Below are 115343 nucleotides of genomic sequence, written 5' to 3'. Positions count from 1 at the left end.
TCAGCAGCAGCCAGCTCGCGCCGCACAGCGCGACCGAGAACAGCCCTTCGATCAGGAACATCCATTGCCAGCCTTCGAGGCCGAAACCGCGGATCGACAGCAGCGCGCCGGTGACGGGCCCGGACAGCACCGACGCGAACGCGGAACCGCCGAGGAAGATCGCCATCGCCTTGCCGCGCTCCTGCGGCGGCAGCCATTGCGACAGGTACAGCACGACGCCGGGGAAGAAGCCGGCCTCGGCCGCGCCGAGCAGGAAGCGCAGCGCGTAGAACGACGTGTCGTTCCATACGAACGACATCGCGGCCGCGACGATGCCCCACGTCGCCATGATCCGGGCCAGCCAGATGCGCGCGCCGTAGCGCTGCATCAGCAGGTTCGACGGCACCTCGAACAGCGCGTAGCCGACGAAGAACAGCCCGGCGCCGAGGCCGTATGCGGCCGCGCCGATGCCGATCGACGCCTCGAGGTGGCGATCGACGAAGCCGACGTTTACGCGGTCGATGTAGTTCGCGATGAACATGATCAGCACGAGCGGCAGCACGTGCCACTTCACTTTCGAGACGGCGGACGCGAGCGGGTCGCGTCCGGGCAGGGCGGGCGAGGGCGGGTTCAAATGTGTCTCCGGTGGGGCGGCGGCGGACGGGGCGGTGGCCCGCGTCGATATCCGGGTGACGGTCCGTGTAGTATGTCGTCGTATAACATGGTACGCCTGAGCGCCGACGAAGACGTCACGGGTTTACCCGAAAATTTCCCGGGTATTGGGTAATTTCATGAGCCCTGTCGGTTATCTAATCATGTCTGATGACGTATGACATGAAATGGCAGCGCGCCGACCATAGTCCGGGAGTGGGCCATGCTCGGCGTGGCACTCGCGGTCGACGCTGCACATTCGTGGACGGTGCGTTTCCGGTGCCGGTGGAGAAACCCGACCTCGACGGCGCTTATGCAGGAAATCGTGCCGCACATGCAACGGCAACTGCGCGGCGCGATCGTGACGATCGACATGCAACGGGCCCGCAAGCCGTTTGACGGGGAGCGCGGCTACGCTGTATCGAAGGAGCGCTCGCGGTTGCGGCAAAATACCGGGCGCGCGAACTCGGCGCTCACGCCGCTCGCGCGAACGGCGGCGATTTCATGGCTCGACGATGGAGCAACGGATCATGCGGGACTATCAGCACGCGCGGCACGTCTTCGCGTTCAACGGCGACGCGGACGGCCTGTGCGCGCTTCAGCAACTGCGGCTCGCCGAACGCGTGCGCGGCACGCTCGTCACCGGCGTGAAGCGCGACGTCAGGCTGCTCGAGCGGATCGACGCACGGTCGGGCGACATCGTCACCGCGCTCGATGTGTCGCACGACCAGAACCGCGACGCGTGCGTGCGGCTGCTGCGCGACGGCGCGACAGTTCGTTACTTCGACCATCACTTCGCGGGCGATCTGCCCGACCATCCGCGTTTCGACGCGCATATCGACACGGCGGCCGACGTCTGCACGAGCGCGATCGTGAACCGCTATCTCGGCGGCCGGTACGTGCGCTGGGCGATCGTCGCGGCCTATGGCGACGAACTGCCGGCGCTCGGAGACGCACTGGCACGCGAGCATGCGATCGACGAAGCCGAGCGTAGCGTACTCGCCGAACTCGGGCGCTATCTGAACTACAACGCGTACGGCGAGTGCGTCGGCGATCTGCACTTCGATCCGGCGGCTCTCGCGGACGCGATGCTGCCGTGCGTCGCTCCACTCGATTTCGTGCGCGAGACGGCTGTGTTCGTGGCGCTGCGCGACGGTTACCGCGACGACATGGCGCGTGCGTGCGCACTTGCGCCGCTGCGCGAGGTGCCGGGGGCGACGCTGGTCCGGATGCCCGATCATCCGTGGGCGCGGCGCGCGACCGGCATGCTCGCGAACGAGCGGATGCGCAATGCGCCGCATGCGGCACTCGCGGTGCTGTCGCCGCGTGCCGGCGGCGGGCTCGTCGTCAGCGTGCGCGTGCCCGACGGCCGGCCGCTCGGCGCGGACGAGTTTTGCCGCGGCTTCGCGACGGGCGGCGGGCGCAAGCGCGCAGGCGGCATCAACCATCTGCCGGAAGCCGAGTTCGACGCATTCGCCGAGCGCTTCGAGGCCGCGTTCCGGCTCGATTGACACGACACATCGTTGACCGGATCAGCCGGTCGCACCGGCGGGCACGGTCGGCCCGTCGGGCCGCCGCGGCGTGCCTCGATGCGGTCGGCGTTGCGCCAGCCGTGCACGGTGTGCACGAACCGGTCGACGTACCGCAGCCCGAGCAATATCCATTGCGCGCCGACGTTCGGCCGGGCGACTTCCATCCGATTGACACGGATTGCGCGGTCGCGCGCGGTGTCGCCGTGGCGCGCGGGTCGTGACGGCCGGCGTCGACACCACGCAGCGCAGCCGCGACAATACGCGTCTCTGTTCGCTTATGTCATCGAGGTGCCCGTGCCTGCCAAGTCGTCCGTTGCTCCCGCGATCGTCTGGTTCCGCGACGATCTGCGCGTGACCGACCAGCCCGCGCTGACGCGCGCGGTGGCGTCGGGCCGGCCACTCGTGTGCGTATTCGTCGACGACACGGGCGACGGCGCCGGGCGTCCGCTCGGCGGCGCGGCACGCTGGTGGCTGCATGGATCGCTCGCGGGGCTCGACGCGGCGCTTGCGCGACATGGCGGACGTCTGCTGCTGTTGCGCGGCGACGCACAGCGTGAGATCGAACGCATCGTGCACGACACGGGCGCGGAAGCCGTGTACTGGAACCGCCGCTATGCGCAACCGCAGCGCGATGCCGACGCGGCGCTGAAGGCGTCGCTCAAGGCGCGCGGTGTCGCGGTCGAGAGCAGCAACGGCAGCCTGCTGAACGAGCCCTGGGAGGTGCTGACGGGCGGCGGCACCCCGTATCAGGTGTTCACCGCATACTGGCGTGCGGCGCGACGGGATCGCACGGTCGCCGTGCCGCTGTCGGAGCCCGAGCGGATCGCGTTTCATCCGTGGCCGAAAGCCGTACGCGACTGCGCGCTGGCGCTCGACGCGCTTGCGTTGCGGCCGCACTCGCCGGATTGGGCCGGCGGCCTGCGCGATGCGTGGCCAATGCCCGACGAAGCCGGCGCGCACGCGCAGCTCGACGCGTTCCTGGCGACCTCGCTCGCCGGCTATGCCGATGCGCGCGATCTTCCCGACCGTCCCGCGACGAGCCGCCTTTCGCCGTTCCTGCGCTTCGGCAACGTGTCGCCGCGACAGGTATGGCATGCAGTGCAGGGTGCCGCGAGCGCAGGCGGCGCGGCGGTTGCCGCGGACGCCGACAAATTCCTGAGCGAACTCGGGTGGCGCGAATTCAGCTACACGCTGCTGTACCACTTCCCGGCGCTCGCGACCCACAACTTCCGCGCGCAGTTCGACGCGATGCCGTGGCGTGACGATCCCGCCGCGCTGCGCGCATGGCAGCGCGGGCTGACCGGCTATCCGCTCGTCGACGCGGGCCTGCGCGAGCTGTGGACGACCGGCTGGATGCACAACCGCGTGCGGATGGTCGTCGCGTCGTTCCTGATCAAGCACCTGCTGATCGACTGGCGCGCGGGCGAAGCGTGGTTCTGGGACACGCTGGTCGACGCCGATCCCGCGAACAACGCGGCGAGCTGGCAGTGGGTGGCCGGGTGCGGCGCCGACGCCGCGCCGTATTTCCGCATCTTCAATCCGGTCGCGCAGGGGCAGAAATTCGATCCCGACGGCGCGTACGTGCGGCGCTGGGTGCCCGAGCTTGCCGGCCTCGACAACGCATCGATCCATGCGCCGTGGGAAGCATCGCCGCTGGAACTCGACGCGGCCGGCGTGCGGCTCGGTGTCGACTATCCGGAACCGCTCGTCGAGCATGCGGCCGCGCGTGCCCGCGCGCTCGATGCGCTGGCGGCATTGCCGAAACGCCGCTGACCGCACGGCCCGGTTTGCGGCCTCAATTGCAGAACGCGACGTGTTCGAGCAGCGCGTACGCGACGTCCGAACTGAAATAGGCCGCACCGCACCACGCGACGAATGCGAGCGTGCCGGCGACCAGCGCCGCGCGGATCATGCCCATGCCGCGTTGCCCGATGCCGGGCGTGCGACGCGCGCATCGTTGATCGGCAGGTGCAGCAACGCCGCGAGTATGCCGAGTGCGATCGAGCCGATCCACAGCGGCATGTACGAGTGCGTCGCGTCGTACACCACCGCGCCGAGCCAGACGCCGAAGAAGCTGCCGAGCTGGTGCCCGAAGAACACGAAACCGAACAGCGTCGCGATGTAGCGCACGCCGAACATCTGCGAGATCACGCCGTTCGTCAGCGGCACGGTGCCGAGCCACGTGAATCCCATCACTGCCGCGAACACGTAGACGCTCGCGGGCGACAGCGGCGCTGCGACGAACGCGGCCATCGTGAGTGCACGCACGAGGTACAGCACCGACAGCACGTACTTGCGCCGCAGCAGCCCGCCGAGATGGCCGCACGCATAGGTGCCGGCGACGTTGGTCAGCGCGATCAGCGCGAGCGCGACGCTCGCGTGGCCTGCCGGCAGCCCATGGTCGAGCAGGTAGGCGGGAAGATGCGTCGCGACGAACGCGAGCTGAAAGCCGCACGCGAAGAAACCCGCGTTCAGCAGCCAGAAGCCGCGATGCGCGAACGCCTCGCGCACGGCTTCGCCGATCGACTGGTCGGGGCCGGTGGCGGCAGACTGCGCGGGCCGGTCGCGCAGCAGTACGGCGAGCGGTGCAAGCAGCGCCGCGACGAGCGCCAGCGCGATGAACGCATGCCGCCAGCCGATATCGCCGATCAACGCCTGCGCGACGGGCACCATGCAGAACTGGCCGAGCCCGCCGATCGCGCCCGCGACGCCGAGCGCCCAGCCGCGCCGGTCGGGCGGAAACAGGCGGCTCAGCGCGCCATAGATCGACGCGAACGCCGAGCCCGACAGTGCGATGCCGATCACGAGCCCGGCGCCGACCGTGAACATGCCGGTCGTCGCCGCGTGCGCCATCGTGACGAGCCCGGCCGCATACAGCAGCATCCCGGCGACGATCACGCGCAGCGAGCCGAAGCGATCGGCGACCATCCCGGTGAACGGCTGCGCGACGCCCCAGATCAGGTTCTGCAGCGCCAGGGCGAGCCCGAACGCTTCGCGCGACCAGCCGTGGTCGAGCGACACCGGCGCAAGGAACAGGCCCTGCACGTGGCGGATGCCGAGCGCGGCGCCCATGATCAGGCCGCCGGCCAGGACGGGCAGCCAGCGGCGACGGACTTCCTGCTCGATCGGGGTCATGCGTGTCTCCGGATGAAGGCGCGCGGCAAGACGGCCGCGCTCGATCCGATTAGACGATCGGGCTCGTTGCCGCTCAAGCGATCATTCGGTCAGGTTGGCATGCATATCGGGAATGCGAAGCGGTGCGCGTGGAGGGGGCGGGAGCGCCCGGCAGGGGGGCAGGGTAATTCGCAAAGGCGGCGCCGGCTTACGCCGACACCGTGTCGTGCACACGCATCGCGGTGTCGCATTCGGCTGCTTCGGCGAGCATCCAGTCGCGGACCTCGGCGACTTCGCGGCGCGGGGCCGGATCGTGCTGGAACAGCCAGTAGCCGTACACATCCGACAGCGCCTGCGTGTGCGGACCGAGCACCGCGAGCCGCCCGTCCGCGAGCATCGGCGCGACGAGCGCGAGCCGGCCGAGCGCGACGCCCTGGCCCGCGATCGCGGCCTGGATCACCTGGTCGTACTGGTTGAAGCGCAGCACGCCTTTCGGGCGCGCGTCGCCGAGCCCAGCCGCGTGCAGTTGCGTGCGCCACTGCAATTGCGGCTGCGGCGGCCCGTCGAATTCGAGCAGCACGTGGTCGGCGATCGCGGCCGCGTTCGTGACGGGCCGTGCCGCGAGCGCAGGATGGGCGACCGGCACGACGATCTCGTCGAACAGCCGCAGCGCGCCGGCCGGCGCGCGCTCGCGCGGACAATAGCGGATGCCGAGGTCGATGCCTTCGGCGCGCAAATCGAGTACCTTGTCGTTCGCGGCGACGCGCAGGTCGATCTCCGGCAGGCGCGCCTGCAGCCGCCCGAGCCGCGGCAGCAGCCACAGCGCGGTGACGCCGATGCTCGCGGTGATCGTGACGGGCTGGCGCTCGCGCGTGGCCGCGAGCGACGCGACGGTGTCCTGCAGCCCGTGCAGTGCCGCATCCGCGACGCGAAACAGCCGCTCGCCTTCCGGCGTGAACGCGATCTTCCGGTAGCCGCGCTGCAGCAACGCGACGCCGAGGTGCGCTTCGAGCGCGTGCACCTGGCGGCTCACCGCCGATTGCGTGACGCAGAGGTCCTGCGCGGCCAGCGTGATGCTCATGCGGCGGCCGACGGCGACGAAACCGCGGACGAGATCGAGCGACGGAAGACGGACGAGCGGCGTTGACATGCGCGTGACTCATGCGAACGGAGCAGCAAGATTGGTTGAGAACGCGGGGCGCGTCAAGTTCAATGGAGGCTGGTGCGGGCGGTGAAGGACGGCGCGGGAGCAGGCGCTCGTCCGTTGACACGTTGGCCGGCCGCAAAGCACGAGCGGGCACCGCGGCGCTGACCCGGACGGACCGCGAAGCATGGGACCGGAGACACGATGACGATTTCGAACGAAGGCAGTGAAATGACGCAGGCCACCCGCGCGGCGGACGCATTGCCTCCCGAGCCGGTGACGCTGCGCGCGGCCGACGGCTACGCATTGCGCGGCCATGTATGGCGCCATCGCGGCGGTGGTGTCACGCGCCCCGTGACGGTCGTCAATTGCGCGACGTCGGTGCGTTGCGACTACTACTTTCGTTTTGCGGCCTGGCTGTTCGCGCACGGGCGCGACGTGCTCGTCTACGACTATCGCGGCATCGGCGGGTCGCGCCCGGCGCAGCTCGCGAAGCTGCGCGCGAACTGGCTCGACTGGGGGCGGCTCGATTGCGAAGCCGCGCTGCACTACGTACGCGACGCGTTTCCGGGCCAGCCGATCGACGTCGTCGCGCACAGCATCGGCGGGTTCGCGCTCGGGCTCGCCGCATCGAACGTCCACGTGCGGCATGCGGTGACGGTCGGCGCGCAGTATGCGTACTGGCGCGATTACCGGCCGGCCGAGCGGCGGCGCATGTGGTGGAAGTGGCACGTCGCGATGCCGGTGCTCGCGGCCGTGTTCGGCTACGTGCCCGCGAAGCGGCTCGGCTGGATGGAGGACACGCCGCGCGGCGTCGCGTTGTCGTGGGTCCGCTCGCAGGCGCGGTTCGAGGAGGGCTATACGAGCGGCCCGCTCGCCGAACCCGCCGCGACCCGCGCCGCGTTGCCGGCCCGCTTCGCGGGGTTGTCGGCGCCGATGCTCGCGATCGGTCTCGACGACGACGGGTTCGGCACGGTCGAGGCGATCGAGCGGCTGCTCGGCTACTACACGGGCAGCGACGTCACGCATCTGCGGATCGCGCCGGCCGACATCGGCGTCGACGCGATCGGCCATTTCGCGTTTTTCCACAGCCGCTTCACCGAAACACTGTGGCCGCTCGCGCTCTACTGGCTGCAGCACGGCGTGCTGCCGGCCGATGCGCCGGGCAAAGTGCATGCGCTTCACCCGGCATCGCGCGGGCGGGGGCCCCGCAGCGGCGTGCCGGGCGCTGCCGCGAACGGTTGAGCGGGCGGCCGCGTCACGCGCCGGTGCCTGCCGCGAGCACAACGAGCGTCAGCGTTGCGTTTAGTGCCGGCAGCATCGACGCCGGCGGGCCGTAACGGTTCGCCATGCCGCCTGATCGATTAACATCGGACGTTTCCTTCCACCGCCGCCGCACGTCGATGCCCGTCCCGCTCGATTCCGCTTCTCCGTCCGACATTCCCCGCGCCTGGCGCATGCAGCGGCTCGACGCGCCGCTCGCCGCGTCGCGCGCCGGCGTGCAGATCGCGCGCGTCGATTTCGACTGGCGCTTGCCGCTTGCGTCGCCCGCATATGCGGCACTCAGCGATGACGAGCGCGCGCGGGCCGCGCGCTTCATGCGGCATGAGGATGCGGTGCGCAGCGCCGCGACGCGTGCCGCACTGCGCGACGTGCTCGGCACGGCCCTCGGCATCGCGCCGCAGGCGGTGGCGATCGTCGTCGACGCCTCGGGGCGACCGTCGCTGGACGGTGCTCATCGTGCCTCGCTCGACTTCAACGTGTCGCACGCGGGCGACCATGCGCTGCTTGCGTGGGCTCCCGGCGGCCGCGTGGGCGTCGATATCGAGCGCTGCAACCGCGCGACCGACTGGCGCGCGCTGACGCGCGAAGTTTGCGCGCCGGCCGAGGCCGCCTATCTCGACAGCCTGCCGCTTGACATGCGCGCCGGCGCATTCATGCGCGTCTGGTGTGCGAAGGAGGCGCTGCTCAAGGCGCTCGGCACGGGCATCGTCGGCGGGCTGAGCGCGTTCGCGGTCATGCCGCCGCGCGATGGCGCGACCCCGCGACGACGATCGTCGAGCCGGCCGCGCCCGCCGCCGGCGTCGCGGCGTTCGATGCGGCGTGGTTCGACGCGGCGCCCGGCTATGCGGCGTGCGTCGCATGGACGCGTGCGTGAGCCGCGGTCGGTGCGCGGCGCTCACTCGAGCGGCGCGTCGTTCGGCGCCGCATGGCGCGCATCGATCACGTCGCTCATCGCGAAGTCGAACGACAGCCCCTTCGGCGGCACCGGCTTCGTGAACCGCTGGTCGCACAGCGCGTCGATCTCGCCGCGCTTCATCAACTGCACGAGCACGCCGCCGACGAGCGTCTTGAACGGCGGATCGCCCTTGCGCAGCATGCACCGGTAGGTTTCCGACGATTGCGGCGTGCCGACGATCCGCCGGTCGGCCGGCTTCGCGGCCAGCGACGCGCCGCGCGCGAGTACGCACGCGGCGAACGGCAAGGGGCGGCCGAGCGGGGCGGCGAATCGTGATGGGAAGGGCATGGCGGTCCCCCACGGCGGACGATGATCCGGACGTTGCCAAAAATAAAATAATTGCAACGCGTGTTAAGCGCCGGATCACGCGGGCCGAGCCGGCGGCCCGTGCCGGGCATCAGGGAAACTCCCGAGTCGAAATCAGTGAAATACGGGTTGTCTAGACAAGTTGGCGTGGCTACACTTCAATCCATTCCGAACTTGTCTAGACAGGATTGCTCACATGATTACGTTGACCCCCGGCCACCTGACCCTCCCGCAACTGCGCCAGATCGCTCGCGAATCCGTGCAGCTCAAGCTCGACCCGGCGAGCTTCGCGAAGATCGACGCCGGCGCGAAGGCCGTTGCCGACATCGCCGCGAAGGGCGAGCCGGCCTACGGCATCAACACGGGCTTCGGCCGCCTGGCCAGCACGCACATCCCGCACGACCAGCTCGAACTGCTGCAGAAGAACCTCGTGCTGTCGCACGCGGTCGGCGTGGGCGAGCCGATGGCACGCTCGTCGGTGCGCCTGCTGATGGCGCTGAAGCTGTCGAGCCTCGGCCGCGGCCACTCGGGCATCCGCCGCGAAGTGATGGACGCGCTGATCACGCTGTTCAACGCGGACGTGCTGCCGCTGATCCCGGTGAAGGGCTCGGTCGGCGCATCGGGCGACCTGGCACCGCTCGCGCACATGTCGGCCGTGCTGCTGGGCGTCGGCGAAGTGTTCATCCGCGGCGAGCGCGCAAGCGCACTCGACGGCCTGCGCGTTGCCGGCCTCGCGCCGCTGACGCTGCAGGCGAAGGAAGGCCTGGCGCTGCTGAACGGCACGCAGGCATCGACCGCGCTGGCGCTCGACAACATGTTCGCGATCGAAGACCTGTACCGCACCGCGCTCGTCGCAGGCGCGTTGTCGGTCGACGCGGCTGCCGGCTCGGTGAAGCCGTTCGACGCACGCATTCATGAACTGCGCGGCCACCAGGGCCAGATCGACGCGGCCGCGTCGTATCGCGACCTGCTCGAAGGCTCGCCGATCAACCAGTCGCACCGCGACTGCGACAAGGTGCAGGACCCGTACAGCCTGCGCTGCCAGCCGCAGGTGATGGGCGCGTGCCTGGACCAGATGCGCCATGCGGCCGACGTGCTGCTGGTCGAAGCGAACGCCGTGTCGGACAACCCGCTGATCTTCCCGGATACCGGCGAAGTGCTGTCGGGCGGCAACTTCCACGCCGAACCCGTCGCGTTCGCGGCCGACAACCTCGCGCTCGCCGCAGCGGAAATCGGCGCGCTGGCCGAACGCCGCATCGCGCTGCTGATCGATGCGACGCTGTCGGGCCTGCCCCCGTTCCTCGTGCGGGACGGCGGCGTGAACTCGGGCTTCATGATCGCCCACGTGACGGCGGCCGCCCTCGCGTCGGAAAACAAGACGCTCGCGCACCCGGCCTCGGTCGACTCGCTGCCGACCTCGGCGAACCAGGAAGACCACGTGTCGATGGCGACGTTCGCCGCACGCAAGCTCGCCGACATCGCGGACAACACGAAGCACATCCTCGCGATCGAACTGCTGGCCGCCGCACAAGGCGTCGACCTGCGCGCGCCGTACCACACGAGCCCGAAGCTGGCGCCGGTGATGGAAACGATCCGCAGCAAGGTTGCGCACTACGAGCTCGACCACTACTTCGCACCGGATATCGCCGTGATCGCCAAGCTGGTCGGCGAGCGCGCGTTCGCGAAGGTGGCGCCGTTCTCGTTCGCGTCGGAACAGTAAGCCCATGAGCGCGCCGGTCTACCAGGAGATCAAGGATTTCATCCTGGCCCGCATCCACGCAGGCGAGTGGGAGGAGGGCGACCAGGTGCCGTCCGAGAACGAGCTGGCGCGCGAATTCAAGGTGGCGCGCATGACCGTCAACCGCGCGCTGCGCGAGTTGACGGCCGAGCAGGTGCTCACGCGCATGAAGGGGGCGGGCACCTACGTCGCGCGGCCGAAGTACGAGTCGACGCTGGTGGCGATCCGCAGCATCTCGGAGGAAGTCGGTGCACGCGGGCATGCGTACCACGCCAGCGTGCTCGGCCTCGACACGATCCGCGCCGACGAGGCGCTCGCCGACGAGATGCAGGTGGCCGTGCGCACGAAGCTGTTTCATTCGCAGGTGCTGCACTTCGAGAATGACGAGCCCGTGCAGCTCGAAGAACGATGGGTGAATCCGGCGGTCGCGCCGGATTACGCCGAGCAGGATTTCACGAACACGACGCCGAACCTGTACCTGATGCGCGCGGCTCCGCTGCAGCGCGTCGAGTACCGGATCGAAGCGGCGGCCCCGGCGCCGGAGCGGCGCGAGCAGCTGCGGATGGACGACGTCGAGCCGTGTCTGGTTTTACATCGACGCACCTGGTCGCAGGGCGTCGTCGCCTCGGTGGCGAATTTGTGGCATCCCGGCAGCCGTTATCGCTTCACCGGGCATTTCTGATTCCTATTTGATATTCATTTTCCTTCGGGAGCAGTCGTCATGAACCATCCGAAACACATCGATCCCCGTCTCGATCCGACGCGCACGATCCGCGCGCCGCGCGGCAGCGAGAAAGTCTGCAAGACCTGGCTGGCCGAAGCGGCCTACCGGATGATCCAGAACAACCTCGACCCGGAAGTCGCCGAGCATCCGCATGCGCTCGTCGTGTACGGCGGCATCGGCCGCGCAGCACGCAACTGGGAATGCTACGACCAGATCCTCGCGTCGCTGAAGGATCTCGAAGAGAACGAGACGCTGCTGATCCAGTCGGGCAAGCCGGTCGGTGTGTTCCGCACGCACAAGGATGCGCCGCGCGTGCTGCTCGCGAACTCGAACCTCGTGCCGCACTGGGCGAACTGGGATCACTTCCACGAGCTCGATCGCAAGGGCCTGATGATGTACGGCCAGATGACGGCCGGCAGCTGGATCTACATCGGCAGCCAGGGCATCGTTCAGGGCACCTATGAAACGTTCTTCTCGGTCGCGAACCAGCACTTCAACGGCGATCCGTCGGGCCGCTGGATCCTGACGGGCGGCCTGGGCGGCATGGGCGGCGCGCAGCCGCTGGCCGCGACGATGGCCGGTTTCTCGATGATCGCGGTCGAATGCGACGAGACGCGCATCGACTTCCGCCTGAAGACGCGCTACGTCGACAAGAAGGCGACGACGCTCGACGAGGCGCTCGGCATGATCGAGGAAGCCAAGCGCACCGGCAAGCCGGTGTCGATCGGCCTGCTCGGCAACGCGGCCGACGTGTTCGCGGAACTCGTCACGCGCGGCATCACGCCGGACTGCGTGACCGACCAGACGAGCGCGCACGATCCGATCAACGGCTACCTGCCGCAAGGCTGGACCGTCGCGCAATGGCGCGAAGCGCAGAAGGTCGATCCGCAGAGCATCGTGAAGGTCGCGAAGCAGTCGATGGCCGTCCAGGTGCGCGCGATGCTCGCGCTGCAGGAACGCGGCGCGGCGACGCTCGACTACGGCAACAACATCCGCCAGATGGCGCTGGAAATGGGCGTCGAGAACGCATTCGACTTCCCGGGCTTCGTGCCGGCGTACATCCGCCCGCTGTTCTGCGAAGGCAAGGGCCCGTTCCGCTGGGTCGCGCTGTCGGGCGATCCGGAAGACATCTACAAGACCGACCAGAAGGTGAAGGAGCTGATCCCCGACGATCCGCACCTGCACAACTGGCTCGACATGGCGCGTGAGCGCATCGCGTTCCAGGGCCTGCCGGCACGGATCTGCTGGGTCGGCGTGAAGGATCGCTATCGCCTCGGCCAGGCGTTCAACGAGATGGTCAAGAACGGCGAGCTGAAGGCCCCGATCGTGATCGGCCGCGACCACCTCGACACCGGTTCGGTCGCGAGCCCGAACCGCGAGACGGAAGCGATGAAGGACGGTTCGGACGCCGTGAGCGACTGGCCGCTCCTGAACGCACTGCTGAACACCGCAGGCGGCGCATCGTGGGTGTCGCTGCACCATGGCGGCGGCGTCGGCATGGGCTTCTCGCAGCACTCGGGTGTCGTGATCGTCGCCGACGGCACCGCCGAAGCGCACGAGCGTCTCGGCCGCGTGCTTCTGAACGACCCGGCGACGGGCGTGATGCGCCATGCGGATGCCGGCTACGAACTCGCGCAGCAGACGGCCCGCGAAGCCGGCCTGAAGCTGCCGATGCTCGGCCGCTGAGCATGACGGCGCTCCACCAGGCGCCGGTGAACGCGACGCTGGCCGCCGCGCTGATCCGCGCAGCGGATCTCGTCGCGTCGCCATGGAAGAACGGCGGCGGCGTGACGCGCGAAATCGGCGCGTTTCCGCCGGGCGCCGCGCTCGACGCGTTCGCGTGGCGCGTGAGCGTCGCCGACGTCGGCACGGCCGGGCCGTTCTCGCGTTTCGACGGAATCGACCGCACGCTCGTGCTGCTGTCCGGCGCGGGCATGACGCTCGCCGAGGAAGGCGGCGCACGCCACGTGCTCGACGCTCCGCTGGCCCGCGCGGATTTTGCGGGGGAAGCGGCGATCGACGCGACGCTGCACGATGGCGCCACGCGCGACTTCAACCTGATGACGCGCCGTTCGGCCGCGCGCGGCGCGCTCGACGTATGGCGTGCAGGCGCGCACCGCATCGAGCATGCCGATACCGTGCTGCTGCATTGCGCGGCCGGCGAGGTCGCCGTCGAAATCGACGGCACGCGCTACACACTGGAAGAAATGGACACGCTGCGGCTCGACGGGCCGCGGCGTGCGTTTGACGTCGTCGTGAGCGGTAGCGGCGCGTTGCTCGCCGTGTCGCTCGCCATCGGCGAACGAGACTGAACGCATGAAACCGACTGTCTGGCATCACCTGAGGCTGTGTCCGCACGGCCATCCTGACGAGACGATCGACGACGCGGCGATCGCCGTCGACGAAACCGGCACGATCGTCTGGCTCGGCGCGGTGTCCGCGCTCCCGCACGGTTACGCCCACTGGCGGCGCGAGGATCTGCACGGCGCGTGGGTGACGCCGGGCCTCGTCGACTGCCATACGCACCTCGTGTACGGCGGCACGCGTGCCGACGAATTCGCGCAGCGCCTCGCGGGCGTGAGCTACGAGGAAATCGCGCGGCAGGGCGGCGGGATCGTGTCGACGGTGCGCGCGACGCGCGCGGCCGACGAGACGACGCTGTTCGTGCAGGCCGCGGCACGCCTGCAGCCGCTGCTCGCCGAAGGCGTGACCGCGATCGAGATCAAGTCGGGCTACGGGCTCGACCTCGCGAGCGAACGCAAGATGCTGCGCGTCGCGCGCCAGCTCGGCGAACGCTTTCCGGTCACCGTCTACACGACCTTCCTCGGCGCGCACGCGTTGCCGCCCGAATATGCGGGCCGTGCGGATGCGTACATCGACGAAGTGTGCGACCGGATGCTGCCGGCGCTGGCCGACGAAGGGCTCGTCGACGCGGTCGACGTGTTCTGCGAACGCATCGGCTTTTCGCTCGCGCAGACCGAGCGCGTGTTCGAGGCCGCGACGCGGCGCGGGCTGCCCGTGAAGCTGCATGCGGAGCAACTGTCGAATGCGGGCGGCACGGCGCTTGCCGCGCGTTATCGCGCGCTGTCCGCCGATCACCTCGAATTTCTCGACGAAGCGGGCATCGAGGCGATGAAGGCAGCCGGTACGGTTGCCGTGCTGCTGCCCGGCGCGTACTACTTCATCCGCGAGACGCAACTGCCGCCGATCGAACTGCTGCGCAAGCACGGCGTACCGATCGCGCTCGCGACCGATCACAATCCCGGCACGTCGCCACTCGAATCGCTGCTGCTGACGTTGAACATGGGCTGCACGCTGTTCCGCATGACGGTGCCCGAGGTGCTGCAGGGCGTCACGTGCCATGCGGCCGCGGCGCTCGGCCGCGCGGATCGCCACGGCGCGCTCGAGGTCGGTCGCCAGGCCGACTTCGCCGCGTGGTCGGTCGGCTCGCTGGCGGAGCTCGCCTACTGGATCGGCCGGCCGCTGTGCGAGCAGGTCGTACGCGGCGGCACGACCGTGTTTCGCCGGATGAATGGATAGCCTCATGACCGACACCACGTTGTTTGCAGACCATGCGTACCTGCCCGATGGCTGGCGCCGTAACGTACTGCTGCGTTGGGACGCGGCCGGCACGCTGACCGGCGTGACGCCCGACACCGACGCACCGGCGGGCGTCGCGCGCGCGGCCGGGCCCGTGCTGCCCGGCATGCCGAACCTGCATTCGCACGCGTTCCAGCGCGCGATGGCGGGGCTCACCGAATATCGCGCGAATCCGGCCGACAGCTTCTGGAGCTGGCGCGACCTGATGTACCGCTTCGCGCTGAAGATCACGCCCGACGCGCTCGCGGCGATCGCGCGCTGGCTGTATGTCGAGATGCTCAAGTGCGGCTACACGTCGGTGTGCGAATTCCACTACGTGCACCACACGCAGGACGGTTCGCGCTATCCGCAGATCGCGGAACTCGGCACGCGCGTGATCGACGCCGCGCGCGCGGCCGGCATCGGCATCACGATGCTGCCGGTGTCGTACCAGTTCGCCGGCTTCGGCGACAAGCCGCCGCGTGACGACCAGCGCCGCTTCATCAATACGCCCGACGGCCTGCTCGAACTGCTCGACGCGATGCGCCGCGTGACGCCGGAGCACGGCGGGCTGCGCTACGGCGTGGCACCGCACTCGCTGCGGGCGGTATCCGAAAACGGCTTGCGCGTGCTGCTCGACGGGCTGCCCGGCGATGCGCCCGTGCATATCCATATCGCCGAGCAGACGGCCGAAGTCGACGATTGCGTGCGTGCGTACGGCGCGCGCCCCGTGCAGTGGCTGCTCGATCGTTTCGACGTCGATGCGCGCTGGTGTCTCGTACATGCGACGCACGTCGACGCGGCCGAAACGGCAGCGCTCGCGAAGCGTCGCGCGGTCGCCGGCCTGTGCCTGACGACCGAAGCGAACCTCGGCGACGGCGTGTTCCCCGCTGTCGACTATCTCGCGCAGGGCGGCGTGATCGGCGTCGGCTCGGACAGCCACGCGTCGGTCGACTGGCGCTCCGAGCTGCGCCTGCTCGAATACGGGCAACGGCTCGTGCATCGCGCGCGCAACGTGCTGGCGAGCGACACGCAGGCGCATGTCGCCGATCGCCTGTTCGACGCGTCGCTCGCGGGCGGCGCACAGGCCAGCGGGCGGCGCGTCGGTGCGCTGCAAGAAGGGTGCCGCGCGGACTGGCTCGTGCTCGATCCCGATCATCCGGCGATCGCCGAACACGACAACACGTCGTGGTTGTCGGGTATCGTGTTCGCGGAGCACGGCGAGACGCCGGTGCTCGACGTCTACACGGGCGGCGAGCGCGTCGTGAGCGGCCGCCGTCATCGCGACGAAGCCGCCGCGTATGCCGACTACCGCGCCGCGCTGGCGCAACTGCTGCGCTGATGCGCGCAACCGGCGCACGCCGCAAGCGTGCGCCGGCAGACCTCCAACGGTGATGCGACATGACTGAACAACCGGCTGTATTCACGCTGAAGCAGGGCGCGCTGCCGCTGCTGATCTCGATTCCGCACGCAGGCACGCACATCCCCGACGACATCGCCGCGACGATGACGGCCGATGCGCGTTTCGTCGACGATTGCGACTGGCATCTCGAACGGCTGTATGGATTCGCGGCCGACCTCGGCGCATCGATCCTCGTACCGTCGCATGCGCGTTACGTCGTCGACCTGAACCGGCCGCCCGACAACGAGAACCTGTACCCGGGGCAGGACACGACCGGGCTCGTGCCGGTCGATACGTTCGACAAGGCGCCGCTGTATCCGGCGAACGCGCTGCCCGGCAACGACGAGATCATGCGTCGCCGCGATCGCTACTGGCTGCCGTATCACGAGGCGCTGCAAGGCGAGGTGGCACGCCTGAAGCGCGAGCACGGCCGCGTGCTCGTGTGGGAAGCGCATTCGATCCGCTCGCACGTGCCGCGCTTCTTCGACGGCCGGCTGCCCGACTTCAACTTCGGTACGTCGAGCGGCGCGAGTGCCGCGCCGGGCCTGGCCGAGGCGCTGGCCGCGCGCGTGCTCGAACATGGCGGCTATACGGCGGTCGCGAACGGGCGCTTCAAGGGCGGCTACATCACGCGTCACTACGGCGTGCCCGCTACCGGCGTCGAGGCCGTGCAGCTCGAGCTCTCGCAGATCACCTACATGGAAGAGACGCGTCCTTACGCGTATGACGAAGCGCGTGCGGCGCGGATTGTGCCGCTATTGCAGACGCTCGTCGAAACCGCGCTCGCGCATCGTTGAGCGCGGGCCGCATGGATGCGGCAGCGCGGCGCAGCGGGCGCGTCACGGCCCGCCGGCACGCAGCGTGCCGCACCGATGCAATGCACAACACGGCATCGATCCACGGGATCGATGCCGTTTTTTTCGTATGGCTTTCGTCTGATCGATGTCGTCATCGGCACCTGAAAATTTGACGCAATTTTTAGTTGATATAAGCTGAATGTCAGGAAGTCGTCACGCGCGCACGTGCGGCGGGGCCATCGATCGTGGCCGCACCGCGTCGGAATGCGCTGCGAGACACCTTGCCGACGTGTCGCCGCGCGGCATTGCCGCATGCGCTTGATCGCGACACGTGTCCTGCATTCATCCGTCAGTCGAGTACGATCGTGAAAGCCGCCAGCCCTTCGATACGCCGGACGCGAAGTCCGTCGGCGGGCGCGCCGCCTCAGGCCGGGCCGATCCGGCATGCTGATCGCGGCACGCGTGCCGCCCCTTTACGCGAGCCTCGCTTCTTCGCCATTTCCGATCGCGGCGTGCGCCGCTTCAATCTCGTGTCCGCGCACGTGTTCAGCGCGGTGCAGTGCGACGGCAGCGCATCGTTGTTGCCCTAGCGTCGTTTTCCGCTTCCGTTCCGGGTCGCACCGCCCGTTGCCGCATCGTCCGCGCGGCAGGATCACGCATGGGCATGCGCCACGTCGTGGCGCGCGCGTGCGGTGCCGGCGCGAATCTTCAACGTCCCGCGTGCAGACGCATCGCGCGCAATTGCCGGAGAGCCGCCCATGCGTGCGCGCCCGATCGTAGCCGTCACCGCCGACCGCATCCTGCGCGGGGCGCATCCGAACCACACGGCGGGGGAGAAGTACCTGGCCGCGCTCGTCGACGGCGCCGGCGCGCTTGCGTTCGTGCTGCCCGCGCTCGGCGCGCGCCAGCCGGCCGACGCGATCGTCGCGGCGATCGACGGCTTGCTGTTGACCGGCAGTTATTCGAACGTCGAGCCACATCACTATGGCGGCGCCGCGAGCGAACCCGACACGCTGCATGACCCCGCGCGCGACGCGACCGCGCTGCCGCTGATCCGTGCGGCGATCGACGCCGGCGTGCCCGTGCTCGCAATCTGTCGCGGCATGCAGGAGCTGAATGTGGCCTATGGCGGCACGCTGCATCAGCGGCTGCACGCGACGACCGGCTTCGACGATCACCGCGAGCGGCCCGCCGATCCGCTCGAACGGCAGTACGGCCCCGCGCACGTCGTGCGGTTCGCGCCGGGCGGCCTGCTGCAGCGGGTTGCGCGCGGCGCGCAGGAAGCGACGGTCAATTCGCTGCACGACCAGGGCATCGCGCAACTCGGTGCGGGGCTCGTCGTCGAAGCCAGTGCGCCCGACGGGCTGGTCGAGGCCGTCAGCGTGCGCGGCGCGCACGCGTTCGCGCTCGGCGTGCAGTGGCATCCCGAATGGCGCTACGCGGAGCAGCCGCTGTCGCGCGACATCTTCGCGGCATTCGGCGCGGCGTGCCGCGCGCGCATGACGCATCGCATTCATGCAGCTGGCGGCGCGATGCCGTCGCCGGCCGCATCCGACGTCGACTGATAGAGGCCGATCATGCAACCCGAACTGAGTGAATTCCTGCGGCAGCACCGCATCACCGAGGTCGAGGCGATCATTCCCGACATGGCCGGTATCGCGCGCGGCAAGATCATTCCGCGCAACAAGTTCGAATCCGGTGAATCGATGCGACTGCCGCAGGCCGTGATGGTGCAGACCGTCACCGGCGACTATCCGGAGGACGGCACGCTGACCGGCGTGACCGACCCCGACATGGTGTGCGTGCCCGATCCGTCGACGATCTGCCTGATTCCGTGGGCCGTCGACCCGACCGCGCAAGTGATCCACGACTGCGTGCACTTCGACGGCTCGCCGGTCGAGATCTCGCCGCGCTATGTGCTGCGACGCGTGCTCGACCTGTATAAGGAGAAGGGCTGGCAGCCGGTCGTTGCACCCGAGCTCGAGTTCTATCTCGTCGACATGAACGCCGATCCCGACCTGCCGCTGCGCCCGCCCGTCGGCCGCACCGGGCGTGCGGAGACCGGCCGGCAGTCGTATTCGATCGAGGCCGTGAACGAATTCGATTCGCTGTTCGAGGATATCTACGAATACTGCGAGATGCAGGGGCTCGATATCGAGACGCTGATCCACGAGGTCGGCGCAGCGCAGATGGAGATCAACTTCGTGCATGGCGATGCGCTGTCGCTCGCCGACCAGGTGTTCCTGTTCAAGCGCACGGTGCGCGAGGCGGCGCTGCGTCACAACATGTATGCGACGTTCATGGCGAAGCCGATGCAGGACGAGCCCGGCTCGGCGATGCATATCCACCAGAGCCTGGCCGACGCGCGTACGGGGCGCAACCTCTTCTCCAACGAGGACGGTGCGGTATCGCCGATGTTCCACAGCTATCTCGCGGGGCTGCAGAAGTACACGCCCGCACTGATGCCGATCTTCGCGCCGTACATCAACTCGTATCGCCGCCTGTCGCGCTTCATGGCGGCACCGATCAACGTGCAGTGGGGCTACGACAACAGGACGGTCGGTTTCCGCATTCCGCAGTCGGGCGCGTCGGCGCGCCGTATCGAGAACCGGATTCCGGGCGTCGACTGCAATCCGTACCTCGCGTTCGCCGCGACGCTCGCGGCCGGCTATCTCGGCTTGACCCAGCAGCTCGCACCGACCGAGCCGATCGCGTCGGACGGCTACAACCTGCCGTACCAGCTGCCGCGCAATCTCGAGGAGGGCATCTCGCTGATGGCGGCCTGCACGCCGCTGGCCGGCATTCTCGGCGACAAGTTCGTGAAAGCGTACCTGGCGCTGAAGGACACCGAATACGAAGCGTTCTTCCGGGTGATCAGCTCGTGGGAACGCAGGCATTTGCTGCTGCACGTCTGAGCGTGCGGCACGGTTATCCGGAGGAAACATGACCGATCGAAATGACGCTGCATCGCCGCACTCGACCGCCGAATACCGCGCGCTCGACGCCGCGCACCACATCCACCCGTTCTCGGACATGGGCGCGCTGAACCGCGCGGGCAGCCGCGTGATCGTGAAGGCCGACGGCGTCTACCTGTGGGACTCGGACGGCAACAAGGTGATCGACGGGATGGCCGGCCTCTGGTGCGTGAACGTCGGCTACGGCCGCAAGGAACTCGCCGACGCCGCGTATCGCCAGATCCAGGAACTGCCGTTCTACAACACGTTCTTCAAGACCACGCACCCGCCGGTGATCGAACTCTCCGCGATGCTCGCGGAAGTCACGCCTGCCGGCTTCAACCACTTCTTCTACTGCAACAGCGGCTCGGAAGGCAACGACACCGTGCTGCGCCTCGTGCACCAGTACTGGCGCGTGCAGGGCCAGCCGCAGAAGAAGTATGTGATCTCGCGCAAGAACGGCTATCACGGCTCGACGATCGCCGGCGGCACGCTCGGCGGAATGGGCTACATGCACGAGCAGATGCCGTCGAAGGTCGAGAACATCGTGCACATCGACCAGCCGTATTTCTTCGGTGAAGCAGCGGCCGGCGAAACGCCGGAAGCGTTCGGCCTGGCGCGCGCCCAGCAGCTCGAGGCGAAGATCCTCGAACTCGGCGCGGAAAACGTCGCTGCATTCATCGGCGAGCCGTTCCAGGGCGCGGGCGGCGTGATCTTCCCGCCGTCGACGTACTGGCCGGAAATCCAGCGCATCTGCCGCAAGTACGACATCCTGCTGGTGGCCGACGAAGTGATCGGCGGCTTCGGCCGTACCGGCGAATGGTTCGCACACCAGCACTTCGGCTTCGAACCCGATCTCATCACGATGGCCAAGGGCCTCACGTCGGGTTATGTGCCGATGGGTGCCGTCGGCATTCACGAGCGCGTGGCGCGGCCGATCATCGACAACGGCGAATTCAACCACGGCCTCACGTACTCGGGCCACCCGGTCGCGGCGGCCGTCGCGGTCGCGAACCTGAAGCTGCTGCGCGACGAAGGGATCGTCGAGCGCGTGAAGAACGACATCGGACCGTACTTCCAGCGCCGGCTGCGCGATGCGCTGGGCGATCATCCGATCGTCGGGGAGATTGCGGGAGCGGGGCTGGTCGCGGGCGTTCAACTGGCGCGCAACCGCGACCGGCGTGAGCGGTTCGGTGCGAACGTTGATATCGGCACGATCTGCCGCGACTTCTGCTTCAACGGCAACCTGATCATGCGCGCGACCGGCGACCGGATGCTGCTGTCGCCGCCGCTCGTGATTCGCGAAGTGGAGGTCGACGAGATCGTCGACAAGGCGAAGCGCGCGTTCGATGCGACGGCGGAGCGGGTGGGGCGCGCAGCGTAAGCCGGTGTTGCGCGGCGCGCGCCGCGCAACAAACTCGCCGCCAAAACGAAAAGGCCCTGCGTCGTGAGACGCAGGGCCTTGAATTCTTTGGTGGGCGGTACTGGGATCGAACCAGTGACCCCTGCCGTGTGAAGGCAGTGCTCTACCGCTGAGCTAACCGCCCAAAGAAGCTGAAATTATGTCAGGGCTTTGAGGGTCTGTAAAGCCCTTTCTGCAAATATTTTTCACGACCCCGCAAAAAACGGTCAGCCGGCCGTCGACTGATCGACGAGATCGAGGAGCGACCCGTCGCGCTTGAGCGTCGCGAGCACGATGCTCGAGTTGATCGACATCACGCCCGTCGCGCGGTGCAGGTGGTTGATCACGAAGTCGGAGTAGTGATCGAGGTCGCGCGCGCGCACGGTCAGCACGTAGTTCGAGCCGCCCGTCACGATCTGCGCCGCGACGACTTCCGGCCACTGCTGGAGAGCCTCCACGAACCGGTCGTGCCACTCGGGCACGTCGGGCCGCATCGACACATGCACGAGCGCCTCGAACGCGATACCGACCTTCTTTGGCTCGATCGTGCAGCGATACCCGGAAATCGCACCGCGCTCCTCGAGCAGCTTCACGCGCCGCAGGCACGCCGACGGCGACAGCGCGACCGCGTTCGCCAGGTCCTGGTTGCTGATGCGTCCGTCCCGCTCGAGGTGCCGGAGGATGCGCATGTCGGTTCGGTCCAGTGTCATGTCGCAGAATCCCGTGAATTTCAAGATGGCTGGCGCAGACTCTACTGCAAAGCGTTCGATTCGTCATCGAAAAATGAAGCTCATTCTATTTCGACCTCGATAACATGCGATCCATGCCTCGACTGCACGGCCCGGCGCAACGCCATGCCGCGCGGGGCGCGCCACCGCTTTCAACCTTCGTTCATCGATCATGTACGCACACGTTCCCGCCTATCCGGGCGATCCGATCCTGTCCCTGTTCCAGACGTTCCAGCAGGACGCGCATCCGCACAAGGTCAACCTCAGCATCGGCCTCTGCTACGACGACACGGGCCGGATTCCGGTGCTCGACAGCACACGCATCGCGGCCGAGCGCCTGCGCGAAGCCGGCGCTCCGCACACCTATCTGCCGATGGAAGGGCTCGCCGCGTACAGGCAGGGCGTGCAGCGCCTCGTGTTCGGCGCGGACTGCGCGGCGCTCGCGGAAGGGCGTATCGCGACGCTGCAGACGCTTGGCGGCTCGGGTGCGATCCGGCTCGGCGCGGAATTCGTGAAGCGCTACTTCCCGGACAGCGCGGTCTGGATCAGCGACCCCACGTGGGACAACCATCGCGTGATCTTCTCGGCGGCCGGCCTCGACGTGCACACGTACCCGTACTACGACGAAGCGCGCAACGATATTCGCGTCGACGCGATGCTCGCGACTCTCGATGCGCTGCCGCCGCGCAGCGTCGTGCTGCTGCAGCCGTGCTGCCACAACCCGACGGGGCTCGACCTGGGGCGCGATGCGTGGCGGGCGGTGATCGACGTGCTCGCGCGGCGGGGCCTGATTCCGTTCCTCGACATGGCCTATCAGGGCTTCGGCGACGGTCTCGACGACGACGCGTGGGCCGTGCGCGCCATCGTCGACGCGGGGCTGCCCGCGATCGTCGGCAATTCGTTCTCGAAGAACTTCTCGCTGTATGGCGAGCGCGTCGGCGGGCTGTCGATCGTTTGCGCGGGCGCGGGCGAGGCCGCGACGGTGTTGAGCCAGCTGCAGGCCGGCGTGCGCCGCACCTATTCGAGCCCGCCGCTGTTCGGCGCGCAGCTCGTGTCGACGGTGCTGAACGACGACGCACTGCGCGCGCGCTGGGAAGGCGAGGTCGCGCAAGTGCGCACGCGCATCAAGCGCATGCGCGGTGCGCTGAAGGCGCGGCTCGACTCGCGCGCGCCCGGGCGTTCGTTCGACGCCTTGGTCGCGCAGCGCGGGATGTTCAGCTACACGGGCATCGCCGCCGCCGACGTCGAACGCCTGCGCACCGGGCACGGCGTTTACTTGCTGCGCTCGGGCCGCATGTGCATCGCGGGGCTGAACGACGCGAACGTCGATCACGTCGCGAACGCGATCGCCGACGTACTCGGCGGCGCATTGCGCCAGGCCGCCTGAGTTTCCCGACCTCGAACCGAAGGAGCACACGATGGCAGACACGATCCCGGTCGACTTGCCGCAGCTCGCGCAGCCGTTCTCGTGGGCGACCCGCGCGGCCGGCCTGATGTTCACCGGCCACGGGCCGGTCGACGCATCCGGCGCGATCGCCGGCGACACGATGACCGAGCAGGCGCGCCTCACGCTCGGCAATCTCGCGAAGGCCGTCGCGGCGGCGGGCGCGACGATGGATGACGTCGCGCAGGTGCTCGTCTACCTGTCCGACGTGCAGGCGATGCCCGAATTCGACGCCGAATACCGGCGCCATTTTCGTGAACCGTATCCGAACCGCACGTGCGTCGGCGTGCAGGGTTTCGCGCATCCGGCGATGCGCGTCGAACTGGTCGCGTACGTCGCGCTGCCGGCCGGGCGCGCGTAGCCACGGAGTCCGCCGCCTCCGTGCGGCGTGCAGCACCCACAACCACAATGACCAACAATCGATAACAGGAATGGAGGAGAACATGAAGAGCATTCACCGATTCGCACTGCCAACGATGGCGGGGCTGCTCGCCGCAAGCGGCGCGATGGCGCAAAGCAGCGTGACGCTGTACGGGATCGTCGACCAGAGCATTCGCTACACGACGCATGCCGACGCATCGAACGACGCCAGCGTGCAGATGACCAACGGTGCGATTACCAACAGCCGCTGGGGCCTGAAGGGCAGCGAGGCGCTCGGCGGCGGGCTGAAGGCGATCTTCCGGCTGGAAAGCGGCTTCGAGCCGCAGAACGGGCAACTCGACGGCGCGCTGTTCGGCCGCTATGCGTATGTCGGCCTCGCGAGCGACTGGGGCGCGGTGAAGCTCGGCCGCCAGGCGACCGAGGCGTTCAACCTGTTCGGCGACCTCGATCCGCTGACGGTCGGCAACTACACGGCCAACATGTGGCCGTACTTCCTCACGCAGGGCCGTGTGAGCAACGTCGTCAGCTACGACGGCACGTTCGGCGGGTTCAACGTCGGCGCGAGCTACGGCTTCGGTGGTGTCGCGGGCAGCCTCGGCGCGCAAGCGTACTGGGGCACGCACGTGTCGTACACGCAGGGCGGGCTGATGGTCGGCGCGACGTACCAGCAGGTGCGCGACCTGGCGAGCCGCGCACAGCAGGCGTGGGGCGCAGGCGCGCGCTATGCGTTCGGCGCGGCGACGCTGTACGCCGGCTACCTCGGCGGCATCGACCGCTCCGGCGTGCTCGACCAGGACCTGCTGAATGCGCCGGGCCGCCAGGTCACCTACGGATCGTTCGCGGACAACCCGCGCCGCGATACGCTCTTCTATACGGGGGCCAGCTACCGGTTCACGCCGGCCGTGTCGGTGACGGGCGTCGCGTACTACGACGACATCCGCAACGTGAACGGCGTCGCGGGCAACGGCGGCAAGCGCTGCACGGGTGTGCTCGAGGCCGAGTACGCGCTGTCCAAGGCGACGCAGGTCTACGCGACGCTCGACTACAACCGCGTCACGGGCGGCGCGCTCACCGAGATGCCGGGACGCGGCAACCAGACGGGTGTCGCGGCCGGCCTGCGCCACATGTTCTGAGCACGCGGCGCGCGGCGACCGGTGCGGTCCGGCGCCGGTCCGTGCGCCGTCGACGTTTCGACCGGACAATCGCTTTCGAACGAGGTCATTCGATGCAATCAGAAGGGCAATTCCAGCACATCGCGGCGCGCGAGCAGGGTCTGCGCCGCACGCTTTCCGCGCGGCAGATGGCGATGATCGCGATCGGCGGCGCGATCGGCACCGGGCTTTTTCTCGGCAGCGGCTTCGCGATCGGCTTCGCGGGGCCGAGCGTGCTCGTCAGCTACGCGATCGGCGCGTTCATCTCGCTGCTGCTGATGGGCTGTCTCGCCGAGATGACGGTCGCGCACCCGACGTCCGGCTCGTTCGGCGCGTATGCCGAACACTACGTGAGCCCGTGGGCCGGGTTTCTGGTGCGCTATGCGTACTGGGCGTGCATCGTGCTCGCGGTCGGCACCGAGGTCACCGCAATTGCGCTGTACATGAAGTACTGGTTCCCGGGCGTGCCGGGCTGGCTGTGGATCGTCGGCTTCTCGGCGCTGCTCGTGTTCGTCAACGCGCGCAGCGTCGACGTGTTCGGCGCGGTCGAATACGGTTTCTCGGTCGTGAAGATCGCGGCGATCGTCGGCTTCATCCTGCTCGGCGCGTACGTGGTGTTCGGTAATCCGGAACTGGTCGGCGGCGGTGCGACGCGCGCGGGCTTTCATCTTTACACCGAGCACGGCGGCTTCTTTCCGAAGGGCGTATGGGGGATGTGGGTCGCCGTGATCGTGTCGATCTTCAGCTACCTGAGCATCGAGATGATCGCGGTTGCGGCCGGCGAAGCGGAGGATCCGGAGCGCGCGGTGACGCGCGCGTTCCGCTCGACGATCGTGCGGCTCGTGCTGTTCTACCTCGTCACGCTCGCGCTGATGCTCGCGATCGTGCCGTGGACGACGGCGGGGCGCGACGAGAGCCCGTTCGTCAAGGTGATGGAGGCGATCCACCTGCCGGGCGCGGCCGGGTTGATCAACTTCGTCGTGCTGATCGCCGCGCTGTCCGCGATGAACAGCCAGCTCTACATCACGACCCGGATGATGTTCAGCCTGTCGCGCGCCGGGCATGCGCCGAAGGCGCTCGGCGAGGTGAACGCGCGCGGCGTGCCGTTCGGCGCGCTGATGCTGTCGACACTCGGCATCGCGCTGGCGACGGTGCTGAGCGTGCTGTATCCGGACGCATCGTTCACGATCATGATGTCGGTGTCGATGTTCGGCGCACTGTTCGTGTGGATGATGATCTTCGTCACGCACTACTGTTTCCGGCGTCGCCGGGCGGCGCTCGGTCTGCCGGCGCCCGCGTTCCGGATGCGCGGCTTTCCGCTGCTGACGCTGCTTGGCGCGGGCCTGATGTTCGCGGTGACGGTGACCACGTACTTCACGCCGGAATTCCACATGACGCTGATCTTCGGCATCCCGTTCCTCGTCGTGCTGTCGGTCGTCTATGCGGTGTGGTATCGCCGCGCGCAGCCGGTGCTCCAGCCGGAAGCGAAGTAACGGCGGCGCCCGCGCTCACCCTTCGAGCGCGGGCAGCGCGTCGATCGACGCGCGCACGTAGTCGGCGAAGCGCAGCGCGACCGGTTCCGCGGTACCGCTGCGCTTCAGCGCGTGCGTGCGCGATTCGAGCGACGCATCCTTCAGCGGGCGGAACGCGAGCCGCTCGCTCTTCACCTGCTGCAGCACGCGCGGCACGAGCGCGACGCCCATCCCGAACTCGATCATCGACAGGATGGTTTGCCACAGTCGCGCCTCGTGACGGATCAGCGGGCTGAAGCCGGCGTTCACGCATTGCGCGATGATCAGGTCGTGATAGTGCGGCGCGGCTTCGCGCGGGAACAGGATGAACGGCTCCGCGGCCAGCGTGGCGAGCGCGACCTGCTTGCGCTTCGCGAGCGGATGATCGGCGGGCAGGCAGCAGACGAACGGTTCCGCATAGACGGGCGTCGCGTCGACCTCGGGCGGGAAGTGCCCCCAATGCGCGTAGCCGAGATCGATCTGGCCGCGCTGGATCGCCTGCACCTGCGCGTGCGAGTTCATCTCGCTCAACACGATCTCGACACCGGGATAGTCAGCCTCGAAGCGCCGCACCGCGTCGGGCAGCCCGCGATACAGCATCGAATGGACGAAGCCGATCCGCAGCCTGCCCGCGAGGCCCGACGCGGAGCGCGCCGTCAGGCGTTCTGCTTCGGCCGCCTGCAGCAGCAGCCGGCGCGCTTCGCCGAGCAGCACCTCGCCCGCGTTGGTCAGCGCGACGGTCTTGTTGGTGCGTGAGAACAGCTGCACGCCGAGCGCTTCTTCGAACTTGCGGATGTCGAAACTCAGCGCCGGCTGCGAGATGAACAGGCGCTTCGCCGCGCGCCCGAAATGCAGCTCCTCGGCGACCGCCACGAAATAGCGCAACTGCCTGAGTTCCATCGGGTCTCCTCCCGGCGCCGGCATCGATAAGTGTTGTCTATCGTACCGGATAAATCCTGTATTGGACGCTTATCGATCGCCAGCCTACGCTCTTCCGAAAGATTGACGCGGGACCGGGCGGTGTCGGCACGCCGACGCGCTCCGGCCGCGAAATACGGGAGCGGGAAAGGCGCATGGCGCCCGCTCCGCTCCGCAACGGAGACGCACGCATGAACGACACCGATCGCACGCCGGCCGCCGGCGCATCCAACATCCCCGACAGCCGGGGCGTCAATTTCTTCACCGTCGATCCCGATTTCGGCGCGCTCCTGAAGCTGCACCTGGGCGACGCGCGTTACGCCGAGCTCGAACCGCAACTGCGCGCGCTCGGCGCGCGCGTGTCGGGCGAGCTCGACGAATGGGCGTCGCGCGCGGACAAGCATCCGCCCGTGCTCGAGTACCGCAACCGGCGCGGCGAGGCCGTGCAGCGGATCGACAAGGACCCTGCCTACGTCGCGCTCGAGCGCGTCGCGTATTCGGAACTCGGGCTCGCGTCGCTGAGCCATCAGCCGGATGCCGTGCCGCCGCTCGTCAAGTACGCGCTGACGTTCCTGTTCGTGCAGGCCGAATTCGGGCTGTGCTGCCCGGTCAGCATGACCGATTCGCTGACGCACACGCTGCGCCGCCACGGCGATCCGGCACTGGTCGCGCGCTACCTGCCGATGCTTGCGTCGCGCGATTTCGACACGCTGTACCAGGGTGCGATGTTCATGACCGAGCAGGCGGCCGGATCCGACGTCGGCCGCATCACGACGCGCGCGACGCGCGAGACGGACGCGCACGGCGAGACGACCTGGCGCCTGCATGGCGACAAATGGTTCTGCTCGAACGCGGACGCCGATCTCGCGATGGTGCTCGCGCGCCCCGACGGTGCGCCGGACGGCATCAAGGGCCTCGCGTTGTTCCTGCTGCCGAAGACGCTGCCGGACGGCACGCGCAACCGCTACCGGATCGTGCGCCTGAAGGACAAGCTCGGCAGCCGGTCGATGGCGAGCGGCGAGATCGCGCTCGAAGGCGCGCAGGCTTACCTGATCGGCGAGATCGGCCGCGGCTTTCACCAGATGGCCGACATGATCAACCTGTCGCGGCTGTCGAACGGCGTGCGTGCGGCGGGGCTGATGCGGCGCGCGCTGAACGAAGCGCTGCACGTTGCCGCGCATCGCGAGGCCTTTGGCCGCAAGCTGATCGAGATGCCGCTGATGCAACGCCAGTTGCTGAAGATGCTATTGCCGGCCGAGGCCGCGCGCGCGATGTTCATGCAGATCGCACTGCTGCTGCCGCAGGCTGAAGCCGGCGACGAGCAGGCCGCGCGCTGCGTGCGGATCCTGACGCCGCTGATCAAGTTCCGCGCGTGCCGCGATGCGCGGCGCGTGACGGGCGATGCGATGGAAGTGCGCGGCGGCACCGGCTACATCGAGGAATGGAGCGATGCGCGCATCGTGCGCGATGCGCATCTCGGCTCGATCTGGGAGGGCACGAGCAACATCGTCGCGCTCGATGTCGCGCGGGCCGCGCAGCGCGAGCACGCGCTCGACGCGTTGCGCACGTTCCTCGGCGACCGCCTCGGTGCAGCGCCGCTGCCCGATGCGAGCCGTGCGGCGCTGCGGCGCATCCTCGCGCGTGCCTGCGACGCGCTCATGCGGGTCGCGGCCGAGGGTGACGACGCTCGCGTGCGGCAGGCCGCGTCCGCGCTGTACTACGCGAGCGCAGCCGTGCTGATGGCCTGCGAGGGCGTGCGGCTCGCGCCGGATTTCCGGCGGCTCGCGCTCGCGCACCTGGTCGTGCGCCACAAGCTGCTGCCGGTCGATCCGCTCGCGCCGGCGTCGCGCGATGATGAATCGGCCGCATACGGCGCACTGCTGCGCGGCACGCCGGTCGCGCTCGATACCGCCCTCGACCTGCTGCCGGAGGTCGAACGATGAGCACGACGCGTGGCGCACTGGACGGCCTGAAGGTCGTCGACCTGAGCCGCGTGCTCGGCGGCCCGTACTGCACGCAGGCGCTCGCCGACCACGGCGCGACGGTGGTCAAGATCGAGCCGCCGGACGGTGACGAGACGCGCGGCTGGGGGCCGCCGTTCCTCGGCGATACCGCGTGGTATTTCATGGGCGTCAACCGCAACAAGGAAGGGCTCGCGCTCGACCTGTCGCGCGACGAGGGGCGCGCGATCCTGTGGCGCCTGCTTGAAGAGGCCGACGTGCTCGTGGAGAACTTCAAGCCCGGCACGCTCGCGCGCTGGGGGATGGACTACGCGCGCGACCTGCAGCCGCGCTTCCCGCGCCTGATCCACTGCGCGGTGACGGGCTTCGGCGAAGGCGGCCCGCTCGGCGGGCTGCCGGGCTACGACGCGGTGATCCAGGCGATGGCGGGGCTGATGAGCGTGAACGGCGAGCGCGACGGCGATGCGACGCGCATCGGCTTGCCGATCGTCGACATGGTCACGGGCCTCAATGCGCTCGCGGGCATCCTGCTGGCGCTCGCGGAGCGGGAGCGGAGCGGGCAAGGGCAGTCGATCGACATTGCGCTGTACGACTGCGGCGTGTCGCTGCTGCATCCGCACCTGCCGAACTTCTTCGGCTCCGGGCGCGTACCGGCGCGCAGCGGCAACGCGCATCCGAACATCGCGCCGTACGACAGCTACCGCACGGCGAGCGTGCCGATCTTCCTCGCGGTCGGCAACGACCGGCAGTTCGCGCGGCTCGTCGCGTATCTCGGCGTGCCGGCGCTCGCAAGCGATCCGCGCTTCGTCGACAACCGCAGCCGCTGCGCGCACCGGCCGGAGCTGAAGGCCGAACTGGAAGCGCGGCTCGCCGCGCATGCCTGCGAGCCGCTCGCACGCGACCTGATGGCGGCCGGCGTGCCGTGCGGGCCGGTGCGCACGGTGGCCGACGTCGCGCACGATCCGCATGCGCTGCACCGCAACCTGTTCGTCGAGATCGGCGCGTATCGTGGCACGGCGTCGCCGGTGAAGCTGTCGCGCACGCCGGCCACCTATCGTTCGCCGCCGCCCGCACTCGGCGGCGACACGCGCGCGGTGCTCGAGCGCCTCGGCGTCGATCCCGCGCTCCAGCAGCAACTGCTCGATGCCGGCGTGCTGAAAGCCGAACCGGAGGCGACGTGACCGTTCGAGCCGCCCGGCAGGCGAGCTTGCGCTGCTGGCCCAACCCGATGCAAGGCAACGCAACGTAGGCCCAACCCGCCAGCCGGCGGCGCAAGGCCGGCCAACCGGCAAGGCGCGCGACAGTCGCGCCGCCGATCACGAAAAATGGAGACATCGATGAGCCGTCCGCAATCCCCGACCGCCGCACCGCAACCGCGGCCCGGCCGCGCCGCCTTCGCGGCGTTCGTCGGTACTACGATCGAGTGGTACGACTTCTACATCTACGGCACGGCCGCGGCGCTCGTGTTCGGCAAGGTGTTCTTTTCGAGCACGATGGATCCCGGCGTCGCGACGCTGCTGGCGTTCGTCACGTTCTGGGCCGGCTTCGCCGCGCGCCCGCTCGGCGGCATCGCGTTCGGGCATCTCGGCGACCGTGTCGGCCGCAAGACGGCGCTCGTTATCACGCTGGTGATGATGGGGCTGGCCACGACCGGCATCGGCCTGTTGCCCGGCTATGCGCAGATCGGCGTCTGGGCACCGGCCGGCCTCGTCGTGCTGCGCGTGCTGCAGGGCATCGCGGTCGGCGGCGAGTGGGGCGGCGCGGTGCTGATCGCGAGCGAGAACGCGCCGAAGCATCGCAGCATCCTGTATGCGGCGTTCGCGCAGCAGGGCTCGCCCACCGGCAACCTGCTCGCGACTGCCGCGTTCTTCGCGCTGAGCGCGCTGCCCACCCCGTCGTTCCTGATGTGGGGCTGGCGCATTCCGTTCCTGCTGTCGGCCGTGCTCGTGATCATCGGCATGGTGATCCGGCTGAAGCTCGAGGAGTCGGCCGACATGCAGCGCGTGCTCGCGCGCAAGCGCACCGTGAAGCTGCCGCTGCGCGACGTCGTGCGCGATCACTGGGTCGTCGTGCTGCTCGCGGCCGGCACGCTGCCGGTGATCAACGTCACGTACTTCCGCAGCACGTTCGCGCTGTCGTGGGCGACGAAGGCGCTCGGCTACGCGCAGGGCACGTTCCTCGGCATCCTGTCGATCTCGCTCGTCGTGCAGTTCCTGATGCAGCCGGTCGGCGCGTGGTTCGTGTCGAAGGTCGACATGCGTCGCGCGATGTGCTGGATCCTGATTCCGGAAATCGTGCTGATGCCCGTGATGTTCCATGCGCTCGCGACGCGGTCGTACTGGGTGGCCGTCGCGGGCATGTGCATCTCGACGATTCCGTCGGCGATGTTCTATGGCGCGGTCGGCGGCGTGCTCGCGCGCGTGTTCCCGGCGAACATCCGCTACACGGGCCTGTCGCTCGCGTATCAACTGAGCGCGCTCGTCGTCGGCGGCGGCACGCCCGTGCTCGCGCAGGCGATCCTCAATTCGACCGGCAGCATCGTCGGCGTCGCGGTCGCATCTGGGCTTTACGCGCTCGTATCGCTCGTCTGCATGCTGGCGCTGCTCAATCGCACCGGGTATCGCGCGGACGAACTGTCGACGGCCGAGCGTAGCGACGCGGCCGAATGGGGCACCGAAGGCGGCAGTGCGGAAGCCGCGGCCGGCGGGAACGGGCAGCCGGGCGAGGGCGGTGCGTTGAAGCCGGCTGGCTGAGCCGCGCGCAACGCCGCAACGACGGGACGCCGGAACGCACCGAACGCGCGCGCCCAAAAAGAAAACGGCACCGTGCGAAACACGGTGCCGCTTTCTCCGCAGCGCGTGGCCGGCAACTTGCGCCGGCCGCGCGCGATCGCGTCATCAGCCTTCCGTCGGCGGCACGTAGCCGGACGCCTGATCCGCGCCGTCGCCGAAGAAGTACTTCTCCGTCTGCTTCATCAGGTACTGGCGCGCGCGCGGGTCGGCCATGTTCAGGCGGTTTTCGTTGATCAGCATCGTCTGCTGCTTGAGCCAGCCTTGCCACGCTTCCTTCGAGACGCTCTCGTAAATGCGCTTGCCGAGTTCGCCCGGCAGCGGCGGGAAATCGAGGCCTTCGGCTTCCTTGCCGAGCTTCGCGCATTGGATCATTCGAGCCATCGTGTACTTCTCCTGTAATCGGACTGGGGGAGGGCAGTCGTGCCTGCGCTCAGAGCTGTTTCATCAGCACGAGCGACTTGCGCTGCCAGTTATAGAGTTTGCGGCGGTCTTCCGGCAGGTCGTCGACGCTGACCTTGACGAAGCCGCGCTTGAGGAACCAGTGCTCGGTGCGCGTCGTGAGCACGAAGATATGTGTGAGGCCGCGCGCGCGGGCGCGCTGCTCGATACGCTTGAGCAGGCGTTCGCCGTCGCCCGAGCCCTGCGCTTCCGGCGCGACCGTCAGGCACGCCATCTCGCCGATCTTCTCCTGCTGGTACGGATACAGCGCCGCGCAGCCGAACAGCACGCCATCGTGCTCGATCACCGAGAAGTGGTCGATGTCGCGTTCGATCTGGTGGCGGCCGCGCCGCACCAGCGTGCCGTCCGACTCGAGCGGCTCGATCAGCGACAGGATGCCGCCGACGTCGTCCGGCGTCGCTTCGCGCAGGCTTTCGAGGTTCTCGTACGAGATCATCGTGCCGACGCCGTCGTGCAGGAACAGTTCGAGCAGCATGCTGCCGTCGAGCGATTGCGGAATCAGGTGGGCCCGGGTCACGCCGCCGCGGCACGCGCGGATCGAGTGCTTCAGGAAGAACGCGTCGTCACCCTGGACGTTGCCGGAATCGAGCAACTCGGCGGCCGCGTCGAGCGACATTTCGCGGACCAGCTCGCCTTCGTCGTCGACGATGCCCGGCGCTTCGGTCAGGAAGATGATCTTGTCGGCGCGCAGCGCGATCGCGGCGGCCGACGCCACATCTTCCATCGACAGGTTGAACGCTTCGCCGGTCGGCGAGAAGCCGAGCGGCGACAGCAGCACGAGCTTGCGGCTCGCGAGCGAATGACGGATCGATTCGGCGTCGATCTTGCGCACGATGCCCGTGTGCGCGAAATCGACCCCGTCGAGAATCCCCACCGGCCGCGCGGTCACGAAGTTGCCCGACACGACGCTGATGTGCGCGTGCGCCATCGGCGAGTTCGGCAGACCCTGGCTGATCGCGGCCTCGATGTCGAGGCGCACTTCACCGGCCGCTTCCTTCGCGGATTCGAGCGCGCGCGCGTCCGTGATGCGCAGCCCGTGCGAAAACTCGGATTCGACACCGTGCAGGCTCAGCTGCTCCTCGACCTGCGGGCGCGAGCCGTGCACCAGCACGATCTGGATACCCATCGCCTGCAGCAGCGCGATGTCGGACACGAGCGCATTCAGCAGCCCCTGCTGCACCACCTCGCCGCCGAACCCCACGACGAACGTGCTGTTGCGGAACTTGTGGATATAGGGCGCGACGGAGCGCATCCAGTCGACGAACTGCGCGTGACTGGCGGCCGAGTCGTCGGCGGCCGGCGGCGTCGTGGCGCCGGTCTGGGCGGGAGGGAGGTCGGTTTGGGAATTCATGGGCGGGATTATAATGCGCCCCCATGTCGAATGTACCTAAAAGTCCCGCGCCGACGCGGGCCAAAGCGCCGTCGGCCCGGCACCCGGATGGTGCGGCCGATGCACGCCAGCAGCAGGGCCAGCCGCCGCGCCGGCAGCAGGAACGGCAGGCGGACAAGCCTGCACACGCGCCGCGCGGGCCGCGCGGCGACGAATCGCGCGGCGACGCGCGCCAGCCGGCCGCGAAGGATGCATCCGTTGCAACGGGCGAGCGCGCGCCGCGCCGCGAGCGTCCGCCGCGCGCCGTCGTCGCGCCGAACCCGGTCCCGCCGATCACGTACCCCGAAAGCCTGCCCGTGTCGGGCAAGCGCGACGAAATCGCGCGCGCGATCGCCGGTCATCAGGTTGTCATCGTCTGCGGCGAAACCGGCTCGGGCAAGACCACGCAGCTGCCCAAGATCTGTCTCGATCTCGGCCGCGGCCTCGGCGCCGGCGGCACGGGCCTGATCGGCCATACGCAGCCGCGCCGCCTCGCTGCGTCGTCCACCGGCCGCCGGATCGCCGAGGAACTCGGCACGCCGTTCGGCGAAGTGGTCGGCTACAAGGTGCGCTTTACCGACAATCTCGCGCCGGGCGCGTCCGTGAAGCTGATGACGGACGGGATCCTGCTCGCCGAGACGCAGACCGATCCGTTGCTGAAGGCGTACGACACGCTGATCATCGACGAGGCGCACGAGCGCAGCCTGAACATCGACTTCCTGCTCGGCTACCTGAAGGAAATCCTGCCGAGGCGGCCGGACCTGAAGCTGATCGTCACGTCCGCGACGATCGACGCCGATCGCTTCGCGCGCCATTTCGGCACCGACGAGCGTCCCGCGCCCGTGATCGAGGTGAGCGGGCGGCTGTATCCGGTCGAGATGCGCTACCGGCCGGTGGCCGAGGATCGCCCGGCCGTCAAGCACGCCGAAGGCACGGCCGGCCGCGACCGCGTGAAGACCGCGCGCGAAGCCGAGCGCGACCTGATGGACGCGATCGTCGACGCGGTCGACGAGCTGTGCCGCGAAGGCCCCGGCGACGTGCTGGTGTTCCTGCCCGGCGAGCGCGAGATCCGTGAAGCGGCCGAGGCGCTGCGCAAGCACCATCCGCCGCACACCGAGATCCTGCCGCTGTTCGCGCGGCTCTCGGCGGCCGACCAGGACAAGGTGTTCAAGGCGTCGAACGCGCGCCGGATCGTGCTCGCGACCAACGTGGCCGAAACCTCGCTGACGGTGCCGGGCATCCGCTACGTCGTCGACACCGGCCTCGCGCGCGTGAAGCGCTATTCGTACCGGAACAAGGTCGAGCAGCTGCAGGTCGAGTCGATCTCGCAGGCGGCCGCGAACCAGCGCGCGGGCCGTTGCGGCCGGGTGGCCGACGGCGTGTGCATCCGCTTGTACGAGGAAAGCGACTACCAGGCGCGCGCACGCTTCACCGACCCGGAAATCCTGCGCTCGTCGCTCGCGTCGGTGATCCTGCGGATGAAGTCGCTGCATCTCACCGCGATCGAATCGTTCCCGTTCCTCGAGCCGCCGCCCGGTCGCGCGATCGCGGACGGCTACCAGTTGCTCAATGAACTCGGCGCGGTCGACGACGACAACGCGCTGACGCCGCTCGGCCGCGAACTCGCGCGGCTGCCGCTCGACCCGCGCGTCGGCCGGATGATTCTTGCCGCGCGCGACCAGCAGTCGCTGCGCGAGGTGCTGATCATCGCGAGCGCGCTGTCCGTGCAGGATCCGCGCGACCGTCCGATCGAAGCGCAGGAGCAGGCCGACCAGGCGCACCGCCGGTTCGCCGACGAGCGTTCCGAATTCCTGCAGTGGCTGAAGATCTGGGCGTGGTTCGAAGAGGCCGTCGCGCACAAGAAGTCGAACCGGCAACTGATCGACGCGTGCCGGCAGAATTTCCTGTCGCACCTGCGGCTGCGCGAATGGCGCGATGTCCACTCGCAACTGCTGACCGTCGTGCGCGAGCACGGCTGGCGCCTGAACGAAGTCGAGGCGACTTACGAGCAGATCCATCTGGCCCTGTTGACGGGCCTGCTCGGCAACCTCGGCCTGAAGGCCGACGACGATCCGCATTATCTCGGCGCGCGCGGGATCAAGTTCTACCTGTGGCCGGGCTCCGTGCTCGCGAAGAAGGCCGGCCGCTGGGTGATGGCGGCCGAGCTCGTCGAGACGAGCCGGCTGTACGCGCGCTGCCTCGCGAAGATCGAGCCCGAATGGGTCGAGAAGATCGGCGCGCATTTGCTGAAGAAATCGCTGTCGGAGCCCCACTGGGAAAAGCGCCCGGCGCAGGTCAGCGCGTACGAGCGTGCGACGCTGTACGGGCTGCCGATCTACCATCGCCGGCGCGTCGCATTCGGCAAGCAGGATCCGTCGCGCGCACGCGAGCTGTTCATCCGCGGTGCGCTGGTCGAGGGCGAGTTCGACACGAAGCTCGCGTTCTTCGCGCACAACCGCAAGCTGCTCGCCGACATCGAGCAGCTCGAACACAAGTCGCGCCGGCAGGACGTGCTGGTCGACGACGAACTGATCTACGCGTACTACGACCAGGCGATTCCGGAAGGGATTCACACGGGCGCCGCGTTCGAGCGCTGGTATCGCGACGAGGTGAAGAAGAGCGGCCAGCCCGAGGACAAGCTGCGGCTGCTGTACCTGTCGCGCGACGACCTGATGCGCCACGAGGCGGCCGGCGTGACGACCGAGCTGTTCCCGAAGCGCGCGACGATGGCCGGCGTCGAGATGGCGCTCACGTATCACTTCGAGCCCGGCACGCCGCGCGACGGCGTGACGCTCGCGGTGCCGCTGTATGCGCTGAACCAGGTCGACGCGCGCCGCTGCGAGTGGCTGGTGCCGGGGATGCTCAAGGAAAAGGTGCAGTTGCTGCTGAAGTCGCTGCCGCAGAAGCTGCGCCGGCATTGCGTGCCGCTGCCCGAGTACGCGGCCGGCTTCGTCGAGCGGATGGGCCGCGAGCGCTTCGGCGCGGGCGGGCTCGTCGAGGCGCTGATCGCCGACGTGCGCGGTGAAACGCAAATCGCGATGAAAACGGCCGACTTCAAGCTGGAAACGCTGCCCGCGCACCTGTTCATGAACTTCAAGGTGATCGACGAGCACGGCCGCCAGCTCGCGATGGGGCGCAATCTCGCGCAGCTTCGCCAGGAGCTGGGCGCGCAGGCGCAGCAGCAGTTCCAGAAGATCGCGGCGGCGTCGACGATCGCGGCCGGCGGCGATGCCGATGGCGGCGAGCCGATCGGCCAGGCGCCGGCCACGGCCGCGACGACCGGCGCGCCCGGCCGCAACGCGAAGGGCGGCAAGGGCGCGGCGCCGCAGACGGCCACGCCGGCGGAAGCCGGTGCGACCGCGCTGTACGAGAACCTCACGACGTGGAATTTCGGCAAGCTGCCCGAGCTGCTGGAGATCCGCCGGCGCGGCCAGACGCTGTACGGCTACCCGGCGCTCGTCGATCGCGGCACGCATTGCGACGTCGAGGTGTTCGATTCGCCGGAGGAGGCCGCGCGCATCCACCGGGCCGGCCTGCGGCGGCTGTTCGCGCTGCAGCTGAAGGAGCCGATCAAGTTCCTCGAGAAGAACCTGCCGGGCCTGCGCGAGATGGCGATGCAGTACATGTCGCTCGGCACGCAGGACGAGCTGCGCGACCAGCTGATCGACACGGCGCTCGACCGCGCATGCCTGCAGGACCCGCTGCCGGACGACGACGCGAGCTTCCACGCACGCCGCGACGAGGGCCGGAGCCGCCTGAACCTGCTCGCGCAGGAAATCGCGCGGCTGGTCGGGCAGATCCTGGCCGAATACGCGGGGCTCGTGAAGAAGCTCACGCAGGCGAAGCCGTTCGCGCAGGCGCATGCGGACCTGCAGCAGCAGCTCGCCGCGCTGGTCGGCAAGCGCTTCGTGATCGATACGCCGTACGCGCAACTGGCGCACTTCCCGCGCTACCTGAAGGGCATCGCGCTGCGGATCGACAAGCTGAAGGCCGACCCGGCGCGCGACGCGAAGCAGTCGGCCGACCTGCTGCCGCTCGCGCAGCAGTACCAGCGCGCGGTGTCGCAGCGCGGCGGCGTCGCCGACGCGCGGCTCGCGGAATTCCGCTGGCTGCTCGAGGAACTGCGGATTTCGCTGTTCGCGCAGGAACTGCGTACGCCGATGCCTGTCTCTGTCAAGCGTCTGCACAAGGTCTGGGAGTCGATGCAGCGCTAGCGCAACATCGGTTTCCCGGGCCCGCACCGGCGGCCGGCCCCGGCCGGCCGCGCGGCGCTTGCCGCGCCGGCCGTCAGGGCCGCCGCGGCAAGCGTCGAAGTGGCGCAAAGCCGGCTTCGGTCAACCGGCCGGGCCGGTTGAACGTTTTACAATGACGGTTGTTCCACGACGTGAGTCTTCATGCGCACTTTCCTTTCCCTCGGCCGCACGCTCGCGCTGGCCGCCGCCGTGCTGGCGCCCGCCGCCCACGCGAATAACGTGATCATCCTCAATTCGGCTGAAGCGACGCTGTCCCTGATCGACCAGCAGACCCGCCAGGTCGTCGCCACGATGCCGACCGGCAAGGAACCGCACCACCTGATGGCGACGCCCGACAATTCGTCGCTGATCGTTGCAAATTCGGTCTCGAACAGCCTGATGTTCCTCGATCCGAAGACGGGCAAGCTGCAGCGCACCGTCGAAGGGATCGACGATCCTTACCAGCTCGGCTTCTCGCCCGACCGTAAATGGTTCGCGGCGGCCGGCCTGCGCCTCGACCGCGTCGACATCTACGGCTACGACGGCCGCGACCTGAAGCTCGTGAAGCGCGTGCCGCTCGAGGTGATGCCGAGCCACCTCGCGTTCACGAAGGACAGCAAGACGCTGCTCGTGTCGCTGCAGGTTTCCGGCGAGATCGCGGCGATCGACCTGCCGACGCAGACGGTCAAGTGGAAGATGAAGGTCGGCAAGGTGCCGGCCGGCCTGTGGCTCACGCCGGACGACAAGTACCTGCTCGTCGGGATGACCGGCGCGGATTACGTCGCGGTGGTCGACTGGCGCAACCAGAAGGTCGTCAAGCAGATCTACACCGGCAAGGGCGCGCACAACTTCCGCTCGCTCGCCGATGGCACGCATGTCGCGGTCACGAACCGGGTCGCGAACACGATCAGCATCATCGACGAGAACACGCTCACCAACGTCGGCGACATCACCGGCCTGCTGCCGGGCCCGGACGACATGGAGCTGTCCGCCGACAAGAAGTCGCTGTGGGTGACGTTCCGCTTCGCGAAGAAGGTCGGGATCATCGACCTGGCGTCGCGCAAGCTGGTGCAGACGATCGCCGTCGGCCGCTCGCCGCACGGCATCTATTTCTACGACCGCGCGCCGTGGCGCGCCGCGAACGGCGCGTGACGGGCGGGGGAGAACGATGCTGCACCTGATCGATGCATTCGTATCGGACATCCAGACCTGGCTGTACGTCGACGTCGTGCAGCCGCTCCTCTTCAAGTTCAACCTGATGGACTATGACGAGGACACCTACGACGCGCTGTACTGGGTGATTGTCGGGGCGCTGCAGATGGTGCTGATGTTCGTGCTGCTGCGCCCGCTCGAGGCGCTGCTGCCCGTCGAGCGCTGGACGAACCGCCGGGCCGTGCGGGTCGACGTGATCTACACGGCGATCGCGAAGCTCGGCATCTACTCTCTGTTCTTCTTCTTCGCGCTGCAGCCGCTGTTCGACAACTTCCAGGCGTGGCTGCGCCTGCACGGCGTCGCGAACCTCAACCTCGACTACCTGTGGCCGGGCGTGACCTCGAAACCGATCGTCACGTTCGCGATCTATCTCGTCGTGCTCGACTTCGCCGGCTACTGGTATCACCGCTGGCAGCACAAGTTCGGCGTCTGGTGGGAACTGCACGCGGTGCATCACAGCCAGCGCCAGATGTCGCTGTGGTGCGATGACCGCAACCACGTGCTCGACGACGTGATCCAGTCGTGCTTCTTCGCGGCGATCGCGCTCGTGATCGGCGTGACGCCGTCGCAGTTCGTCGTGCTGACCGCGTTCACGAACTTCATGCAGAGCATTCAGCACACGAATGCGCGGCTGTCGTTCGGCTGGCTCGGCGAGCGCCTGTTCGTGAGCCCGATCTTCCACCGCCGCCACCACGCGGTCGGCTACGGCCACGAAGGCACGAAGTACGGCTGCAACTTCGGCGTGCTGTTCCCGTGGTGGGACATGATGTTCGGCACCGCGTCGTGGAACCGCACGGTCGAGCCGACCGGCATCCGCGACCAGGTCGAGGGCGTGTCCTACGGCGACGGTTTCTGGGCGCAGCACGGCCTCGCGTTCGTGCGGATCTTCCGGCGCCTGTTCCCCGCCAAGCGCGGCGCTGCATCGGCCTGATCCGGCCATTCCCGTCTTGAGCGGCTCTCCCACGCGGCCCGCATGTGCTTTGGCGCATGCGGGCCGCGTGGTTTATCCTTTCCCCGTTTTTCTCCGTCGATACAGGCTCGCATGAACGACTTGCTGCGTTCCTTCGTCCGCGCATTGGCGAGTGCACTGCATCCGCGCATGCTGTGGCTCACCCTGATGCCGTTTCTCGTCTCGGCCGTCCTGTGGGGCGTCGTGCTGTGGTTCTCGTGGCAGTCGCTGCTGGACCTCGCACGCGGCGCGCTCGACGGCTTCGTGCTGACGGCCATGCTGTACCGCGCGTTCGACGCGATCGGCATGTCGCAGCTGCATGCGGTCGTCGCGCCGTTCGTGGTCGTGTCGCTCGCGATTCCGCTGATCGTGCTGACCGTGCTGCTGCTGATCGCGACGATTTCGATGCCGGTCGTGATCAAGCACCTCGCGAACCGCCAGTTCGCGGCGCTCGAGCCGAAGCGGGGCGGCACCTTCTTCGGCAGCGTGTTCAATTCGCTGGGGGCGGCGCTGGCCGGCGTCGTCGTGCTGGTCGTCACGATCCCGCTGTGGCTGATTCCGCCGTTCTTCGCGCTGCTGCCGCCGGTGATCTGGGGCTGGCTCACCTACCGCGTGATGACCTACGACGCGCTCGCGCTGCACGCGAGCCGCGACGAGCGCCGGGCGCTCGTGCGGCGGCACCGCTGGCCGCTGATCGGCATCGGCGTCGCGACCGGGCTGCTCGGCACCGTGCCGACCTTCGTGTGGGTATCGTCGGTCTGGATGATGGTGCTGTTCCCGTTCGTCGCGGCGGCCATGATCTGGGTATACGCTTTCATCCTCGTCTTCTCGGCGCTGTGGTTCGGGCATTACTGCCTGCGCGCGCTGGAGGACCTGCGCGCGAGTTCGCGCGCCACCGCAATCGACATGGGGCAGGCATGAGCATCGGCATCATCATCATCGGCGACGAAATCCTTTCGGGCCGCCGGCAGGACAAGCATCTGGCGAAAGTCATCGAGCTGCTCGGCGCGCGCGGCCTCGCGCTCGACTGGGCCGAATACGTCGGCGACGATCCGGCGCGCATCACGGCGACCCTCGCACGCGCGATCGCGTCGGGCGACATCGTGTTCTCGACGGGCGGGATCGGCGCGACGCCGGACGACCACACGCGCCAGTGCGCGGCCGCCGCGCTCGGCGTGCCGCTCGAGCTGCATCCGGAAGCGAAGGTGCTGATTTCCGAGCGGATCCGCGAAACGCACGCCGATCCGGCCACGCCGGTCGATTTCGAGTCGCCGGAGAACCAGCACCGCTTCAACATGGGCGTGTTCCCGGTGGGCGCGACGATCATTCCGAACGGCTACAACCGGATTCCCGGCTTCTCGGTCGGCGACCTGCACTTCGTGCCGGGCTTCCCGGTGATGGCGTGGCCGATGATCGAATGGGTGCTCGACACGAAGTACGCGCACCTGCATCACGCGACGCCGCACGCGGAGCGCTCGCTGTACGTGTTCGAACTGCCGGAATCGACGCTCACGCCGCTGATGGAACGCATCGAGCGCGATTTCCCGGGCGTGCGCGTGTTCAGCCTGCCGAGCGTCGGCGATGCGGAGCGCGGCGGGATCTACGCGCGCCGTCACATCGACCTTGGTGTGAAGGGCGAACCGGAAGCGGTCGCGGCCGCGTACGTGAAGCTGCGCGAAGGTGTGCACCTGCTCGGCGGCGACGTCGTCGAACCCGACACGCCGCGCGCCTGAGCGGCTCCTCGATCAGTCACGCAAAAACCACGGGCCGCGCAACGCGGCCCGTCATCGGCATGTCATCGCCCGGCTCGACGATGGGGTTTCGTCACCGGCGGGAGCGGCGTGCCGTCAGGCGCCGATCCACGGCAGTTTCCGGAAGCACCAGCCTTCGACCGTCTTGCGGTGGCCTTCGGCGTCCTTCGCGCCCTCGAAGCCTTCGAGCAGGTCGAAGGCCTTCGTGAAGCCGGCCTGCGTGGAGGCGATCGCGGCGAGCTTCGAGCGCGCGGCGCTGCGGCACAGGAACAGGATAGGCGTATCGGCCGGGAGGGCCGCCTTCAGTTCGTTGACGAATTCGGCGTTCGGCACGCCGCCCGGGTAGCGCGTCCATTCGAGGTGCAGGTACTGGCCGTCGCCGACGAGCGGGCGCCCGATCCAGTCGAGTTCGGCGCGGGTGCGCACGTCGACGAGGCGCGCCGACGGATCGAGCTGCAGCAGTTCGAAGGCCTCGGCCGGCAGCAGTGCCCCGGCGTAGTTGAGCGAGGCTTGTGCGCGGCGTTCGTCGGCCTTCGCGTAAAGCTGGTCGAGCGTACTCATGGCAGGGAGTCTCCTATCGGTCAAACGAGCATTCTAGCGCGGCGTCGCGGCACGGATATCCGCCTGGGGTACGGTATGCGCACCCCACACGCGCTCACCAAAAGAGTGCAGAATGGTGCGCACGCACCAAGATGATTCGACGAGCAGGGCGCGCCGCGATGGTTGCACCATGTCGGTGCTTTGGGTTGGCGGGCGGGGCGCAGCGGAGCCCCGGAATTGCGCAGCACAGCCCCGTCGCGACGAGCGCCGGCGCGATTCGCGCCAATCTCGCGCATAGGTGGCACGGAAGCTGCTTTATAGAATTCGGTCGAATCGGGGCGCGCTGCGCCAAAGCAAGACCCCGGTCAGCTCGATAAACGAGGCGGTTCCCAGTCCGCCGGAATTGTTCAATCAGGAGAAGAGGTTATGAGTAAAACCGTCGCCGACGTCATGCAGCTCGTGAAGGACGAGGACGTCAAGTTTGTCGATTTCCGCTTCACGGATACGCGCGGCAAGGAACAGCACGTGTCGGTGCCGGTTTCGGCGTTTGACGAAGACAAGTTCGAAAGCGGCCATGCATTCGACGGCTCGTCGATCGCCGGCTGGAAGGGCATCGAGGCGTCGGACATGCTGCTCATGCCGGACCCGACCGCTGCCTTCATCGACCCGTTCTATGAAGAGTCGACCCTGGTGCTGACCTGCGACGTGGTCGAGCCGGCCGACGGCAAGGGCTACGAGCGCGACCCGCGTTCGCTCGCGAAGCGCGCGGAAGCGTACCTGAAGAGCACGGGCATCGGCGACACGGCCTACTTCGGTCCGGAACCGGAATTCTTCATTTTCGACTCGGTCCAGTGGAACACGGACATGTCGGGCTGCTTCGTGAAGATCAACTCGGAAGAAGCACCGTGGTCGGCCGGCAAGGAATTCGAAGGCGGCAACACGGGCCACCGTCCGGGCACGAAGGGCGGCTACTTCCCGGTCGCACCGGTCGACACGTTCCAGGACATGCGCTCGGAAATGTGCCTGCTGCTCGAACAGCTCGGCATCCCGGTCGAAGTGCACCACCACGAAGTGGCGGGCCAGGGCCAGAACGAAATCGGCACGAAGTTCTCGACGCTGGTTCAGCGCGCCGACTGGACGCAATGGTCGAAGTACATCATCCACAACGTCGCGCACTCGTACGGCAAGACGGCAACCTTCATGCCGAAGCCGGTCGTCGGCGACAACGGTTCGGGCATGCACGTTCACCAGTCGATCTGGAAGGACGGTCAGAACCTGTTCGCGGGTAACGGCTACGCCGGCCTGTCGGAACTGGCGCTGTTCTACATCGGCGGCATCATCAAGCACGCCCGTGCGCTGAACGCGATCACGAACCCGACGACGAACTCGTACAAGCGTCTGGTCCCGCACTTCGAAGCACCGGTCAAGCTCGCCTACTCGGCACGCAACCGTTCGGCATCGATCCGCATTCCGCACGTGTCGAACCCGAAGGGCCGCCGTATCGAAACGCGCTTCCCGGATCCGATGGCGAACCCGTACCTGCTGTTCTCGGCACTGATGATGGCAGGCCTCGACGGGATCCAGAACAAGATCCATCCGGGCGAAGCCGCGGACAAGAACCTGTACGACCTGCCGCCGGAAGAGGATGCAAAGATCCCGACCGTCTGCGCGGGTCTCGACCAGGCAATCGAAGCGCTCGACAAGGATCGCGAGTTCCTGACCCGTGGCGGCGTGTTCACGGACGGCATGCTCGACGCGTACCTCGCGCTGAAGGAGCAGGAGCTGGCGAAGTTCCGCATGACGACGCACCCGATCGAGTTCGAGATGTACTACTCGCTCTAATCGGCGATGGCGCTTCGATTCAGCGCCGTCATGCCGGTTCGTTCCCGTCGCGCGGCCTGCGGCGGGAACGGCGGAGTCTGAAAGGGGCGGCGTCCAGCCGTCCCTTTTTTGTTCCGGTGATTTTTCCTTTTCTGGCCCGTTGAGGCGCGACAAGCACGCAGATGGTTCTGAAGAATCTGATCAAGGCGAAAACGGGGCAGCCCGAGCGACTGACGGACGACGAGCGGCTCGCACGCTCGGGCCTGCTGGCGGGGCTGGAAGCGCTGCCGACGGTCGTGATCGTGCTCGATCGCAAGACGCTGCGGATCGCGTTCGCGAACCCGTCCGCGGAGGCGATGCTCGACATTTCGCGCCGGCAGCTCGCGCAGCGGCCGTGGGGCGAGATCTTTCCGAATGCGAACGAGCTGGCATCGACGATCACCGCGATCGGCGAGGAACGCTTTCACGCGACGCACCTCGACACCGTGCTCGACCGGCCCGGCCGCGAACCGCTGCATGTGCATGCGATCGTCGGCTTCCTCGAGACCGCGCCCGATTTCGTGCTCGTGGAGCTGTTCGAGAACGAGCGGCAGTCGCGCACCGATCGCGAGGAGCGCATCCACGGCCTGACCGCGGTCAACAAGCAACTGATCCGCAACCTCGCGCACGAGATCAAGAACCCGCTCGGCGGCATTCGCGGCGCAGCCCAGCTGCTCGAATTCGAGCTCGGCGAGCGCGAGCGCGGCGAGTTGCGCGAATACACGCAGGTGATCATCAAGGAGTCCGACCGCCTGCAGACGCTCGTCGACCGGTTGCTGGAGCCGCACCGGCACCCGCACATCGTCGGCGACGTGAACATTCATGAAGTATGCGAACGCGTGCGCGCGGTGATGCTCGCGGAATTCCCGCGCGGGCTCACGATCGAGCGCGACTACGACGTGAGCGTGCCGGACCTGCGCGGCGACAAGGAGCAACTGATCCAGGCGCTGCTCAACATCGTGCGCAACGCCGCGCAGGCGCTGCGCGAACGCATCGCGCAGGGCGACGCGAAGATCGAGCTGCGCACGCGCATTGCGCGCAAGGTGACGATCGCGAAGCGCCTGTACCGGCTGGCACTGGACTTGCACGTGATCGACAACGGGCCCGGCATTCCGGAGGAAATCCGCGACCGGATCTTCTACCCGCTCGTGTCCGGGCGCGACGACGGCAGCGGCCTCGGCCTCACGCTCGCGCAGACGTTCGTGCAGCAGCACGACGGGATGATCGAGGTCGAAAGCCGGCCCGGACGTACCGAATTTCAGATCCTGCTGCCGCTCGACCATTGAGCGGCAGCATGGCGATTCACCAGATTCACCAATATCTGACCGACCTATGAAGCCGATCTGGATAGTAGACGACGACCAATCGATCCGCTGGGTGCTCGAAAAGGCGCTCGCCCGGGACAGCTTCGCGACGAAGAGTTTCGCGAACGTGCGTGACGCGCTGGCCGCGCTCGACCACGAGACCCCGCAGGTGCTCGTATCCGACATCCGGATGCCGGGCGGCTCGGGCCTCGAGTTGCTGCAGGCGATGCACGAGCGCCTGCCGGGCCTGCCCGTCATCATCATGACGGCGTTCTCCGATCTCGACAGCGCCGTCGCGGCGTTCCAGGGCGGCGCATTCGAATATCTCGCGAAGCCGTTCGACGTCGACAAGGCGGTCGAGCTGATCCGCCGCGCGGTGGAGGAAAGCCTGCGCGGCGGCGCGCCGCAGGACGAGCGCGTGGCCGAGGCGCCCGAGATGCTCGGCCAGGCGCCCGCGATGCAGGACATGTTCCGCGCGATCGGCCGCCTGTCGCACTCGGCCGCGACCGTGCTGATCACCGGCGAATCGGGCACCGGCAAGGAGCTCGTCGCGCGTGCGCTGCACCGTCACAGCCCGCGTGCGAACGGGCCGTTCATCGCGCTGAACACCGCGGCGATTCCGAAGGACCTGCTCGAATCCGAGCTGTTCGGCCACGAGCGCGGCGCGTTCACCGGCGCGCAGACGACGCGGCAGGGCCGCTTCGAGCAGGCCGAGAACGGCACGCTGTTCCTCGACGAAATCGGCGACATGCCGTTCGACCTGCAGACACGCCTGTTGCGCGTGCTGTCGGACGGGCAGTTCTATCGGGTCGGCGGCCACAACCCGCTGCGCGCGAACGTGCGCGTGATCGCCGCGACGCACCAGAATCTCGAATCGCGCGTGAGGCAGGGGCTGTTCCGCGAGGACCTTTACCACCGGCTCAACGTGATCCGGCTGCGCCTTCCGCCGCTGCGCGAGCGCAGCGAGGACATCGCGCTGCTCACGCGCCACTTCCTGCAGAAGAGCGCGCGCGATCTCGGCGTCGAGCCGAAGCGCGTGTCCGACGAAGCGCTGGCTTACCTCACGTCGCTGGCGTTTCCCGGCAATGTGCGCCAGCTCGAGAACCTCGCGAACTGGCTGACCGTGATGGCGCCCGCGCAGACGGTCGAGATCAAGGACCTGCCGCCCGACCTCGTGCCGGCCGGTGCGCCGGTGGGCGCGACGGGAGACGGCACGGATGCGCACGGCAGCGGTGGCGAGGCTGCGCTCGCGCAACCGGCGCTCGGTGCGCTGCCGGCGGTGTCCGCGCCCGTCGCAGCCGCGCCGAACGGCGGCGCACCGGCGGGCTATCCGGTCTGGGAGCATGGCTTGCGTACCGAAGTCGCACGGCTGTTGCGCGAGAACTCGGCCGACGTGATGGACGAACTCGCACGCCGCTTCGAGGCGGCCGTGATTCGCGAGGCGCTCGACTTCACGCGCGGCCGCAAGGTCGAGGCCGCGGAGCGGCTCGGCATCGGCCGCAACACGATCACGCGCAAGATCCAGGAACTCCATCTGGAGCCCTGAGCACGATTCGCGGCATGCGCGGGCATCGCGCACGCCGCGATCGGACATAATCGCGGTTTGCATGCCGTTTGCCATTCCGCCCATTCTCAATGTCTGATTCCTTCCGTTGGCCCGCCGGGGCCGACCCGTTCCGTTTCCTCGAAGCGCTCGACAGCAAGCGCGCCCGCACGTGGGTCGACGAGCAGAATGCGCGCACGCGCGCCGCGCTGCGTGACGACGACGCGTATCGCGCGCTGACGGCGCGCCTCGCCAAAGCGTACCTGCCGCGCGAGCGCCCGGTGATTCCGACCCGCTGGCGCGACTGGGCCTACGACCTGTGGCAGGACGATCTTCATCCGAAGGGGCTGTGGCGCCGCACGCGCTGGGACGACTGGCGCGCGGGAAAGCCGGCGTGGGAAACGCTGCTCGACGTCGACGCGCTCGGTGCGCAGGAGGGCGAGTCGTGGGTGTTCGAGCAGGACGCGATCCTGTACCCGGACGGCGATCGCGCGCTGCTGTCGCTGTCGCCGGGCGGCGCCGATGCGGTCGTCGTGCGCGAATTCGATCTCGTCGAGCGCCGTTTCGTCGACGGCGGCTTCACGATCGACGAGCCGGGGCATCACACGGTCGGCTGGATCGATCGCGATACCGTCTACGTGAGCTGGGATCGCGGCGAAGCGCATGCGACCGCGGCCGGCTATCCGTATGAAGCGCGGCGCTGGGTGCGTGGCACCGCGCTTGCCGATGCGCCCGTCGTCTTCCGCGGCGAACCCGACGACATCAGTGCGGGTGCGGGTTTCGATCCGATCGACAACCGTCACGTCGCGTGGCGCAGCGTCGATTTCTTCGACGCACATGCGTACCGCTTGACGGAGGCGGGCGAGTGGGCGCGCTACGACGTGCCGACCCACGTCGAGGTCGGGTTCTGGGAAGGCTGGCTCATGCTGGAGCCGCGCCTCGACTGGGATTGCGACGGCGTGCGCCATGCGGGCGGTTCGCTGCTCGCGATCCGCGAGCAGGCGTTCCTGGCCGGGGCGCGCGAATTCACGACGCTGTTCGCGCCGCAACCGTCGACGTCCGCGTGCACGTGGACGCACACGCGCACGACGCTGATCGCGAGCTGGCTCGACGACGTGCACAACCGCACGATGCTGTGGCAGCCGAGCCAGGCCGACGACGGCACATGGACGTGGGACGCGCGGCCGTTCGAATGGCCTGGGCCGGGCGATGCGCAGATCGACGTCGAGCCCGTCGAGTCGACGCTGAACGACGAGATTTACGTGGACGTCGACACCTGTCTCGATCCGCCCGAATGCTGGCTGGCCGACCTTGCGGATCGCGCGGACGATGCGCCGTCGCGCCGCGTGCTGCTCGACCGGCCGCCGGTGCAGTTCGACGCGGCCGGGCTCGTCGTGCGCCGCGCGAGCGCGCGCTCGCAAGACGGCACGACGGTGCCGTACACGCTGATCGGGCCGCGCGATGCACTCGACGTGGCCGACGGCGCCACGCGTGTCGCGCGGCCGTGCCTGCTGTCGGGCTATGGCGGTTTTGCGATCCCGAACCTGCCGGGCTACAGCGATGCGTTCGGTATCGGGTGGCTCGAGCGCGGCGGCGTGATGGCGTTCGCGCACATCCGCGGCGGCGGCGAGTTCGGGCCGCGCTGGCACGTCGATGCGCAGCGCGAACACCGCCAGCGTTCCTTCGACGATTTCATCGCGGTGGCCGAGGATCTGGCCGCCACCGGCGTGACGACTGCCGCGCAGCTCGGCATCGAGGGCGGCAGCAACGGCGGATTGCTGGTCGCCGCGTGCATGGTGCAGCGGCCGGAGCTGTTCGGTGCGGTGCTCTGCCGCGTGCCGCTGCTCGACATGCGGCGTTATCCGAAGCTGCACGCGGGCGCCGCATGGCTCGACGAATACGGCGACCCGGACGATCCGCACGAAGGTGCGGCGCTGGCCGCGTACTCGCCGTATCACCGCGTGCGCGAAGGCGTCGCGTATCCCCCGCTACTGCTGACGACGTCGACGCGTGACGACCGCGTGCATCCGGCGCACGCACGCAAGATGGCCGCGCGCATGCAGGCGCTCGGTCACGAACGGGTCTGGTATTGGGAGAACACCGACGGCGGCCACGGCAGCGCCGACGATCTGGAACGCGCGGAGGCCGATGCGGCCGAATTCGGGTTCCTGTGGGCCCATCTGGGGCCGGCGCCCGCGCGACGCTGAACGCGCGCGGGCTGTCCGGGAGATCAGCCGACGACCGCGACGACGGGCGTGTGGTCGGACGGCTGTTCCCACGTGCGCGGCGTGCGATCGACTTCGCACGACGTGCAGGTTTCGGCCAGCGCCGGCGACAGCAGCACGTGGTCGATGCGCAGCCCCGCGTTGCGGCGGAACGCCATCATCCGGTAGTCCCACCACGTGAAGGTCTTCTCCGGCTGTTCGAAGCGGCGGAACGCATCGACGAAGCCGAGCTCGATCAGTTGCGCGAAGTGAGCGCGCTCCTGCGGCGACACGAGGTTCTGGCCTTCCCATTTTGCAGGGTCGTGCACGTCGCGGTCTTCCGGCGCGATATTGTAGTCGCCGAGCAGCGCGAGCTTCGGGTAGCGCTGCAGCTCGGTGCGCAGCCATGCCTGCAGCGCGTCGAGCCATTGCATCTTGTAGACGAACTTGTCGGAGTCGGGCGCCTGTCCGTTCGGGAAATACGCGGACACGATGCGTATGCCGTCGACCGTCGCGGCGATCACGCGCTGCTGTGGATCGTCGAAACCGGGGATGTTGCGCACGATGTCCGATTCGTCGACGGCGAGCGTGTCGCGCACGAGGATCGCGACGCCGTTGTAGGCCTTCTGGCCGGTGAACCAGCTGCGGTAGCCGACTGCCTCGAGATCGGCGCGCGGGAATTTCTCGTCCGGCAGCTTCAGTTCCTGCAGGCACAGCACGTCGGTTCCGCTTTGCGCGAGCCAGTCGAGCACATGCTGCTTGCGGACGTTGAGCGAGTTGACGTTCCAGGTGGCGATTTTCATGAACGGGAGTGTGCGTGCGGGGTGAATGCGAAGGCCGCCATCTTACCGCGAGCACGGGGCGCGAACGCGCGCTTCGTGCGGGGCAGGGGAGGCGCCGCGCGCAGCCGTTTCGATGAATCGGGAAGAAATTGTGACAAAAGTATTGACGTGAGTACTCCCTCACCCTATAATTTATTTCTCTGACGCGGGGTGGAGCAGTCTGGCAGCTCGTCGGGCTCATAACCCGAAGGTCGTAGGTTCAAATCCTACCCCCGCAACCAAGCACACCAGACGATGTGCAGCGCAAGTGACCGATGCGCGCTTCGTCGACAGGAACCCGGCCTCGTGCCGGGTTTTTTGTTTTCTGCGCGGCAGCGATCAGCGCGCCGCCCACTCGACCGCCGCCTTCGCATGCAGCGCGGTCGTGTCGAATACCGGCAGCGGCGAATCGTCCGCGCCGATCAGCAGCGTGATTTCCGTGCAGCCGAGGATCACGGCCTGCGCCCCGCGCCGGGCCAGTTCCTCGATGATCGCGACGTACGTCGCGCGCGATTCCGGCGAGATGATGCCGTGACACAGCTCGTCGTAGATGATCCGGTGCACGTCGTCACGCCCGCTTTCGTCCGGCACGAGCACCTCCATCCCGAACTTGCCGCGCAGCCGCTCCGCGTAGAACGGCAGCTCCATCGTGTAGCGCGTGCCGAGCAGCGCGACGCGCTCGACATCCGCATCGCGCAGCGCGGTGCCGGTCGGATCGGCGATGTGCAGGAACGGCAGCGTCACCGCGGCTTCGATCGCATCGCACACGCGATGCATCGTATTGGTGGTCAGCACGACGAGATCGGCGCCGGCCGCCTCGAGCTGTCGCGCGGCGCCGGCCATCCGTTCGCCGAGCGCGGCCCAGTCGTGCGTGCGCTGCAGCGCTTCGATCTCCGCGAAATCGACCGTGACCAGCACGCTCTTCGCGTTGTGATGCCCGCCGTGCAGCGCCTTCGAATGGCGATTGATCATCCGGTAATACTCGGCCGACGATTCCCAGCTCATCCCGCCGATCAGTCCGATCGTCTTCATCCGTCACCTTGGCGTTTCGTGTCTTGTGGCAGACGAGTATAGGCGCGGCTGTCCGTGCCCGGCCGGTACGATCCGCGCAAAGCGGGCCGGTACGGCGCCGCCGGGCGCGGCCGCACGCGACAGTTGAAACCGGCACTGTGTTTTTGTACAGTATCGGCACCGTGAACCCGACCATCATTCCGTCTGCCGATCCGCCCGCGCCGCCGCCGGGCGACGCGCTGCCGCGCATGCGCAAGATCATTCACTGCGACTGCGACTGCTTCTACGCGTCGGTCGAGATGCGCGACGACCCGTCGCTGCGCAACCGGCCGCTTGCGGTCGGCGGCCGGCCCGACCAGCGCGGCGTGATCGCGACCTGCAACTACGAGGCGCGGCGCTACGGCGTGCATTCGGCGATGTCGTCGGCGCTGGCGATGCGCAAGTGCCCGGACCTGCTGATCCTGCCATCCGCGATGGACAAGTACCGCGCGGCGTCGCGGCAGATCATGGCGATCTATCGCGACTACACGCCCGACGTCGAGCCGCTGTCGCTCGACGAGGCGTACCTCGACGTCAGCGGGTCGGAGCGGTGCCAGGGGAGTGCCACGCTGATAGCCCGGGAGATCCGCCAGCGCGTGTTCGACACGGTCGGTGTGACGGTGTCGGCCGGCGTCGCGCCGAACAAGTTCATCGCGAAGATCGCGTCCGACTGGAACAAGCCCGACGGGCTGTTCGTCGTGCGGCCGCACGAGATCGACGCGTTCGTCGCGGCGCTGCCGGTGCGCAAGCTGCACGGTGTCGGCAAGGTGACGGCCACGCGGCTCGACCGGCTCGGCATCCAGACCTGCGCGCAGTTGCGCGACTGGCCGCTGATCGACCTGCACCGCGAATTCGGCGCGTTCGGGCGGCGGTTGTACGAACTGTCGCGCGGGATCGACGAGCGGCGCGTGCAGGCCGACCAGGAACGCAAGTCGGTCAGCGTCGAGACGACCTACGTGACCGACCTGACGACACTCGAGCAGTGCGCGGAGGAAATCCGCCGCCTCGTCGTGCAACTCGACGCGCGGATCGAACGGGCGGGCGCCGCGCGCTCGATCCGCAAGCTGTACGTGAAGATCCGCTTCGCCGATTTCCAGCGCACGACGGTCGAGTGCGTGGCCGATGCAACGAATGCGGATACGGCCGTCGCGCTGCTCGCGAAAGGGCTGCAACGGCGTGCGCAGGCGGTGCGGCTGCTCGGCGTCGGCGTGCGCATCGACGAAGATACCGCCGAGCGCCACGGGCAGTTCTCGCTGTTCGACGACGAATCGCCCGCCTCATGAAAAAAGGCACCGCAGAAGCGGTGCCTGTCGATGCAGCCTGAACAGCCGGAAGTGCCGGGCGGCGCTCAGTGCGCGGGCGCAGCCATCCCGTTGTGGCGCAGCAGGGCGTCGATCTGCGGCTCGCGGCCGCGGAACGCCTTGAACGAATCCATCGCCGGGCGGCTGCCGCCGACCTCGAGGATTTCGCGGCGATAGCGCGTGCCGGTCGCCGCATCGAGCACGCTGCCGCTTGCGGCGGCCGCTTCCTCGAACGCCGCGTACGCATCGGCCGACAGCACCTCGGCCCACTTGTAGCTGTAGTAGCCGGCCGCGTAGCCGCCCGCGAAGATGTGGCTGAACGTGTTCGGCCAGCGTGAGAACGCGGCTTGCGGGATCACGTGATAGCGCTCGTTGATCTCGCGCGCGAACGCGGTCACGCCGGTCGCGCCCGCCGGATCGAAGTCGACGTGCAGCAGCATGTCGAACATCGAGAACACGATCTGGCGCAGCGTGCCGAGCCCGCTCTGGAAGTTCTTCGCCGCGATCATCTTGTCGAACAGCTCGCGCGGCAGCGCGGCGCCCGTGTCGACGTGCGACGACATCGACGACAGCACGTCCCACTCCCAGCAGAAGTTTTCCATGAACTGCGACGGCAGCTCGACGGCATCCCATTCGACGCCGTTGATGCCCGACACGCCGAGTTCGTCGACGCGCGTGAGCATATGGTGCAGCCCGTGGCCGAATTCATGGAACAGCGTGATGACTTCGTCGTGCGTGAAGCACGCGGGCTTGCCGCCGACCGGCGCCGAGAAGTTGCAGGTGAGATACGCGACCGGCGTCTGCACGCTGCTGCCGCGCTTCGCGCGCGAACGCGCGTCGTCCATCCATGCGCCGCCGCGCTTGCCTTCGCGCGCATACAGGTCGAGATAGAACTGCGCGACGAGCGAGCCGTCGCGGTTCTCGACGCGGAAGAAACGCACGTCCTTGTGCCACACCGGCGCGTCGTCCGGCTTGATCTGCACGCCGAACAGCGTCTCGGTGACGGTGAACAGGCCCTTCAGCGCGGCCGGTTCCGGGAAGTACTGCTTGACCTCGTTTTCCGAGAACGCGTAGCGCTGCTGGCGCAGTTTTTCGGCCGCGAATGCGACGTCCCACGGCGCGAGTTCGGCGAGGCCGAGTTCCTTCGCGGCGAACGTGCGCAGCTCGTCCCAGTCCTTGTCGGCGTGCGGGCGCGCACGCGTGGCGAGATCCTCGAGGAACGCGATCACCTGCTGCGGCGATTCGGCCATCTTCGGCGCGAGCGACACTTCGGCGAAGTTGCGGAAGCCGAGCATCAACGCCTCTTCGCGGCGCAGCTTCAGCGCATCGGCGACGATCGCCGTGTTGTCCCATTCGGCCTTGCCGTCGCCGTACTGCGGCCCGAGTTCCGACGCGCGCGTCGCATAGGCGCGGTAGAGCGTCTCGCGCAGTGCGCGGTTGTCGGCGTATTGCAGCACCGGGAAGTAAGACGGGAAGTGCAGCGTGAATTTCCAGCCTTCCTTGCCATCCTTTTGCGCGGCTTCGCGCGCAGCCTCGATCGCGTCGCCGGGCAGGCCGGCCAGGTCGGCCTCGTCCTGCACGAAATACGCGTACGCGTTGGTCGCGTCGAGCACGTGGTCGGAGAATGCCTTCGACAGGGCCGCCTGCTGCTCCTGTAGTTCCGCGAAGCGCGGCTTCTGGTCCTCGGGCAGCTCGGCGCCCGACAGGCGGAAATCGCGCAGCGCGTTGTCGAGGATCTTCTTGCGTTCCGTGGACAGCGTCGCGTATTCGGCGCTTGCGGCGATCGCCTTGTACTTCTCGTACAGCGCGAGGTTCTGGCCGACGCTCGACCAGAATTCCGTCACGCGCGGCAGGTTCTCGCCATAGGCGGCCCGCAGTTCGGGCGTATCGGCAACCGCGTTCAGGTGGCCGACGATGCCCCATGCGCGACCGAGCGGCTCCGTCGCGTGCTCGACCGTCTCGACGACTGCTGCCCAGGTTGCCGGCGTCGCGGCCGCGCTTGCCGTCTCGACCGCGCGGTTGGCGTCATCGAGCAGCGTGTCGAGCGCGGGCGTCACGTGTTCCGGGCGGATCTCGCCGAAGCGGGGCAGGCCGGAGAAATCGAGGAGCGGGTTGGTGTTGGCGCTGGCGGACATTAAGACTCCCTGTCTGTTGCCGGATGAACCGGGGTGAAAAGGGTAAGGCGCGCAAGGCAACGCGGCGCCCGATATCGACATTATTGGGGCGCATCGCGCGCTTTCCAATCGTTAGTTTCTAACGATGCGATTGATGCGGGGTCGAATGCGGGGTGGAAGCGTTTGACGGCGCGGCCGACGCGGTGCGGTGCGGCCGGCGAGGCTGGCGAGGCCGGCGAAGCGCCGGCGGCGCGCGGAACCGCACGCCGGCTGAACGGGGCAGAGGCTCAGGCGGCCGCGTCGGCGGCGCGCTCGGCGGATTCGATCGTGTTGATCAGCAGCATCGTGATGGTCATCGGGCCGACACCGCCCGGCACCGGCGTGATGTGGCCGGCCACTTCCTTCACGCCCGCGAAATCGACGTCGCCGCACAGCTTGCCCGCGTCGTCGCGGTTCATGCCGACGTCGATCACCGTCGCGCCCGGCTTCACCATGTCGGCGGTCAGGATGTTGCGCTTGCCGACCGCGGCGACCACGATGTCGGCCTGCCGCGTGTGCGCAGCGAGGTCGCGCGTCTTGCTGTGGCAGATCGTCACGGTCGCGCCGGCGTCGAGCAGCATCATCGCCATCGGCTTGCCGACGATGTTCGAGCGGCCGATCACGACCGCGTTCGCGCCCTGCAGCGGGATGTCGTGCGCCTCGAACATCTTCATCACGCCGTACGGCGTGCACGGGCGGAACAGCGGCTTGCCGGTCATCAGCGCGCCGGCGTTCGCGACGTGGAAGCCGTCGACGTCCTTCTCCGGTGCGATCGCCTCGATCACCTTGTGGCTGTCGATGTGCTTGGGCAGCGGCAGCTGGACGAGGATGCCGTGGATCTTCGGATCGCGATTCAGCGCGTCGATGCGCGCGAGCAGATCGGCTTCCGACAGCGTGTCCGGGTACGCCTCCTTCAGCGAGAAGAAGCCGTTGTCCTCGCACGCCTTGATCTTGTTGCGCACGTAGACTTCGCTCGCCGGGTTGGCGCCGACGAGGATCACCGCGAGGCCGGGCTGGTGGCCGCGTGCGGTCAGGGCGGCGGCGCGTTCGGCGGCCTGGGCGCGCAGGGTCTTCGAAAGGGCGTTGCCGTCGATGAGGAGGGCTGTCATGGTGGTGGGTCCTGCCGGGAAGTTGGAATGCGGGCGTACGGCACCCGAGGCGCCGCAGCAAAGCACGTAATTATACCGGTCGCCTGCTGCCGTCCGACAGCGAATCAACGGAAAGCGTCATGGCCGCGGCGCTCGCGCGCCGGGAGAACGGCCGCCGCCGCGCGAGTGGGCCGCATCGCGCGGGGCGGCTGGGAGCACTGGCTTGCGGGCCGGGCGGGCAGTGCCGCCGCGGCCGGCGCCCGCTCAGGCCTGCTTCTTCGACAGCGCGAGGCGCAGCAGGTCGGCCACCGTGTTGACGTTGAGCTTTTCCATGATGTTCGCGCGGTGCGCTTCGACCGTCTTGATGCTGATGCCGAGATCGTCGGCGATCTGCTTGTTCAGGCGGCCCGCGATGATCCGTTCGAGCACCTGCTGCTCGCGCGCGGTCAGCTTCGACAGGCGTTCGCTCGCGGCACGCTGTTCCTGGACGCTCTTGCTTTCGCTTCGGGCCTTGTCGAGCATCCGCTCGACGAGCTTGCGCAGCTCGGCTTCGTCGAACGGTTTCTCGATAAAGTCCATCGCACCCTTTTTCATCGTCGAGACGGCCATCGGCACATCGCCGTGACCCGTGACGAAGATGATCGGCAGCGCGGCATTGTCGGCAATCAGGCGCTCCTGCAGTTCGAGGCCGCTCATGCCCGACATGCGGACGTCGAGGATCAGGCACGCGATCTGGCCGGCCTGCTGTGCAGGCTGGTAGGCATCGAGGAACTGCTCGGCGCTCGAGAAGCATTGCACGCGATAGCCGTTCGCCTCCAGCAGCCAGCGCAGCGAGTCCCGTACGGCCTCGTCGTCGTCAACGACAAAGACGGTTTCCTGAGTGGTGGTGACAGGGCTATTCATAGTTCTCCCGTAACGGTATGTGATGCCGATGCCTCGCGCCCCCCTTGGCCGAGATCAGCGGGTTCCCCAATGGGCAGGCTGCAGTGGAACGTTGCGCCGGATATGCGGCCATCCGGCTCGACGTTGTTGACCACCCACAGACGCCCCCGATGCGATTCGATGATCGAACGGCAGATATTCAGCCCCATGCCCATGCCATCGGACTTGGTGCTGTAAAACGGTTCAAACAGGCGCTCGGCGGTCGCTTCGTCGACGCCCGGGCCCTGGTCGATCACGCGGATGTCGACGAAGCCCGCCTCGATATCGGCGACGACGCGGATCACGCCGTCCACCGACGCCGGCTTCACGTCGGCCATTGCCTCGGCCGCGTTCTTCATCAGGTTCACGAGCACCTGCTCGATCAGCACGGGGTCGACATAAATAATAGGCATTCTTGCGAGGATTTCCGTGACGATCCGGATCCTGCGCTTCCTGGCCTCGATTTCGGCGAGCCCGACCGCATCGGCGACGATGTCCGCGACCCGCGCCGGCTGGCGCTTCGGCTCGCTGCGCTTCACGAATTCACGGATCCGCTTGACGATCATCCCCGCGCGCAGCGCCTGCTGCGCGGTCTTTTCCAGCGCGGGCTGCAGCGTCTCCGGCGTGCCGCGGCCGCTCTTCACGAGCGCGAGCGTGCCCGAGCAGTAGTTGTTGATCGCGGCGAGCGGCTGGTTCAATTCGTGAGCAATCGACGACGCCATTTCACCCATCGTCATCAATCGGCTCGTGAACTGCAGCTTCTCTTCCTGCTGGTGCGCGAGTTCCTGCGCCTTCTTGCGGGTCGTGATGTCGGTCGCGATCTGCATCTGCGCGAGGTGGCCGTCCACCCACTGGATGTACTGGCGGCGCACCTCGAACCACTTCTGGATGCTCTCGACGTACACCTCCTGCGCGTCCGCCGTGCTGCTCGTCAGCGCGGCGGCCGGCAGGCCCGCGAACGCGTCGACCATGTCGATCGAGTCGGACGATGCCTGCGCACGGTCGAAGCCGCCGCCCGACAGCTCGAGATGGCCGTCCGGGCGAATGCCGAACAGGTGGCGGTAGTAGCGGTTCGCGAACAGCAGCTCGGCCTCGTCGGCGGCCAGCACCGACACCGCGGCGTCGAGGCTTTCGAGTACGGTCGTGAAGCGCTCGTGCGCGGCAGCGAGTTCTTCGCGCGCGCGCTTCGGCTCGGTGATGTCGGTCATCGACGACATCCAGCCGGTCTGGCGGCCCGAGCTGTCGATCAGCGGGGAGACATAGAGGCGCGCATGGAACAGCGTGCCGTTCTTGCGCCGCACGCGCAGCTCGAAACCCGAGCTCGGCGCCTTGCCGCGCAGCGTCATGTCGAGCTGGCGCTGCATTTCCGGGTACGCGTCGCGCGGCCAGTACGGGAACGGCGCGACCTTGCCGACGAGGTCGGTTTCGTCCCAGCCCGTCATCCGGCAGAACGCGGGGTTCACGTGCGTGATGCGGCCGTGCATGTCGAGCACGCGCATGCCGATCAGCACCGAGTTTTCCATCGCGCGGCGGAAGAACGCTTCCGCGTACAGCGCCTGCTGCGCCTCGAAGCGCTGGCGCGTGTGCTTCCACAGGCTCCAGAGGCTCCACAGCACGAAGCACGACAGGCCCGCGACGAGCCACACGAGCGTGTTGTTGGTCAGGTTCGTGAGCTGCGGGAATGCGTACACGCGCACGGTCAGCCCCTGGCCGGGCGGGTCGAGCGGCAGGTCGTAGTGCGAGTCGCGCGGCAGGCGCGGGCGCGTCGACGTGGACGACAGCTCGCGGTTGTTCGCGTCGGTGATCGAGATCTTGTACTTCGACGACAGCTCCTGCGGGATGTCGTGCTTCAGGATGCCTTCGACCGAGAACACCGCGGCGATCGAGCCGAGGTACTCGCGGTCGCCGCGCATCACCGGTGTCTGCAGCGTGATGAAGCCGTTGCCGAAGTCGTCGTAGATCAGCGGCGAATAGGCCTGGCGGCGCGTGCTGCGCGCCTCGTCGTACGCGCCGCGCACGGCATCCTGCATCTGCGCGTCGCCGGGCTTCGCGAGCCGCTGGCCGAGCAGCGGCGGATGGACGGTCGGCCAGCGCTGCACGCCGGGCGACGTGTACCAGTTCAGGTAGAGGATTTCCGGATGCGTTTGCATCACGTCCGCGACGGCCATCTGGAACGCGTTCTGGTCGAGACGGCCGGAGGCGAGATCGCGCGACACCGCCTGGAGCTGTTCCTGCGCGCCCGTCATCGACAGGCGGATCTGCTGCTGCGCCCACGCGACGTTACGGAAGAGGGTGTCTTCCTGCTGCTGTTGTTCGCGGCGATTGAGGCTCCACAGGATGAGGCTCATCACCACCAGGAACACCAGGATCGACAGCAGGGGCGTCAGCAAATAGGAATTGGACCACCACGGTCCGTGGTGCCAACGGGACGGCTGCGACTCCGCCGGCGGGCCCGACGGTCGCGCCGAGCGTGCGAAAAGCCGATCGGTCAACATGGCAGGATTGTAGCGCAGCGCAATACATGGAAAACCTATACCGGATATGTTGAACGGAAACGGATTTGTTCAGCCGCGACGCGCCGGAGAGCCCCGAAATATGGGTGCAGCGCAGCAATATTCCGCATTGCGAGAAAAGATCTCACGATTCGAAAATTTTGTTGCGCCGGCCCGCGCACGCTCATTACAATCCGTCGGAGCTTGCCCGCAGCCGGTCGCGTCGCGTCGTCTGCACGAGAGCGATCCTCACATTCCAGGACCCAGGAGACGAGAATGTCCGCTGTACCGAACGAAGTGATGAAATATGTCGCCGCCGAACATGACGACGACCCGCAAGAAACCGTCGAATGGCTCGAGTCGCTCGACGGCGTAATCTCCTCCGTGGGCACTGGCCGCGCGCACTACCTGATCGAAAAGCAGATCGAATTCGCCCGCATGCACGGCGAACACCTGCCGTTTTCCGCGAATACCCCGTACATCAACACGATCCCGGTCGCCGCGCAGGCGAAGATCCCGGGCGACCAGGACATCGAGCACCGCATCCGTTCGTACACGCGCTGGAACGCGCTGGCGATGGTGCTGCGTGCAGGCAAGGACACGAACGTCGGCGGCCACATCGCGTCGTTCGCGTCGGCCGCGACGCTCTATGACGTCGGCTACAACCACTTCTGGCACGCAGCGTCCGAGCAGCACGGCGGCGATCTCGTGTTCGTGCAGGGCCACTCGTCGCCGGGCGTCTACTCGCGCGCGTTCCTGCTCGGCCGCCTGAAGGAAGAGCAGCTCGACAACTTCCGCCAGGAAGTCGACGGCAACGGCATTTCGTCGTACCCGCACCCGTGGCTGATGCCGGACTTCTGGCAGTTCCCGACCGTGTCGATGGGCCTCGGCCCGATCATGGCGATCTACCAGGCCCGCTTCATGAAGTACCTGGAAGCGCGCGGCATCACGAAGACGGAAGGCCGCAAGGTGTGGGCATTCCTCGGCGACGGCGAGACGGACGAACCGGAATCGCTCGGCGCGATCGGGATGGCGAGCCGCGAGAAGCTCGACAACCTCGTGTTCGTGATCAACTGCAACCTGCAGCGTCTTGACGGCCCGGTGCGCGGCAACGGCAAGATCATCCAGGAACTCGAATCGGAATTCCGCGGTGCCGGCTGGAACGTGATCAAGGTCATCTGGGGCAGCCGCTGGGATGCGCTGTTCGCACGCGACAAGTCGGGCGCGCTGATGCGCCGCATGATGGAAGTCGTCGACGGCGAGTACCAGACGTACAAGTCGGAATCCGGCGCGTTCGTGCGCGAGCACTTCTTCAACACGCCTGAGCTGAAGGCGCTCGTCGCCGACTGGTCGGACGACGACATCTGGGCGCTGAACCGCGGCGGCCACGATCCGCACAAGATCTACGCGGCTTTCCACGAAGCCACGAACACGAAGGGCGCGCCGACCGTCATCCTCGCGAAGACCATCAAGGGCTACGGGATGGGCGAGTCGGGCCAGGCGATGAACATCACGCACCAGCAGAAGAAGCTGCCGGTCGAGCAACTGAAGAAGTTCCGTGACCAGTTCCGCCTGCCGATCACCGACGAGCAGATCGCCGACGTGCCGTACCTGAAGTTCGAGGAAGGCTCGAAGGAACTCGAATACATGCGCAAGCAGCGCATGGACCTCGGCGGCTACCTGCCGCACCGCCGCGAGAAGGCGACGTCGCTGCCGGTGCCGGCGCTCGACGCATTCGAGCCGCTGCTGAAGGGCACGGGCGAAGGCCGCGAGATCTCGACGACGATGGCGTTCGTGCGGATCCTGAACATCCTGCTGAAGGACAAGGCGCTCGGCAAGCGCGTCGTGCCGATCGTCCCGGACGAATCGCGTACGTTCGGCATGGAAGGCCTGTTCCGCCAGATCGGCATCTGGAACCAGCAGGGCCAGAAGTACGTGCCGGAAGATTCCGACCAGCTGATGTTCTACAAGGAATCGGAAACCGGCCAGATCCTGCAGGAAGGCATCAACGAAGCGGGTGGCATGTGCGACTGGATCGCGGCGGCGACGTCGTACTCGACGCACGGCGAGATCATGGTGCCGTTCTACATCTTCTATTCGATGTTCGGCTTCCAGCGGATCGGCGACCTGGCATGGGCCGCGGGCGACATGCGTTCGCGCGGCTTCCTGCTCGGCGGTACCGCGGGCCGCACGACGCTGAACGGCGAAGGCCTGCAGCACGAAGACGGCCACTCGCTCCTGTGGGCGGCATCGGTGCCGAACTGCGTGAGCTACGACCCGACGTTCGGCTACGAGCTCGCCGTGATCGTCCAGGACGGCCTGCGCCGCATGGTGCAGGACCAGGAAGACGTGTACTACTACATCACGGTGATGAACGAGAACTACGAGCACCCGGCGATTCCGCAGGGCGAGCACGTGGCGGCCGACATCATCAAGGGCATGTACGCGTTCAAGAAGGCCGATGCCGACAAGAAGGCGCCGCGCGTCCAGCTGCTGGGCGCAGGTACGATCTTCAACGAAGTGATCGCCGCCGCCGAGCTGCTGAAGAACGACTGGGGCGTCGCCGCCGACCTGTGGAGCGTGCCGAGCTTCACCGAGCTCGCGCGTGAAGGCCACCAGGTCGAACGCTGGAACCTGCTCCATCCGACCGAAGAGCGTCGTCTGTCGCACGTGCAGAAGTGCCTGAAGGACACGCAGGGCCCGGTCATCGCATCGACCGACTACGTCCGTGCGCTGGTCGACCAGATCCGCGGCCAGATCGATCGCCGCTTCGTCGTGCTGGGCACGGACGGCTTCGGCCGTTCGGACACCCGCGAGAAGCTGCGTCACTTCTTCGAGGTCGACCGTCACTGGGTCACCGTCGCCGCGCTCAACGCGCTGGCCGACGAGGGCACGATCGAGCGCAAGGTGGTCGCGGAAGCGATCGCCAAGTACAACCTCGATCCGTCGAAGCCCAACCCGATGACCGTTTAACGCACACGCCGTGTGATGCCGCGCGCCGCTTCCGCGAGGGGCGCGCGCGGCCATGGAGACAGAAACAGATGAGTCAAGCGATCGAAGTGAAGGTGCCGGATATCGGCGATTACAAGGATGTGCCGGTGATCGAGATCGGCGTGAAGGTCGGCGATACCGTCGAGCCGGAGCAGTCGCTCGTCACGCTCGAGTCGGACAAGGCGACGATGGACGTGCCGAGCCCGGTCGGCGGCGTCGTGAAGGAAATCAAGGTCAAGGTGGGTGATTCCGTGTCGGAAGGCTCGCTGATCATCCTGCTCGAAGGCGGCGCCGCGGCGCAGGCGAACGGCTCGGCCGCGCCCGCTGCTGCTCCGGCTCCGGCGGCAGCGCCGGCACCGGCTGCTGCAGCACCGGCGGCCGCACCGGCAGCAGCCGGCGGCACGCTCGAAGTGAAGGTCCCCGACATCGGCGACTACAAGGATGTGCCGGTGATCGAGATCGGCGTGAAGGTCGGCGACACGGTCGAGAAGGAGCAGTCGCTCGTCACGCTCGAGTCGGACAAGGCGACGATGGACGTGCCGAGCCCGGCGGCAGGTGTCGTCAAGGACATCAAGGTCAAGGTGGGCGATTCGGTGTCGGAAGGCACGCTGATCGTGCTGCTCGAAGCCGCAGGTGCCGCTGCTGCCGCACCGCAGGCGAGCGCACCGGCTCCGGCCGCTGCCGCTCCGGCGCCGGCACCTGCCGCCGCACCCGCGCAGGCCGCCCCGGCACCGGCTGCTGCTGCGCCGGCTCCGGCCGCTGCGCAGTCGGGCGAATACCGCGCCAGCCACGCATCGCCGTCGGTGCGCAAGTTCGCGCGCGAGCTCGGCGTCGAAGTCGCACGCGTACAGGGTTCGGGTCCGAAGGGCCGTATTACGAAGGAAGACGTCACGAGCTTCGTGAAGGGCGTGATGACCGGCCAGCGCGCAGCACCGGCCGCGGCTGCCGCGCCGGCAGGCGGCGGCGAGCTGAACCTGCTGCCGTGGCCGAAGGTCGACTTCTCGAAGTTCGGCCCGTTCGAAGCGAAGCCGCTGTCGCGCATCAAGAAGATCTCGGGTGCGAACCTGCATCGCAACTGGGTGATGATCCCGCACGTCACGAACAACGACGAAGCGGACATCACCGAGCTCGAAGCGCTGCGGGTGCAACTGAACAAGGAACACGAGAAGGCGGGCGTGAAGTTCACGATGCTCGCGTTCGTGATCAAGGCAGTCGTTGCTGCACTGAAGAAATTCCCGACGTTCAACGCAAGCCTCGACGGCGACAACCTGGTGTTCAAGCAGTACTACCACATCGGTTTTGCCGCGGATACGCCGAACGGTCTGGTCGTGCCGGTGATCCGCGATGCGGACAAGAAGGGTCTCGTCGATATCGCGAAGGAAATGGCCGAGCTGTCGAAGGCGGCACGCGACGGCAAGCTGAAGCCGGACCAGATGCAGGGCGGCTGCTTCTCGATCTCGTCGCTCGGCGGCATCGGTGGCACGAACTTCACGCCGATCATCAATGCGCCGGAAGTGGCGATCCTCGGGTTGTCGCGCGGCCAGATGAAGCCGGTGTGGGACGGCAAGCAGTTCGTGCCGCGGCTCACGCTGCCGCTGTCGCTGTCGTATGACCATCGCGTGATCGATGGCGCGGAAGCCGCGCGGTTCAATGCGTATCTCGGCGCGTTGCTTGCCGATTTCCGTCGCATCATTCTTTGATGAGCGTGGGAGTGGCTCGCGGGGGCGTGGGTTTTTTGTTTGTTATCCACGCTCTGTCGTTGAACCTGTTTTGCTAACGGTCTATTAGCGTCGCCCCTGCGCGGGGCGGCGGTCACTTTTCTTTGTCTTCCAAAGAAAAGTAACCAAAAGAAAGGCGCGTCCTTGGGCGGACGGCAAAGGTGGTCCTGCCCAAGTTCGCGTTCTTTTGCCAGGCCGTCGTTGCGGGTTTCTTCTGCGGGTTCCTCCCCCTCTGTCTGCAGCTAATCAAGAAGGGGACAGTAATGAGTCTCATCGAAGTCAAGGTTCCGGATATCGGCGATTTCAGCGGCGTCGATGTCATCGAAGTCAACGTCAAACCCGGCGACGTGATCGAAAAAGAGCAAACGCTCATCACGCTCGAATCCGATAAAGCCTCCATGGAAGTGCCCAGCGACGTCGCCGGCACCGTCAAGGAAATCAAGGTCAAAGCCGGCGAGAAAGTCTCGCAAGGCACCGTCATCGCCATCGTCGAAGCATCGGCTGGCGCCGCCGCTCCCGCGAAAGCACCCGAAGCAGCCAAGCCCGCAGCAGCTGCACCGGCGCCGGCCGCAGCCGCTCCGGCGCCCGCGCCGCAAGCCGGCAGCTACGCCGGTGCAGCCGACATCGAGTGCGACATGCTCGTGCTCGGCGCCGGCCCCGGCGGCTACTCGGCCGCGTTCCGCGCCGCCGACCTCGGCATGAAGACGGTGCTCGTCGAACGCTACTCGACGCTCGGCGGCGTGTGCCTGAACGTGGGCTGCATCCCGTCGAAAGCGCTGCTGCATACGTCGCTCGTCGTCGAGGAAGCCGCGGCGCTCGCGTCGCACGGCATCACGTTCGGCAAGCCGGAAGTCGATCTCGACAAGCTGCGCGACTTCAAGGGCGGCGTCGTCAAGAAACTGACGACGGGCCTCGCCGGCATGGCGAAAGCACGCAAGGTCGAAGTGGTCACGGGCGTCGGCGCATTCGTCGATCCGTATCACATGGAAGTGCAGGGCGAAAACGGCAAGAAGGTCGTGAAGTTCAAGCAGGCGATCATCGCTGCGGGCTCGCAGGCCGTGAAGCTGCCGTTCATGCCGGAAGACCCGCGCGTCGTCGATTCGACCGGCGCACTCGAACTGCGCCAGCTGCCCAAGCGCATGCTCGTGATCGGCGGCGGCATCATCGGCCTCGAAATGGCCACGGTGTACTCGACGCTCGGCGCCGAGATCGACGTCGTCGAAATGATGGACGGCCTGATGATGGGCGCCGACCGCGATCTCGTGAAGGTCTGGGAAAAGTACAACGCGAAGCGCTTCGGCAACGTGATGCTGAAGACCAAGACGGTCGGCGCGGAAGCGAAGGAAGACGGCATCTACGTGAAGTTCGAGGGCGAGAAGGCCCCGGCGGAAGCGCAGCGCTACGACCTCGTGCTCGTCGCGGTGGGCCGCAGCCCGAACGGCAAGAAGATCGGCGCCGACAAGGCTGGCGTCGCCGTCACGGATCGCGGCTTCATCGACGTCGACAAGCAGATGCGCACGAACGTCCCGCACATCTTCGCGATCGGCGATATCGTCGGCCAGCCGATGCTCGCGCACAAGGCCGTGCATGAAGGCCACGTCGCAGCGGAAGCCGCGCACGGCGAGAAGGCGTACTTCGACGCACTGCAGATTCCGTCGGTGGCATACACCGATCCGGAAGTGGCATGGGCCGGCAAGACGGAAGACCAGTGCAAGGCCGAAGGCATCAAGTACGGCAAGGCCGTGTTCCCGTGGGCCGCTTCGGGCCGCGCGATCGCGAACGGCCGTGACGAAGGCTTCACGAAGCTGATCTTCGACGAGGAAACCCATCGCGTGATCGGTGGTGCCATCGTCGGCCTGAACGCGGGCGACCTGATCAGTGAAGTGTGCCTCGCCGTCGAGATGGGCGCGGACGCGGAAGACATCGGCAAGACGATCCATCCGCACCCGACGCTCGGCGAATCGGTTGGCATGGCCGCCGAGCTGTACGAAGGCGTCTGTACCGACCTGCCGCCGCAACGCAAGAAGTGACGCGGCCGGCTCGGCCGGTCAGGTGCTGGCCATGAAAAACGCCGCCGCTCGGGCAACCGGGCGGCGGCGTTTTTATTGCTGCATAGCCCAGAGCAGAACAGAGCAGAGCGGGGCGGCCTCTGCCGAAGGCGCGGTCCGCGCACACGCAGAGCGGCGGGATCTACTTTGCCGCCCTGACGAATTGCGGAGCAACGCCGAGTTTTTCGCCGAGTTGCCTGATGAACGCGTGCAACTCGTCTCGTGGCGCGGCAGCGGCGTGCGGCGGGGGCGTCTCGCCCATCGAGACTTCGACCGTGAGGTAGGATTTGTTCGGACTCGATTTCGCCGGCGTCACGACGATCAGGTAACGGTAATGGCTGGTGTTGTCTTCTCCAGCAATCACGTGCTCCTCGGAAATCACAACCATTCCATTCTTCGTCAACCATGACCGGGCCGCATCCACGATGCCGGCAAAGGGCAGCTCGACCGCGTACATTTCCATCGGTGGCGTTTCTGCCGGTTGAGACGTCGTGGCGGGCGGGGCGGCCATGGCGCGGCCAGGCATCGCAAGCGCCGCGACGGAAATGGCCGTGGCGACGGTGATGGATCTGAGCGTTCTGTACATGAAGGAAAAGAGAGCGCGCAACAAAAAGAGGGCAATGTCTGACAGGGATTGTCGCCCGATCGCATGTTCCGGCGCCAGAAATGAAAAAGCCGCGCTGGGCGCGGCTTTTTCAGGAGCAGGGGACGCTTACGCGGCCGGCTTGCTCGTACGACGTGCAGCAGCGGCGGTAGCAGCCTTCGTTGCGACGGCAGCAGCGGCGTTGAAGTTCGTTTCAGCGATTTCGACGGCTTGCTTCGTGGCCTTCTGAACCGTTTCGTACGTGGTGTTTGCAGCGTTCAGTGCCGACTTCAGTGCTGCGACAGCCGTTTCCGAACCGGCCGGGGCGTTCTTCGCGACGTTGTCGACGAGTGCCTGGACCTTCTTGTTCTGCTCTTCGAATTGCGCTTCGGCAACCTTCGCGAACTCGGCTTGCGTCGACGACGCGATTTCATACAGGTGACGGCCGTACGACAGCACCTTTTCTGCAACCGGCTGCGACAGGCTGGCTTGCAGCGCGATCAGTTCCTGTGCGTCCTTCACCGACAGCAGACGCTGTGCGTTTTCCTGGCCTTCGGCCAGCGTCGACTTCACGACCTGCAGGTTGAGTTCGATCAGCTTTTCGACGCCTTCGAATGCCTTGGTCGTCAGACCGAACAGGCTTTCGAGGTTGGCTTTCTGGGCGGCGGCGATTTGCTCGGGGGTCAGCAAGGACATGTCAAGCTCCTGAAAAGCGATCGCGTCGATCGCAGGATAAAGGGCACTACGCTGGGGAACCTCGGATGCGCGTGCTTTGTGCAACGCAGCAATGAGGCTTATTTTAGGGCAGAGAAAACCAATGTCAAGTACTTTTTGTGCGTTGCACAATCGCGACAAATTATCGATAAAACAACGAGTTATCGTGCTTGTTCGGAATCGGTTTCATGCCGCGATCCCAGATGGTGCGCACGGCTGAGGGGCAGGCGCGGCGCACCATGATCATGCACAGGTAAACCTGACAGGCCTGTGGAACGTTATCCTTCTGTTCCTGTCGAAAACGCGCCGTTTCGATGCGCGTACCGTGGCGAAGTGCCGCCGCCACGGCCGAGACCGGCGCCCCTGGCACCCCGAGCGCCGGATACGTAGTTTCCCCGCTTTAAATCGCCTCCGAAGTGACGTTATCTCAATTAACCGTGTGTAATCGGGAGACGGGTACTGTCGGGCAGCGCTTCCCATGGATTTTTTCGATGGGAGCGGGAGGGTTCATTGGTCAGAGGTTGGCCGACCCTTACATTCCGGTTTAACGACGATCGGTAAGTGCCTAATATTGCTCTTTTTTTCAGCTTTAACTACACTTGCGGAAACCTCCCGCCCGCTTTGTCCAGACCCCAATGAAAGCCGAATCGTTTTCACCGCGCAGATTGTTGCAGAGCATGACGCTCGGCACGGCTGTGTCGGTCGCAGTCGCCTTGCTGGCGACCACCGCGTCCGTCGCGCCTGCTGACGCCTTTGCCGCCACTGCGAAGACCCAACAAGCCGCCAAGAAAAAAGCTGTCGCTCCTGCTTCGTCCGCGAAGAAGAAGTCGGCCAAGGCCAGCTCCGACAAATCCGCGAAGGTCGCGGCCGCCGACGCGCCGCGCGCGAAGGCGTCGCGCAAGCGCGTGACGTTCGCGTCGAACGTGCATGGCGGCCATCACGGGGCAGTCCGCAAGGTCGCGTTCCAGCCGCGCCGGCCGACCGTCGGCCAGGCCTTCGGTCTGCACGACACGCCGGACGCGCTCGCGCTGCGTTCGAGCGTCGCGTACGTCGTCGACCAGAACTCGGGCGAGCCGCTGTTCGACAAGAATTCACACGCCGTCGTGCCGATCGCGTCGATCTCGAAGCTGATGACGGCGATGGTCGTGCTCGACTCGAAGACGCCGATGACCGACCAGATCGAAGTCACCGACGAAGACCGCGACTACGAGAAGGGCACGGGCTCGCGCCTGTCGGTCGGCTCGGTGCTGTCGCGTGAAGACATGCTGCACATCGCGCTGATGGCGTCGGAAAACCGCGCGGCCGCCGCGCTGTCGCGTTACTACCCCGGCGGCCGTCCGGCGTTCATCGCCGCGATGAACGCGAAGGCGAAGTCGCTCGGCATGACCGATACGCATTTCGAGAATTCGACGGGTCTGTCGAGCTCGAACGTGTCGAGCGCGCGCGATCTCGTGAAGATGGTCAACGCGGCGTACCAGTACCCGATGATTCGTCAGTTCTCGACCGATCGCACTTACGAGGTGTACACGGGCAAGCGCAACCTGGTCTACAACAGCACGAACGCGCTGATCCGCGGCAATGGCTCGTGGGACATCGGTCTGCAGAAAACGGGTTTCATCAACGAAGCGGGCGAGTGCCTCGTGATGCAGGCGACGATCCACGGCAAGCCGATGGTGATGGTGCTGCTCGACTCGTTCGGCAAGTATTCGCGCTTCGCCGATGCGGCGCGCCTGCGCAACTGGCTCGATGCCGGCGGCGGCGAGCGCCTGACGGCAGCCAACACGCCGAGCGGCGGGACCTGATCGCACGGTCGCGGCGGTTCGCCGCCGCGCCGATGGCTGAAAAAAAGCCCCGCAATCGCGGGGCTTTTTCATTGGGCGAGCGGGAGCGGCTTACGCCTGCCGCTGCAGTCCGTCCGCATCCTTCGCGGGCGCCGGCCGGTAGCCGAGCGATTCCGAAATGGTGAGGGCCGTGCGGCTCAACTGGCCGAGCCACGCATCCTGGAGACGATCGGCCGGTGCCGACAACGACAGGCCCGCGACGAGCTTGCCAGAGTCGTCGTAGATGCCCGCGGCGATACAGCGCACGCCGAGCTCCAGCTCCTCGTTGTCGCGCGCGCACGATTGCTGGCGGACGATCGTCAGCTCGCGCTCGAGCTTCGCGATGTCGGTGATGCTGTTCTGCGTATGGCCGGACAGCCCCGTGCGCGTCGCATACGCGCGCACGCGTGACGTTTCGTCGGCCGCGAGGAACAGCTTGCCGACGGACGTGAGGTGCAGCGGCGCGCGGCCGCCGATCGCGCGGACGACCTGCATTCCCGAGCGCTCCGAATACGCACGCTCGATGTAGACGATCTCGTCGCCCTGGCGCACCGACAGGTTCACGGTTTGCCCGGTGAGGCGGTGCAGTTCGCGCATCGGCATCAGTGCCGCGTCGCGCACCGACAGGCGCGCCTTCACGAGGTTGCCGAGCTCCAGCAGGCGCATGCCGAGGCGATACGTGCCGGGATCGGAGCGATCGACGAGACGGCAAGTCACCATGTCGTTGAGGATGCGGTGCGCGGTCGACGGGTGCAGCTCCGTCCGCTGCGCAAGCTCCTTCAGGCTGACAGGGTCACTGTGCGCGGCGAGCGCGTCCAGCAACCGCATCATGCGTTCGATCACCTGGATCGACGTTTTGGAATCCGGGGTGGGTTGGCTCATGTCGGGGGAGAAATCGGTTGACGCGTCAAGCGGTGTTGGAACGATTGTATCTCGTATTGTGAAAAAAGCGAACGCCGTTCGAGGAAATCCTCGTTTCGCGCCGTGGGGGCTTGCGGGAGCGCCGGCGTTGGTCTTGCCGGCCAAACGGCGGATAATGAGAGCCGTTTTCTCGAAGGAGCACGTATGCGAGTCGGTTTGTTCGTGACCTGCCTGGTCGATCTGATGCGCCCCGAAATCGGTTTTTCGGCGCTCAAGCTGATTCGCGACGCCGGCTACGAGGTGATCGTGCCGCCCGCGCAGACTTGCTGCGGCCAGCCGGCCTACAACTCGGGCGACCGTGCGCTCGCGCGTGATCTCGCGGAAAAGACGCTGCGCGAGTTCGAGCAGTTCGATTACGTCGTCGCGCCGTCGGGTTCCTGCGGCGGGATGATTCGCGCGCACTACGGCGACCTGTTCCGCGACGACCCCGAGCTGATGGGGCGCTACACGCGGCTCCAGCAGAAAGTCTACGAACTGACCGATTTCCTGGCGAACGTCGCGAAGGTGTCGCTCGCGCCGGGCGAGTTCACGGGGCCCGTCACTTACCACGATTCGTGCTCGGGCCTGCGCGAGCTCGGCGTGAAGGCGCAGCCGCGCGCGCTGCTCGCGCAGCGCGGCATCGCGGTCACCGAGATGAAGGACTGCGAGCACTGCTGCGGCTTCGGCGGCACGTTCGCGGTCAAGTACGGCGACATCTCGGCGGCCATCGCGGACGAGAAATGCGCGAACGTGCGCGCGTCGGGCACGGGCGCCGTCGTGCTCGGCGATCTCGGCTGCATGCTGAACATCGAAGGGCGGTTGCGCCGCACCGGCGACCGCGACACGCGCGTGCTGCACGTAGCGCAGGTGCTGGCGGGCGACGTCTGACGCCCGGTTCCGCTCACTTTTCCCCGATACCGCGATGCAAGTCCAATCGATGCATTTCAAGGCGCGCGCCGGCCAGAAGCTGGCCGATCAGCGCCTGCAGCAGAACCTGAAGAAGCTGTCGACGAAATTCGTGTCCGCGCGCGCCGACGCGATGACCGCGATCGACTTCCCCGCCACGCGCGCCGCACTGAAGGACCGCCGCAACCGCGCGCTGGAGAACCTCGACGTGTGGCTCGAGGCGTTCGAGCGCGAGGCGACGCGGCGCGGTACGACGGTGCTGTTTGCCGAAACGACCGAGGATGCCGCGCGGCTCGTGGCCGATATCGCGCGCCGTCACGACGTGAAGAAGGTCATCAAGACCAAGTCGATGGTGTCGGAGGAAATGCGCCTGAACGCGGTGCTGGCGGAAATGGGCGTGCAGTCGATCGAGACGGATCTCGGCGAATACATCCTGCAGATCAACGACAATGAGCCGCCGAGCCACATCATTGCGCCCGTCGTGCACAAGGACAAGGACGAGATCGCCGACCTGTTCGCGCGCACGCACCATCGCGAGCGGCTCACCGAGATCCCGGACATGACGCGCGAGGCGCGCGAGGTGCTGCGCCCGCATTTCATGTCGGCCGACATGGGCGTGACGGGCGGCAACTTCGTGATCGCCGAGACCGGCTCGGTCGCGATCGTGACGAACGAAGGGAACGAGGGGATGTGCACGGTGATGCCGCGCGTGCATGTGGCGGTGACGGGCATCGAGAAGGTGCTGCCGACGCTCGAGGATCTCGCGACCGCGATGCGCCTGCTGCCGCGCTCCGCGACCGGGCAGAAGACGTCGAACTACTTTTCTCTGCTGACCGGGCCGCGCGGGCCGGGCGACGAGGATGGCCCCGAGCACAACTACGTCGTGCTCGTCGACGGCGGCCGTACGGGGCTGATCGGCGGCGAATTCCAGGAGATGCTGCGCTGCATCCGCTGCGGCGCGTGCATGAACCATTGCCCGGTGTACCAGAAGGTCGGCGGCCACGCGTACGGCTGGGTCTACCCGGGGCCGATGGGGTCCGTGCTGACGCCGAGCTACGTCGGGCTCGACCGCTCGCTCGACCTGCCGCAGGCCGCGACGCTTTGCGGGGAATGCGACAGCGTGTGCCCGGCCGGGATTCCGCTGTCGCACCTGTTGCGCACGCTGCGCGAGAAGCAGGTCGAGCGGCATCTGCGGCCGTGGCGCGAGCGGGCGGCGCTCGCCGCATGGGGTTTCGTCGCGCGCCGGCCGATGCTGTACGCGCTGACGACCAAGCTCGCGGTGCGCGTCCTCGAGCGGCTGGGCGGCAACGGCGGCACGCTGCGGCGCCTGCCGATGATGGGCGGCTGGATGGATACGCGCGACATGCCGACGCCGACCGGACGCACGTTCCGCGAGCTGTACGCGGCGTCGCAAAGCCACCTCGGCTGACAATTGTTCATCCGGCGATAACAGTACGTTCGCTATTTGCATATTTATCTCGATAGATGCGGTCTATAGAATCCTGTCTGTAGTCCCCGGAATTGGTTTTCGGGGTACGAGGTCAAGGAGGTCCGCATCATGAAAAAGACAATATCGATGTACTGGCCGCTGGCAATCGTCGTTCCGCTGGCCGCGGCTGCCTATCTGCATGCGATGGCCGACGCGCCGTCGCGTGGCCCGCTTGCCGTTCACCAGGCATCCGCCGAGCTGGCGCGTGCAGTGTCGTTCGGGCTGGTCGACGATGCCGCGAAGTCGCTGCCGGCGGCATCCGGCGACGTCGTGCTCGCCGCGCCGAAGGCGCTGTAATGCAGGGCGCCGTCGCTTTGCGCGGCGGCGCAATTTCGGGCGCCTTTGTATAATGGCGTGTTGTTCTCCCGCGCGGCTTGCCGCGGCTTTCCGATAGTGCGATGACCCGCGTTTCGATCTGTTTCGTCTGTCTCGGCAACATCTGCCGTTCGCCCACCGCGGAAGGCGTGATGCGTCACCAGGTCGACGCGGCCGCGCTGGCGGATCGCATCGCGATCGATTCGGCCGGCACCGGCGACTGGCATGTCGGCGAGCCGCCCGATACGCGTGCGCAGGCTGCCGCTCGCGGCCGTGGATACGACCTGTCGGCGTTGCGTGCGCGACAGGTGAGTGCGGCGGATTTCGAGCGCTTCGACCTGCTGCTCGCGATGGACGAGGCGAACCTCGCGGAGTTGCGCCGCCGTTGTCCGCCGCAGCATCGCGACAAGGTGCGCCTGCTGATGGAATTCGCGCCGGATTCGACCGAGACCGAAGTGGCCGACCCCTATTTCGGCGGCACGCAGGGCTTCGAGCAGGTGCTCGATCAGGTCGAGCGCGCCTGCGCGGGCCTGCTGGAGACGCTCCGGGCCCGCACGGAGCGCTGATCGCGACGGAATTCAGCGGTCTGCGAATACCCTTTCAAAGACATGGATACTTGACTAAAAACGTCAAATATTTATACTTGACCAAAATCGTCAAGATTGCAGTCCCCTAGACACCATGAGACTCACCACCAAAGGCCGTTTCGCCGTCACGGCGATGATTGACTTGGCACTGCGCCAGGAGCAGGGCCCGGTGACGCTTGCAGGCATCAGCCAGCGCCAGCGGATTTCGCTCTCGTATCTCGAACAGCTGTTCGGCAAGCTGCGCAGGCATGAAATCGTCGAATCCGTGCGCGGCCCGGGCGGCGGCTACAACCTCGCGCGTCGCGCGCAGGACGTCACCGTTGCCGACATCATCATCGCGGTCGATGAACCGCTCGACGCCACGCAGTGCGGCGGCAAAGGCACGTGCGACGGCTCGAAGCAGCCCGACGGCCATTGCATGACGCACGAGCTGTGGTCGACGCTGAACCAGAAGATGGTCGAATACCTCGATTCGGTGTCGCTGCAGGATCTCGTCGATCAGCAGCGCGCTCGCGAGGGCGCACCCGCGGTGCTGCGCGACCGGCGCACGCCGGAGCCCGTTGCGGCGCCGGCCGAGCCGGTTCGCACGATGCCGCTCGGCCCCAATTCGGTGTTCAACATCGCGAGTTCGTGAGCGCGAAGGCGCCGCCATACCCCATAACGCACATAGTCCCTGCACAGAATTCCCGGAGCGACAGATGATCCAAGACACTCTCCACCTGCCCATCTATATGGATTACAGCGCGACGACGCCGGTCGACCCGCGCGTGGTCGACAAGATGGTGCCGTACCTGCGCGAGCAGTTCGGCAACCCGGCGTCGCGCAGCCACGCGTATGGCTGGGACGCGGAGCGTGCGGTCGAGGAAGCGCGCGAGAACGTGGCCGCGCTCGTGAACGCGGATCCGCGCGAGATCATCTGGACGTCCGGCGCAACGGAATCGGACAACCTCGCGATCAAGGGCGCCGCGAACTTCTACAAGGGCAAGGGCAAGCACATCATCACGGTGAAGACCGAGCACAAGGCCGTGCTCGACACCTGCCGCGAGCTCGAGCGCGACGGCTTCGAAGTCACCTACCTCGACGTGAAGGATGACGGCCTGATCGACCTCGACGTGTTCAAGGCCGCACTGCGCCCGGACACGATCCTCGTGTCGGTGATGCACGTGAACAACGAGATCGGCGTGATCCAGGACATCGAGACGATCGGTGAAATCTGCCGCGAGAAGGGCATCGTGTTCCATGTCGACGCCGCACAGTCGACCGGCAAGGTCGCGATCGACCTCGCGAAGCTGAAGGTCGACCTGATGTCGTTCTCGGCGCACAAGACCTACGGCCCGAAGGGCATCGGCGCGCTGTACGTGCGCCGCAAGCCGCGTGTGCGCATCGAAGCGCAGATGCACGGTGGCGGCCACGAGCGCGGCATGCGTTCGGGCACGCTGGCGACGCACCAGATCGTCGGCATGGGCGAAGCGTTCCGCATCGCACGTGAAGAAATGGCGACGGAAAACGAGCGCATCCGCATGCTGCGCGACAAGCTGCTGCGCGGCCTGTCGCAAATCGAGGAAACGTACGTGAACGGCGACATGGAGCGCCGTGTCCCGCACAACCTCAACATCAGTTTCAACTTCGTCGAAGGCGAGTCGCTGATCATGGCGATCAAGGACGTCGCGGTGTCGTCGGGCTCCGCGTGCACGTCGGCGTCGCTGGAGCCGTCGTACGTGCTGCGTGCGCTCGGCCGCAACGACGAGCTGGCGCACAGCTCGATCCGCTTCACGGTCGGCCGCTTCACGACGGAGCAGGAAGTCGACTTCGTGATCAACCTGCTGAACAGCAAGATCGCGAAGCTGCGCGAACTCTCGCCGCTCTGGGAAATGCACCAGGAAGGCATCGATCTGTCGACGATCGAATGGGCCGCACACTGAGCGCCGGATTGAACATACCCGCGGGCGGATTCGCGCACGCAGACGTAACGAGTCAAGGAGTCTGAGTCATGTCTTACAGCAACAAGGTTCTGGATCACTACGAAAACCCGCGCAACGTCGGTTCGTTCGCGAAGGACGACGACACGGTCGGCACGGGCATGGTCGGCGCGCCGGCCTGCGGCGACGTGATGAAGCTGCAGATCCGCGTCGGCGCGGACGGCGTGATCGAAGACGCGAAGTTCAAGACCTACGGTTGCGGTTCGGCGATCGCATCGAGCTCGCTCGTCACCGAATGGGTGAAGGGCAAGACGCTCGACGAAGCACTGTCGATCAAGAACACGCAGATCGCAGAAGAACTCGCGCTGCCGCCGGTGAAGATTCACTGCTCGATCCTCGCGGAAGACGCGATCAAGGCAGCCGTGGCCGACTACAAGAAGCGCCACGACACCACGGAAGGCGATCAGGCAGCAGCCTGAGCGGCATCGAGCGGCTTCAGAAGGAACGCGGCGGGCCCCGGTGGCGCGCCGCGGCAAGGACATCATGGCAATTACACTGACCGAAAAAGCAGCACAGCACGTGCAGAAATACCTCGTCCGTCGCGGCAAGGGTATGGGCCTGCGGCTTGGCGTTCGCACGACCGGGTGCTCGGGGCTCGCGTACAAGCTCGAGTATGTCGACGAGCTGGCTCCCGAGGATCAGGTATTCGAGAGCCATGGCGTGAAGGTGATCGTCGATCCGAAGAGCCTGGCCTATATCGACGGCACCGAGCTCGACTTCGCACGAGAAGGCCTGAACGAAGGGTTCAAGTTCAACAACCCGAACGTGAAGGACGAGTGCGGCTGCGGCGAATCGTTCCGCGTGTGACCACGCGGATCTCCGCGCGATGCGGGCAAGAGGCGGCACGGGCCGCCTTTTTAATGTGCGGCGTTTGCCGCGCGACGAAACGGAATTGAACGCGACGATGGTCTCGCTGAAAGACAGCCATTTCGACCTGTTTCACCTGCCGGCGCAATTCGCGCTCGACGAGACGGCGCTCGACGCCGCCTATCGGACGGTGCAGACGCAGGTGCACCCGGATCGCTTCGCGGCGGCCGGCGACGCCCAGAAGCGCATCGCGATGCAATGGGCGACCCGCGCGAACGAGGCGTACCGCACGCTGCGCGATCCGCTGAAGCGTGCGTCGTATCTGCTGTCGCTGCGCGGCGTCGATATCGGTGCGGAAAACAACACCGCGATGGAGCCTGCGTTCCTGATGCAGCAGATGGAGTGGCGCGAGGGCATCGAGGATGCCGCGGCCGCCCGCAACGTCGACGCGCTCGACGCGCTGCTCGCCGAGTTGCGCGAAGAGCGGCGCATGCGCGTGGAACGTCTCGGCACGCTGCTCGACAGCGGCGCCGATCAGGCTGCCGCCGAGGCCGTGCGCCAGCTGATGTTCATCGAACGGGTCGCGTCGGAAGTGGGCGCGCAGATCGAGCGCCTCGAAACTTAACCGCGTGCCTTGCGGCACGCGCAGCAAACGGGCCGAGCGCCCGAACGAACCAAGATGGCTTTACTGCAAATTTCCGAACCGGGCATGGCGCCGGCGCCGCATCAGCGGCGACTCGCCGTCGGGATCGATCTCGGCACGACGAACTCGCTCGTCGCCGCCGTGCGCAACAGCGTGCCCGAAGTCCTGCCGGACGAAGCCGGTCGCGTGCTGCTGCCGTCGGTGGTCCGCTATCTCGAGAAGGGCGGCCGACGCATCGGCCACGAGGCGAAAGAGCAGGCCGCGACCGATCCGCGCAACACGATCGTGTCGGTCAAGCGTTTCATGGGCCGCGGCAAGGCCGAGGTCGAAGGCGCGGCGAACGCACCGTACGAATTCGTCGATGCGCCGGGCATGGTGCAGATCCGTACCGTCGACGGCGTGAAGAGCCCGGTCGAAGTATCGGCCGAGATCCTCGCGACGCTGCGTTATCGCGCGGAAGATTCGCTTGGCGACGACCTGGTGGGCGCGGTGATCACGGTGCCCGCGTATTTCGACGAAGCGCAACGCCAGGCGACCAAGGACGCCGCGCGCCTCGCGGGCCTCAACGTGCTGCGCCTGCTGAACGAACCGACCGCCGCGGCGATTGCCTACGGTCTCGACAACGGGGCCGAAGGCCTCTACGCGGTGTATGACCTCGGCGGCGGCACGTTCGACCTGTCGATCCTGAAGCTGACGAAGGGCGTGTTCGAAGTGCTGGCCGCGGGCGGCGATTCCGCGCTCGGCGGCGACGATTTCGACCATGCGCTGTTCGATCACGTGCTCGCGCAGGCCGGCATCGATGCGAAGACGCTCGCGCCCGAGGACGTGCGCCTGCTGCTCGACCGTGTGCGCGTGCTGAAGGAAGCGCTGTCGTCCGCACCGGAGGCGTCGCTCGACGTCACGCTGTCGGGTGGCGCGCACCTCGTGCAGTCGATCTCGCACGACACGTTTGCGTCGCTCGTCGAGCCGCTCGTGCAGCGCACGCTCACGCCGACCCGCAAGGCGCTGCGCGATGCACAGGTCACGCCGGCCGACATCAAGGGCGTCGTGCTCGTCGGCGGCGCGACGCGCATGCCGGTGATCCGTGATGCGGTCGCGAAATATTTCGGCCAGCCGCCGCTCGTGAACCTCGATCCGGACCAGGTCGTCGCGCTCGGCGCGGCGATCCAGGCCGACCTGCTCGCAGGCAATCGCGGCACCGGCGACGACTGGCTGCTGCTCGACGTGATTCCGCTGTCGCTCGGTGTCGAGACGATGGGCGGCCTCGTCGAGAAGATCATTCCGCGCAACTCGACGATTCCGATCGCGCGTGCGCAGGAATTCACGACCTTCAAGGACGGCCAGACCGCGATGGCGATCCACGTCGTGCAGGGCGAGCGCGAGCTCGTCGCCGACTGCCGGTCGCTCGCGCGCTTCGAGCTGCGCGGCATTCCGCCGATGACGGCCGGCGCCGCACGCATCCGCGTGACCTACCAGGTCGACGCGGACGGCCTGCTGTCGGTGTTCGCCCGCGAGCAGTTGTCGGGCGTCGAGGCATCGGTCGTCGTGAAGCCGTCGTACGGTCTTGCCGACGACGACATCGCGAAGATGCTGGAAGACAGCTTCAAGACCGCCGAAATCGACATGCGCGCCCGCGCGCTGCGCGAAGCGCAGGTCGAGGCCGAGCGGATGCTCGAGGCGACGCAGGCCGCGCTGGCGGCCGACGGCGAACTGCTCGACGCGGACGAACGCACGCAAGTCGACACGTTGGCCGCGGCGCTGCGCGCGGTCGCGCAAGGCGACGATACGAACGCGATCGAGGCGGCGACCAAGGCGCTGGCCGACGGCACCGACGAATTCGCGGCGCGCCGGATGGACAAGAGCATCAAGCGTGCGCTGTCGGGCCGCCGGCTCGACGAGATCTGAACGCAAGAACTGCGCATCGGCCGGCGACGGCCCGCGCGACAATGAACCGTGCGGCGCCTGGCGCCGCACCCTGACTGACGGAACGGACATGCCTCAACTGGTGGTGCTGCCTCACGTCGAACTGTGCCCGGATGGCGCAGTGATCGACGCGACGCCCGGCAAGAGTATCTGCGACAACCTGCTCGAACACGGGATTGAGATCGAGCATGCATGCGAGAAGTCGTGCGCGTGCACGACGTGCCACGTGGTGATCCGCGAAGGCTTCAACGATCTGACGCCGTCCGAGGAGGACGAGGACGATCTGCTGGACAAGGCGTGGGGCCTCGAGCCGACGTCGCGCCTGTCGTGCCAGGCGATCGTGAAGGAAGATTCGGACCTGGTGGTCGAGATTCCGAAGTACTCGATCAACCACGCGAAGGAAAACCACTGACAGGAACCGGAGGCAGGCGATGAAATGGACCGATTCGCGTGAAATAGCCATTGCGCTGGCGGACAAGCACCCGGACATCGACCCGCAGCGGATCAATTTCGTCGACCTGCGCCAGTGGGTGCTCGAGCTCGACGGCTTCAACGACGATCCGAAGCACTCCGGCGAGAAGATCCTCGAGGCGATCCAGGCCCACTGGATCGACGAATCGGATTTCGACGACGAAGACTGAACCTGGCGGCCGCCGCAACGGCGCAGCCGGCCGGCAATGAAAAACGGCTCGTGAGCCATTGCTCACGAGCCGTTTTCGTTTTCAGGCGCCTGCCCGCGCACGACATGCGGGCAGGGGGAGCCGACGCGATCAGGCGATTACGCGCCGACCAGCGTGCCGTTCTCGATCCGCACGCGCTGGCCCTGGCCGAACGGCGGCGGGTTGTGGTACGTGAACGTGCGCGTCGCGCCGTTCTCCATCTGCACTTGCACCTGATAGTCGGTTTCCGCGCGCACCTGCTTTTCGACCTGGTTGCCGGCGAGGCCGCCACCCAGCGCGCCGATGATCGTCATCGCGGTGCGGCCGTTGCCGTGACCGAACTGGTTGCCGAGCAGGCCGCCGGCTGCAGCGCCGCCCACGGCGCCGATCCCCGAGCTCTGGCCCGGCGTGCGCGTCTGCGAGATCGCGACGATCGTGCCGCAGCTCTGGCAGTAGCTCTGGGCCGGCGCCGACGGCTGCTGCGCGTATTGCGGCGGCTGCGGTGCCGTCGTATGACGGCGATGCGGCGCGGCCGGGCGCGGCGCGGGCTTCGGTTCAGCCTGCGCGACGGCGGCCTTCTGCTCGGCAGCCTTTTGCTGCGCGGCGGCCTGCTCGGCTGCCTGCTGCTGGGCTTGTGCGGCCAGCGCCGCGCTGGCGGCCGCGGCCGTATCGACGGCCGGCTGCGATGCGATCAGCGCGGCCTGGGTTTGACCGTTCTGTGCATTGTTGCTGTTGGCCTTCGGGAAGATGCCCGTGATCGCTGCCGTCGCGGCGAGGCTGGCGACGATGACGGCGCCGGCGGCGGTGGCGATGAGCGGGTGGAGGCGTTGCTTTTGCGGCGTGGTCTGATTCTGGCTGTCCATTTTTTTCTCCGGTGTCGATCCGGGTCGGCACTGCGGGCCGGACCGGATCCCACGCTCGGGAGCGAGCAGACCTGGCGTTCCTGCGCCTGGTTCTGGTCCCGTGGTCATGCGTGGTGACGCAACAGGAGTGTCATCCACCGGCGCGCGGCGCACCGTATCAAGGTGTAACGAATTGCAGCCGGGTGCACGCGCTCATGGCAGGGAAAACCCGCAGAAGGCCGACGCGGCGAGGGAATAAAATGGGGCAGGATTGAAAGCCGGCGAACGCCGGCTGGCGGGACTTACGCGTCGTTACAAAGCTGACGCGTGCGCGCCGCGCGGGGCGCGGCGCACACGCGGGCGCGGCGATCAGTCTTCGCGGCGCAGGTGGGGGAACAGCAGCACGTCGCGGATCGTCGGGCTGTCGGTCAGCAGCATCACGAGACGGTCGATGCCGATCCCGCAGCCGCCGGTCGGGGGCATCCCGTATTCGAGCGCGCGGATGTAGTCGGCGTCGAAGAACATCGCTTCCTCGTCGCCTGCGTCCTTCTGCTCGACCTGCTTCTTGAAGCGCGCGGCCTGGTCTTCCGGATCGTTCAGCTCCGAGAAGCCGTTCGCGATTTCGCGGCCGGTCATGAACAGCTCGAAACGCTCGGTGATGCCCGGCACCGTATCCGATGCGCGTGCGAGCGGCGACACCTCGACCGGGTAGTCGATGATGAAGGTCGGCTCCCACAGTTGCGCCTCGGCCGTTTCCTCGAACAGCGCGAGCTGCAGCGCACCGATGCCTGCGTTCAGGAACGCCGGCTGCGACACGTCGACGCCGAAGCGCTTCAGCTCGGTGCGCAGGAATGCGTCGTCCGACAGCTGGCCGTCGGTGTAGTCCGGCGCGTACTTCTGGATCGCCTGCGTGATCGTCAGGCGGTGGAACGGCTTCGCGAGGTCGAGCTCGCGGCCCTGGTACTGGATCGTCGCGGTGCCGAGCGCATCGATCGCCGCCTGGCGGATCAGCTGCTCGGTGAAGTCCATCAGCCAGCGGTAGTCGGTGTACGCGGCGTAGAACTCCATCATCGTGAATTCCGGGTTGTGACGCGGCGACACGCCTTCATTCCGGAAGTTGCGGTTGATTTCGAACACGCGTTCGAAGCCGCCGACGATCAGGCGCTTCAGGTACAGCTCCGGCGCGATGCGCAGGAACATCTGCATGTCGAGCGCGTTGTGATGCGTGACGAACGGCTTCGCGGCCGCGCCGCCTGGGATCGGGTGCAGCATCGGCGTCTCGACTTCCATGAACTCTGCGTTGTCCATGAACTTGCGGATCGACGCGATCGTCTTGGTGCGGGCGCGGAACGTGTCGCGCGTTTCCGGCGTGACGATCAGGTCGACGTAGCGCTGGCGGTAGCGCATTTCCTGGTCCGACAGGCCGTGGAACTTGTCCGGCAGCGGGCGCAGCGCCTTCGACAGCAGGCGCAGCTCCTTGCACTGGATCGACAGCTCGCCCTTGTTTGTGCGGAACAGCACGCCGCGCGCGGCGACGATGTCGCCGAGGTCCCACTTCTTGAACGCGTCGTAGGTTTCCGCGCCGACGTCGTTAGGCGTCACGAAGAACTGGATCTGGCCCGAACCGTCCTGCACCGTCGCGAAGCTTGCCTTGCCCATCACGCGCTTGAGCATCATGCGACCGGCGACCGACACCTCGACCGGGTTCGCTTCGAGCGTGGCCTTGTCCGAGTCGGCGAATTTCGCCTGCAGGTCGGCAGCGTGGTGCTCGGGCCGGAAATCGTTCGGGTAGGCGACGCCTTGCTCGCGCAGGGCGCGCAGCTTCTCGCGGCGCTCAGAGATGATCTGGTTTTCGTCCGCGGTGACGGCGGGCTGCGTTTGGGTCGGTTCGGTCATGATGGTCGGAATTCGGAGTGGGTGCGGCAACGCAAACGGGAAGGGCAAGGGGGCGCGACCCGGCAGGGTCGCGCCGCGGCGCTTACACGCCCTGTTTGAGGCTCGCGCTGATGAAGTCGTCGAGGTCGCCGTCGAGGACGGCTCGCGTGTTGCTCATTTCGACGTTCGTGCGCAGGTCCTTCACGCGGCTCTGGTCGAGCACGTACGAACGGATCTGGTGGCCCCAGCCCACATCGGTCTTGCTCGATTCGAGCTTGTCCTGTTCGGCCTGGCGCTTGCGCATTTCAACTTCGTACAGGCGCGATTTCAGCATCGCCATCGCTTCGGCGCGGTTGCGGTGCTGCGAGCGGTCGTTCTGGCACTGCACGACGATACCGGTCGGCATGTGCGTGATCCGCACCGCGGAGTCGGTCTTGTTGATGTGCTGACCGCCCGCGCCCGACGCGCGGTACGTGTCGATGCGCAGGTCGGCCGGGTTGATCTCGACTTCGATCGAGTCGTCGATTTCCGGGTAGACGAACACCGACGAGAACGACGTGTGGCGGCCGCCCGACGAGTCGAACGGCGACTTGCGCACCAGGCGGTGAATGCCCGTTTCGGTGCGCAGGAAGCCGTACGCGTATTCGCCCGTGACCTTGACCGTCGCGTTCTTGATGCCGGCGACGTCGCCGTCGGACTCTTCGAGCACTTCGGCCTTGAAGCCCTTGCGTTCGCAGTAGCGCAGGTACTGGCGCAGCAGCATCGACGCCCAGTCGCACGCCTCGGTGCCGCCGGCGCCGGCCTGGATGTCGATGAAGCAGTTGTTCGGGTCGGCCGGGTTCGAGAACATCCGGCGGAACTCGATGTCACCCACGCGTGCCTCGAGCTTGGCAGCGTCTTCTTCCGACGCGACGAGCGTGTCCTCGTCGCCTTCCTCGCGAGCCAGCTCGAACAGGTCGAGTGCGTCGCGCAGGTCGCCATCGAGCGCGGTCAGCGTCGTGACGACGCCTTCGAGCAGCTTCTTCTCGCGACCGAGCGCCTGGGCGTTCTTCGAATCGTTCCAGACGTTCGGGTCTTCGAGTTCCTTGTTGACTTCGGTCAGACGCGCAGCTTTGGCGTCGTAGTCAAAGATACCCCCGGAGCTCGCCCGCGCGGTTGCGCAGGTCGAGCAGGGAGCTTTCGATCGCGTTGAGACGTTCCGCTTCCATGATCGTTCGCTATTCTTGCTTCGTAAAAAAGCGGAATTATAGCCGATCGGCGGGGTTGCCCGGTGACGCAAACGGTGCTCGCACGCGCGCCGCGGCCCCGTCCGGCGCGGCGTGCATGCAGCGGCGGGCATTGCGGGCCGGGCGGCCCGCGTTCAGCCGGCCGCGTGTTCGACGATCAGCTGGACGCGCGTGACGCCGTTCCACGTGTCGGCGACGAGGCGGTAGGCGACCAGTGCGCTCTCCGGCAGCGGCTCCGTGTGGTTGAACCAGATCGCATTGAAGCGCTGCCGGCCGCGCGCCAGTTGCAGCTTCAGATGCTTTTCCTTCACGAGCGACTGCGACACGACGTCGAATTCGCCCGAGAAAAGCGGGGCCGGAAAACCTTGCCCCCAGACGGCCTCGTCGAGCAGCCCGACGAACTGCGGCGTGAAGTACGCGTCCTCGAGTTCGCCGTCGGTTTCGATCACGCGGGCGAGCGCGTCGTCGGACAGCCATTCGCGCGCGACGGCCTCGAACGCGGCCGCGAAGCGCGGCACGTTCTCGGTGTCGAGCGTGAGGCCGGCCGCCATCGCGTGGCCGCCGAACGCGACGATCAGGTCCGGTTCGCGTTTCGACACGAGGTCGAGCGCGTCGCGCAGGTGGAAGCCCGGAATCGAGCGGCCCGAGCCCTTGACCCGCTTGCCTTCGTCGTCCGCGTGCGCAAACGTGAACGACGGGCGGTGAAATTTTTCCTTGAGCCGGCCGGCGACGATGCCGATCACGCCTTGGTGCCACTCGGGGTTGAAGAGGGTGATCGTGCACGCGTCGGCCGGATCGACGTCGGCGAGATCGGCGAGCGCCTGCTGCTGCATGCCGGCTTCGATTTCGCGGCGTTCGCGGTTCATCACGTCGAGCTGCTGCGCGAGATCCCATGCGCGGCCGATATCGTCGGTGATCAGGCACTCGATGCCGAGCGACATGTCGGACAGCCGCCCGGCGGCGTTCAGGCGCGGGCCGAGGCCGAAGCCGAGGTCGAAGCCCGATGCCGTGCGCGCTTCGCGCGCGGCGGCGCGGAACAGCGCGGCGACGCCTGGCTGCATGCGGCCGTTGCGAATGCGCTGCAGCCCCTGCGCGACCAGCACGCGATTGTTGCCGTCGAGCCGCACGACGTCGGCGACGGTGCCGAGCGCGACGAGGTCGAGCAGGCCGTCGAGACGCGGCTCGGCTTCCTTGCTCGCGAACGCGCCGCGGCGACGCAGCTCGGCGCGCAGTGCGAGCAGCACGTAGAACATCACGCCGACGCCGGCGAGGTGCTTGCTCGGGAACGCGCAGCCGGGCTGGTTCGGGTTGACGATCGCGCGCGCGGCCGGCAGCGCGTCGCCGGGCAGGTGGTGGTCGGTCACGAGCACGTCGATGCCGCGCGCGTTCGCGGCTTCGACGCCCGTCACGCTCGCGATGCCGTTATCGACGGTGATCAGCAGGTCGGGCTTGCGCGCGGCGGCGAGTTCGACGATCTCGGGCGTGAGGCCGTACCCGTATTCGAATCGGTTCGGCACCAGGTAGTCGATCTGCGCGCCGAACATCCGCAGGCCGCGCACCGCGACTGCGCACGCGGTTGCCCCGTCGCAGTCGTAGTCGGCGACCACGAGCAGGCGCCGCTTGTCGGCGATCGCGTCGGCGAGCAGCGCCGCGGCGTCCGCGCAGCCTTTCAGTTCGGTGGGCGGGATGAGGCGGGCCAGCGCGGTTTCGATGTCGGCGGGGGACTGCACGCCGCGCGACGCGTACAGGCGTGCAAGGACGGGATGCAGGCCATGGCGCGCGAGCACTTCGGCGTCGGCGGGCGCGACGGGACGGGTAACGATCCGGGTCATTCGGGGTCTGCTTGTTATTCGAACAGGGAGGCCAGCGCGCGGCGGCGCCAGAACTTGCGCAGGTCGCCGCGCGTCGCGTGCAGCGTCACGGAACTCGTATCGCCGCACAGCGTGAAATCGACGCTCGCGAGCTCGCCGTTCTGCAGCGCGGCAAGGGCCGGCGCGAACCAGTCGCGCTCGAGCGCGACGAGTCCGTCGTGCCAGCGCGCCCAGTCCTGCTCGATGAACGGGGTGGTCAGCACCGGCAGTTCGACGAGCGTCGCGCCATCGGCGGCGGGCAGCGCGCCGAACGCGGCCGGCGGCGCGCCGGCGTCGGCTTGCGCGGCGCGCGCGAGGCCCAGCGCCGCGGGCGATGCGGACAGCACGCGCGCGAACGGCTTGCCGACCGGCTTCAGCGTACCCTGTGCATGGAACCAGATCGAATTGACGGCCGGCAGGCCACGCGCCTCGCGGGCCTCGTTGACCGGGTGCTGGAACCACGCCATCTGCACTTCGTTCTGCAGCTTCATCCACATCCGCGAGCGCTCGCCCGTATGGGCCTCGTGCGGCAGCCAGATCTCGATGTTGCGGCCGCTCGCGCGCAGCGGTGCGGCGCCGGCCAGGCGAGCGAGCTGCTCGCTCGACAGGTACCAGCGTGACGGGTTCGGTGCCTCGAGCCGGACGCCGAGTTCTTCGATCAGCGGCCGCGCGACCGCGAGCAGCGCGGCTGCGTCGCCTTCGTCGAGTGCGAGGGCCGCCGGGTCGACGAGCACCAGGTGATCGTGCGCGATTTCGACGTGGACGGGTTCGACGCACGCCCACGCGTGCGCGCCGGGGGCGCCGCCGTCCGCCAGCAGCATGTAGGGCGCGAGCGGCGCCTCGTCCGCGGCGTTGCCCTGGGTGGCGCCGAACTGGCGGGCCAGCCAGCGCTCGTGCGGCAGCGTGCGCTGGAAGTCCTCGCCGGCCACGCGCTCGACGAGGCTGGCGCGGGCGAGCAACTTTTCGAGCGCGGGGCTGTCCAGCGTGTGCAGGGACGAGGCCGCATCGGCCGCCGACGGCAGCGCGAACGGAACGAGAAAATGGAGGCGTCGGTCGTGCATGATGGTGCGCATTGTATGGCAAACTGCGCGCGTGATCGGGCCGGCTGACGGCCCGTTCGCGTCCGGCGGCCGTTTTTCGACCGTGCCCGGGCCGGTGGCCGCCACCGGGCGGCGGTCCGGCCGCGGGGCGCCTCCCCGCCGTAACCAGCAGAAAGGATTCGCTTGAAACTTCCGTACGAATGGCAGATCGGCTGGCGCTACACGCGCGCCGGCAAACGCACGACCGGTAACGGCTTCATTTCCTTCATCGCGCTCGTGTCGATGCTCGGGATCGCGCTCGGCGTCGCGGCGCTGATCGTCGTGCTGTCGGTGATGAACGGCTTCCAGAAGGAAGTGCGCGACCGCATGCTGTCGGTGCTCGCGCACGTCGAGGTGTTCTCGCCGACGGGCTCGATGCCCGACTGGCAACTGACCGCGCAGGAAGCGCGGCGCAATCCGTCGGTGATCGGCGCGGCGCCGTACGTCGACGCGCAGGCGCTGCTCACCCGCCAGGACGCGGTCAGCGGCGTGATGCTGCGCGGCGTCGAGCCCACGCTCGAGCCGCAGGTGTCGGACATCGGCAAGGACATGAAGGCGGGCCAACTGGCTGCGCTGGTGCCGGGCCAGTTCGGCATCGTGCTCGGCGATGCGCTCGCGGGCAATCTCGGCGTGACGGTCGGCGACAAGGTCACGCTGGTCGCGCCGGAAGGATCGATCACGCCGGCCGGCATGATGCCGAGGCTGAAGCAGTTCACGGTCGTCGGCGTGTTCGAGTCCGGGCACTACGAATACGACAGCACGCTCGCGATGATCAACATCCGCGACGCCGAGGCGTTGTTCCGGATGGCCGCGCCGACCGGCGTGCGGTTGCGGCTGAAGGACATGCAGAAGGCGCCGGACGTGGCGGTCGAGTTGTCGCATACGCTGTCGGGCAGCCTGTACATCCGCGACTGGACCCAGCAGAACAAGACGTGGTTCTCTGCCGTGCAGATCGAGAAGCGGATGATGTTCATCATCCTCACGCTGATCATCGCGGTGGCCGCGTTCAACCTCGTGTCGTCGCTCGTGATGACGGTGACCAACAAGCAGGCCGACATCGCGATCCTGCGCACGCTCGGCGCGCAGCCGGGGTCGATCATGAAGATCTTCGTCGTGCAGGGCGTGACGATCGGCTTCGTCGGCACGGCGTCGGGCGTCGCGCTCGGGTGCCTGATCGCGTGGAGCATCCCGTGGCTGATCCCGATGATCGAACACCTGTTCGGCGTGCAGTTCCTGCCGCCGTCCGTGTACTTCATCAGCGAGCTGCCGTCCGAGCTCGTCGCGAGCGACGTGATCCGGATCGGGCTGATCGCATTCGCGCTGTCGGCGGTCGCGACGCTCTATCCGAGCTGGCGCGGCGCGAAGGTGAAGCCGGCGGAGGCGCTCCGCTATGAATGATCGCGCGACCGCATTCGCGGATTCACGACAACACAACAAACAGGATTCGGCAGGTATGCAGGAATACGTGCTTCAGGCGCGCGGGATCACGAAGGCGTTCGTGCAGGGCGGCTTCAACGTGCAGGTGCTCAACAATACCGAGCTGACGGTGCGGCGCGGCGAGAAGCTCGCGGTCGTCGGCGCGTCGGGTTCCGGCAAGAGCACGCTGCTGCACGTGCTGGGCGGGCTCGACGAGCCAAGTGCGGGCGAGGTGTCGCTGCTCGGCAAGCCGTTCACGCAACTCGCCGAGCGCGAGCGCAACGAACTGCGCAACCGTGCGCTCGGTTTCGTCTACCAGTTCCATCACCTGCTGCCCGAGTTCACCGCGCTCGACAACGTCGCGATGCCGCTGCGCATTCGCCGGATGACGACCGAGGACGCGCGCGAGCAGGCCCGGGCGATGCTCGAGCGCGTCGGTCTCGGCCCGCGTGCGAAGCACCGGCCGGGCGAGCTGTCGGGCGGCGAGCGGCAGCGCGTGGCGATCGCGCGCGCGCTGGTCACGAAGCCCGCGTGCGTGCTCGCCGACGAGCCGACCGGCAACCTCGACGGCACGACGGCCGATACGGTGTTCAACCTGATGCTCGAGTTGTCCGAGACGCTCGAAACGAGCTTCGTGATCGTCACGCACGATCCCGATCTCGCCGCGCGCTGCGACCGCATCATGCGGCTGCGCGACGGCGTGCTGCACGAGGAGCCGGCGCTGCCGGTGTGAGAAGCGAACGCGCTTGGCCTGCTGCCGGGGTGGTCCCGGTGCGGCGCCAGGGCGCAGGACTGCCGCCATGTGGATCGATACGCACTGCCATCTCGACGCCGCCGAGTTCGACGCCGACCGCGACGCGGTCGCGCACGCGGCGCGCGCGGCCGGCGTGTCGCGCATCGTGATCCCGAGCGTCGGGCGCAACAACTTCACGACGGTGCGCGAACTCGCGCAACGTACGCCGGGCGCGGTCTACGCGTTGGGCATCCATCCGATGTATACGCCACGCGCACGCGACGAGGATCTCGACCTGCTGCGCATGGAGATCGAGGCGAGCCTCGACGATCCGCGCTTCGTCGCGATCGGCGAGATCGGCCTCGACTATTTCGTGCCGGGGCTCGACGAAGAGCGGCAGCAGTTCTTCTACCAGGGGCAGCTCAAGCTGGCGCGCGAATTCGACCTGCCCGTGCTGTGCCACGTGCGCAAGTCGCAGGATCGCGTGCTGGCCGGACTGCGCCGTGTGGGCGTGCGGCGCGGCATCGCGCATGCGTTCAACGGCAGTTTCCAGCAGGCCGAAGCGTTTCTCGCGCAAGGGCTGCATCTCGGTTTCGGCGGCAACGTGACCTTCTCGCGCGCGCTGCAGATCCGCCGGCTCGCGACGGAGTTGCCGCTCGACGCGCTCGTCGTCGAGACCGATGCACCCGACATCGCGCCCGAATGGGCGTACAAATCCCGCAACACACCCGACCAGGTGCCGCGCATCGGCGACGTGCTCGCCGAACTGCGCGGGCTCGACGCCGGCGCGGTGTCCCTATGCACTTCGGCTAACGCGCTCGCCGCGCTGCCGCGACTCGCACTTTCGTCCGCATAATCGTTGCCCTGAGGCGCCGCATTCTCGATGGCGGCGTCGGGTCGACGAGGAGGGGCGATGCGCGTGTGGTGGATCGCGTTCGCGCTCGGCGTGGTCGTACTGCAGCGGCAGGCGGCGCTGCCGGGTGCGCTCGCATGGACGATCGGTGTGGCCGGGCTCGCGGGTTGCGCGGCGCTGAGCGTGTGGTGCATGCGTCGCCGGCGTACGCGCAGGACCGCCATGTTCGGATGGATGCTGTGTGCGCTCGCGGCGTGCGATGCAGGGTTCGGTTACGCGGCCGCACGGGCAGAATGGCGGCTGCGCGATAGCCTGCCCGTCGAATGGGAAGGGCGCGACATCGTCGTCACCGGCGTGATTCGCGGGCTGCCCGTGATCGACGAGACAGGCGCGCGGCTGCTGTTCGCGGTCGAGTCGAACGATGCGGGGCTGGCCCGTTTTCCGCCGTTGATCCGGCTTTCGTGGCGCGCGTATGGCGCATCGGCGACACGCGATCCACTTCCCGACCTGCGCGCCGCACAGCGCTGGCGTTTCGTCGTGCGCCTGAAGCGCCCGCATGCCGAGGCCAATCCGGGTGTGCGCGACAGCGAGGCGGCGTGGCTGGCCGCAGGCATACGCGCGATCGGTTATGTCAGCGCGCCCCGGCGGGCGGAAATGCTCGATGCGCGCGCAGCGGGATGGCTTGCGTCGATCGATCGGCTGCGCGACGTGCTGCGCACGCGTATCGGCGAGTCGCTCGGCAGCGACGCCGGTCATCGCGGCATCGTCGCCGCGCTCGCGATCGGCGACCAGTCCGGCATCGGCGACGACGACTGGCACGTGCTGCGCAGCACGGGCACGAGCCACCTGGTCGCGATTTCCGGCCTGCATGTCGGGCTCGTCGGCGCGATCGCGGGCGGGCTCGTGTCGATGGTCTGGCGCCGCCTGCGCTGGCGCACACGGGCTGCAACGCTCGCGTTTCCGGCACCGTACGCGGCCGCGCTCGCCGCGCTGGCGGCCGCGGGCGGCTATGCGGCGCTGGCGGGCTTCAACGTGCCGGCGCAGCGCGCGTGGTGGATGATCGCGACCGGCGGCATCGCATATCTGGCCGGGCGCAGCGTACCGACTTCCGCGGTGCTGTGCGCGTCGCTCGGCGGCGTGCTGCTTGCCGACCCGTGGGCCGTGCTGTCGGCCGGATTCTGGCTGTCGTTCGGGGCGGTCGCCGTGATCCTGCTGGCCATCGCCGGCTGGCGTGCCGCGCGCGAGGCCGATGTGGAAGGCGAGGAGGGCGACGGCACGGCCGGCTTGTCGAGCCGGTTGCGCGGGTGGGGGGCACGCGCCGCGCGCCGTATCGCCGAGGCCACGCGCGTGCAGTACGCGGTGACGATCGGTCTCGCACCGCTCACGGCCGCATGGTTCGCGCAGATATCCCTGTCGGGCCCGTTCGGCAACGCGTTCGCGATTCCGTGGGTCAGCTCGGTCGTGACGCCCGTCGTGCTGGCCGGCATCGCGCTGCCCGCGCCGTTCGATGCATACGCGTTCCGGCTAGCGCACGCGGCGCTCGAACCGATGATGACGCTGCTCGGCTACCTCGCCGACTGGCCGGCCGGCGTGTTCTGGCTGCGCATGCCCGACTGGCCGGTGCTGGTGCTGGCCTGCGTGGGCGTCGCATGGGCGCTGATGCCGCGCGGCTGGCCGTTGCGCTGGGCGGCCCCGATCACGTGGCTGCCGCTCGTCGCGCCGGCGTCTGATGCGCCGCCGCCGGGCGGCTTCCGGCTGACCGTTTTTGACGTCGGGCAGGGTGCGTCGGTGCTGGTGGAGACTGCGCGGCGCACCTTGCTGTTCGATGCGGGGCCGGGCGCGGAGTCGACCCACGCGGGCGCGCGGATCGTCGCGCCGGCGTTGCGTGCACGCGGCATCGCGGTGATCGACTCGCTCGTGCTCAGTCACGCGGATGCCGATCACGCGGGCGGTGCACCGGCCGTCTATGCGGCAGCCGACGTGCGCCAACTGCTGGCCGGCATCGTGCCGAACAGCCGGTTGTGGCGCGATGCGGCCGCCGCCGGCGTCGCCGACCGGCTGCCATGCGCGGCCGGGCAGCGCTGGACTCGGGACGGCGTCGCGTTCACGATGCTGTGGCCGCAAGGCGGCCCGGGCGCGGGCTCGTCGAACGGGCGGTCGTGCGTGCTGCGCATCGACGCGGGCGAGACGTCCGCGCTGCTGACGGGCGACGTCGATGCGCGCGGCGAACGCCGGCTCGTGGACGCTGCGCGCGACGCGCTGGCCGCGCAGATCCTGGTCGTTCCGCACCACGGCAGCCGTACGTCGTCGGTCGAGCCTTTCCTCGATTCGGTCGGGCCGCGCGTCGCGGTATTTCCTGTAGGCTATCGCAATCGTTTCGGGCATCCGCACCGGACGGTGCTCGCCCGTTACGCGGCGCGCGGGATCCCGCTGCCGCGCACCGATCGCGACGGCGCCGTGCGGTTCGACGTCGCGTCGGCTGACGGCGGGTTTGCCTTCGAGCGTCATCGCGACGTTCGGCGACGGTACTGGATGGATCGGTGAGCGCGGCGTAAGCCGGCGTATCAAAATAAAGATGGCCCGGGATCCGCGCTCAATGCCGAAGCGTGGGACCGGCAGAACGCGAAGCATGGGACCGGAGTAAGCGCTGAAGCGCCAACTCGGGTCGACCGCGAAGCATGGGACGACAGTAAGTGCTAAAGCACTAACTGTCGTCGACCGCCAAGCATGGGACGACAGTAAGTGCTAAAGCACTAACTGTCGTCGACAAAGGAGACATCGGCGTTTGAAGGACATCCTCCACTTCTCGCATGCGAACGGCTTTCCGGCGTCGACGTACCGCACGATCTTCGCCGAGCTGGCCGACGACTACGAGCTGCGCTACATCGAACGGATCGGCCACGACCGCCGCTACCCGGTGACGCGCGACTGGCCGCATCTCGTCGAGCAACTGCTCGACGACATCGGCAGCCGCTACGAGCGTCCCGTCTGGCTCGTCGGCCATTCGCTCGGCGGCTACCTGTCGCTGATGGCCGCGCTGAAGAAACCGCAATGGGTGCGCGGCGTCGTGATGATCGATTCGCCGATCATCGCGGGCTGGCGCGCCGGCGCATTGCGCGCGAGCCAGTGGGCGGGGCTCGACGAGCGGCTGTCGCCGGCCGCCGCGACACGCAACCGGCGTACGCACTGGGTAAGCCGTGACGAAGTCTGGCGGCACTTCCGCGAGAAACCGGCGTTCGCACGCTGGGACGAACGGATGCTGGCCGACTACATCGACTACGGGATTCCACAGACCGGTGCCGACGGCGAGCGCTCGCTCGCGTTCGACCGGCAGGTCGAATACCTGATCTACCGGACGCTGCCGCACACGCTCGGCCCGCGGCTCGCGCATGGCGCGCCGGTGCCGCTCGGCTTTCTCGCCGGCACGCGTTCGCGCGAAGTGCGCCAGGTCGGGCTCGATGCAACGCGCCGCGCGGCGCGCGGCCGCGTCGAATGGCTGGAAGGCAGCCACCTGTTTCCGATGGAGCGGCCGCTCGAGACCGCCCGCGCATTGCAGCGGATGCTGAATTCGCTGAAGGCCGCGGAGGGCGATGTGGCGCAGGGCGTCACCCCGCTCGCGAAGCGCGCCTGAAGCACGGTTTCGCGGCCGGGGCGCCGCCTCCGGCACGCGCGGTTGCACCGGCCGGCGGGCGGTTTCGCCCCGGCGCGCACGGCTGGTGCGGGTCGACGCGAAAGGGCAGGATCATCACGCCAATTGCTGAGAGAAGGGCGGGCTTTACGGTATAATCCGTTTTTCCCGCGAGCATCCAGCGATGACCAAATATGTTTTCGTCACCGGCGGCGTAGTTTCTTCCCTTGGCAAGGGTATTGCCGCCGCTTCTCTCGCCGCGATCCTCGAATCGCGCGGTCTGAAAGTCACCCTCCTCAAACTCGATCCCTACATCAACGTCGACCCCGGCACGATGAGCCCGTTCCAGCACGGCGAAGTGTTCGTGACGGAAGACGGAGCGGAGACCGACCTCGACCTCGGCCATTATGAGCGCTTCATCAGCACGAAGATGCGCAAGGCCAACAACTTCACGACCGGCCAGATCTACGAATCGGTGATCCGCAAGGAACGCCGCGGCGACTATCTCGGCAAGACCGTGCAGGTCATTCCGCACATCACGAACGAAATCCAGGCGTTCATCGAGCGCGGGGCCGCGTCGGCCACCTGCGGTGAGCCGGATGTCGCGATCGTCGAGATCGGCGGCACGGTCGGCGACATCGAGTCGCTGCCGTTCCTCGAAGCCGCGCGCCAGATGAGCCTGCGCCTCGGCCGCAACAGCGCGTGCTTCGTGCACCTGACGCTGGTGCCGTACGTCGCGACGGCCGGCGAGCTGAAGACGAAGCCGACCCAGCACAGCGTGCAGAAGCTGCGCGAGATCGGCATCCTGCCGCACGTGCTGCTGTGCCGTGCCGACCGCCGCATTCCGGACGACGAATCGAAGAAGATCTCGATGTTCTCGAACGTGCCGGAAGACGCCGTGATCTCGGTGTGGGACGCCGACAGCATCTACAAGATTCCGCAGATGCTGCACGACCAGGGCCTCGATCGCATCATCTGCGAGGAACTGAAGCTGTCGCCAAAGGACGCCGACCTGACCATGTGGTCGGAGCTCGTCGAGAAGCTCGAGAACCCGAAGCACGAAGTGACGATCGGCATGGTCGGCAAGTATGTCGACCTGACCGAGTCGTACAAGTCGCTGATCGAAGCGCTGCGCCACGCATCGCTGCACACGTCGACCAAGGTCAACATCGAATACATCGACTCGGAAGAGATCGAGACGAACGGTGTCGACAGCCTGAAGCATCTCGACGCCGTGCTGGTGCCGGGCGGTTTCGGCCGTCGCGGCACGGAAGGCAAGATCGCGGCGATCCGCTATGCGCGTGAAGCGAAGGTGCCGTATCTCGGCATCTGCCTCGGCATGCAGCTCGCGGTGATCGAGTTCGCGCGCGACGTCGTCGGCCTGAAGCAGGCGAACAGCACGGAATTCGAGCCGGACACGCCGGAACGCGTGGTCGCGCTGATCACCGAATGGTACGACCGCGACGGCAAGGTCGAGACGCGCACCGAGGAGTCCGATCTCGGCGGTACGATGCGCCTGGGTTCGCAGCGCTGCCCGATCAAGCCGGGCACGATGGCGGAAGAGATCTACGGCAAGGACGTGAACGAGCGCCATCGCCACCGTTATGAAGTCAATAACCGCTTCGTGCCCCAGCTCGAAGCCGGCGGCCTTATCATCAGCGCCCGTACCCCGAGCGAGGATCTGCCGGAAATGATGGAGCTGCCGCGTTCGATGCACCCGTGGTTCGTCGGCGTCCAGTTCCACCCGGAATTCACGTCCACGCCGCGTGACGGCCACCCCCTCTTCAAGTCGTTCGTCGAAGCTGCGCTTGTCAACAAGCAAGCGCGCGGAGTGCAAGCATGAAGCTGTGCGATTTCGAGGTCGGTCTCGACAAGCCTTTCTTCCTGATCGCGGGTACCTGCGTCGTCGAATCGGAGCAAATGACGATCGACACGGCGGGCCGCCTGAAGGAGATCTGCGCGAAGCTGAACATTCCGTTCATCTACAAGTCGTCCTATGACAAGGCGAACCGCAGCTCGGGCAAGTCGTTCCGTGGCCTCGGAATGGACGAGGGCCTGCGGATCCTGTCCGAGGTGAAGCGCCAGCTCGGCCTGCCGGTGCTGACCGACGTGCATTCGATCGAGGAGATCGAGCAGGTCGCGTCGGTCGTCGACGTGCTGCAGACGCCGGCGTTCCTGTGCCGCCAGACCGATTTCATCCATGAGTGCGCGCGCTCGGGCAAGCCCGTCAACATCAAGAAGGGCCAGTTCCTCGCGCCGCACGACATGAAGAACGTGATCGACAAGGCGCGCGAAGCGGCTCGTGAAGCGGGGCTCTCGGAAGATCGCTTCATGGCGTGCGAGCGCGGTGTCTCGTTCGGCTACAACAATCTGGTGTCGGACATGCGTTCGCTCGCGATCATGCGCGAGACGAGCGCGCCGGTCGTGTTCGATGCGACCCACTCGGTGCAACTGCCGGGCGGGCAGGGCACGAGCTCGGGCGGCCAGCGCGAATTCGTGCCGGTGCTCGCACGTGCGGCGGTCGCGACGGGCGTCGCGGGCCTGTTCATGGAGACGCACCCGAATCCGGCCGAGGCAAAGTCGGATGGCCCGAACGCGGTGCCGCTGAACCGGATGAGCGCGCTGCTGGAGACCCTCGTCACGCTCGACCAGGCGGTGAAGCGCAATCCGTTCCTGGAAAACGATTTCAATTAAAGATCGAATGAACCTTGCGACGGCTTCGCGCGTCAGTAGCGAAAGCGGTTCGGGCGCGCGCGCCGTCGCAGTTTGAAGAATCCATCGTCATTCTCAGAGGAAACCCATGAGTGCAATCGTAGATATCATCGGCCGCGAGATTCTGGATTCGCGCGGCAACCCCACCGTCGAATGCGACGTGCTGCTCGAATCGGGCACGATGGGCCGCGCGGCGGTGCCGTCGGGCGCGTCCACCGGCTCGCGTGAAGCGATCGAACTGCGCGACGGCGAAGCCGGCCGCTACAACGGCAAGGGCGTGCTGAAGGCAGTCGAGCATATCAACACCGAAATCTCCGAAGCCATCATGGGCCTCGACGCGTCGGAACAGGCGTTCCTCGACAAGACGCTGCTCGAGCTGGACGGCACCGACAACAAGTCGCGCCTCGGCGCGAACGCGATGCTGGCCGTGTCGATGGCCGTCGCGAAGGCAGCCGCCGAAGAGGCCGGCCTGCCGCTGTACCGCTACTTCGGCGGTTCGGGTGCGATGCAACTGCCGGTGCCGATGATGAACATCGTCAACGGCGGCGCGCACGCGAACAACAGCCTCGACATCCAGGAATTCATGATCGTCCCGGTGAGCCAGCCGACGTTCCGTGAAGCCCTGCGTTGCGGCGCGGAAGTGTTCCACGCACTGAAGAAGATCCTGAGCGACCGCGGCATGAGCACGGCAGTCGGCGACGAAGGCGGCTTCGCGCCGAACTTCGGCAGCAACGACGAGTGCCTGTCGACGATCCTGCAGGCAATCGAGAAGGCCGGCTACCGTGCGGGCGAAGACGTGCTGCTCGCGCTCGACTGCGCGGCATCCGAGTTCTACCACGACGGCAAGTACCAGCTCGCGGGCGAAGGCCTGCAACTGTCGTCGGCCGAATTCACCGACTACCTCGCGACGCTCGCCGACAAGTTCCCGATCGTGTCGATCGAGGACGGCATGCACGAAAGCGACTGGGAAGGCTGGAAGCTGCTGACCGACCGCCTCGGCAAGAAGGTGCAGCTGGTCGGCGACGACCTGTTCGTCACGAATACGCGCATCCTGAAGGAAGGCATCGAGAAGGGCATCGCGAACTCGATCCTCATCAAGATCAACCAGATCGGTACGCTGACCGAAACGTTCGCGGCGATCGAAATGGCGAAGCGCGCGGGCTACACGGCCGTGATCTCGCACCGCTCGGGCGAAACCGAAGATTCGACGATCGCGGACATCGCGGTCGGCCTGAACGCCGGTCAGATCAAGACGGGTTCGCTGTCGCGCAGCGACCGCATCTCGAAGTACAACCAGCTGCTGCGCATCGAGGAAGATCTCGGCGACATCGCAAGCTACCCGGGTAAATCGGCTTTCTATAACCTGCGCTAACGCGCTACTATCGGGTTCGTCATATCGACGCCGCTCTGTGCATGTGCGCGGAGCGGCGCTTCTTATATCTGCGGTTCTTACATGCGGCTTGTCACTGTCGTCCTGATTGCCTTGCTGGCGCTCATTCAGTACCCCCTATGGTGGGGACACGGCGGCTGGCTGCGGGTGCATGAATTGCGCCAGCAGCTCGACGATCAGCTCCGGAAGAACGCGGACGAGAAGCTGCGTAACGAGCGCACCGCAGGCGAAGTGCAGGATCTGCAGGGCGGCACTGCGGCCATCGAAGAGCGCGCGCGCTACGAGATGGGCATGGTGAAGGATGGCGAAGTGTTCGTGCAGTTCGTGTCGCCGAATGCGCCTGCCGTACCGCTGAACAACACGCCGTCGAATACGTCGACGCGCGGCGCCGTCTCCGCGGCACCGGTGCGTGTCGTGCCGAATCCGCAGTCGATCGCGAAGCCGTCGCGGCATCATGGCGGCGACAAGGGCAAGGCCGCGCATCACTGAGGCACGATTGCTCGAACCCATTGAAAAAGCGCGGGAAATGCCGCGCTTTTTTATTTCCTGTCGGTAGTCAATCGGCTGAGCGATGCACGCTCACCACCACCATCCCGGGTAGCCGTAGCTGATGCCCGAGCCCCAGCGATTTCCCCATCCGCCGTAATACCCGCCGTAGACCGTCACCGGCGGCGGCGAGTAATAGGCCCATGCGCGCGCGGCGGCCTCGGCTGCCATCGCATTGTTCTGTTCGCGCAGCACCTGCTGGTCGATCTCGTCGTAGCGCTTGCGTTCGGCGCTCGACAGCGCGGGCGGCTGGCCGCCCGATGCACCGGGTTCGGGCAGGCGGCTCAGGATCGTGGAAGTCGGCGGCGGCATCGCGCAGCCGGCCAGCACGAGCGTGCCGGCGGCAACGGTTGTCAGGACGATGGTGCGGAACGGATGATGAAGCGGGCGATTCATGTGTTTCTCCTGCAGCGCGCCGACGACGGGAAGCGGCTTGCGCCGAAGTGCGCGACTTCGGCGCCGGAGCCTTGCGTGCGACGCTCGTGCGTCATTATGCGCCCATGCCCGGACGACGGGCATCGGGCCACTGATCAGTGACGCTGCTCGGTCGCGGGCGCGATGCCCGTCTCGACGCCGGGTGCCGCGAACAGCTGCGCGACGTCGACCGGATCGAATTCATAGCGCTGGTTGCAGAACTCGCAATGAATCTCGACATGGCCGCGCTCGACGATCACGCTATCGACTTCTTCACGGCCGAGCATGCGCAGCATCGCGCCGACCTTCTCGCGCGAGCACGAGCACTGGAAACGCGTGCCGGCCGGTTCGAAGTGCTGCACGTTTTCCTGCCAGAACAGCCGGCGGAACACGACCTCCGGTTCGACCTCGAGCAGTTCCTGGGCGGACAGCGTGCCGCCGAGCGTGCACACGCGCTCCCACGTATCGGTATCGGTTTCGGCGTTACGCGGCACGATGCCGCCGTCGCCCGGCAGCTTCTGCAGCAGCATGCCCACCGCGCGGTCGCGATCGGCCGCGAGCCACATCCGCGTGTCGAGCTGTTCCGAGTGATGCATGTAATGCTCGAGCACCTGCGAGACGGATTCAAGCGGGCCGTCGACACCGTTCAGCGGCACGATGCCCTGGTACGGCTGCTGGCCGGGCAGCTTGTCGGCCGGATCGAGCGTGATCACGCAGCGGCCGTGGCCGCTCGCGTTGACGAGCGACGCGAAGCGCGTGTCGTCGCCGATCGTCTGGGCGGAGTCGCCGGCGAACTTCGCGGTGGCCCGCATCGACAGATCCGAGCCGCACTGGACGACCAGCATCTGGACAGGCCCGTCGCCGAAGATCTGCATGATCAGGGTGCCGTTGAATTTCAGGTTCGCGGAGAGCAGCGCGCACGCGGCCATCATCTCGCCGAGCACCGTGCGCACGGGGGCAGGGTAGTCGCGGCGGGCGAGCACTTCCTGCCACGTATTGCGCAGCGAAACGATCTCGCCGCGCACGGGCGCCGCATTGAACATGAATTTCTGTAACTGGTCGCTCACTCTTCTTCCTTGAAATCCGTGCGAATCACCCGATCCGCACGAGTTGCTCCTTGAAATGCGCACGCCGCTCGACGTACGTCTTCGCGTTCGTGCGCAGCCGCGCAATGTCTTCCGCCGACAGCTCGCGCACGACTTTCGCCGGTGCGCCGAGAATCAGCGAGTTGTCCGGGAACGCCTTGCCTTCCGTCACGACCGCGCCGGCACCAACCAGACAGTTGCGGCCGATGACCGCTCCATTCAAGACCACCGCCTGGATACCGACCAGCGAACCTTCGCCGATCGTGCAGCCGTGCAGCATGGCCTGGTGCCCGATCGTCACGTTTTCGGCAATCGTCAGCGGAAAGCCAGGGTCCGTGTGCAAAACCGCGCCTTCCTGGACGTTGCTGCCTGCACCGACGGTGATCGTCTCGTTGTCGCCGCGAATCGTCGCGCCGAACCAGACGCTCGCGTTCTCCTCGAGCACGACCTTGCCGATGATGGCCGCCGTATCGGCGACGAATACGCTTTCGTGGATCGTCGGGGCCGTATCGCCCAGCTTGTAGATCGTCACGGAGTCTCCTTGTCTCTTCGATGAAGGGCGCCGGTAGAATGGCGCGTCTGGTTTGCCCGGCGCATGCGCATGTGCCGCGCAACAATCGCCTATTGTAAACCGTCGCGTGCGTGCGCTCCCGCGATGCGCACGCAGGGTGTCCCCGTTTATGAGCATGGAGTCTTCTTCTTTCGGCAATGCGTCGGCCTGCGTGCGCCGCGCCGCGCTCGAGGCGCTGCGTGACGCCGAACCCGCGGCCAAGGCCGCCCAGGTGCGTGCGCTCTATGACGCGCTGCTGGCCGGGCAGGCGGCGATCGCGCCGTCGCTCGAATTGCCCGAATCGGCCGATCTGCCCGGGCGTCCGGCGCGCCCGCCGCTCGTCGAACCGCGCCAGCTCGAGCGGCGCAGCATGCGTTCGCCGGAAGGGCGCGCCGTGCTGCTGCACGCGCTTGCCCATATCGAGTTCAATGCGATCAACCTGGCGCTCGACGCGGTCTGGCGCTTCGCGGGCCTGCCCGCCCCGTTCTACGCGGACTGGCTGAAGGTCGCGGCCGAGGAGGCCTATCACTTCACGCTGCTGTCCGACCGCCTGGCGGCATTCGGGCATGCGTACGGCGATTTTCCCGCGCACAACGGTCTGTGGGAGATGTGCGAGCGGACCAAGGGCGACGTGCTGGCGCGCATGGCGCTCGTGCCGCGCACGCTCGAGGCCCGCGGGCTCGACGCGTCGCCGCCGATTCGCGCGCGGCTCGTGCAGGCGGGTGACGACGCGTCGGCCGCGATTCTCGACGTGATCCTGCGCGACGAAATCGGCCACGTCGCGATCGGCAACCGCTGGTTCCGGCATCTGTGCGACGAAGCCGGCCGCGATCCCGTGCCGACTTACCGGCTGCTCGCCGAGCAATACCACGCGCCGCGGCTGCGCGGCCCGTTCAATTTCGATGCGCGCCGCGATGCCGGATTCGAGCAGGCCGAACTCGACGAACTGGCCGCGCAGGACGTGGCGGAGGGCGGCGCGCCACGCTAGCCGGCTCGCGTTCGGCCGCGCTTCGACTGCCGCCTGCCGTCCCGCGTGCCCGGGACATGACGCTTCCCGACGGTTCCTGGCGTACGCGCGCCGCTAGAGCAGCACCTCGATTGCCGGACGCCGGAAAGCAGGCGTCGCCGCTATAATCGAACGATCATTCTTTTTTCTGGCGGCTGCAATGAGTGCATCGAGTTCTGTTTCGGATTTCGTCGCGGTGCGCGGCGTCCAGCTGCACGTTCGGCGCTGGGGCCGGCCCGATGCGCCGACGCTGTTCATGCTGCACGGCTGGATGGACGTCGCGGCGTCGTTCCAGTTCGTCGTCGATGCGCTCGCGGGCGACTGGCAGGTGATCGCGCCCGATGCGCGAGGTTTCGGGCTGTCCGACTGGCCCGTCGCGCGGCAGGGCGGCGGCCATTACTGGTTCCACGAGTACCTGGGCGACCTCGATGCGCTCGTCGACCACTATGCGCCGGCCGGTGAAGTCAACCTGGTCGGGCACAGCATGGGCGCGAACGTCGTGTGCCTGTATGCCGGCGTGCGGCCGGAGCGAGTGCGGCGCGTGGTCGATCTCGAGGGTTTCGGGCTGGCGCCGGCGCGGGCCGAGCAGGCGCCGCGCCGGCTGCGCGGCTGGCTGGACGAACTGCGCGAACCGCCCGTGCTGCGCCCTTATGCGTCCCTCGACGACGTGGCGGCGCGCCTGACCAAGACCAATCCGCGGCTTGACCCGCGCCGTGCGGCGTTCCTTGCCGCGCACTGGTCGAAGCGCGGCGACGACGGCCTGTACCACCTGCTGGCCGACCCTGCGCACAAGATGCCTGGCCCGCAGCTGTACCGGCTCGACGAAGTGATGGCCACCTGGGCGCAGGTGCGCGCGAAGGTGCTGCACGTCGAAGCCGTCAATTCGCCGACGCTGGCACACATCGCCGGCGACATTCCGCTGCCGGAATTCAAGGCGCGCTTCAACGCGTTCCCCGACTGGCGCGAGAAGCTCGTCGAGGATGCGGGCCACATGGTCCATCACGACCAGCCCGAGCAGATTGCGGCGCTGATCGAGGCGTTCTGCGCGTAAGCGCGCGGCGGCAGCGGCGGGGCGCGCGGGCGGCGCATTGCCGCGTTGCAGTAGAATGAAGCCTTACCTGCCATGCCGACAATGAACGCCGATCTCCACTGCCATTCGAATGTTTCCGACGGGTTGCTGCCGCCTGCCGACGTCGCGCGCCGCGCTCATGCCGGCGGCGTGACCCTGTGGGCGTTGACCGACCACGACGAGATCGGCGGCCAGGCAGCGGCGCGCAGCGAAGCGGAAGCGCTCGGCATGCGCTACCTGAGCGGCGTCGAGATTTCGGTCACGTGGGCGTCGCGCACCGTGCACATCGTCGGCCTGAATGTCGATCCCGCGAACCAGGTGCTGGTCGACGGCCTGTACCGCACGCGCCACGGCCGCGCGGCGCGCGCGGTGGCGATCGGCGAGCAGCTCGCCACGCTCGGCATTCCCGGCGCGTACGAAGGTGCGTTGAAGTACGTGTCGAATCCGGACCTGATCTCGCGCACGCACTTCGCCCGCTTCCTCGTCGAAAACGGCCACGCGACGTCGACGTCCGATGTGTTCGATCGGCTGCTCGGCGACGACAAGCCCGGGTTCGTCCCGCACCGCTGGGCGACGCTGCCCGACGCCGTCGCGTGGATTCGGGCCGCCGGCGGCGAAGCCATCGTCGCGCATCCGGGCCGCTACCGCTACACGCCCGTCGAATTCGACGCGTTCTTCGGCGAGTTCATCGATCTGGGCGGCCGCGCGATCGAGGTCGTCACGGGCAGCCACACCCCCGACCAGTACCGCGAATATGCGGACGTCGCACGCCGCTTCGGCTTCGAAGCGTCGCGCGGCTCGGATTTCCATGCGCCAGGCGAGGGCCGTGTCGAGCTCGGCAGCCTGCCGCCGTTGCCGCCGGGCCTGACACCGGTCTGGGAACGCTGGCTCTGACACCGGGCGGCGGCCTGCCACCTGCGTTGCTGCCGGCCGCGCGCATCCGATTTCTTCCCCTTTACGACCCCCATGTCCCAGTTCTTCAGGATTCACCCGGATAATCCGCAGCCGCGCCTGATCAAGCAGGCCGTGGAAATCGTCAGCAAGGGCGGCGTGATCGCGATGCCGACCGATTCGAGCTATGCGCTCGCATGCCATCTCGACGACAAGGACGCGGTCGAGCGCGTGCGCCGGATTCGCGGCCTCGACGAGAAGCAGCACCTGTCGCTGCTCGTGCGCGACCTGTCGGAGCTCGCCAACTTCGCGATGGTCGACAACCGCCAGTACCGGCAGATCAAGTCGGTGACGCCGGGCCCGTACGTCTTCATCCTGCAGGCGACGAAGGAAGTGCCGCGCCGGCTGTCGCACCCGTCGCGCAAGACGATCGGGCTGCGCGTGCCCGATCATGCCATCACGCTCGCGTTGCTCGAATCGCTCGGCCAGCCGCTGCTCGGCACGACACTGATCCTGCCGCCGGACGACGAGCCGCTCAACGATCCCGAAGAAATCCGCGAGCGGCTCGAGAAGCAGGTCGACCTCGTGATCGACGGTGGTGCGTGCCCGCGCGAGCCGTCGACGGTGATCGACCTGACCGGCGACGAGCCCGAGCTCGTGCGTGCGGGGCGCGGCGCGCTCGAACCGTTCGGACTCTCGGCCGCGTAAGCGCGCCGTTCCATTTTTTGCGCGAGTGCGCTTGTTACAATAACGCGATATGGATGCTTCCCTGATACAGACCATCGCCGTCTACGCGCTGCCCGTGATCTTCGCGATCACGTTGCACGAGGCCGCGCATGGCTACGCCGCCCGCCTGCTCGGCGACAACACCGCCTACATGATGGGGCGCGTGTCATTCAACCCGATGCGCCACATCGATCCGCTCGGCACGATCGCGATCCCGCTCGCGATGTATTTCCTGACTGGCGGCGCATTCCTGTTCGGCTATGCGAAGCCGGTGCCGGTGTCGTTCGGCAACCTGCGCGATCCGCGCTGGGGCAGCCTGTGGGTATCGCTCGCGGGCCCGGCCTGCAACTTCGTGCAGGCGCTGATCTGGGGTGTGCTGACCCTCGTGCTGCCCGCCGTCGGCATCGACGAGCCGTTCTTCACGCGGATGGCGTTTGCCGGCGTCAGCGCGAACCTCGTGCTCGGCGTGCTGAACCTGTTTCCGCTGCCGCCGCTCGACGGCGGCCGCATCCTGGCGGCGCTGCTGCCGACGAAGCAATCGATCGCGCTGTCGCGCATCGAGCCCTACGGTTTCATCATCGTCCTCGTGCTGGTCGCGACGGGCGTGCTGACGAACTTCTGGCTGCGCCCGCTCGTCAACGTCGGCTATGCCGTCCTGAGCGCCATCCTGTCCCCATTCGCCTCGCTTCTCTAACGACAACCATGTTCCCTGAACGTATTTTCTCCGGCATGCGACCCACCGGGTCGCTGCACCTCGGTCACTACCACGGCGTGCTGAAAAACTGGGTGAAGCTGCAGTCCGAGTACCCGTGCTTCTTCTGCGTCGTCGACTGGCATGCGCTGACGACGCACTACGAGACTCCCGAGGTCATCGAGAAGAACGTGTGGGACGTGCTGATCGACTGGCTCGCATCCGGCATCGATCCGGCGCAGGCCACGCTGTTCATCCAGAGCAAGGTGCCCGAGCACGCCGAACTCGCGCTGCTGCTCGGCATGAGCACGCCGCTCGGCTGGCTCGAACGCGTGCCGACCTACAAGGAGCAGATGGAGAAGCTGAAGGACAAGGACCTGTCGACCTACGGCTTCCTCGGCTATCCGGTGCTGATGGCGGCCGACATCCTGCTGTATCGCGGCTCGCTCGTGCCGGTCGGTGAAGACCAGGTGCCGCACGTCGAGATGACGCGCGAGATCGCGCGCCGCTTCAACTACCTGTACGGTCGCGAGCCGGGCTTCGAGGAGAAGGCGCTCGATGCCGCGAAGAAGCTGGGCGGCAAGCGCGCGAAGCTTTATCACGAGCTGCGCAACGCGTATCAGCAGGAGGGCGACGACGAGGCGCTCGAACAGGCGCGCGCGATGCTGCAGGAATCGCAGAGCCTGTCGATGAGCGACCGCGAGCGCCTGTTCGGCTATCTCGAAGGCGCGCGCAAGATCATCCTGGTCGAGCCGCAGGCGCTGCTCACCGAAGCATCGCGGATGCCGGGCCTCGACGGGCAGAAGATGTCCAAGTCGTACGGCAACACGATCGGCCTGCGTGAAGACGCCGAGACGATCACGAAGAAGGTCCGCACGATGCCGACCGATCCCGCGCGCGTGCGCCGCACCGATCCGGGCGATCCCGACAAGTGCCCGGTGTGGCAACTGCACCAGGTCTATACCGACGAAGCCACGCACGACTGGGTGCAGAAAGGCTGCCGCTCGGCGGGCATCGGCTGCCTCGACTGCAAGCAGCCGGTCGTCGAAGGCATCCTGCGCGAACAGCAGCCGATGCTCGAGCGTGCGCAGAAGTACATGGACGATCCGTCGCTGCTGCGCGCGATCGTCGCGGATGGTTGCGACAAGGCGCGCAAGTACGCGACGGAAACGATGCGCGACGTGCGTGACGCGATGGGCCTGTCGTACAACTGATCGACCGCATGAGCGCATCCGTCATCGCCGCTGCGGGCGGCCACGTCGCCCAGGCCGAGCCGTCGCGCTGGGTTGCGCAATGGTCGCGGCTCGTGTCGCCACGCGGCGCGGTGCTCGATGTCGCGGCGGGCGGCGGCCGCCATGCGCGCTGGTTCGCGTCGCACGGGCATCCGGTCGTCGCAGTCGAGCGCGACCCGGCCGCACTGGCCGCATTGCGTTCGATTCCGGGCGTCGATGCCCGTGACGCCGATCTCGAAGGCGCGCCGTGGCCGTTGCCGGCCGTCGAGCAGTTTGCGGCGGTGGTTGTCACGAATTATCTGCATCGTCCGCTCTGGCCCCATCTACTCGATGCGGTGGCGCCGGGCGGCGTGCTGATCTACGAAACCTTCGCGCAAGGAAACGAAACGGTCGGGAAACCGTCCAACCCCGCGTTCCTGCTCGCCCCGGGCGAGCTGCTGGACGCCGTGCACGGCCGCCTGCGGGTGGTTGCGTACGAGGACGGGTTCGTCGCCGCGCCGCGCGAGGCGTTCGTCCAGCGTCTCTGCGCAGTGCGCGAGGGCGCGACCCCGAAGGCGGGGGCGGGAATTCCACGTTACGAACTGCCCGGCTAATCCGCTACAATCTCAATGTTTACCGGTACATAACCTCAATCGCGTTTCATGGCTAACGGCACCCAAGACGGCATTCAAATCCGCGGAAGCATCCCCGCGATCGTCACCCCGATGCTCGAAGACGGCAGTCTCGACCTGCCGGCGTTTCGCAAACTGATCGACTGGCACATCGCGGAAGGCACCGATGCGCTCGTCGTGGTCGGTACGAGCGGCGAGTCGGCAACCCTCAACGTCGAAGAGCACATCCTGATGATCCGCACGGCGGTCGAGCATGCGGCGAAACGCATCCCGATCATCGCGGGCGCGGGCGGCAACTCGACCGCCGAGGCGATCGAGCTGACGAAGCACGCGAAGGCTGTCGGCGCGGACGCGACGCTGCAGGTCGTGCCGTACTACAACAAGCCGACGCAGGAAGGCATCTACCGTCACTTCAAGACGATCGCCGAAGCGGTCGACCTGCCGGTGATCCTGTACAACGTGCCGGGCCGCACGGTCGCCGACATGGCGCACGAGACGACGCTGCGCCTCGCGGAAGTCCCGGGCATCATCGGTGTGAAGGAAGCGACCGGCAACATCGATCGCGCCGCGCACCTGATCAAGGCCGCCCCGAAGCATTTCGCGATCTACAGCGGCGACGATCCGACCGCGATCGCACTGATGCTGCTCGGCGGCCACGGCAACATCTCGGTGACGGCGAACGTCGCACCGCGCGCAATGAGCGACCTGTGCCGCGCGGCGCTGGCCGGTGACGTACAGACGGCTCGCGCGCTGCACATGAAGCTGCTGTCGCTGCACAAGAACCTGTTCATCGAAGCGAACCCGATTCCGGTGAAGTGGGCGCTGCAGGCGATGGGCAAGATGCAGGGCGGCATCCGGCTGCCGCTCACGGCGCTCGACGAGCGCTGCCACGAAGCCGTGCGTTCGGCCCTCGTCGAGGCCGGCGTCCTCGCCTGATGCCGAGGCGGCCGCGTCCTGCGGCCGCCGGCTCGAACCCTGATCAACCCGCACCGGCCGGCTCCGTCCGGCGCCGCTCCTGACGAGCGTTCTAGCAAGACGAAGGATTTCATGAAACGTTTCGCCTTTTCCTCTCGCGCCATCCAGATGTCGGTGGTGGCGCTGGCGCTGGGCGCGCTCGCCGGCTGCGATACGCTGAACGACTACCTGGCCCCTGACCGGGTCAACTACAAGAACACCGGTTCCGCGCCGCCGCTCGCGGTGCCGAGCGACCTGAAGCCGGTGCCGACGACGCAGCAGTTCGTCGCGCCGCCGAGCAACGCCGGCCTCGGCACGCTGCCGCCGCGGGTCACGACGCAGGCCGGCAACGCGACCGACGGCATCCCGAGCGCGCAGGATCCGCTCGGCATGCACATCGAGCGCGACGGCGACCGCCGCTGGCTCGTCGTCGATGGCCGCACGCCCGAGCAGCTGTGGCCGATCCTGAAGGAGTTCTGGCAGGAGAACGGCTTCTCGCTGAAGACCGATGCGCCGTCGACGGGCATCATGGCCACCGACTGGGCTGAAAACCGCGCGAACATTCCCGATGACTGGTTCCGCCGCACGATCGGCAAGGTCATCGATTTCGCGTACTCGTCCGGCACGCGGGACCGCTTCCGTACGCTCGTGAACCGCACGTCGGACGGCAACACCGATATCTCGATCACGCACAGCGCGATGGAAGAAATGATGGTCGGCCCGCAGGGCGGCACGTCGTCGCGTTGGGAGGAGCGTCCGCGCAACCCGGTGCTCGAAGCCGTATTCCTGTCGAAGCTGATGCAGAAGTTCGGCCTGACCGATGCGCAGGCGAAGCAGTTGCTGACCGATGCGCGTCCCGCGACGGCGCCCGCGCAGGTCAGCGACACCAGCGGCGGCGGGGCGACGCTGCAACTGGCCGAGTCGTTCGACCGCGCATGGCTGCGTGTCGGCCTGGCGCTCGACCGCACCAATTTCGCGGTCGACAATCGCGATCGCGAGAAGGGTGTGTACACCGTGCGCTATGCGAACACGATGGAAGAGCTCAAGCGCGACGGTCTGTTCGGCAAGCTGTTCTATGGCGGTCCGTCGGCAGCGAAGCCCGGCAAGGAGTACCTCGTCAACGTGCGCGCACAGGGCAACGGCAGTACGCAGGTTGCGGTGGTCGGCGCAAACGGGCAGGTCGATAACTCGTCGGACGCACAGCGGATCATTTCGCTGCTCCACGCCCAGTTGAACTAAGCGCGTGCGATTCTCCAGCCTCGGAAGCGGCAGCGAAGGCAACGCGCTGGTCGTCGAGGCCTCGAGCGGCACGACGACCACCCGCGTGCTGCTCGACTGCGGCTTTTCCGCCAAGGAGGTCGAGCGCCGGCTCGGCCGACTGAATCTCTGCATCGGCGATCTCGATGCGATTCTCATTACCCACGAACACAGCGACCACGTCGGCAGTGCGCTGACGCTTGCCCGCCGCGGATCGCTGCCGCTCTACATGAGCTGGGGCACCGCGCGCGCGGTCGGCGCGGATGAGGCCGATGTCGATCTCCACGTGCTGTGGGGTGACGAGACGGCCGCGATACGCGATCTGGCCGTGATGCCCTATACGGTCCCTCACGACGCGCGTGAGCCGCTCCAGTTCGTCTTTATGGACGGCGCCAGCCGGCTCGGCGTGCTGACGGACGTCGGGATGGCCACGCCGCACATCACGGCCGTACTGAGCGGCTGTGACGCGCTGGTGCTCGAATCCAACCACGACACCGCGATGCTGGCCGCGAGCCGCTATCCGCAGTCGCTGAAGGCGCGCATCGGCGGCAACCATGGCCACCTGAGCAACGACGCGGCGGCGGACATCCTTGCGTCGCTTGAGCGCAGCCGCCTTCGGCACCTGGTCGCCGCGCACCTGAGCCAACAGAACAACCTGCCGGAACTGGTCCGCCAGGCGTTTGGCGGTGTGCTGGGGACGAGCGGAGACGACGTGGTCGTGGCCACGCAGGACGCGGGCTTCGACTGGCTGGCGCTCGGATGAGCGGGGCAGGGCCGCTGCGGCGGCCCGGTGCGACTGCCGTGCGATAGACGCAGAAACGGCAGACGTAAAAAAACCGGCCCTCGGGCCGGTTTTTTTTTCAGCTGACGCTGAGGCTTACTGGCTTGCGCCCGAAGCCGGAGCAGCCGTCGCTGCCGAAGCAGCCGACGCCACTGCAGCAGCAGCGTCGCTCGCAGCAGCCGTTGCCGACGAAGCAGCAGCCGAAGCGTCGCTCGCAGCACCAGCAACTGCCGAAGCAGCCGACGAAGCAGCAGCAGCCGCGTCGCTTGCAGCCGACGAAGCAGCTTGATCAGCGCTCTTGTTGCAAGCAGCCAGTGCAACAGCAGCCAACAGGGAAGCTACGAGGAGGGATTTCTTCATGATCACGTCCTTTTATGGTTAAAGGTAAGCAACAGCGCGAAACAATACCGGTAATGTGCTCCAACACCGACCTGGGCCGCTGGTGGAGATGCACTTCTTAGAGCGTGAATCTTCCCTACGGCTTGGGCGGAAATTATATGCACTTTCCTATCGACCGTCGACAAATGCGGGGTCAATACGTTGTCTTTCCCATACAGAATTTGATCTGTACGGGCATACGGGGCGACTCACACTAAATCCGGTTTCCGACCCGTATCCAGCCCGCACGATACCACTCGTGCAACAAGGCTGTCATCGAGGGAACCCGGGATAGTGTTACAAACCGTTTCGCCTCCATCTGGCGTTGATTGGCCAGTTCGGGCAGCCATTCGCTGGCCTGCTCGAGCGGTCCTTCTTCACCATTAATGAAGTACGAGCGCGCGTTATACATCAATGCGGCCCTTCTGTCGAGACACACGCCCCGGCGTGACGCTTGCGTGACGAACGCGGCCTCGGACAGCGGGCGTGCGGGCGGGTCGAAAACGACGTTCGGCTTGGGCTCGCTCAGGTAGCAGCCGAGGAATTCGGCGACGTCCCGCTTGCGCCAGCGGATCGCGTCCACGATCTCGGCAACGCGCTCGACCATCGCCGGAGGCAGCTGGGCGGGCGTGTCGACGGCCGACTGTTTCGGATCGCGGTAAAGATCGTCGCCGCAACCGTCGCGCAGGCCGCCACGCTCCGCGAGATAGTACAGGAACTGGGCGCCCAGCTCGCCGGCGGACGGGGCCCGGAAGCCGATCGAGCAGGTCATGCATTCGCCTTCGGCAACGCCATCGTGCGCGATGTGCGGCGGCAGGTAGAGCATGTCGCCGGGTTCCAGCACCCATTCGTCGCTCGGTTCGAAATTTTCGAGGATCTTCAGCGGCACGTCCGGTTGCAGCGACAGGTCCTTCTGCGCACCGACGCGCCAGCGGCGCCGGCCTTCGACCTGCAGCAGGAATACGTCATACGAATCGAAGTGCGGGCCGACGCCGCCGCCATCCGTCGCATAGGAGATCATCAGGTCGTCCAGACGCGCGTCGGGGATGAAGCGGAAGCGGTCGAGCAGTGCGCGCGCGGCATCGACGTGCAGGTCGAGCCCCTGCACGAGCAGGGTCCAGGCCTTGCGCGTGACGGCCGGCAGCGAGCCGGGCTCGAACGGGCCGTGCTCCAGTTGCCACTTGTTACGAAAATGGGTGATCAGTCGCGATTCCGCGTCATAGTCCGCTGCGAGCTCGAACAGCGCGTCGCGCGAGACCGGCGACGCGACGCCCGGGATCGCCTGGCGGATCAGGAGCGGCTTCTTCTGCCAGTAGCCGCGCATGAATTGCGCCGGCGTAAGACCACCGAGCAGCGGTGTGGGAAGATCGGAAGGCGGCGCGCCGAGCGGGGCGGCAGCGGCATCCCGCGGTTCGGCTTGAGACCGGTTGCGCATCGTATAATGAGACTTGTAATTGGGAGAATTGGATGAAAATCGCAAAAAACACCGTCGTGTCCGTCACTTACAAGCTGTCGGATACACAGGGCAACCTGATCGAGGAAAGCGACGAGCCGATGGTCTATCTGCACGGCGGCTATGATGGCACGTTCCCCAAGATCGAGGAACAGCTCGACGGCCATGAGCCGGGCTACGAGGCGCAGGTTCAGCTCGAGCCGCAGGACGCGTTCGGCGACTACGATCCCGAACTCGTGAAGATCGAGCCGCGCGATCGTTTTCCCGAGCCGCTCGAAGTGGGCATGCAGTTCGAAGGCACGCCGGAAGACGGCGACGAGGAAGTCGATTCGCTGATCTACACGGTCACCGACATTGCCGAAGACAAGGTCGTGCTCGACGGCAATCACCCGCTGGCAGGCATGGCGCTGCGTTTCGCGCTCACCGTGAAGGACGTTCGCGAAGCCACCGAAGACGAAATCGAGCATGAGCACGCACATGGTGCGGAAGGGCTCGAGATCGTCGACGAGGACGAAGACGAAGACGGTGACGCGCCGTCAGGGCGTACCCTGCACTGAGCTCGCAGGCAGGCCGGGTGCCGGCCCCGACGCAGGGGCGGGCGCCGGCCACGATGCGCCGCCCGGTGCGGCGCCGTCACCCTGTAATGGCGGCGCGACCGACGACGCGTCGGGCAGCGCCGGCAACGCAGGGATTTCCGGCATCTGCGGCAGCGGCACGTCGTCACGCGGCGCGAGTGGCAGCGCGGGCGGCACGGGCAGGTTCTTCGGCACCTCCTGCAGGCTCACGTTGAAGATCGTCTGCCGTGCCGGCGACACGCTCACCTTGACCCACTGATTCGTCGGATGGCGCGGTCCGATCGCGACGCGCGTCACGTTACCCACCAGTTCACCGTCATCTGCCCGCAGCGGGCGGTCGATCAGAAAACCGTTTGCAAGCGGCTCGCCGCTCGCATGCATCACGAGTATCGGGCCGCGGAACGTCGCCGCCGCCTTCACCAGCGTTCGTTTCAATTCACGGAAGCCGTCGCGCACGCGCGGCCGGTTGAAGCGCAGCCATGCGAAGCGTTCCGCGCGTTCATAGCGTTCGAACTGCGGATCGCCTTCGAACATCACCACCATCGCACGTGCCTCCCGCCGCTTCGCGTATTCGGCCGCGTGGTCGATCCAGAAACCGTTCGCGATGATGCGGTCCTCGAATTCGCCGTTGCGCCCGCCGGCCGTCAGGTAGTGGTTGTTCGGCGCCGGCGCGTTGAGCGCGACGTAGACGATGTCGTCGCGCATCCAGCGTGCGTTTTCCCGATACGGCCGGAACCGTGCGACTTCGCTTTCCCGCGTGATTTGCAGCGCGCCGGGGTCGGGCAGTGCCGAATCGGCGAGCAGCGTCTGCCGCAGGAAATCGAGCCGCTCGACCGGATCGTAGCCGCCGCCAGCCGCGGTGTTGCACGTTACCCAGTCGTCGTGGCCGGGAATGAACACGAGCGGCACGCGTGCCGCATCCAGGATCGCGCCACGCTGCGAATACAGTGCATCGCGGCACGCTTCCTTCGAACCCTTGAGATCGCCCGCATAGACGACGAACGCGAGGTTGCGCTCGCGCGCGATCGCATCGAGCAGCCGCTGGGCGGCGGGCTCGTCCGCAGGGGCATTCATCACACCCGACACGACCGCGAACGAGTAGGGCGTGGTGCTGCGCTTCGGCGGCGCGGCCAGCGCGGTGGCCTGCGCGAGCGTGAGCACGGCCGCAACGAGCGCGGCGGCCGTGCGCGCCGGCAGGCCGCGCGGGATGCGCTTACGCGTGTCCGTCGACATCGTGCGACCGGACCAGCGTGCGCAGTTCGTACAGCAGGTCGAGCGCCTCGCGCGGCTTGAGATCGTCGGGATCGATGTCGCGCAGTTTTTCGAGCGCCGGATGCGGTGTGTCGGGCAGCGCCGGCGCGTCCGCGCATTCGAGATCGTCGGCGGCCACCGGCGGCGCGCTGAACAGGTCGAGTTGCGGCGTGTGCTGCGACGCCGACTGCTGTTCGAGATACGCGAGGTGCTTGCGCGCAGCGCGGATCACGGGCGCCGGAACGCCTGCGAGCTGCGCGACCTGCAGGCCGTAGCTCTGGTTGGCCGGACCTTCGTTGACCGCGTGCAGGAACACGATGCCGTGGCCGTGCTCGACGGCCGACAGGTGGACGTTGGCCGCTTGCGGGAATTCGGCCGGCAGTTGCGTCAGCTCGAAGTAGTGCGTCGCGAACAGCGTGTAGCACGCGTTGTGCGCCAGCAGGTGGCGCGCGATGGCCCATGCGAGCGCGAGGCCGTCGAACGTCGACGTGCCGCGGCCGATCTCGTCCATCAGCACGAGGCTTTGCGGCGTCGCGTCGTTGAGGATCGCAGCGGCTTCGGTCATCTCGACCATGAACGTCGAGCGGCCGCCCGCGAGATCGTCCGCCGCGCCGATCCGTGTGAAGATCCGGTCGATCGGGCCGAAGCATGCCGACTTGGCCGGCACGTAGCTGCCCACGTAGGCCATCAGCGCGATCAACGCGGTCTGCCGCATGAATGTCGATTTACCGCCCATGTTCGGACCGGTAATCAGCAGCAGCTTGCGCTCGGTGCCGAAGCGGCAGTCGTTCGCGATGAACTGTTCGACCTGTGCCTCGACGACAGGGTGGCGGCCCTGTTCGATTTCGATGCCGATCTCGTCGGTGAAGGTGGGGGCGACCCAGTCGAGTGCGCGGGCGCGTTCGGCGAATGCGGCGAGCAGGTCGAGCTCGGCGAGTGCCGATGCGACGCGCTGGCACTCCGGGATGAACGGCAGCAGTGCCTGCAGCACCGCGTCGTACAGCGCGCGCTCGCGCGCCAGTGCGCGTTCCTGCGCGGACAGCGCCTTGTCCTCGAAGGTCTTCAGTTCGGGCGTGATGTAGCGCTCGGCGTTCTTCAACGTCTGGCGCCGGCGGTAATCGTCGGGCACCTTGTCGGTCTGGCCGCGCGTGACCTCGATGTAGAACCCGTGCACCTTGTTGTATTCGACGCGCAGGTTCGCGATGCCGGTGCGCGTGCGTTCGCGCGCTTCGAGATCGATCAGGAACTGCCCGCAGTTCTCCGAGATGTCGCGCAACTCGTCGAGCTCGGCGTCGTAGCCGCGCGCGATGACACCACCGTCGCGCACCATCGCGGCCGGCTCGGGCGCAATCGCGCTGGTCAGCAGGTCGAGGCATTCGGCGGGCGGTGCGAGTGCTGCGTCGACGCGGGTGAGTGAGTCCGCGTTCGCGACGATCGCGCTGATGCGCTCGCGCAGTGCCGGCAGCGCAGCGAACGTGTCGCGCAGGCTCGACAGGTCGCGCGGGCGGGCGGACAGCAGCGCGAGACGCCCGGTGATCCGTTCGACGTCGGCGATCTGGCGCAGCGCGCTGCGCAGCGCATCGAGACTTGCATTGGCCGGTGCATCGAGCAGTGCACCGATTGCCTGCTGGCGCGACTGTGCAGCGACCGACGCGCGCGGCGGGTGATGCAGCCAGTGACGCAGCAGCCGGCTGCCCATCGTCGTGCAGCAGGTGTCGAGCAGTGAATACAGGGTCGGTGACTCGGTGCCGCGCAGCGTCTCGGTCAGCTCGAGGTTGCGGCGCGTGGCCGGATCGAGACCGATGTACTCCGTTTCGTTCTCGACCTTCAGGCTGCGCACGTGCCGCAGTTGCTGGCCTTGCGTGGCGGCCGCATACAGCAGCAGCGCGCCGGCCGCGCCGCACGCGCTCGTGAGTGAATGCGCCCCGAAGCCGTCGAGGCTCGCGACATCGAGCTGGTCGCACAGGCGCTGCGTGCCCGATGCGATGTCGAAGTGCCAGGCCGGCACGCGCTTGCTGGCGCCCGCGCCGGCCGGCACGGCGTCGGTCGCACCGTCCGGCGTCAGGATCTCGGCCGGCCGGATGCGCTCGAGCGCGGCCGCGAGCTGATCGGGTTCGATTTCGGCGAGCCGCAGCGCGCCGCTTGCGAGGTTCAACCATGCAAGGCCGATGTTCACCGCGACGCCGCGCTTGTTGTGGCCCGTGCACATCGCGAGCAGGTAAACGTCGTTCTTGTCGGACAGCAGCGCGGCATCGGTCAGCGTGCCGGGCGTGACGACGCGCACGACCTTGCGCTCGACGGGGCCCTTCGACGTGGCGGGATCGCCGATCTGCTCGCAGATCGCGACCGATTCGCCCATTTTCACGAGCTTCGCAAGATACTGCTCAACCGCGTGATGCGGTACGCCGGCCATCTTGATCGGCGTGCCGGCGGTGGCACCGCGTTGCGTGAGGGTCAGGTCGAGCAGGCGTGCGGCTTTCTCCGCGTCTTC

The 115343-nt window shown here is 67.3% G+C and carries 96 protein-coding genes, 2 tRNA genes and 3 pseudogenes (2 of these 101 only partly in view); 68 read left to right on the top strand and 33 right to left on the bottom strand.

Features of this window, described 5'->3' with window-relative positions; genetic code table 11:
- On the bottom strand, positions 1-613 hold the beginning of the coding sequence (locus LXE91_RS17565) for an MFS transporter (RefSeq protein ID WP_039369364.1). 755 nt of this gene lie to the left of the window's left edge; only the first 613 of its 1368 coding nucleotides appear in the window; its start codon is at positions 611-613; its stop codon lies off the left edge, out of view.
- Positions 614-1160: 547 nt separating this feature from the next.
- Here LXE91_RS17565 and LXE91_RS17560 point away from each other — a divergent pair.
- Both LXE91_RS17560 and LXE91_RS17555 read left to right on the top strand, forming a co-directional pair.
- A complete protein-coding gene (locus tag LXE91_RS17560; RefSeq protein WP_039369618.1) occupies positions 1161-2141 on the top strand; it encodes a hypothetical protein in 981 nt (326 codons plus the stop codon).
- Between the two features lie 315 nt (positions 2142-2456).
- On the top strand, positions 2457-3935 hold the full coding sequence (locus LXE91_RS17555) for a cryptochrome/photolyase family protein (RefSeq protein WP_039369361.1): 1479 nt from the start codon (positions 2457-2459) through the stop codon (positions 3933-3935).
- A 22-nt stretch (positions 3936-3957) separates the two neighbouring features.
- Here the strand turns inward: LXE91_RS17555 and LXE91_RS17550 are convergent, their stop codons facing one another.
- The 3 genes from LXE91_RS17550 to LXE91_RS17540 all read right to left on the bottom strand — a co-directional run bounded on the left by LXE91_RS17550 (position 3958) and on the right by LXE91_RS17540 (position 6426).
- Positions 3958-4080, bottom strand: a complete 123-nt coding sequence (locus tag LXE91_RS17550) for a hypothetical protein (RefSeq protein ID WP_039369359.1) — start codon at positions 4078-4080, stop codon at positions 3958-3960.
- Entirely contained in the window at positions 4071-5297 is a 1227-nt protein-coding gene (locus LXE91_RS17545; RefSeq protein ID WP_039369356.1) for an MFS transporter, read from the bottom strand. Before LXE91_RS17545 ends, LXE91_RS17550 begins: the two co-directional genes overlap by 10 nt.
- 187 nt (positions 5298-5484) lie before the next feature.
- Positions 5485-6426 (bottom strand): LysR substrate-binding domain-containing protein, encoded by a 942-nt coding sequence (locus tag LXE91_RS17540; RefSeq protein ID WP_039369354.1) that lies wholly within the window; start codon positions 6424-6426, stop codon positions 5485-5487.
- Between the two features lie 198 nt (positions 6427-6624).
- Between LXE91_RS17540 and LXE91_RS17535 the strand changes: the two genes are divergently transcribed.
- The gene (locus LXE91_RS17535; RefSeq protein ID WP_039369351.1) at positions 6625-7665 is read left to right on the top strand and encodes an alpha/beta hydrolase family protein; all 1041 of its coding nucleotides are present in this window, start codon (positions 6625-6627) and stop codon (positions 7663-7665) included.
- Between the two features lie 158 nt (positions 7666-7823).
- Positions 7824-8578 (top strand): annotated as a pseudogene (locus tag LXE91_RS17530) (4'-phosphopantetheinyl transferase family protein).
- 21 nt (positions 8579-8599) lie between these two features.
- Here LXE91_RS17530 and LXE91_RS17525 read toward each other — a convergent pair.
- Positions 8600-8875, bottom strand: a pseudogene (locus LXE91_RS17525) (amino acid ABC transporter substrate-binding protein); the annotation flags it as partial.
- A 286-nt stretch (positions 8876-9161) separates the two neighbouring features.
- On the opposite strand from LXE91_RS17525, the gene hutH reads away from it, so the two are divergent.
- From hutH to LXE91_RS17475, 10 genes are all read left to right on the top strand, one after another.
- On the top strand, positions 9162-10685 hold the full coding sequence (gene hutH / locus LXE91_RS17520) for a histidine ammonia-lyase (protein ID WP_039369342.1): 1524 nt from the start codon (positions 9162-9164) through the stop codon (positions 10683-10685).
- 4 nt (positions 10686-10689) lie between these two features.
- Positions 10690-11385, top strand: coding sequence for a histidine utilization repressor (gene hutC / locus LXE91_RS17515; protein WP_039369341.1), 696 nt, complete (start codon positions 10690-10692; stop codon positions 11383-11385).
- Between the two features lie 39 nt (positions 11386-11424).
- The gene (gene hutU, locus LXE91_RS17510) at positions 11425-13113 is read left to right on the top strand and encodes a urocanate hydratase (protein ID WP_039369338.1); all 1689 of its coding nucleotides are present in this window, start codon (positions 11425-11427) and stop codon (positions 13111-13113) included.
- 2 nt (positions 13114-13115) lie between these two features.
- The gene (locus tag LXE91_RS17505; protein ID WP_039369336.1) at positions 13116-13739 is read left to right on the top strand and encodes a HutD/Ves family protein; all 624 of its coding nucleotides are present in this window, start codon (positions 13116-13118) and stop codon (positions 13737-13739) included.
- A 4-nt stretch (positions 13740-13743) separates the two neighbouring features.
- On the top strand, positions 13744-14967 hold the full coding sequence (gene hutI / locus LXE91_RS17500; RefSeq protein ID WP_039369333.1) for an imidazolonepropionase: 1224 nt from the start codon (positions 13744-13746) through the stop codon (positions 14965-14967).
- A 4-nt stretch (positions 14968-14971) separates the two neighbouring features.
- Positions 14972-16348 (top strand): formimidoylglutamate deiminase, encoded by a 1377-nt coding sequence (locus LXE91_RS17495; protein WP_039369330.1) that lies wholly within the window; start codon positions 14972-14974, stop codon positions 16346-16348.
- A 59-nt stretch (positions 16349-16407) separates the two neighbouring features.
- Complete coding sequence (gene hutG / locus LXE91_RS17490) at positions 16408-17205, top strand: N-formylglutamate deformylase (RefSeq protein WP_039369327.1); 798 nt, start codon at positions 16408-16410, stop codon at positions 17203-17205.
- 758 nt (positions 17206-17963) lie between these two features.
- Positions 17964-18770: a gamma-glutamyl-gamma-aminobutyrate hydrolase family protein gene (locus LXE91_RS17485; protein WP_039369324.1), complete on the top strand. Its 807-nt coding sequence runs from the start codon at positions 17964-17966 to the stop codon at positions 18768-18770.
- Between the two features lie 12 nt (positions 18771-18782).
- The gene (locus LXE91_RS17480) at positions 18783-20120 is read left to right on the top strand and encodes a glutamine synthetase family protein (protein ID WP_039369321.1); all 1338 of its coding nucleotides are present in this window, start codon (positions 18783-18785) and stop codon (positions 20118-20120) included.
- Positions 20121-20148: 28 nt separating this feature from the next.
- Positions 20149-21543, top strand: coding sequence for an aspartate aminotransferase family protein (locus LXE91_RS17475; protein ID WP_046543564.1), 1395 nt, complete (start codon positions 20149-20151; stop codon positions 21541-21543).
- A gap of 88 nt (positions 21544-21631) precedes the next feature.
- Here LXE91_RS17475 and LXE91_RS17470 read toward each other — a convergent pair.
- Both LXE91_RS17470 and LXE91_RS17465 read right to left on the bottom strand, forming a co-directional pair.
- Positions 21632-21706 (bottom strand) — tRNA-Val (locus tag LXE91_RS17470).
- An 82-nt stretch (positions 21707-21788) separates the two neighbouring features.
- A complete protein-coding gene (locus LXE91_RS17465) occupies positions 21789-22271 on the bottom strand; it encodes an Lrp/AsnC family transcriptional regulator (protein WP_039364848.1) in 483 nt (160 codons plus the stop codon).
- A 190-nt stretch (positions 22272-22461) separates the two neighbouring features.
- Here LXE91_RS17465 and LXE91_RS17460 point away from each other — a divergent pair, with 190 nt between their 5' ends.
- The 4 genes from LXE91_RS17460 to LXE91_RS17445 all read left to right on the top strand — a co-directional run bounded on the left by LXE91_RS17460 (position 22462) and on the right by LXE91_RS17445 (position 26758).
- The gene (locus LXE91_RS17460; protein ID WP_039364845.1) at positions 22462-23676 is read left to right on the top strand and encodes an amino acid aminotransferase; all 1215 of its coding nucleotides are present in this window, start codon (positions 22462-22464) and stop codon (positions 23674-23676) included.
- A gap of 31 nt (positions 23677-23707) precedes the next feature.
- Entirely contained in the window at positions 23708-24094 is a 387-nt protein-coding gene (locus LXE91_RS17455) for a RidA family protein (RefSeq protein WP_039364843.1), read from the top strand.
- A gap of 82 nt (positions 24095-24176) precedes the next feature.
- Positions 24177-25247: a porin gene (locus LXE91_RS17450; RefSeq protein WP_321200137.1), complete on the top strand. Its 1071-nt coding sequence runs from the start codon at positions 24177-24179 to the stop codon at positions 25245-25247.
- A gap of 92 nt (positions 25248-25339) precedes the next feature.
- Positions 25340-26758 (top strand): amino acid permease, encoded by a 1419-nt coding sequence (locus LXE91_RS17445; protein WP_039364838.1) that lies wholly within the window; start codon positions 25340-25342, stop codon positions 26756-26758.
- 15 nt (positions 26759-26773) lie between these two features.
- Here the strand turns inward: LXE91_RS17445 and LXE91_RS17440 are convergent, their stop codons facing one another.
- A complete protein-coding gene (locus tag LXE91_RS17440; protein WP_039364836.1) occupies positions 26774-27676 on the bottom strand; it encodes a LysR family transcriptional regulator in 903 nt (300 codons plus the stop codon).
- 209 nt (positions 27677-27885) lie between these two features.
- On the opposite strand from LXE91_RS17440, the gene LXE91_RS17435 reads away from it, so the two are divergent.
- From LXE91_RS17435 to LXE91_RS17425, 3 genes are all read left to right on the top strand, one after another.
- On the top strand, positions 27886-29637 hold the full coding sequence (locus LXE91_RS17435; protein WP_039364834.1) for an acyl-CoA dehydrogenase family protein: 1752 nt from the start codon (positions 27886-27888) through the stop codon (positions 29635-29637).
- Positions 29634-30836: a CaiB/BaiF CoA transferase family protein gene (locus tag LXE91_RS17430; RefSeq protein ID WP_039364832.1), complete on the top strand. Its 1203-nt coding sequence runs from the start codon at positions 29634-29636 to the stop codon at positions 30834-30836. The genes LXE91_RS17435 and LXE91_RS17430 overlap by 4 nt, the downstream gene beginning before the upstream one ends.
- 156 nt (positions 30837-30992) lie before the next feature.
- Complete coding sequence (locus LXE91_RS17425; RefSeq protein ID WP_039364830.1) at positions 30993-32408, top strand: MFS transporter; 1416 nt, start codon at positions 30993-30995, stop codon at positions 32406-32408.
- Positions 32409-32552: 144 nt separating this feature from the next.
- Here the strand turns inward: LXE91_RS17425 and LXE91_RS17420 are convergent, their stop codons facing one another.
- Together LXE91_RS17420 and argA are read right to left on the bottom strand one after the other, a co-directional pair.
- Positions 32553-32828, bottom strand: a complete 276-nt coding sequence (locus LXE91_RS17420; protein ID WP_006478357.1) for an oxidative damage protection protein — start codon at positions 32826-32828, stop codon at positions 32553-32555.
- A 49-nt stretch (positions 32829-32877) separates the two neighbouring features.
- Positions 32878-34257 (bottom strand): amino-acid N-acetyltransferase, encoded by a 1380-nt coding sequence (argA, locus tag LXE91_RS17415; protein ID WP_039364826.1) that lies wholly within the window; start codon positions 34255-34257, stop codon positions 32878-32880.
- 23 nt (positions 34258-34280) lie between these two features.
- Here argA and hrpA point away from each other — a divergent pair, with 23 nt between their 5' ends.
- The 5 genes from hrpA (at position 34281) to LXE91_RS17390 (ending at position 42401) form a co-directional block, all read left to right on the top strand.
- Complete coding sequence (hrpA, locus tag LXE91_RS17410) at positions 34281-38489, top strand: ATP-dependent RNA helicase HrpA (protein ID WP_039364824.1); 4209 nt, start codon at positions 34281-34283, stop codon at positions 38487-38489.
- 180 nt (positions 38490-38669) lie between these two features.
- Positions 38670-39659, top strand: coding sequence for a YVTN family beta-propeller repeat protein (locus tag LXE91_RS17405; protein ID WP_039364822.1), 990 nt, complete (start codon positions 38670-38672; stop codon positions 39657-39659).
- A 16-nt stretch (positions 39660-39675) separates the two neighbouring features.
- On the top strand, positions 39676-40650 hold the full coding sequence (locus LXE91_RS17400) for a sterol desaturase family protein (RefSeq protein WP_039364820.1): 975 nt from the start codon (positions 39676-39678) through the stop codon (positions 40648-40650).
- A gap of 111 nt (positions 40651-40761) precedes the next feature.
- A complete protein-coding gene (locus tag LXE91_RS17395; RefSeq protein WP_039364818.1) occupies positions 40762-41589 on the top strand; it encodes an EI24 domain-containing protein in 828 nt (275 codons plus the stop codon).
- Complete coding sequence (locus tag LXE91_RS17390; RefSeq protein ID WP_039364816.1) at positions 41586-42401, top strand: competence/damage-inducible protein A; 816 nt, start codon at positions 41586-41588, stop codon at positions 42399-42401. The genes LXE91_RS17395 and LXE91_RS17390 overlap by 4 nt, the downstream gene beginning before the upstream one ends.
- 114 nt (positions 42402-42515) lie before the next feature.
- Here LXE91_RS17390 and LXE91_RS17385 read toward each other — a convergent pair whose 3' ends face one another.
- Positions 42516-42980 carry a rhodanese-like domain-containing protein gene (locus LXE91_RS17385; RefSeq protein ID WP_039364814.1) on the bottom strand — a complete coding sequence of 155 codons (465 nt, stop codon included), beginning with the start codon at positions 42978-42980 and terminating at the stop codon, positions 42516-42518.
- A 405-nt stretch (positions 42981-43385) separates the two neighbouring features.
- Between LXE91_RS17385 and glnA the strand changes: the two genes are divergently transcribed.
- From glnA to LXE91_RS17365, 4 genes are all read left to right on the top strand, one after another.
- On the top strand, positions 43386-44801 hold the full coding sequence (gene glnA, locus LXE91_RS17380; protein ID WP_039364811.1) for a type I glutamate--ammonia ligase: 1416 nt from the start codon (positions 43386-43388) through the stop codon (positions 44799-44801).
- Positions 44802-44962: 161 nt separating this feature from the next.
- Positions 44963-46105 (top strand): nitrogen regulation protein NR(II), encoded by a 1143-nt coding sequence (gene glnL, locus LXE91_RS17375; protein WP_278068101.1) that lies wholly within the window; start codon positions 44963-44965, stop codon positions 46103-46105.
- A 46-nt stretch (positions 46106-46151) separates the two neighbouring features.
- Positions 46152-47669, top strand: a complete 1518-nt coding sequence (ntrC, locus tag LXE91_RS17370; RefSeq protein WP_039364807.1) for a nitrogen regulation protein NR(I) — start codon at positions 46152-46154, stop codon at positions 47667-47669.
- Positions 47670-47758: 89 nt separating this feature from the next.
- Positions 47759-49873 (top strand): prolyl oligopeptidase family serine peptidase, encoded by a 2115-nt coding sequence (locus LXE91_RS17365; RefSeq protein ID WP_046197049.1) that lies wholly within the window; start codon positions 47759-47761, stop codon positions 49871-49873.
- 23 nt (positions 49874-49896) lie between these two features.
- Here LXE91_RS17365 and xth read toward each other — a convergent pair whose 3' ends face one another.
- Complete coding sequence (gene xth, locus LXE91_RS17360; protein WP_039364803.1) at positions 49897-50673, bottom strand: exodeoxyribonuclease III; 777 nt, start codon at positions 50671-50673, stop codon at positions 49897-49899.
- 183 nt (positions 50674-50856) lie between these two features.
- On the opposite strand from xth, the gene LXE91_RS17355 reads away from it, so the two are divergent.
- A tRNA-Met gene (locus LXE91_RS17355) sits at positions 50857-50933 on the top strand.
- Between the two features lie 97 nt (positions 50934-51030).
- Here the strand turns inward: LXE91_RS17355 and LXE91_RS17350 are convergent.
- Entirely contained in the window at positions 51031-51723 is a 693-nt protein-coding gene (locus tag LXE91_RS17350; RefSeq protein WP_039364800.1) for an aspartate/glutamate racemase family protein, read from the bottom strand.
- Between the two features lie 137 nt (positions 51724-51860).
- Between LXE91_RS17350 and dinB the strand changes: the two genes are divergently transcribed.
- Complete coding sequence (dinB, locus tag LXE91_RS17345) at positions 51861-53024, top strand: DNA polymerase IV (RefSeq protein ID WP_039364798.1); 1164 nt, start codon at positions 51861-51863, stop codon at positions 53022-53024.
- A gap of 65 nt (positions 53025-53089) precedes the next feature.
- On the opposite strand, the gene LXE91_RS17340 is transcribed toward dinB, so the two are convergent.
- From LXE91_RS17340 to fixL, 4 genes are all read right to left on the bottom strand, one after another.
- Positions 53090-55177: a M3 family metallopeptidase gene (locus LXE91_RS17340; protein WP_039364795.1), complete on the bottom strand. Its 2088-nt coding sequence runs from the start codon at positions 55175-55177 to the stop codon at positions 53090-53092.
- 266 nt (positions 55178-55443) lie between these two features.
- The gene (folD, locus tag LXE91_RS17335) at positions 55444-56304 is read right to left on the bottom strand and encodes a bifunctional methylenetetrahydrofolate dehydrogenase/methenyltetrahydrofolate cyclohydrolase FolD (protein ID WP_039364793.1); all 861 of its coding nucleotides are present in this window, start codon (positions 56302-56304) and stop codon (positions 55444-55446) included.
- Between the two features lie 243 nt (positions 56305-56547).
- Entirely contained in the window at positions 56548-57186 is a 639-nt protein-coding gene (gene fixJ, locus LXE91_RS17330) for an oxygen response regulator transcription factor FixJ (RefSeq protein WP_006493245.1), read from the bottom strand.
- On the bottom strand, positions 57183-59699 hold the full coding sequence (fixL, locus tag LXE91_RS17325; RefSeq protein ID WP_039364788.1) for an oxygen sensor histidine kinase FixL: 2517 nt from the start codon (positions 59697-59699) through the stop codon (positions 57183-57185). The genes fixJ and fixL overlap by 4 nt, the downstream gene beginning before the upstream one ends.
- A gap of 273 nt (positions 59700-59972) precedes the next feature.
- Here fixL and aceE point away from each other — a divergent pair, with 273 nt between their 5' ends.
- The 3 genes from aceE (at position 59973) to lpdA (ending at position 66435) form a co-directional block, all read left to right on the top strand.
- The gene (gene aceE, locus LXE91_RS17320) at positions 59973-62669 is read left to right on the top strand and encodes a pyruvate dehydrogenase (acetyl-transferring), homodimeric type (protein WP_039364787.1); all 2697 of its coding nucleotides are present in this window, start codon (positions 59973-59975) and stop codon (positions 62667-62669) included.
- A 68-nt stretch (positions 62670-62737) separates the two neighbouring features.
- The gene (gene aceF, locus LXE91_RS17315) at positions 62738-64387 is read left to right on the top strand and encodes a dihydrolipoyllysine-residue acetyltransferase (protein ID WP_039364785.1); all 1650 of its coding nucleotides are present in this window, start codon (positions 62738-62740) and stop codon (positions 64385-64387) included.
- 281 nt (positions 64388-64668) lie between these two features.
- Positions 64669-66435: a dihydrolipoyl dehydrogenase gene (lpdA, locus tag LXE91_RS17310; RefSeq protein WP_039364782.1), complete on the top strand. Its 1767-nt coding sequence runs from the start codon at positions 64669-64671 to the stop codon at positions 66433-66435.
- 160 nt (positions 66436-66595) lie between these two features.
- Here lpdA and LXE91_RS17305 read toward each other — a convergent pair whose 3' ends face one another.
- Both LXE91_RS17305 and LXE91_RS17300 read right to left on the bottom strand, forming a co-directional pair.
- Entirely contained in the window at positions 66596-67039 is a 444-nt protein-coding gene (locus LXE91_RS17305; RefSeq protein WP_223274333.1) for a hypothetical protein, read from the bottom strand.
- Between the two features lie 126 nt (positions 67040-67165).
- A complete protein-coding gene (locus LXE91_RS17300; RefSeq protein WP_039364780.1) occupies positions 67166-67732 on the bottom strand; it encodes a phasin family protein in 567 nt (188 codons plus the stop codon).
- A 653-nt stretch (positions 67733-68385) separates the two neighbouring features.
- On the opposite strand from LXE91_RS17300, the gene pbpG reads away from it, so the two are divergent.
- Positions 68386-69552 carry a D-alanyl-D-alanine endopeptidase gene (gene pbpG, locus LXE91_RS17295; protein ID WP_039364778.1) on the top strand — a complete coding sequence of 389 codons (1167 nt, stop codon included), beginning with the start codon at positions 68386-68388 and terminating at the stop codon, positions 69550-69552.
- 90 nt (positions 69553-69642) lie between these two features.
- Here the strand turns inward: pbpG and LXE91_RS17290 are convergent, their stop codons facing one another.
- The gene (locus LXE91_RS17290) at positions 69643-70452 is read right to left on the bottom strand and encodes an IclR family transcriptional regulator (protein ID WP_034183553.1); all 810 of its coding nucleotides are present in this window, start codon (positions 70450-70452) and stop codon (positions 69643-69645) included.
- Positions 70453-70635: 183 nt separating this feature from the next.
- Here LXE91_RS17290 and LXE91_RS17285 point away from each other — a divergent pair, with 183 nt between their 5' ends.
- The 12 genes from LXE91_RS17285 to iscX all read left to right on the top strand — a co-directional run bounded on the left by LXE91_RS17285 (position 70636) and on the right by iscX (position 79760).
- Positions 70636-71358 (top strand): (Fe-S)-binding protein, encoded by a 723-nt coding sequence (locus tag LXE91_RS17285; RefSeq protein WP_039364776.1) that lies wholly within the window; start codon positions 70636-70638, stop codon positions 71356-71358.
- A 34-nt stretch (positions 71359-71392) separates the two neighbouring features.
- Positions 71393-72805, top strand: coding sequence for a lactate utilization protein B (locus LXE91_RS17280; RefSeq protein WP_039364774.1), 1413 nt, complete (start codon positions 71393-71395; stop codon positions 72803-72805).
- Positions 72806-72934: 129 nt separating this feature from the next.
- Positions 72935-73162, top strand: coding sequence for a hypothetical protein (locus LXE91_RS17275; RefSeq protein WP_039364772.1), 228 nt, complete (start codon positions 72935-72937; stop codon positions 73160-73162).
- Between the two features lie 101 nt (positions 73163-73263).
- Positions 73264-73746: a low molecular weight protein-tyrosine-phosphatase gene (locus tag LXE91_RS17270; RefSeq protein ID WP_039364770.1), complete on the top strand. Its 483-nt coding sequence runs from the start codon at positions 73264-73266 to the stop codon at positions 73744-73746.
- 115 nt (positions 73747-73861) lie between these two features.
- Complete coding sequence (gene iscR / locus LXE91_RS17265) at positions 73862-74401, top strand: Fe-S cluster assembly transcriptional regulator IscR (RefSeq protein ID WP_009691731.1); 540 nt, start codon at positions 73862-73864, stop codon at positions 74399-74401.
- Positions 74402-74465: 64 nt separating this feature from the next.
- Complete coding sequence (locus tag LXE91_RS17260; RefSeq protein WP_039364767.1) at positions 74466-75689, top strand: IscS subfamily cysteine desulfurase; 1224 nt, start codon at positions 74466-74468, stop codon at positions 75687-75689.
- Positions 75690-75757: 68 nt separating this feature from the next.
- Positions 75758-76165: a Fe-S cluster assembly scaffold IscU gene (gene iscU, locus LXE91_RS17255; RefSeq protein ID WP_011352562.1), complete on the top strand. Its 408-nt coding sequence runs from the start codon at positions 75758-75760 to the stop codon at positions 76163-76165.
- Positions 76166-76229: 64 nt separating this feature from the next.
- Entirely contained in the window at positions 76230-76553 is a 324-nt protein-coding gene (gene iscA / locus LXE91_RS17250; protein WP_012492710.1) for an iron-sulfur cluster assembly protein IscA, read from the top strand.
- Positions 76554-76650: 97 nt separating this feature from the next.
- Positions 76651-77178, top strand: a complete 528-nt coding sequence (hscB, locus tag LXE91_RS17245; protein ID WP_039364764.1) for a Fe-S protein assembly co-chaperone HscB — start codon at positions 76651-76653, stop codon at positions 77176-77178.
- 54 nt (positions 77179-77232) lie between these two features.
- Positions 77233-79101, top strand: a complete 1869-nt coding sequence (hscA, locus tag LXE91_RS17240; RefSeq protein WP_039364762.1) for a Fe-S protein assembly chaperone HscA — start codon at positions 77233-77235, stop codon at positions 79099-79101.
- An 88-nt stretch (positions 79102-79189) separates the two neighbouring features.
- Positions 79190-79531 carry an ISC system 2Fe-2S type ferredoxin gene (fdx, locus tag LXE91_RS17235; RefSeq protein WP_011352558.1) on the top strand — a complete coding sequence of 114 codons (342 nt, stop codon included), beginning with the start codon at positions 79190-79192 and terminating at the stop codon, positions 79529-79531.
- Positions 79532-79550: 19 nt separating this feature from the next.
- Complete coding sequence (gene iscX / locus LXE91_RS17230) at positions 79551-79760, top strand: Fe-S cluster assembly protein IscX (protein ID WP_039364760.1); 210 nt, start codon at positions 79551-79553, stop codon at positions 79758-79760.
- Positions 79761-79897: 137 nt separating this feature from the next.
- Here the strand turns inward: iscX and LXE91_RS17225 are convergent, their stop codons facing one another.
- From LXE91_RS17225 to LXE91_RS17205, 5 genes are all read right to left on the bottom strand, one after another.
- Positions 79898-80641 (bottom strand): glycine zipper 2TM domain-containing protein, encoded by a 744-nt coding sequence (locus tag LXE91_RS17225; protein WP_039364757.1) that lies wholly within the window; start codon positions 80639-80641, stop codon positions 79898-79900.
- Positions 80642-80989: 348 nt separating this feature from the next.
- On the bottom strand, positions 80990-82516 hold the full coding sequence (gene lysS, locus LXE91_RS17220) for a lysine--tRNA ligase (RefSeq protein ID WP_039364755.1): 1527 nt from the start codon (positions 82514-82516) through the stop codon (positions 80990-80992).
- A gap of 82 nt (positions 82517-82598) precedes the next feature.
- Positions 82599-83703, bottom strand: a protein-coding gene (gene prfB / locus LXE91_RS17215) for a peptide chain release factor 2 (protein WP_105816921.1) whose coding sequence is annotated in 2 segments (ribosomal slippage) — positions 82599-83621 and positions 83623-83703 — 1104 coding nt in all. Because the reading frame shifts where the segments join, the coding sequence is not laid out codon by codon here.
- 152 nt (positions 83704-83855) lie between these two features.
- Complete coding sequence (gene recJ / locus LXE91_RS17210) at positions 83856-85553, bottom strand: single-stranded-DNA-specific exonuclease RecJ (protein ID WP_039364753.1); 1698 nt, start codon at positions 85551-85553, stop codon at positions 83856-83858.
- 14 nt (positions 85554-85567) lie between these two features.
- Positions 85568-86632: a regulator gene (locus LXE91_RS17205; protein ID WP_095146052.1), complete on the bottom strand. Its 1065-nt coding sequence runs from the start codon at positions 86630-86632 to the stop codon at positions 85568-85570.
- A gap of 162 nt (positions 86633-86794) precedes the next feature.
- Between LXE91_RS17205 and LXE91_RS17200 the strand changes: the two genes are divergently transcribed.
- The 9 genes from LXE91_RS17200 (at position 86795) to ftsB (ending at position 97871) form a co-directional block, all read left to right on the top strand.
- Complete coding sequence (locus tag LXE91_RS17200; protein ID WP_021157682.1) at positions 86795-88048, top strand: lipoprotein-releasing ABC transporter permease subunit; 1254 nt, start codon at positions 86795-86797, stop codon at positions 88046-88048.
- Positions 88049-88103: 55 nt separating this feature from the next.
- Entirely contained in the window at positions 88104-88799 is a 696-nt protein-coding gene (gene lolD / locus LXE91_RS17195; RefSeq protein WP_039364748.1) for a lipoprotein-releasing ABC transporter ATP-binding protein LolD, read from the top strand.
- A 67-nt stretch (positions 88800-88866) separates the two neighbouring features.
- Positions 88867-89655 (top strand): TatD family hydrolase, encoded by a 789-nt coding sequence (locus LXE91_RS17190; RefSeq protein ID WP_039364747.1) that lies wholly within the window; start codon positions 88867-88869, stop codon positions 89653-89655.
- 57 nt (positions 89656-89712) lie between these two features.
- A complete protein-coding gene (locus LXE91_RS17185) occupies positions 89713-92196 on the top strand; it encodes a DNA internalization-related competence protein ComEC/Rec2 (protein WP_278068100.1) in 2484 nt (827 codons plus the stop codon).
- Positions 92197-92437: 241 nt separating this feature from the next.
- Positions 92438-93283: an alpha/beta fold hydrolase gene (locus LXE91_RS17180; protein WP_039364743.1), complete on the top strand. Its 846-nt coding sequence runs from the start codon at positions 92438-92440 to the stop codon at positions 93281-93283.
- A gap of 181 nt (positions 93284-93464) precedes the next feature.
- Positions 93465-95123 (top strand): CTP synthase, encoded by a 1659-nt coding sequence (locus tag LXE91_RS17175; RefSeq protein WP_039364741.1) that lies wholly within the window; start codon positions 93465-93467, stop codon positions 95121-95123.
- Positions 95120-95974, top strand: coding sequence for a 3-deoxy-8-phosphooctulonate synthase (kdsA, locus tag LXE91_RS17170; RefSeq protein ID WP_039364739.1), 855 nt, complete (start codon positions 95120-95122; stop codon positions 95972-95974). The genes LXE91_RS17175 and kdsA overlap by 4 nt, the downstream gene beginning before the upstream one ends.
- Positions 95975-96080: 106 nt before the next feature.
- Positions 96081-97364, top strand: a complete 1284-nt coding sequence (gene eno / locus LXE91_RS17165; protein ID WP_011352544.1) for a phosphopyruvate hydratase — start codon at positions 96081-96083, stop codon at positions 97362-97364.
- Positions 97365-97445: 81 nt separating this feature from the next.
- Positions 97446-97871, top strand: a complete 426-nt coding sequence (ftsB, locus tag LXE91_RS17160) for a cell division protein FtsB (RefSeq protein WP_039364737.1) — start codon at positions 97446-97448, stop codon at positions 97869-97871.
- A 90-nt stretch (positions 97872-97961) separates the two neighbouring features.
- On the opposite strand, the gene LXE91_RS17155 is transcribed toward ftsB, so the two are convergent.
- The 3 genes from LXE91_RS17155 to LXE91_RS17145 all read right to left on the bottom strand — a co-directional run bounded on the left by LXE91_RS17155 (position 97962) and on the right by LXE91_RS17145 (position 99959).
- Positions 97962-98324 carry a hypothetical protein gene (locus LXE91_RS17155; protein WP_039364735.1) on the bottom strand — a complete coding sequence of 121 codons (363 nt, stop codon included), beginning with the start codon at positions 98322-98324 and terminating at the stop codon, positions 97962-97964.
- Positions 98325-98458: 134 nt separating this feature from the next.
- The gene (gene hslO / locus LXE91_RS17150) at positions 98459-99409 is read right to left on the bottom strand and encodes an Hsp33 family molecular chaperone HslO (protein WP_039364732.1); all 951 of its coding nucleotides are present in this window, start codon (positions 99407-99409) and stop codon (positions 98459-98461) included.
- A 25-nt stretch (positions 99410-99434) separates the two neighbouring features.
- Complete coding sequence (locus tag LXE91_RS17145) at positions 99435-99959, bottom strand: gamma carbonic anhydrase family protein (RefSeq protein ID WP_039364730.1); 525 nt, start codon at positions 99957-99959, stop codon at positions 99435-99437.
- Between the two features lie 148 nt (positions 99960-100107).
- Between LXE91_RS17145 and LXE91_RS17140 the strand changes: the two genes are divergently transcribed.
- The 10 genes from LXE91_RS17140 (at position 100108) to LXE91_RS17095 (ending at position 109177) form a co-directional block, all read left to right on the top strand.
- Positions 100108-100965: a ferritin-like domain-containing protein gene (locus LXE91_RS17140; protein ID WP_039364727.1), complete on the top strand. Its 858-nt coding sequence runs from the start codon at positions 100108-100110 to the stop codon at positions 100963-100965.
- Between the two features lie 178 nt (positions 100966-101143).
- The gene (locus tag LXE91_RS17135; protein WP_039364726.1) at positions 101144-102034 is read left to right on the top strand and encodes an alpha/beta fold hydrolase; all 891 of its coding nucleotides are present in this window, start codon (positions 101144-101146) and stop codon (positions 102032-102034) included.
- 81 nt (positions 102035-102115) lie between these two features.
- Entirely contained in the window at positions 102116-102946 is an 831-nt protein-coding gene (locus LXE91_RS17130) for a 3',5'-nucleoside bisphosphate phosphatase (protein WP_039364724.1), read from the top strand.
- Between the two features lie 72 nt (positions 102947-103018).
- Positions 103019-103651 (top strand): L-threonylcarbamoyladenylate synthase, encoded by a 633-nt coding sequence (locus tag LXE91_RS17125; protein ID WP_039364722.1) that lies wholly within the window; start codon positions 103019-103021, stop codon positions 103649-103651.
- Between the two features lie 49 nt (positions 103652-103700).
- Positions 103701-104363 (top strand): site-2 protease family protein, encoded by a 663-nt coding sequence (locus tag LXE91_RS17120; protein ID WP_039364721.1) that lies wholly within the window; start codon positions 103701-103703, stop codon positions 104361-104363.
- Between the two features lie 8 nt (positions 104364-104371).
- Positions 104372-105574: a tryptophan--tRNA ligase gene (locus LXE91_RS17115; protein WP_011352534.1), complete on the top strand. Its 1203-nt coding sequence runs from the start codon at positions 104372-104374 to the stop codon at positions 105572-105574.
- Positions 105575-105582: 8 nt separating this feature from the next.
- Entirely contained in the window at positions 105583-106185 is a 603-nt protein-coding gene (locus LXE91_RS17110; protein WP_039364720.1) for a class I SAM-dependent methyltransferase, read from the top strand.
- Between the two features lie 48 nt (positions 106186-106233).
- Positions 106234-107139, top strand: coding sequence for a 4-hydroxy-tetrahydrodipicolinate synthase (dapA, locus tag LXE91_RS17105; protein WP_039364719.1), 906 nt, complete (start codon positions 106234-106236; stop codon positions 107137-107139).
- 111 nt (positions 107140-107250) lie between these two features.
- Positions 107251-108396: an outer membrane protein assembly factor BamC gene (bamC, locus tag LXE91_RS17100; RefSeq protein ID WP_039364718.1), complete on the top strand. Its 1146-nt coding sequence runs from the start codon at positions 107251-107253 to the stop codon at positions 108394-108396.
- A gap of 4 nt (positions 108397-108400) precedes the next feature.
- The gene (locus LXE91_RS17095; RefSeq protein WP_039364717.1) at positions 108401-109177 is read left to right on the top strand and encodes an MBL fold metallo-hydrolase; all 777 of its coding nucleotides are present in this window, start codon (positions 108401-108403) and stop codon (positions 109175-109177) included.
- Between the two features lie 114 nt (positions 109178-109291).
- Here the strand turns inward: LXE91_RS17095 and LXE91_RS17090 are convergent, their stop codons facing one another.
- From LXE91_RS17090 to LXE91_RS17085, 3 genes and pseudogenes are all read right to left on the bottom strand, one after another.
- Positions 109292-109555, bottom strand: coding sequence for a hypothetical protein (locus LXE91_RS17090; protein WP_021162672.1), 264 nt, complete (start codon positions 109553-109555; stop codon positions 109292-109294).
- Positions 109485-109731 (bottom strand): annotated as a pseudogene (locus tag LXE91_RS43675) (hypothetical protein). The gene LXE91_RS17090 and the pseudogene LXE91_RS43675 overlap by 71 nt, the downstream one beginning before the upstream one ends.
- A 56-nt stretch (positions 109732-109787) precedes the next feature.
- Positions 109788-111008, bottom strand: coding sequence for a cupin domain-containing protein (locus LXE91_RS17085; protein ID WP_039364716.1), 1221 nt, complete (start codon positions 111006-111008; stop codon positions 109788-109790).
- A 32-nt stretch (positions 111009-111040) separates the two neighbouring features.
- Between LXE91_RS17085 and LXE91_RS17080 the strand changes: the two genes are divergently transcribed.
- Positions 111041-111583: an FKBP-type peptidyl-prolyl cis-trans isomerase gene (locus LXE91_RS17080; protein WP_039364715.1), complete on the top strand. Its 543-nt coding sequence runs from the start codon at positions 111041-111043 to the stop codon at positions 111581-111583.
- Here the strand turns inward: LXE91_RS17080 and LXE91_RS17075 are convergent.
- Both LXE91_RS17075 and mutS read right to left on the bottom strand, forming a co-directional pair.
- Positions 111563-112834 (bottom strand): hypothetical protein, encoded by a 1272-nt coding sequence (locus LXE91_RS17075; protein ID WP_172625593.1) that lies wholly within the window; start codon positions 112832-112834, stop codon positions 111563-111565. The two genes, LXE91_RS17080 and LXE91_RS17075, sit on opposite strands and share 21 nt — an antisense overlap.
- Positions 112815-115343: the 3' portion of a DNA mismatch repair protein MutS gene (mutS, locus tag LXE91_RS17070; RefSeq protein WP_039364714.1), read on the bottom strand. Its footprint extends 129 nt past the window's final position; 2529 of the gene's 2658 nt are visible here — the last part of the coding sequence; the start codon falls outside the window, past its right edge — the gene reads right to left on this strand; the stop codon is at positions 112815-112817. The genes LXE91_RS17075 and mutS overlap by 20 nt, the downstream gene beginning before the upstream one ends.

Origin of the sequence: Burkholderia contaminans (assembly GCF_029633825.1) — a bacterium.
Lineage (GTDB): Bacteria > Pseudomonadota > Gammaproteobacteria > Burkholderiales > Burkholderiaceae > Burkholderia > Burkholderia contaminans.
Note: the sequence above shows the minus strand (reverse complement) of the source record. Positions and strands in the feature narration are given on the sequence as shown.

Coding starts and splice junctions, on each gene's coding strand:
- LXE91_RS17560 (WP_039369618.1), top strand. CDS start 1,161: ATGCGGGACTATCAGCACGCGCGGCACGTCTTCGCGTTCAACGGCGAC.
- LXE91_RS17550 (WP_039369359.1), bottom strand. CDS start 4,080: ATGGGCATGATCCGCGCGGCGCTGGTCGCCGGCACGCTCGCATTCGTC.
- LXE91_RS17545 (WP_039369356.1), bottom strand. CDS start 5,297: ATGACCCCGATCGAGCAGGAAGTCCGTCGCCGCTGGCTGCCCGTCCTG.
- LXE91_RS17540 (WP_039369354.1), bottom strand. CDS start 6,426: ATGTCAACGCCGCTCGTCCGTCTTCCGTCGCTCGATCTCGTCCGCGGT.
- LXE91_RS17535 (WP_039369351.1), top strand. CDS start 6,625: ATGACGATTTCGAACGAAGGCAGTGAAATGACGCAGGCCACCCGCGCG.
- hutH (WP_039369342.1), top strand. CDS start 9,162: ATGATTACGTTGACCCCCGGCCACCTGACCCTCCCGCAACTGCGCCAG.
- hutC (WP_039369341.1), top strand. CDS start 10,690: ATGAGCGCGCCGGTCTACCAGGAGATCAAGGATTTCATCCTGGCCCGC.
- hutU (WP_039369338.1), top strand. CDS start 11,425: ATGAACCATCCGAAACACATCGATCCCCGTCTCGATCCGACGCGCACG.
- LXE91_RS17505 (WP_039369336.1), top strand. CDS start 13,116: ATGACGGCGCTCCACCAGGCGCCGGTGAACGCGACGCTGGCCGCCGCG.
- hutI (WP_039369333.1), top strand. CDS start 13,744: ATGAAACCGACTGTCTGGCATCACCTGAGGCTGTGTCCGCACGGCCAT.
- LXE91_RS17495 (WP_039369330.1), top strand. CDS start 14,972: ATGACCGACACCACGTTGTTTGCAGACCATGCGTACCTGCCCGATGGC.
- hutG (WP_039369327.1), top strand. CDS start 16,408: ATGACTGAACAACCGGCTGTATTCACGCTGAAGCAGGGCGCGCTGCCG.
- LXE91_RS17485 (WP_039369324.1), top strand. CDS start 17,964: ATGCGTGCGCGCCCGATCGTAGCCGTCACCGCCGACCGCATCCTGCGC.
- LXE91_RS17480 (WP_039369321.1), top strand. CDS start 18,783: ATGCAACCCGAACTGAGTGAATTCCTGCGGCAGCACCGCATCACCGAG.
- LXE91_RS17475 (WP_046543564.1), top strand. CDS start 20,149: ATGACCGATCGAAATGACGCTGCATCGCCGCACTCGACCGCCGAATAC.
- LXE91_RS17465 (WP_039364848.1), bottom strand. CDS start 22,271: ATGACACTGGACCGAACCGACATGCGCATCCTCCGGCACCTCGAGCGG.
- LXE91_RS17460 (WP_039364845.1), top strand. CDS start 22,462: ATGTACGCACACGTTCCCGCCTATCCGGGCGATCCGATCCTGTCCCTG.
- LXE91_RS17455 (WP_039364843.1), top strand. CDS start 23,708: ATGGCAGACACGATCCCGGTCGACTTGCCGCAGCTCGCGCAGCCGTTC.
- LXE91_RS17450 (WP_321200137.1), top strand. CDS start 24,177: ATGAAGAGCATTCACCGATTCGCACTGCCAACGATGGCGGGGCTGCTC.
- LXE91_RS17445 (WP_039364838.1), top strand. CDS start 25,340: ATGCAATCAGAAGGGCAATTCCAGCACATCGCGGCGCGCGAGCAGGGT.
- LXE91_RS17440 (WP_039364836.1), bottom strand. CDS start 27,676: ATGGAACTCAGGCAGTTGCGCTATTTCGTGGCGGTCGCCGAGGAGCTG.
- LXE91_RS17435 (WP_039364834.1), top strand. CDS start 27,886: ATGAACGACACCGATCGCACGCCGGCCGCCGGCGCATCCAACATCCCC.
- LXE91_RS17430 (WP_039364832.1), top strand. CDS start 29,634: ATGAGCACGACGCGTGGCGCACTGGACGGCCTGAAGGTCGTCGACCTG.
- LXE91_RS17425 (WP_039364830.1), top strand. CDS start 30,993: ATGAGCCGTCCGCAATCCCCGACCGCCGCACCGCAACCGCGGCCCGGC.
- LXE91_RS17420 (WP_006478357.1), bottom strand. CDS start 32,828: ATGGCTCGAATGATCCAATGCGCGAAGCTCGGCAAGGAAGCCGAAGGC.
- argA (WP_039364826.1), bottom strand. CDS start 34,257: ATGAATTCCCAAACCGACCTCCCTCCCGCCCAGACCGGCGCCACGACG.
- hrpA (WP_039364824.1), top strand. CDS start 34,281: ATGTCGAATGTACCTAAAAGTCCCGCGCCGACGCGGGCCAAAGCGCCG.
- LXE91_RS17405 (WP_039364822.1), top strand. CDS start 38,670: ATGCGCACTTTCCTTTCCCTCGGCCGCACGCTCGCGCTGGCCGCCGCC.
- LXE91_RS17400 (WP_039364820.1), top strand. CDS start 39,676: ATGCTGCACCTGATCGATGCATTCGTATCGGACATCCAGACCTGGCTG.
- LXE91_RS17395 (WP_039364818.1), top strand. CDS start 40,762: ATGAACGACTTGCTGCGTTCCTTCGTCCGCGCATTGGCGAGTGCACTG.
- LXE91_RS17390 (WP_039364816.1), top strand. CDS start 41,586: ATGAGCATCGGCATCATCATCATCGGCGACGAAATCCTTTCGGGCCGC.
- LXE91_RS17385 (WP_039364814.1), bottom strand. CDS start 42,980: ATGAGTACGCTCGACCAGCTTTACGCGAAGGCCGACGAACGCCGCGCA.
- glnA (WP_039364811.1), top strand. CDS start 43,386: ATGAGTAAAACCGTCGCCGACGTCATGCAGCTCGTGAAGGACGAGGAC.
- glnL (WP_278068101.1), top strand. CDS start 44,963: ATGGTTCTGAAGAATCTGATCAAGGCGAAAACGGGGCAGCCCGAGCGA.
- ntrC (WP_039364807.1), top strand. CDS start 46,152: ATGAAGCCGATCTGGATAGTAGACGACGACCAATCGATCCGCTGGGTG.
- LXE91_RS17365 (WP_046197049.1), top strand. CDS start 47,759: ATGTCTGATTCCTTCCGTTGGCCCGCCGGGGCCGACCCGTTCCGTTTC.
- xth (WP_039364803.1), bottom strand. CDS start 50,673: ATGAAAATCGCCACCTGGAACGTCAACTCGCTCAACGTCCGCAAGCAG.
- LXE91_RS17350 (WP_039364800.1), bottom strand. CDS start 51,723: ATGAAGACGATCGGACTGATCGGCGGGATGAGCTGGGAATCGTCGGCC.
- LXE91_RS17340 (WP_039364795.1), bottom strand. CDS start 55,177: ATGTCCGCCAGCGCCAACACCAACCCGCTCCTCGATTTCTCCGGCCTG.
- folD (WP_039364793.1), bottom strand. CDS start 56,304: ATGACAGCCCTCCTCATCGACGGCAACGCCCTTTCGAAGACCCTGCGC.
- fixJ (WP_006493245.1), bottom strand. CDS start 57,186: ATGAATAGCCCTGTCACCACCACTCAGGAAACCGTCTTTGTCGTTGAC.
- fixL (WP_039364788.1), bottom strand. CDS start 59,699: ATGTTGACCGATCGGCTTTTCGCACGCTCGGCGCGACCGTCGGGCCCG.
- aceE (WP_039364787.1), top strand. CDS start 59,973: ATGTCCGCTGTACCGAACGAAGTGATGAAATATGTCGCCGCCGAACAT.
- aceF (WP_039364785.1), top strand. CDS start 62,738: ATGAGTCAAGCGATCGAAGTGAAGGTGCCGGATATCGGCGATTACAAG.
- lpdA (WP_039364782.1), top strand. CDS start 64,669: ATGAGTCTCATCGAAGTCAAGGTTCCGGATATCGGCGATTTCAGCGGC.
- LXE91_RS17305 (WP_223274333.1), bottom strand. CDS start 67,039: ATGTACAGAACGCTCAGATCCATCACCGTCGCCACGGCCATTTCCGTC.
- LXE91_RS17300 (WP_039364780.1), bottom strand. CDS start 67,732: ATGTCCTTGCTGACCCCCGAGCAAATCGCCGCCGCCCAGAAAGCCAAC.
- pbpG (WP_039364778.1), top strand. CDS start 68,386: ATGAAAGCCGAATCGTTTTCACCGCGCAGATTGTTGCAGAGCATGACG.
- LXE91_RS17290 (WP_034183553.1), bottom strand. CDS start 70,452: ATGAGCCAACCCACCCCGGATTCCAAAACGTCGATCCAGGTGATCGAA.
- LXE91_RS17285 (WP_039364776.1), top strand. CDS start 70,636: ATGCGAGTCGGTTTGTTCGTGACCTGCCTGGTCGATCTGATGCGCCCC.
- LXE91_RS17280 (WP_039364774.1), top strand. CDS start 71,393: ATGCAAGTCCAATCGATGCATTTCAAGGCGCGCGCCGGCCAGAAGCTG.
- LXE91_RS17275 (WP_039364772.1), top strand. CDS start 72,935: ATGAAAAAGACAATATCGATGTACTGGCCGCTGGCAATCGTCGTTCCG.
- LXE91_RS17270 (WP_039364770.1), top strand. CDS start 73,264: ATGACCCGCGTTTCGATCTGTTTCGTCTGTCTCGGCAACATCTGCCGT.
- iscR (WP_009691731.1), top strand. CDS start 73,862: ATGAGACTCACCACCAAAGGCCGTTTCGCCGTCACGGCGATGATTGAC.
- LXE91_RS17260 (WP_039364767.1), top strand. CDS start 74,466: ATGATCCAAGACACTCTCCACCTGCCCATCTATATGGATTACAGCGCG.
- iscU (WP_011352562.1), top strand. CDS start 75,758: ATGTCTTACAGCAACAAGGTTCTGGATCACTACGAAAACCCGCGCAAC.
- iscA (WP_012492710.1), top strand. CDS start 76,230: ATGGCAATTACACTGACCGAAAAAGCAGCACAGCACGTGCAGAAATAC.
- hscB (WP_039364764.1), top strand. CDS start 76,651: ATGGTCTCGCTGAAAGACAGCCATTTCGACCTGTTTCACCTGCCGGCG.
- hscA (WP_039364762.1), top strand. CDS start 77,233: ATGGCTTTACTGCAAATTTCCGAACCGGGCATGGCGCCGGCGCCGCAT.
- fdx (WP_011352558.1), top strand. CDS start 79,190: ATGCCTCAACTGGTGGTGCTGCCTCACGTCGAACTGTGCCCGGATGGC.
- iscX (WP_039364760.1), top strand. CDS start 79,551: ATGAAATGGACCGATTCGCGTGAAATAGCCATTGCGCTGGCGGACAAG.
- LXE91_RS17225 (WP_039364757.1), bottom strand. CDS start 80,641: ATGGACAGCCAGAATCAGACCACGCCGCAAAAGCAACGCCTCCACCCG.
- lysS (WP_039364755.1), bottom strand. CDS start 82,516: ATGACCGAACCGACCCAAACGCAGCCCGCCGTCACCGCGGACGAAAAC.
- recJ (WP_039364753.1), bottom strand. CDS start 85,553: ATGACCCGGATCGTTACCCGTCCCGTCGCGCCCGCCGACGCCGAAGTG.
- LXE91_RS17205 (WP_095146052.1), bottom strand. CDS start 86,632: ATGCACGACCGACGCCTCCATTTTCTCGTTCCGTTCGCGCTGCCGTCG.
- lolD (WP_039364748.1), top strand. CDS start 88,104: ATGCAGGAATACGTGCTTCAGGCGCGCGGGATCACGAAGGCGTTCGTG.
- LXE91_RS17190 (WP_039364747.1), top strand. CDS start 88,867: ATGTGGATCGATACGCACTGCCATCTCGACGCCGCCGAGTTCGACGCC.
- LXE91_RS17185 (WP_278068100.1), top strand. CDS start 89,713: ATGCGCGTGTGGTGGATCGCGTTCGCGCTCGGCGTGGTCGTACTGCAG.
- LXE91_RS17175 (WP_039364741.1), top strand. CDS start 93,465: ATGACCAAATATGTTTTCGTCACCGGCGGCGTAGTTTCTTCCCTTGGC.
- kdsA (WP_039364739.1), top strand. CDS start 95,120: ATGAAGCTGTGCGATTTCGAGGTCGGTCTCGACAAGCCTTTCTTCCTG.
- eno (WP_011352544.1), top strand. CDS start 96,081: ATGAGTGCAATCGTAGATATCATCGGCCGCGAGATTCTGGATTCGCGC.
- ftsB (WP_039364737.1), top strand. CDS start 97,446: ATGCGGCTTGTCACTGTCGTCCTGATTGCCTTGCTGGCGCTCATTCAG.
- LXE91_RS17155 (WP_039364735.1), bottom strand. CDS start 98,324: ATGAATCGCCCGCTTCATCATCCGTTCCGCACCATCGTCCTGACAACC.
- LXE91_RS17140 (WP_039364727.1), top strand. CDS start 100,108: ATGAGCATGGAGTCTTCTTCTTTCGGCAATGCGTCGGCCTGCGTGCGC.
- LXE91_RS17135 (WP_039364726.1), top strand. CDS start 101,144: ATGAGTGCATCGAGTTCTGTTTCGGATTTCGTCGCGGTGCGCGGCGTC.
- LXE91_RS17130 (WP_039364724.1), top strand. CDS start 102,116: ATGAACGCCGATCTCCACTGCCATTCGAATGTTTCCGACGGGTTGCTG.
- LXE91_RS17125 (WP_039364722.1), top strand. CDS start 103,019: ATGTCCCAGTTCTTCAGGATTCACCCGGATAATCCGCAGCCGCGCCTG.
- LXE91_RS17120 (WP_039364721.1), top strand. CDS start 103,701: ATGGATGCTTCCCTGATACAGACCATCGCCGTCTACGCGCTGCCCGTG.
- LXE91_RS17115 (WP_011352534.1), top strand. CDS start 104,372: ATGTTCCCTGAACGTATTTTCTCCGGCATGCGACCCACCGGGTCGCTG.
- LXE91_RS17110 (WP_039364720.1), top strand. CDS start 105,583: ATGAGCGCATCCGTCATCGCCGCTGCGGGCGGCCACGTCGCCCAGGCC.
- dapA (WP_039364719.1), top strand. CDS start 106,234: ATGGCTAACGGCACCCAAGACGGCATTCAAATCCGCGGAAGCATCCCC.
- bamC (WP_039364718.1), top strand. CDS start 107,251: ATGAAACGTTTCGCCTTTTCCTCTCGCGCCATCCAGATGTCGGTGGTG.
- LXE91_RS17090 (WP_021162672.1), bottom strand. CDS start 109,555: ATGAAGAAATCCCTCCTCGTAGCTTCCCTGTTGGCTGCTGTTGCACTG.
- LXE91_RS17085 (WP_039364716.1), bottom strand. CDS start 111,008: ATGCGCAACCGGTCTCAAGCCGAACCGCGGGATGCCGCTGCCGCCCCG.
- LXE91_RS17080 (WP_039364715.1), top strand. CDS start 111,041: ATGAAAATCGCAAAAAACACCGTCGTGTCCGTCACTTACAAGCTGTCG.
- LXE91_RS17075 (WP_172625593.1), bottom strand. CDS start 112,834: ATGTCGACGGACACGCGTAAGCGCATCCCGCGCGGCCTGCCGGCGCGC.